Annotated in this window: 111 protein-coding genes and 3 tRNA genes (1 of these 114 running past the window's edge); 40 read left to right on the top strand and 74 right to left on the bottom strand. The window is 69.1% G+C overall.

Annotated features, from left to right (window positions below; translation table 11 throughout):
* Positions 1–94 precede the first annotated feature (94 nt).
* The gene (locus tag LMI96_RS12230) at positions 95–1,363 is read right to left on the bottom strand and encodes an ammonium transporter (protein WP_228361675.1); all 1,269 of its coding nucleotides are present in this window, start codon (positions 1,361–1,363) and stop codon (positions 95–97) included.
* 345 nt (positions 1,364–1,708) lie between these two features.
* Here LMI96_RS12230 and LMI96_RS12235 point away from each other — a divergent pair, with 345 nt between their 5' ends.
* A complete protein-coding gene (locus LMI96_RS12235; protein WP_228361676.1) occupies positions 1,709–3,337 on the top strand; it encodes a cell wall metabolism sensor histidine kinase WalK in 1,629 nt (542 codons plus the stop codon).
* A 36-nt stretch (positions 3,338–3,373) separates the two neighbouring features.
* On the opposite strand, the gene LMI96_RS12240 is transcribed toward LMI96_RS12235, so the two are convergent.
* From LMI96_RS12240 to LMI96_RS12255, 4 genes are all read right to left on the bottom strand, one after another.
* Positions 3,374–4,045 (bottom strand): pyridoxal 5'-phosphate synthase, encoded by a 672-nt coding sequence (locus LMI96_RS12240; RefSeq protein WP_228361677.1) that lies wholly within the window; start codon positions 4,043–4,045, stop codon positions 3,374–3,376.
* 22 nt (positions 4,046–4,067) lie between these two features.
* Positions 4,068–4,349 (bottom strand): hypothetical protein, encoded by a 282-nt coding sequence (locus tag LMI96_RS12245; RefSeq protein WP_228361678.1) that lies wholly within the window; start codon positions 4,347–4,349, stop codon positions 4,068–4,070.
* Positions 4,350–4,393: 44 nt separating this feature from the next.
* A complete protein-coding gene (locus LMI96_RS12250) occupies positions 4,394–4,681 on the bottom strand; it encodes a hypothetical protein (protein ID WP_228361679.1) in 288 nt (95 codons plus the stop codon).
* 69 nt (positions 4,682–4,750) lie between these two features.
* Positions 4,751–6,457: a long-chain-fatty-acid--CoA ligase gene (locus LMI96_RS12255; RefSeq protein ID WP_223722723.1), complete on the bottom strand. Its 1,707-nt coding sequence runs from the start codon at positions 6,455–6,457 to the stop codon at positions 4,751–4,753.
* Between the two features lie 124 nt (positions 6,458–6,581).
* On the opposite strand from LMI96_RS12255, the gene LMI96_RS12260 reads away from it, so the two are divergent.
* Positions 6,582–7,460, top strand: coding sequence for an LLM class flavin-dependent oxidoreductase (locus LMI96_RS12260; RefSeq protein WP_228361680.1), 879 nt, complete (start codon positions 6,582–6,584; stop codon positions 7,458–7,460).
* A 111-nt stretch (positions 7,461–7,571) separates the two neighbouring features.
* Positions 7,572–8,957 carry a D-alanyl-D-alanine carboxypeptidase family protein gene (locus tag LMI96_RS12265; RefSeq protein ID WP_228361681.1) on the top strand — a complete coding sequence of 462 codons (1,386 nt, stop codon included), beginning with the start codon at positions 7,572–7,574 and terminating at the stop codon, positions 8,955–8,957.
* Positions 8,958–8,967: 10 nt separating this feature from the next.
* On the opposite strand, the gene ykgO is transcribed toward LMI96_RS12265, so the two are convergent.
* Positions 8,968–9,090, bottom strand: coding sequence for a type B 50S ribosomal protein L36 (gene ykgO / locus LMI96_RS12270; RefSeq protein ID WP_223722720.1), 123 nt, complete (start codon positions 9,088–9,090; stop codon positions 8,968–8,970).
* Between the two features lie 104 nt (positions 9,091–9,194).
* Here ykgO and LMI96_RS12275 point away from each other — a divergent pair, with 104 nt between their 5' ends.
* Positions 9,195–10,199 carry a GTP-binding protein gene (locus LMI96_RS12275; protein ID WP_228361682.1) on the top strand — a complete coding sequence of 335 codons (1,005 nt, stop codon included), beginning with the start codon at positions 9,195–9,197 and terminating at the stop codon, positions 10,197–10,199.
* A gap of 15 nt (positions 10,200–10,214) precedes the next feature.
* Here LMI96_RS12275 and LMI96_RS12280 read toward each other — a convergent pair whose 3' ends face one another.
* Positions 10,215–11,582, bottom strand: coding sequence for an FAD-dependent oxidoreductase (locus tag LMI96_RS12280; protein ID WP_228361683.1), 1,368 nt, complete (start codon positions 11,580–11,582; stop codon positions 10,215–10,217).
* 10 nt (positions 11,583–11,592) lie between these two features.
* Complete coding sequence (locus LMI96_RS12285; protein ID WP_228361684.1) at positions 11,593–12,345, bottom strand: MIP/aquaporin family protein; 753 nt, start codon at positions 12,343–12,345, stop codon at positions 11,593–11,595.
* A gap of 49 nt (positions 12,346–12,394) precedes the next feature.
* Between LMI96_RS12285 and LMI96_RS12290 the strand changes: the two genes are divergently transcribed.
* Positions 12,395–13,087 (top strand): helix-turn-helix domain-containing protein, encoded by a 693-nt coding sequence (locus LMI96_RS12290; protein WP_228361685.1) that lies wholly within the window; start codon positions 12,395–12,397, stop codon positions 13,085–13,087.
* 56 nt (positions 13,088–13,143) lie between these two features.
* On the opposite strand, the gene LMI96_RS12295 is transcribed toward LMI96_RS12290, so the two are convergent.
* The 7 genes from LMI96_RS12295 to LMI96_RS12325 form a co-directional block, all read right to left on the bottom strand.
* Positions 13,144–13,431 carry a hypothetical protein gene (locus LMI96_RS12295; protein ID WP_228361686.1) on the bottom strand — a complete coding sequence of 96 codons (288 nt, stop codon included), beginning with the start codon at positions 13,429–13,431 and terminating at the stop codon, positions 13,144–13,146.
* 66 nt (positions 13,432–13,497) lie between these two features.
* Positions 13,498–13,926 (bottom strand): integrase core domain-containing protein, encoded by a 429-nt coding sequence (locus tag LMI96_RS12300; protein WP_374197933.1) that lies wholly within the window; start codon positions 13,924–13,926, stop codon positions 13,498–13,500.
* 270 nt (positions 13,927–14,196) lie between these two features.
* Positions 14,197–14,505: a hypothetical protein gene (locus LMI96_RS12305; protein WP_228361688.1), complete on the bottom strand. Its 309-nt coding sequence runs from the start codon at positions 14,503–14,505 to the stop codon at positions 14,197–14,199.
* Positions 14,506–14,557: 52 nt separating this feature from the next.
* Entirely contained in the window at positions 14,558–15,274 is a 717-nt protein-coding gene (locus LMI96_RS12310) for a hypothetical protein (RefSeq protein WP_228361689.1), read from the bottom strand.
* A 28-nt stretch (positions 15,275–15,302) separates the two neighbouring features.
* Positions 15,303–15,953 carry a hypothetical protein gene (locus tag LMI96_RS12315; RefSeq protein WP_228361690.1) on the bottom strand — a complete coding sequence of 217 codons (651 nt, stop codon included), beginning with the start codon at positions 15,951–15,953 and terminating at the stop codon, positions 15,303–15,305.
* A 998-nt stretch (positions 15,954–16,951) separates the two neighbouring features.
* Positions 16,952–17,824, bottom strand: a complete 873-nt coding sequence (locus tag LMI96_RS12320; protein ID WP_228361691.1) for an SDR family NAD(P)-dependent oxidoreductase — start codon at positions 17,822–17,824, stop codon at positions 16,952–16,954.
* A 32-nt stretch (positions 17,825–17,856) separates the two neighbouring features.
* Positions 17,857–19,431 (bottom strand): MFS transporter, encoded by a 1,575-nt coding sequence (locus tag LMI96_RS12325; RefSeq protein ID WP_228361692.1) that lies wholly within the window; start codon positions 19,429–19,431, stop codon positions 17,857–17,859.
* Positions 19,432–19,489: 58 nt separating this feature from the next.
* Between LMI96_RS12325 and LMI96_RS12330 the strand changes: the two genes are divergently transcribed.
* Entirely contained in the window at positions 19,490–19,951 is a 462-nt protein-coding gene (locus tag LMI96_RS12330; protein WP_228361693.1) for a MarR family winged helix-turn-helix transcriptional regulator, read from the top strand.
* A 97-nt stretch (positions 19,952–20,048) separates the two neighbouring features.
* Here LMI96_RS12330 and LMI96_RS12335 read toward each other — a convergent pair.
* From LMI96_RS12335 to LMI96_RS12360, 6 genes are all read right to left on the bottom strand, one after another.
* Positions 20,049–20,122 (bottom strand) — tRNA-Met (locus LMI96_RS12335).
* A gap of 28 nt (positions 20,123–20,150) precedes the next feature.
* Positions 20,151–20,222 (bottom strand) — tRNA-Thr (locus tag LMI96_RS12340).
* 73 nt (positions 20,223–20,295) lie between these two features.
* Complete coding sequence (locus tag LMI96_RS12345; protein WP_228361694.1) at positions 20,296–21,744, bottom strand: M23 family metallopeptidase; 1,449 nt, start codon at positions 21,742–21,744, stop codon at positions 20,296–20,298.
* A gap of 144 nt (positions 21,745–21,888) precedes the next feature.
* Entirely contained in the window at positions 21,889–22,695 is an 807-nt protein-coding gene (locus LMI96_RS12350; protein WP_228361695.1) for an inositol monophosphatase family protein, read from the bottom strand.
* A 30-nt stretch (positions 22,696–22,725) separates the two neighbouring features.
* The gene (locus tag LMI96_RS12355) at positions 22,726–23,685 is read right to left on the bottom strand and encodes a hypothetical protein (protein WP_228361696.1); all 960 of its coding nucleotides are present in this window, start codon (positions 23,683–23,685) and stop codon (positions 22,726–22,728) included.
* 183 nt (positions 23,686–23,868) lie between these two features.
* On the bottom strand, positions 23,869–25,086 hold the full coding sequence (locus LMI96_RS12360; protein ID WP_228361697.1) for an MFS transporter: 1,218 nt from the start codon (positions 25,084–25,086) through the stop codon (positions 23,869–23,871).
* Positions 25,087–25,141: 55 nt separating this feature from the next.
* Between LMI96_RS12360 and LMI96_RS12365 the strand changes: the two genes are divergently transcribed.
* Positions 25,142–25,516, top strand: coding sequence for a MerR family transcriptional regulator (locus LMI96_RS12365; RefSeq protein ID WP_223722704.1), 375 nt, complete (start codon positions 25,142–25,144; stop codon positions 25,514–25,516).
* A gap of 71 nt (positions 25,517–25,587) precedes the next feature.
* Here LMI96_RS12365 and LMI96_RS12370 read toward each other — a convergent pair.
* The 3 genes from LMI96_RS12370 to LMI96_RS12380 form a co-directional block, all read right to left on the bottom strand.
* Positions 25,588–25,672, bottom strand: a tRNA-Tyr gene (locus tag LMI96_RS12370).
* A gap of 110 nt (positions 25,673–25,782) precedes the next feature.
* Positions 25,783–26,706: a PfkB family carbohydrate kinase gene (locus LMI96_RS12375; protein ID WP_228361698.1), complete on the bottom strand. Its 924-nt coding sequence runs from the start codon at positions 26,704–26,706 to the stop codon at positions 25,783–25,785.
* Positions 26,707–26,708: 2 nt separating this feature from the next.
* The gene (locus LMI96_RS12380; protein WP_223722702.1) at positions 26,709–27,200 is read right to left on the bottom strand and encodes an FBP domain-containing protein; all 492 of its coding nucleotides are present in this window, start codon (positions 27,198–27,200) and stop codon (positions 26,709–26,711) included.
* Between the two features lie 74 nt (positions 27,201–27,274).
* On the opposite strand from LMI96_RS12380, the gene LMI96_RS12385 reads away from it, so the two are divergent.
* The 3 genes from LMI96_RS12385 to LMI96_RS12390 all read left to right on the top strand — a co-directional run bounded on the left by LMI96_RS12385 (position 27,275) and on the right by LMI96_RS12390 (position 29,783).
* A complete protein-coding gene (locus LMI96_RS12385) occupies positions 27,275–27,763 on the top strand; it encodes a YajQ family cyclic di-GMP-binding protein (RefSeq protein WP_223722701.1) in 489 nt (162 codons plus the stop codon).
* A gap of 55 nt (positions 27,764–27,818) precedes the next feature.
* A complete protein-coding gene (locus LMI96_RS16435) occupies positions 27,819–28,046 on the top strand; it encodes a tyrosine-type recombinase/integrase (protein ID WP_374197926.1) in 228 nt (75 codons plus the stop codon).
* Between the two features lie 828 nt (positions 28,047–28,874).
* The gene (locus LMI96_RS12390; protein WP_228361699.1) at positions 28,875–29,783 is read left to right on the top strand and encodes a M23 family metallopeptidase; all 909 of its coding nucleotides are present in this window, start codon (positions 28,875–28,877) and stop codon (positions 29,781–29,783) included.
* A 281-nt stretch (positions 29,784–30,064) separates the two neighbouring features.
* On the opposite strand, the gene LMI96_RS16200 is transcribed toward LMI96_RS12390, so the two are convergent.
* Positions 30,065–30,196, bottom strand: a complete 132-nt coding sequence (locus tag LMI96_RS16200; RefSeq protein ID WP_267059814.1) for a hypothetical protein — start codon at positions 30,194–30,196, stop codon at positions 30,065–30,067.
* 422 nt (positions 30,197–30,618) lie between these two features.
* Here LMI96_RS16200 and LMI96_RS12395 point away from each other — a divergent pair, with 422 nt between their 5' ends.
* Together LMI96_RS12395 and LMI96_RS12400 are read left to right on the top strand one after the other, a co-directional pair.
* Complete coding sequence (locus LMI96_RS12395) at positions 30,619–31,170, top strand: Panacea domain-containing protein (RefSeq protein WP_228361700.1); 552 nt, start codon at positions 30,619–30,621, stop codon at positions 31,168–31,170.
* 44 nt (positions 31,171–31,214) lie between these two features.
* A complete protein-coding gene (locus tag LMI96_RS12400) occupies positions 31,215–31,553 on the top strand; it encodes a type II toxin-antitoxin system death-on-curing family toxin (RefSeq protein WP_228361701.1) in 339 nt (112 codons plus the stop codon).
* 75 nt (positions 31,554–31,628) lie between these two features.
* On the opposite strand, the gene LMI96_RS12405 is transcribed toward LMI96_RS12400, so the two are convergent.
* From LMI96_RS12405 to LMI96_RS12440, 8 genes are all read right to left on the bottom strand, one after another.
* Positions 31,629–32,807, bottom strand: coding sequence for a Fic family protein (locus tag LMI96_RS12405; RefSeq protein ID WP_228361702.1), 1,179 nt, complete (start codon positions 32,805–32,807; stop codon positions 31,629–31,631).
* A gap of 471 nt (positions 32,808–33,278) precedes the next feature.
* On the bottom strand, positions 33,279–33,944 hold the full coding sequence (locus LMI96_RS12410; RefSeq protein WP_228362018.1) for a triacylglycerol lipase: 666 nt from the start codon (positions 33,942–33,944) through the stop codon (positions 33,279–33,281).
* Positions 33,944–34,714 (bottom strand): alpha/beta fold hydrolase, encoded by a 771-nt coding sequence (locus LMI96_RS12415; protein ID WP_228361703.1) that lies wholly within the window; start codon positions 34,712–34,714, stop codon positions 33,944–33,946. The genes LMI96_RS12410 and LMI96_RS12415 overlap by 1 nt, the downstream gene beginning before the upstream one ends.
* A gap of 96 nt (positions 34,715–34,810) precedes the next feature.
* Positions 34,811–35,791, bottom strand: coding sequence for an alpha/beta hydrolase (locus LMI96_RS12420; RefSeq protein WP_228361704.1), 981 nt, complete (start codon positions 35,789–35,791; stop codon positions 34,811–34,813).
* Between the two features lie 126 nt (positions 35,792–35,917).
* A complete protein-coding gene (locus LMI96_RS12425) occupies positions 35,918–37,291 on the bottom strand; it encodes an FAD-dependent oxidoreductase (RefSeq protein ID WP_228361705.1) in 1,374 nt (457 codons plus the stop codon).
* Positions 37,292–37,352: 61 nt separating this feature from the next.
* Positions 37,353–38,414, bottom strand: a complete 1,062-nt coding sequence (locus LMI96_RS12430) for a polyprenyl synthetase family protein (RefSeq protein ID WP_223722695.1) — start codon at positions 38,412–38,414, stop codon at positions 37,353–37,355.
* Positions 38,415–38,496: 82 nt separating this feature from the next.
* Complete coding sequence (locus tag LMI96_RS12435) at positions 38,497–39,231, bottom strand: demethylmenaquinone methyltransferase (protein WP_223722694.1); 735 nt, start codon at positions 39,229–39,231, stop codon at positions 38,497–38,499.
* Between the two features lie 355 nt (positions 39,232–39,586).
* The gene (locus LMI96_RS12440) at positions 39,587–40,153 is read right to left on the bottom strand and encodes a DUF402 domain-containing protein (RefSeq protein WP_228361706.1); all 567 of its coding nucleotides are present in this window, start codon (positions 40,151–40,153) and stop codon (positions 39,587–39,589) included.
* Positions 40,154–40,175: 22 nt separating this feature from the next.
* On the opposite strand from LMI96_RS12440, the gene LMI96_RS12445 reads away from it, so the two are divergent.
* A complete protein-coding gene (locus LMI96_RS12445) occupies positions 40,176–41,420 on the top strand; it encodes an isochorismate synthase MenF (RefSeq protein ID WP_228361707.1) in 1,245 nt (414 codons plus the stop codon).
* A 114-nt stretch (positions 41,421–41,534) separates the two neighbouring features.
* Here the strand turns inward: LMI96_RS12445 and menD are convergent, their stop codons facing one another.
* Positions 41,535–43,328 (bottom strand): 2-succinyl-5-enolpyruvyl-6-hydroxy-3-cyclohexene-1-carboxylic-acid synthase, encoded by a 1,794-nt coding sequence (gene menD, locus LMI96_RS12450; RefSeq protein ID WP_228361708.1) that lies wholly within the window; start codon positions 43,326–43,328, stop codon positions 41,535–41,537.
* Between the two features lies 1 nt (position 43,329).
* The gene (locus LMI96_RS12455) at positions 43,330–43,713 is read right to left on the bottom strand and encodes a PLD nuclease N-terminal domain-containing protein (RefSeq protein WP_228361709.1); all 384 of its coding nucleotides are present in this window, start codon (positions 43,711–43,713) and stop codon (positions 43,330–43,332) included.
* Positions 43,714–43,826: 113 nt separating this feature from the next.
* Between LMI96_RS12455 and LMI96_RS12460 the strand changes: the two genes are divergently transcribed.
* Positions 43,827–44,174: a DUF4229 domain-containing protein gene (locus LMI96_RS12460; RefSeq protein ID WP_223722689.1), complete on the top strand. Its 348-nt coding sequence runs from the start codon at positions 43,827–43,829 to the stop codon at positions 44,172–44,174.
* An 11-nt stretch (positions 44,175–44,185) separates the two neighbouring features.
* Here the strand turns inward: LMI96_RS12460 and LMI96_RS12465 are convergent, their stop codons facing one another.
* The 4 genes from LMI96_RS12465 to LMI96_RS12480 form a co-directional block, all read right to left on the bottom strand.
* Positions 44,186–45,163 carry a 1,4-dihydroxy-2-naphthoate polyprenyltransferase gene (locus LMI96_RS12465; RefSeq protein ID WP_228361710.1) on the bottom strand — a complete coding sequence of 326 codons (978 nt, stop codon included), beginning with the start codon at positions 45,161–45,163 and terminating at the stop codon, positions 44,186–44,188.
* Positions 45,164–45,260: 97 nt separating this feature from the next.
* The gene (locus tag LMI96_RS12470; protein ID WP_228362019.1) at positions 45,261–46,412 is read right to left on the bottom strand and encodes an AMP-binding protein; all 1,152 of its coding nucleotides are present in this window, start codon (positions 46,410–46,412) and stop codon (positions 45,261–45,263) included.
* Positions 46,409–47,311 (bottom strand): 1,4-dihydroxy-2-naphthoyl-CoA synthase, encoded by a 903-nt coding sequence (locus LMI96_RS12475; RefSeq protein WP_223722687.1) that lies wholly within the window; start codon positions 47,309–47,311, stop codon positions 46,409–46,411. The genes LMI96_RS12470 and LMI96_RS12475 overlap by 4 nt, the downstream gene beginning before the upstream one ends.
* A complete protein-coding gene (locus LMI96_RS12480) occupies positions 47,308–48,114 on the bottom strand; it encodes an LLM class F420-dependent oxidoreductase (RefSeq protein ID WP_223722686.1) in 807 nt (268 codons plus the stop codon). Before LMI96_RS12480 ends, LMI96_RS12475 begins: the two co-directional genes overlap by 4 nt.
* 49 nt (positions 48,115–48,163) lie before the next feature.
* On the opposite strand from LMI96_RS12480, the gene LMI96_RS12485 reads away from it, so the two are divergent.
* Positions 48,164–49,153, top strand: a complete 990-nt coding sequence (locus LMI96_RS12485) for an o-succinylbenzoate synthase (RefSeq protein ID WP_228361711.1) — start codon at positions 48,164–48,166, stop codon at positions 49,151–49,153.
* A gap of 60 nt (positions 49,154–49,213) precedes the next feature.
* On the opposite strand, the gene LMI96_RS12490 is transcribed toward LMI96_RS12485, so the two are convergent.
* On the bottom strand, positions 49,214–49,831 hold the full coding sequence (locus LMI96_RS12490; RefSeq protein ID WP_228361712.1) for a TetR/AcrR family transcriptional regulator: 618 nt from the start codon (positions 49,829–49,831) through the stop codon (positions 49,214–49,216).
* 130 nt (positions 49,832–49,961) lie between these two features.
* On the opposite strand from LMI96_RS12490, the gene LMI96_RS12495 reads away from it, so the two are divergent.
* Together LMI96_RS12495 and LMI96_RS12500 are read left to right on the top strand one after the other, a co-directional pair.
* Complete coding sequence (locus LMI96_RS12495) at positions 49,962–52,781, top strand: efflux RND transporter permease subunit (protein ID WP_228361713.1); 2,820 nt, start codon at positions 49,962–49,964, stop codon at positions 52,779–52,781.
* Positions 52,778–54,829, top strand: coding sequence for a YhgE/Pip domain-containing protein (locus tag LMI96_RS12500; protein WP_228361714.1), 2,052 nt, complete (start codon positions 52,778–52,780; stop codon positions 54,827–54,829). Before LMI96_RS12495 ends, LMI96_RS12500 begins: the two co-directional genes overlap by 4 nt.
* Before the next feature lie 213 nt (positions 54,830–55,042).
* Here LMI96_RS12500 and LMI96_RS12505 read toward each other — a convergent pair whose 3' ends face one another.
* The 12 genes from LMI96_RS12505 to LMI96_RS12560 form a co-directional block, all read right to left on the bottom strand.
* Positions 55,043–58,072: a glycoside hydrolase family 38 C-terminal domain-containing protein gene (locus tag LMI96_RS12505; RefSeq protein ID WP_228361715.1), complete on the bottom strand. Its 3,030-nt coding sequence runs from the start codon at positions 58,070–58,072 to the stop codon at positions 55,043–55,045.
* Positions 58,073–58,095: 23 nt separating this feature from the next.
* Positions 58,096–58,989 (bottom strand): carbohydrate ABC transporter permease, encoded by an 894-nt coding sequence (locus tag LMI96_RS12510; RefSeq protein WP_223722680.1) that lies wholly within the window; start codon positions 58,987–58,989, stop codon positions 58,096–58,098.
* Entirely contained in the window at positions 58,986–59,915 is a 930-nt protein-coding gene (locus LMI96_RS12515) for a carbohydrate ABC transporter permease (protein WP_223722679.1), read from the bottom strand. The genes LMI96_RS12510 and LMI96_RS12515 overlap by 4 nt, the downstream gene beginning before the upstream one ends.
* A gap of 4 nt (positions 59,916–59,919) precedes the next feature.
* Entirely contained in the window at positions 59,920–61,281 is a 1,362-nt protein-coding gene (locus LMI96_RS12520) for an extracellular solute-binding protein (RefSeq protein ID WP_228361716.1), read from the bottom strand.
* A gap of 119 nt (positions 61,282–61,400) precedes the next feature.
* Positions 61,401–62,618 carry an ROK family transcriptional regulator gene (locus LMI96_RS12525; protein ID WP_228361717.1) on the bottom strand — a complete coding sequence of 406 codons (1,218 nt, stop codon included), beginning with the start codon at positions 62,616–62,618 and terminating at the stop codon, positions 61,401–61,403.
* Positions 62,619–62,647: 29 nt separating this feature from the next.
* Entirely contained in the window at positions 62,648–63,670 is a 1,023-nt protein-coding gene (gene ccsB, locus LMI96_RS12530; RefSeq protein ID WP_228361718.1) for a c-type cytochrome biogenesis protein CcsB, read from the bottom strand.
* 4 nt (positions 63,671–63,674) lie between these two features.
* The gene (locus tag LMI96_RS12535) at positions 63,675–65,489 is read right to left on the bottom strand and encodes a cytochrome c biogenesis protein ResB (protein WP_228361719.1); all 1,815 of its coding nucleotides are present in this window, start codon (positions 65,487–65,489) and stop codon (positions 63,675–63,677) included.
* The gene (locus tag LMI96_RS12540; protein WP_228361720.1) at positions 65,470–66,210 is read right to left on the bottom strand and encodes a cytochrome c biogenesis CcdA family protein; all 741 of its coding nucleotides are present in this window, start codon (positions 66,208–66,210) and stop codon (positions 65,470–65,472) included. Before LMI96_RS12540 ends, LMI96_RS12535 begins: the two co-directional genes overlap by 20 nt.
* A 10-nt stretch (positions 66,211–66,220) precedes the next feature.
* Complete coding sequence (locus tag LMI96_RS12545; protein WP_223722673.1) at positions 66,221–66,835, bottom strand: TlpA disulfide reductase family protein; 615 nt, start codon at positions 66,833–66,835, stop codon at positions 66,221–66,223.
* Complete coding sequence (locus tag LMI96_RS12550) at positions 66,832–67,461, bottom strand: histidine phosphatase family protein (protein WP_223722672.1); 630 nt, start codon at positions 67,459–67,461, stop codon at positions 66,832–66,834. Before LMI96_RS12550 ends, LMI96_RS12545 begins: the two co-directional genes overlap by 4 nt.
* 62 nt (positions 67,462–67,523) lie before the next feature.
* Positions 67,524–68,207 carry a DedA family protein gene (locus LMI96_RS12555; protein ID WP_228361721.1) on the bottom strand — a complete coding sequence of 228 codons (684 nt, stop codon included), beginning with the start codon at positions 68,205–68,207 and terminating at the stop codon, positions 67,524–67,526.
* Between the two features lie 117 nt (positions 68,208–68,324).
* A complete protein-coding gene (locus tag LMI96_RS12560; protein WP_308015769.1) occupies positions 68,325–68,834 on the bottom strand; it encodes a DUF6264 family protein in 510 nt (169 codons plus the stop codon).
* A gap of 58 nt (positions 68,835–68,892) precedes the next feature.
* On the opposite strand from LMI96_RS12560, the gene aspS reads away from it, so the two are divergent.
* From aspS to LMI96_RS12590, 6 genes are all read left to right on the top strand, one after another.
* A complete protein-coding gene (gene aspS, locus LMI96_RS12565; RefSeq protein WP_228361723.1) occupies positions 68,893–70,236 on the top strand; it encodes an aspartate--tRNA(Asn) ligase in 1,344 nt (447 codons plus the stop codon).
* 279 nt (positions 70,237–70,515) lie between these two features.
* On the top strand, positions 70,516–71,655 hold the full coding sequence (locus tag LMI96_RS12570) for an ABC transporter substrate-binding protein (protein ID WP_228361724.1): 1,140 nt from the start codon (positions 70,516–70,518) through the stop codon (positions 71,653–71,655).
* A gap of 41 nt (positions 71,656–71,696) precedes the next feature.
* Positions 71,697–72,599, top strand: coding sequence for an ABC transporter permease subunit (locus LMI96_RS12575; protein ID WP_228361725.1), 903 nt, complete (start codon positions 71,697–71,699; stop codon positions 72,597–72,599).
* Positions 72,596–73,390, top strand: a complete 795-nt coding sequence (locus LMI96_RS12580) for an ABC transporter permease (protein ID WP_228361726.1) — start codon at positions 72,596–72,598, stop codon at positions 73,388–73,390. Before LMI96_RS12575 ends, LMI96_RS12580 begins: the two co-directional genes overlap by 4 nt.
* Complete coding sequence (locus LMI96_RS12585) at positions 73,387–74,493, top strand: ABC transporter ATP-binding protein (protein ID WP_223722665.1); 1,107 nt, start codon at positions 73,387–73,389, stop codon at positions 74,491–74,493. Before LMI96_RS12580 ends, LMI96_RS12585 begins: the two co-directional genes overlap by 4 nt.
* A 207-nt stretch (positions 74,494–74,700) precedes the next feature.
* Positions 74,701–75,921 (top strand): mechanosensitive ion channel family protein, encoded by a 1,221-nt coding sequence (locus tag LMI96_RS12590; protein WP_228361727.1) that lies wholly within the window; start codon positions 74,701–74,703, stop codon positions 75,919–75,921.
* Here the strand turns inward: LMI96_RS12590 and LMI96_RS12595 are convergent.
* The 6 genes from LMI96_RS12595 to LMI96_RS12620 form a co-directional block, all read right to left on the bottom strand.
* A complete protein-coding gene (locus LMI96_RS12595) occupies positions 75,870–76,169 on the bottom strand; it encodes a Dabb family protein (RefSeq protein WP_228361728.1) in 300 nt (99 codons plus the stop codon). The genes LMI96_RS12590 and LMI96_RS12595 overlap by 52 nt on opposite strands.
* On the bottom strand, positions 76,166–76,453 hold the full coding sequence (locus LMI96_RS12600) for a glutaredoxin family protein (RefSeq protein WP_223722662.1): 288 nt from the start codon (positions 76,451–76,453) through the stop codon (positions 76,166–76,168). Before LMI96_RS12600 ends, LMI96_RS12595 begins: the two co-directional genes overlap by 4 nt.
* A gap of 90 nt (positions 76,454–76,543) precedes the next feature.
* Positions 76,544–76,837 (bottom strand): rhodanese-like domain-containing protein, encoded by a 294-nt coding sequence (locus LMI96_RS12605; RefSeq protein WP_223722661.1) that lies wholly within the window; start codon positions 76,835–76,837, stop codon positions 76,544–76,546.
* An 85-nt stretch (positions 76,838–76,922) separates the two neighbouring features.
* Positions 76,923–77,021: a 30S ribosomal protein bS22 gene (locus LMI96_RS12610; RefSeq protein ID WP_003792170.1), complete on the bottom strand. Its 99-nt coding sequence runs from the start codon at positions 77,019–77,021 to the stop codon at positions 76,923–76,925.
* An 83-nt stretch (positions 77,022–77,104) separates the two neighbouring features.
* The gene (locus LMI96_RS12615; protein WP_223722660.1) at positions 77,105–77,296 is read right to left on the bottom strand and encodes a helix-turn-helix domain-containing protein; all 192 of its coding nucleotides are present in this window, start codon (positions 77,294–77,296) and stop codon (positions 77,105–77,107) included.
* A 93-nt stretch (positions 77,297–77,389) separates the two neighbouring features.
* Positions 77,390–77,788 carry a helix-turn-helix transcriptional regulator gene (locus LMI96_RS12620; protein WP_228361729.1) on the bottom strand — a complete coding sequence of 133 codons (399 nt, stop codon included), beginning with the start codon at positions 77,786–77,788 and terminating at the stop codon, positions 77,390–77,392.
* Between the two features lie 85 nt (positions 77,789–77,873).
* Between LMI96_RS12620 and LMI96_RS12625 the strand changes: the two genes are divergently transcribed.
* From LMI96_RS12625 to LMI96_RS12635, 3 genes are read left to right on the top strand one after another with little or no spacing between them, the layout of a single operon-like run.
* Positions 77,874–79,316: a TrkH family potassium uptake protein gene (locus LMI96_RS12625; RefSeq protein WP_374197479.1), complete on the top strand. Its 1,443-nt coding sequence runs from the start codon at positions 77,874–77,876 to the stop codon at positions 79,314–79,316.
* A complete protein-coding gene (locus LMI96_RS12630; protein ID WP_223722658.1) occupies positions 79,309–79,980 on the top strand; it encodes a TrkA family potassium uptake protein in 672 nt (223 codons plus the stop codon). The genes LMI96_RS12625 and LMI96_RS12630 overlap by 8 nt, the downstream gene beginning before the upstream one ends.
* Positions 79,981–79,997: 17 nt before the next feature.
* A complete protein-coding gene (locus tag LMI96_RS12635; protein ID WP_223722657.1) occupies positions 79,998–80,465 on the top strand; it encodes a hypothetical protein in 468 nt (155 codons plus the stop codon).
* 19 nt (positions 80,466–80,484) lie between these two features.
* Here LMI96_RS12635 and proC read toward each other — a convergent pair whose 3' ends face one another.
* Positions 80,485–81,315 carry a pyrroline-5-carboxylate reductase gene (gene proC, locus LMI96_RS12640; protein WP_228361730.1) on the bottom strand — a complete coding sequence of 277 codons (831 nt, stop codon included), beginning with the start codon at positions 81,313–81,315 and terminating at the stop codon, positions 80,485–80,487.
* 93 nt (positions 81,316–81,408) lie between these two features.
* On the opposite strand from proC, the gene LMI96_RS12645 reads away from it, so the two are divergent.
* Both LMI96_RS12645 and LMI96_RS12650 read left to right on the top strand, forming a co-directional pair.
* Entirely contained in the window at positions 81,409–82,536 is a 1,128-nt protein-coding gene (locus tag LMI96_RS12645) for an alpha/beta hydrolase (RefSeq protein WP_228361731.1), read from the top strand.
* Positions 82,537–82,552: 16 nt separating this feature from the next.
* Complete coding sequence (locus LMI96_RS12650) at positions 82,553–83,482, top strand: LLM class F420-dependent oxidoreductase (protein ID WP_228361732.1); 930 nt, start codon at positions 82,553–82,555, stop codon at positions 83,480–83,482.
* A gap of 66 nt (positions 83,483–83,548) precedes the next feature.
* Here LMI96_RS12650 and tadA read toward each other — a convergent pair whose 3' ends face one another.
* Positions 83,549–84,016 (bottom strand): tRNA adenosine(34) deaminase TadA, encoded by a 468-nt coding sequence (gene tadA / locus LMI96_RS12655; protein ID WP_228361733.1) that lies wholly within the window; start codon positions 84,014–84,016, stop codon positions 83,549–83,551.
* Between the two features lie 35 nt (positions 84,017–84,051).
* On the opposite strand from tadA, the gene upp reads away from it, so the two are divergent.
* The gene (gene upp, locus LMI96_RS12660; RefSeq protein ID WP_223722652.1) at positions 84,052–84,684 is read left to right on the top strand and encodes a uracil phosphoribosyltransferase; all 633 of its coding nucleotides are present in this window, start codon (positions 84,052–84,054) and stop codon (positions 84,682–84,684) included.
* 33 nt (positions 84,685–84,717) lie between these two features.
* Here the strand turns inward: upp and LMI96_RS12665 are convergent, their stop codons facing one another.
* Both LMI96_RS12665 and LMI96_RS12670 read right to left on the bottom strand, forming a co-directional pair.
* Positions 84,718–85,716: a magnesium and cobalt transport protein CorA gene (locus LMI96_RS12665; RefSeq protein ID WP_223722651.1), complete on the bottom strand. Its 999-nt coding sequence runs from the start codon at positions 85,714–85,716 to the stop codon at positions 84,718–84,720.
* A 70-nt stretch (positions 85,717–85,786) separates the two neighbouring features.
* Positions 85,787–89,362, bottom strand: coding sequence for a bifunctional RecB family nuclease/DEAD/DEAH box helicase (locus tag LMI96_RS12670; RefSeq protein ID WP_228361734.1), 3,576 nt, complete (start codon positions 89,360–89,362; stop codon positions 85,787–85,789).
* A gap of 80 nt (positions 89,363–89,442) precedes the next feature.
* Here LMI96_RS12670 and LMI96_RS12675 point away from each other — a divergent pair, with 80 nt between their 5' ends.
* Positions 89,443–91,509 carry an NAD(+) synthase gene (locus LMI96_RS12675; RefSeq protein WP_228361735.1) on the top strand — a complete coding sequence of 689 codons (2,067 nt, stop codon included), beginning with the start codon at positions 89,443–89,445 and terminating at the stop codon, positions 91,507–91,509.
* A 99-nt stretch (positions 91,510–91,608) separates the two neighbouring features.
* On the opposite strand, the gene LMI96_RS12680 is transcribed toward LMI96_RS12675, so the two are convergent.
* Both LMI96_RS12680 and LMI96_RS12685 read right to left on the bottom strand, forming a co-directional pair.
* Positions 91,609–92,535, bottom strand: coding sequence for a phenylacetaldoxime dehydratase family protein (locus LMI96_RS12680; RefSeq protein WP_223722648.1), 927 nt, complete (start codon positions 92,533–92,535; stop codon positions 91,609–91,611).
* Between the two features lie 149 nt (positions 92,536–92,684).
* Positions 92,685–93,698, bottom strand: a complete 1,014-nt coding sequence (locus LMI96_RS12685; RefSeq protein ID WP_223722647.1) for a carbon-nitrogen hydrolase family protein — start codon at positions 93,696–93,698, stop codon at positions 92,685–92,687.
* A 214-nt stretch (positions 93,699–93,912) separates the two neighbouring features.
* Here LMI96_RS12685 and LMI96_RS12690 point away from each other — a divergent pair, with 214 nt between their 5' ends.
* A complete protein-coding gene (locus tag LMI96_RS12690; protein ID WP_228361736.1) occupies positions 93,913–94,812 on the top strand; it encodes a helix-turn-helix domain-containing protein in 900 nt (299 codons plus the stop codon).
* Between the two features lie 64 nt (positions 94,813–94,876).
* On the opposite strand, the gene LMI96_RS12695 is transcribed toward LMI96_RS12690, so the two are convergent.
* The gene (locus tag LMI96_RS12695; protein WP_228361737.1) at positions 94,877–95,458 is read right to left on the bottom strand and encodes a hypothetical protein; all 582 of its coding nucleotides are present in this window, start codon (positions 95,456–95,458) and stop codon (positions 94,877–94,879) included.
* Between the two features lie 188 nt (positions 95,459–95,646).
* On the opposite strand from LMI96_RS12695, the gene LMI96_RS12700 reads away from it, so the two are divergent.
* A complete protein-coding gene (locus LMI96_RS12700; protein WP_228361738.1) occupies positions 95,647–96,600 on the top strand; it encodes an aldo/keto reductase in 954 nt (317 codons plus the stop codon).
* A gap of 58 nt (positions 96,601–96,658) precedes the next feature.
* The gene (locus LMI96_RS12705; protein WP_228361739.1) at positions 96,659–96,817 is read left to right on the top strand and encodes a hypothetical protein; all 159 of its coding nucleotides are present in this window, start codon (positions 96,659–96,661) and stop codon (positions 96,815–96,817) included.
* 19 nt (positions 96,818–96,836) lie between these two features.
* Here LMI96_RS12705 and LMI96_RS12710 read toward each other — a convergent pair whose 3' ends face one another.
* The gene (locus LMI96_RS12710; RefSeq protein WP_223722642.1) at positions 96,837–97,367 is read right to left on the bottom strand and encodes a hypothetical protein; all 531 of its coding nucleotides are present in this window, start codon (positions 97,365–97,367) and stop codon (positions 96,837–96,839) included.
* Between the two features lie 367 nt (positions 97,368–97,734).
* On the opposite strand from LMI96_RS12710, the gene LMI96_RS12715 reads away from it, so the two are divergent.
* The gene (locus LMI96_RS12715; protein WP_228361740.1) at positions 97,735–98,787 is read left to right on the top strand and encodes a right-handed parallel beta-helix repeat-containing protein; all 1,053 of its coding nucleotides are present in this window, start codon (positions 97,735–97,737) and stop codon (positions 98,785–98,787) included.
* Positions 98,788–98,797: 10 nt separating this feature from the next.
* Here LMI96_RS12715 and LMI96_RS12720 read toward each other — a convergent pair whose 3' ends face one another.
* The 3 genes from LMI96_RS12720 to LMI96_RS12730 all read right to left on the bottom strand — a co-directional run bounded on the left by LMI96_RS12720 (position 98,798) and on the right by LMI96_RS12730 (position 100,904).
* The gene (locus tag LMI96_RS12720) at positions 98,798–98,935 is read right to left on the bottom strand and encodes a hypothetical protein (protein ID WP_223722640.1); all 138 of its coding nucleotides are present in this window, start codon (positions 98,933–98,935) and stop codon (positions 98,798–98,800) included.
* Between the two features lie 266 nt (positions 98,936–99,201).
* Positions 99,202–99,660, bottom strand: a complete 459-nt coding sequence (locus LMI96_RS12725; RefSeq protein ID WP_223722639.1) for a VanZ family protein — start codon at positions 99,658–99,660, stop codon at positions 99,202–99,204.
* Between the two features lie 80 nt (positions 99,661–99,740).
* Positions 99,741–100,904: a MalY/PatB family protein gene (locus LMI96_RS12730; RefSeq protein WP_228361741.1), complete on the bottom strand. Its 1,164-nt coding sequence runs from the start codon at positions 100,902–100,904 to the stop codon at positions 99,741–99,743.
* A gap of 194 nt (positions 100,905–101,098) precedes the next feature.
* Here LMI96_RS12730 and LMI96_RS12735 point away from each other — a divergent pair, with 194 nt between their 5' ends.
* Positions 101,099–102,127, top strand: a complete 1,029-nt coding sequence (locus LMI96_RS12735; protein ID WP_223722637.1) for a TerC family protein — start codon at positions 101,099–101,101, stop codon at positions 102,125–102,127.
* Entirely contained in the window at positions 102,127–102,993 is an 867-nt protein-coding gene (locus LMI96_RS12740) for a cation-transporting ATPase (protein WP_228361742.1), read from the top strand. The genes LMI96_RS12735 and LMI96_RS12740 overlap by 1 nt, the downstream gene beginning before the upstream one ends.
* A 10-nt stretch (positions 102,994–103,003) precedes the next feature.
* On the opposite strand, the gene LMI96_RS12745 is transcribed toward LMI96_RS12740, so the two are convergent.
* Entirely contained in the window at positions 103,004–103,831 is an 828-nt protein-coding gene (locus LMI96_RS12745; RefSeq protein WP_308015770.1) for an endo alpha-1,4 polygalactosaminidase, read from the bottom strand.
* A 28-nt stretch (positions 103,832–103,859) separates the two neighbouring features.
* Complete coding sequence (locus LMI96_RS12750) at positions 103,860–104,222, bottom strand: response regulator transcription factor (RefSeq protein ID WP_223722634.1); 363 nt, start codon at positions 104,220–104,222, stop codon at positions 103,860–103,862.
* Between the two features lie 63 nt (positions 104,223–104,285).
* On the opposite strand from LMI96_RS12750, the gene LMI96_RS12755 reads away from it, so the two are divergent.
* Entirely contained in the window at positions 104,286–106,253 is a 1,968-nt protein-coding gene (locus LMI96_RS12755) for an ATP-binding protein (protein ID WP_228361743.1), read from the top strand.
* A gap of 13 nt (positions 106,254–106,266) precedes the next feature.
* Here LMI96_RS12755 and LMI96_RS12760 read toward each other — a convergent pair whose 3' ends face one another.
* From LMI96_RS12760 to LMI96_RS12770, 3 genes are all read right to left on the bottom strand, one after another.
* Positions 106,267–108,000, bottom strand: a complete 1,734-nt coding sequence (locus tag LMI96_RS12760; protein ID WP_228361744.1) for a hypothetical protein — start codon at positions 107,998–108,000, stop codon at positions 106,267–106,269.
* A 119-nt stretch (positions 108,001–108,119) separates the two neighbouring features.
* The gene (locus LMI96_RS12765; RefSeq protein ID WP_223722631.1) at positions 108,120–109,277 is read right to left on the bottom strand and encodes a cystathionine gamma-synthase; all 1,158 of its coding nucleotides are present in this window, start codon (positions 109,275–109,277) and stop codon (positions 108,120–108,122) included.
* Positions 109,274–110,290 (bottom strand): pyridoxal-phosphate dependent enzyme, encoded by a 1,017-nt coding sequence (locus LMI96_RS12770; protein ID WP_228361745.1) that lies wholly within the window; start codon positions 110,288–110,290, stop codon positions 109,274–109,276. The genes LMI96_RS12765 and LMI96_RS12770 overlap by 4 nt, the downstream gene beginning before the upstream one ends.
* Before the next feature lie 314 nt (positions 110,291–110,604).
* Here LMI96_RS12770 and LMI96_RS12775 point away from each other — a divergent pair, with 314 nt between their 5' ends.
* From LMI96_RS12775 to LMI96_RS12785, 3 genes are all read left to right on the top strand, one after another.
* Complete coding sequence (locus LMI96_RS12775) at positions 110,605–111,582, top strand: MetQ/NlpA family ABC transporter substrate-binding protein (protein WP_223722629.1); 978 nt, start codon at positions 110,605–110,607, stop codon at positions 111,580–111,582.
* Positions 111,583–111,671: 89 nt separating this feature from the next.
* A complete protein-coding gene (locus LMI96_RS12780; protein WP_223722628.1) occupies positions 111,672–112,712 on the top strand; it encodes a methionine ABC transporter ATP-binding protein in 1,041 nt (346 codons plus the stop codon).
* Positions 112,709–112,943, top strand: partial view of a methionine ABC transporter permease gene (locus LMI96_RS12785; protein WP_223722627.1) — the 5' end (the start) only. 425 nt of this gene lie beyond the right edge of the window; the window shows 235 of its 660 coding nt (coding positions 1–235); its start codon is at positions 112,709–112,711; the stop codon falls past the right edge of the window. The genes LMI96_RS12780 and LMI96_RS12785 overlap by 4 nt, the downstream gene beginning before the upstream one ends.

Consider the following 112,943-nt stretch of genomic DNA (forward strand, 5'->3'; position numbering starts at 1 on the left):
GGCTGGGGGGTGGGTGGGGGGGCGGTGTCCCTCTTCACCCCCCCGGGGGGGGGGGGGGGGGCGGCCCCCCCCCCCCCCACTTCGTGGTGTGGGATCAGGCCTTGCTGTCGGCGAGGACGTAGCCCTCTTCGCCGTGCACGACCGTGTCGATGCCCGCGATCTCGTCTTCGTTCTTGACGCGGAAGCCGATGGTCTTCTCGATCGCGAAGCCGATGATGAAGGCCAGCACGAAGGAGTAGATCAGCACGGAGAAGGCAGCGATCGCCTGCACCAGCAGCTGCGTGCCGTCACCACCGACGAAGAGGCCGGTGCCGTTGGCGAAGAAGCCGAGGTACAGCGTTCCGATCAGACCACCGACGAGGTGGATGCCGACGACGTCGAGCGAGTCGTCGAAGCCGATCTTGAACTTGAGCTCGATCGCCAGGGCGCAGACCGCACCCGCGATGATACCGAGCAGGATCGCCCAGATCGGGTGCAGCGAAGCACAGGCCGGCGTGATCGCGACGAGACCGGCGACCGCACCGGATGCCGCGCCGACCGAGGTCGGCTTGCCGTCCTTGATCTTCTCGACGACGAGCCACGCCAGCAGAGCGGCCGCGGGAGCGGCGATCGTGTTGACGAATGCGAGGGCCGCAAAGTCATCGGCGGCGAGCTCGGAGCCCGCGTTGAAGCCGAACCAACCGAACCACAGCAGTCCCGCGCCGAGGAGCACGAACGGCGGGTTGTGGGGGACGTGGACCCCCTTCTGGAAGCCGACGCGCTTGCCGAGGACGAGCGCGAGGGCCAGAGCTGCCGCACCGGCGTTGATGTGCACCGCGGTACCACCGGCGAAGTCGATCGCCCCGACGCCGAACGCTTCCTGCAGACCGTGGGTGATCCAGCCGCCGTAGGCGAAGCTGCCGTCATCGGCGAGGCCGAAGTTGAAGACCCAGCTGGCGACCGGGAAGTACACGATCGTCGCCCAGAGTGCGGCGAAGATCATCCAGGATCCGAACTTGGCACGGTCGGCGATGGCACCCGAGACCAGCGCGACGGTGATGATGGCGAACGTCGCCTGGAAGGCGACGAAGGCGAGCGGCGGGAAGGGAGCACCCTCCGGCACCTCGAGCAGGCTGTTCAGACCGAGGGCCGACCAGTCGATCTGCCAGGGGGCGATGGTGCCCTCTGCGGCAGGGAAGGCGATGGCGTAGCCGTAGAGAACCCACAGCACGCCGATGAGTCCCAGCGCACCGAAGCTCATCATCATCATGCTGATGACGCTCTTGGCCTTGACGAGGCCTCCGTAGAAGAACGCGAGTCCTGGCGTCATCAACAACACCAGAGCTGCACAAATCAGTAGGAAGGCGGTATTTCCTTGATCCATCTCGAAGAGACCTCTCTGCAGGGACGCAGGGCGTAGCGTCGGGTAGCCCACAGCTTGTCGCGCGTTCGTTTCACCGCGCGGGTCGTTGTGTTACCTGCAGGTTTCGAGAGGCCCCCTTCGTGTAAACAACAGATTGCGGGGCCCGTGGAAGGTGCCGGGCGTCTCCGGTGAGGGTGCCCGGTCGGGCCCCGATCGCCCGCGGTGACAGCAAGGCACCCGCGTACCACTGCGCCCGCCGCGGGGTGTGCGGCGGAGCGGGCGCGCGCGGGCAGGATACGGTCGGCTCATCGCGAGGGCGCGGGCGGAATCCTCCGGCCGCGACTCCCCGATCGAGGGGGCAGGCTCATGCCGTTGTTCGAACTGGAGGCCAGTCGCAGCGGGCGGCGGCGTGTGTTCTTACGCGCGCAGCTGCCGTTCCTCCTCGGGACCCTCTTCCTCGCGCTTGTCACCTGGTTCGCCCTCCCGGATGACGCCCTGTCGCCGCTCATGGTCGGCGGCTACGTGCTCGCGTTCGCCGCGTCGGTCGCGGCGCTCTGGGTGCCGTGGGAGCGGTTCGCGCGGCCATGGATGATGTCGGTCGCTGTCGTCGACATGGCCGCCGTCGCCCTCATCCGCGCAGAGCTCCTCCCCGACCTCCCCGCGGTGACGATGCTCGCCGTCTTCCCGATCTTCTGGCTCGCCTACGGCTTCCCCTGGTACGGCATCGTCGTCGCGGTGCTCGGCGCCGTGTTCATGACCTCGTTCGGCTTCTTCGTGGGAAACACCTGGCCGACGACCCCGATCGAGTGGGCCCGCCTGATCACCCTTCCCGTCCTCATCGTCGGGGTCGCGGTCGTGGTCTACATCGCGGCGCGGCACCTGCGGCGCAACTCGGCGCGGGTCAGAGCCGCCCAGCACGATCAGGAGATCGCCTTGCGGGCCGCACAGGATGCCGAAACCCTCGCACTCAGCATTCTGAACACGGTGTCCGCCGGCGTCGCGTTCTACGACGCCGACGGGCGCCTCGATGTCGCCAACGAACTCGCGCACCGGATGGTGGGGATGGTCGGGTTCCGACTCGACGAGCCACCGTACGCCGGAGACAACGTGCTCGCCGCTGACCGGCGGAGCAAGATCCCCTACGCGGACCAGATCATTCCGCGTGCGCTCCGGGGCGAGACGATCGAGGAGCACGTCGAATGGCTCGGCCCACCCGATGCGCAGGTCGCCATCATGGCGTCGGCCAGACGGGTGTACCGCGACGACGGCGAAGTGCTCGGAACGGTCGTCGTCGCCTACGACGTCACCGAACTGGCCGATGCGATCGAGGTGCGCGAACAGTTCCTGCGTACGGTGTCGCACGAGCTGCGCACCCCGATGACGTCGATCACCGGGTTCCTCGACCTCATCGATGAAGCCGTGAGCCCCGAGAACGAGCGGCTGCACGGGTACATCCAGATCGTGACGCGCAAGACCGACGACCTCGTCGACCGGATCGGCGAGTTGCTGGCGGCGAATGATGACGAGCGCCCGCTGGAGCGGAGCGATGTCGACCTCGTGCCGGCGATCCTTCGAGCGGTCGATGACATCCGCACTGCGGCGTCGCGGCGCGCGATGACCGTCGCGCTGGATGCTCCGGCCACGCTCGCCGCGCGGGTCGATCTCTCCCGCCTGACCGACGCGGTCACGGAGCTGCTGACGAACGCGGTGAAGTTCGGTGACGACGGCACCGCGATCGCGGTCCGCGTCGCGCGCGTCGACGACCGCGTCACCGTCGCGGTGACCAACCACGGCGTCGGCATCACGCACGCCGAGCAGCGCAGGATCTTCGACCGCTTCTACCGCACCGCATCCGCGCGCTCGCGTGCCGTGCAGGGATTCGGGCTGGGGCTCACCAACGCTCGCGAGGTCGTCGCCGCGCACGGCGGGCACATCCTGATCGACAGCGTTCCGGATGCGGCAACCACGTTCACGATCGACATCCCGGCGGGCTGAGCGCGGGGCCGACGCACGGAGGGCGCGAGCCCCGCGTCAGGGCTGGAGGCGCTCCGCATCCCAACCGCCCGCGGCGGAACGCCGGTACGCCAGCCGCCGATGCATCCGGTCACGGCTGCCGTGCCAGAACTCGACGGTCTCGGGAACCAGGCGGTAGGCGACCCAGCTGGCGGGGCGCGGGACCGCGTCGCCGTAGCGATCGAGGAGGTCGTTCGCCGACTCGATCAGTCCCGCGAGGGTGGACTCCGGGCCGGCCGGGAAGGGCGCCGACTGGTGAGCGACCGCGGTGGCCGCGCGGGACTTCGGCGAACGGTCGGCGAACAGCGCGTCGGATTCCGCATCCGTCATCCGTTCGACCGCGCCCTCGAACCGCAGCTGTTGCATCGTCTCGCGCCAGTACGCCTGCAGCGCCGCACGCGGATTCTCGGCGAGGTGGGCACCCTTGCGGCTCTCGGTCGAGGAGCCGAACACGAGGCCCCGCTCGTCGAGCCGTTTGACGTCGACCGTGCGCGCCGACACGCTCCCTTCGGCGGATGCGGTCGCGAGCGTCATCGACAACGGCTCGCTCACCGCACGTTCATCGGCGAGCCGCAGCCACTCCTTCGCGAGCACCAGGGGGTCGGCGGGAGGACGGTCGAACTCCGGGAGCACGAGGCCGGCGTCGCCGGAGAGCGGAATGCGTGCGGGGTTCGGCGCGGGATCGGTCACGTCGCGACCCTACCCGCGCGCGTCACGACGCGTCGGCCGGGGCGCTCGCGTCGGTGCCCGGCAGGCGCTCCTCGGTGCCGACCGTGTCGGGGATGCCGGGGATGTCGGCCTCGGAGTGCTCCGCCTCATCCGTCGCCGCGGCCGCATCCTTCGCCGCCTCGACATCGGCCGCACCGGGCGAGACGGCATTGCTGTCGGCGTCGGCGGCAGCGGTCTTCACCTCGTCGCTGACCGCGTCAGTGGGCGGGGCGTCGTCGTGCGTCGCGTCGTCGGCGTCGCGCGTGCGGGGCAGGTTGTCGCTCATGGGAAGCTCCTTCGTCGTGCGTCGGATGCGGCGGCCCGCGCCGGTCAGCGCCAGGGCAGGTTGAGGTCGCCGGGGTCGACATCGACGTCTCCGACGTCATCGGGTCCGCCCGTTCCGGGCTCGACCTTCACGTCGTCCTCGTCGATGTCGGGATCGTTCTGCGCGGCGGGGCTGCCCTCGGCCTGCTTCTGCGCGGTCTCGGTTTCGCTGGCCGGGCTGTATGCCATGTCTTTCCGGAGCGACTCCTCCTCCGAGAGCCCCTGCGCCGGGGGCGCGGGCGGCAGCTCGTCGTTCTCTCCGGCGGCGATGTGGGTGCGATCTTCAGCGTTCATGCGCCCGACGCTAGGCCGTGCCGGGCGCGCGAAGGCACCCTTGACAGCGCCCGCATCCGCGCCGTCGACTCAGGCGGACGCGCGCAGCCGCTCGCGCACCTCGCGGCGCTGCACCTTGCCGATGAGCGAACGCGGAAGGTCGTCCATCGCCTCGATGCGCCGCGGCACCTTGTAGGCGGCGAGGCGGGTGCGGCAGTAGTCGCGGAGCGCATCCGCATCCAGGTCCACGCCGTCCCGCAACACGACGGCCGCCGCGACCTGCTCGGCACCGTCGGGCCGGGAGACGGCCACCACGGCCGCCGCGGTCACGTCCGGATGCGACTCGAGCACGCTCTCCACCTCCGAGGGCGCGACGTTGAAGCCACCCGTGATGATGAGCTCCTTCAACCGGTCGACGATCGTGACGAATCCATCGGTCGAGACCGACGCGATGTCGCCCGTGCGCAGCCATCCGTCGGGGAGGAGAGTCGCCGACGTCTCCGCCGGCCGCCGCCAGTACCCCTGGAACACCTGCGGGCCGCGGATGAGGAGTTCCCCGGCCTCCCCCGGCGCCCGATCGACCGTGGGGTCATCGGGGTCGACGACGCGGATCTCGGTGCTCGGGAACGGCACCCCGACGGTGCCGGGGCGGCGCGAGGGTCCGATCGGGTTGCCGAGGGCGACCGGGGACGTCTCCGTCATGCCGTAGCCCTCGACGAGCAGGCCGCCGCTGGCGTGCTCCCACTTGGCCACCGTCGCGATCGGCAGGCTCATCGCCCCGGAGATCGCGAAGCGCACGGTCGACAGGTCGATGGTGTTGCGGGATGCCGCACGGGCGAGCTGGTCGTAGATCGGCGGCACGGCGGGGAGGAAGGTCGGCGGGCTGTGGCGCGCCGCATCCGCCACCAGGCCGACATCGAACTTCGGGAACAGCACGAGTCGCGCACCGATGCTCATGGCGAACGTCAGGCAGAGCGTCATTCCGTAGGCGTGGAAGAGCGGGAGCACGCCGTAGAAGACCTCGTCGCCCTCGCGCAGCCCCGGCACCCACGCGCGGCCCTGCTCGGCGTTCGCGCGCAGGTTGCCGTGGGTGAGGATCGCGCCCTTCGGGGATCCCGTGGTGCCGCTCGTGTACTGCAGCAGCGCGATGTCGCGGACGGCCGGACGCGGATGCCGGCGCGACAACCGTCGGGACTGCACGAGCCGAGCCCACTCGAGCGGACGGCGGGCGGTCGGCTTCTGCGTGAGCTGCGCCCGAGCCGTGCGCGCCTTCGGAATCGGGAGGCGGAGTGCGAGGCGCTTGCCGAGCGGCAGCTCGGTGGTCAAGTCGACGCTGATCGTCTTCTCGAGCTGCAGGTCGGCCGGGAAAGCAGCCACGGTGTCGTAAATCTTGTCCCACACGATCGCGAAGCGCGCCTCGTGGTCCTCGAACTGGTGGCGCAGCTCGCGGGCGGTGTACAGCGGGTTGTGTTCGACGACGATCGCCCCGAGGCGCAGGATCGCGTAGAAGGCGACGACGTGCTGCGGGCAGTTCGGCAGCACGAGGGCGACGCGGTCACCGGCCGTGACGCCGAGACGCCGAAGCCCCTCCGCGGCGCGGTCGATCTGCTCGCCGAGCTCGCGATACGTCGTCACCGCGCCGAAGAACTCGAGCGCGGGCTTGCGCCCGTAGAGCCGGACGCTGGCGTCGATCATGTCGACCAGCGACTCGGTCGGGTCCTCGATCGTTTCCGGGACGCCGGGCGCATAGGCCTTCAGCCACGGCTTGGATGCGTAGGGGTTCGACTCGGAGTTCATGCCCCCATCCTCGCCGCCGACAGATGCATGCTCGGGCATATTGACAGATCGCGGGTCATCCCGAAGAGGGCGCCGCGATGGCAAGCCCCGGGGCGGATCGACGTGCGCATGCGAGGCTGGGTCCATGCGACGCATCGGTGCGATCTTCACCCCGTACTTTCCGCCCGAGGCCCTGCGCGATGCCGCCGAGGCCGCCGACCAGGCCGGGGTTCCCGAGCTCTGGTTGTGGGAGGACTGCTTCCGAGAGTCGGCGTTCGCGGCCGCATCCGCGGTCCTCGCGTGGACGACGAGCCTGCGGGTCGGCATCGGAGTCGCCCCGATGCCGCTGCGAAACGTCGCACTCACCGCCATGGAGATCGCGACCGTCGAGCGGCTCTTCCCGGGGCGGATCATTCCGGGCGTCGGGCACGGCGTGCTTCCGTGGATGGCGCAGGTCGGCGCCCGCGCGGCGTCGCCTCTCACGCTCATGCGCGAGTACGTGCCCGCGCTCCGGTCGCTGCTCGCCGGCGAGAAGGTGCAGACGGCGGGCCGATACGTCACTCTCGACAACGTGCGGCTGGACTGGCCGCCGCGGGTCGCCCCCCGCGTGCTGGTCGCCGGCGAAGGCCCGAAGACCGTGCGTCTCACCGGCGAGGTCGGCGACGGCACGATCCTCCCGGGCGGCAGCACTCCCGAACGGGTGACGCGCACGCTCGCTCTCGCGCAGGAGGGCCGCGCGTCCGCCGGGCGGGATGCCGCGCACGAGCTCGTCGTCTTCGTCCGCGCCGCGTTCGGCGGTGACGATGCGCGCGAGGCGCTGCGCACCGAGATCGCCGCGGAAGCCGGCGAGGTCGATGACGCCCTGATGATCAGCGGAGACGCGGATGCGGTCGCCGCGGGCATCGAACCCTTCTACGCGGCCGGCGCGACATCGGTCATCCTGCAGCCGATCTTCGCCGAGACGGACCTTCCCGGGTTCATGACGAACGCAGGGTCGGTGGCACGCCTCCTCGGGAGTTCGTGAGTCGCCGCCGCCGGAGCTGACCGCGGCGACCGGCCGTCGCGGAGACGCCGCCATCCGTCCGTCTTACCCGTAGTGCATGATGGGGTCAGCGTGACGGACGGGGGCCCGGGGATGACCACGCAAGACCGTACGTCGGACGGCTTCTCCGACCTGGCGCAGTGGATGGACGCAGAGGCGGATCCCGCCGCCGAGTCACCGGAAGACGCACGGCGGCGACGCCGTCGGCGGCGAACGGTGTGGATCGTCGCACTCGTTCTCGTCGCGATCGTGGTCGGGGTTCCCGGCGGCTACGTCGCGTGGGCGCTGAATGCTCCGCTGCCCCCGCCCACCGGGTCCGCGCAAGCGCCGGCGCTGCCGGTCGGCACGGCCGTGACCCTCGCCCTCCCGTCCGACGGGGCATCGGCGATCAGCGTCTCCGGCGCGGAGGCTTATCTCGGACCGGACGCGAGCGGCATCTGGGCGGCGAGCGGCACGGATGAGGCCCGCCCGATCGGCAGCATCAGCAAGCTCATCACGGCGCTCGTCGTTCTCAACGCGAAGCCGCTGGCGAGCGCGGAAGACCCCGGACCCACGCTGACGTTCGACGAGGCCGACAACGATCTGTACGACAAGTACTACGTCATGGGCGCCACGATCGCCGCAATGCCGACCGGCAGCGCGATGTCGCAGCACGACGCCCTCGCGACCATGCTGCTGCCGTCGGCCAGCAACTACGCCGAGGCGGTGTCGACCTGGGCCTTCGGTTCGCAGAGCGCGTTCGTGAGCGCGACGAGGCGATGGCTCGCCGAGAACGGCATGACCGGCACGACGATCGTCGAACCCACCGGCATCAATCCGCGCAACACCAGCACCAAGACCGATCTGCTCACGCTCGGCCGGCTCGCCGCCGCGCAGCCGGTGATCGCCCAGCTGGCGGCGACGAACTCGCTGACCGTTCCGGGCGCGGGGGTTCTGCACAACACGAACGACCTGCTGGGCGAGTCCGGGATCACCGGCTTGAAGACGGGAAACCTCGGCGAGAACAGCTACAACCTGCTCTACACCGCAACGCTCGATGCCGGGCCGGCAGGGCCACTAAGCGTCACAGGCGTGTCGCTCGGCGGGTTCTCGCACGACTCGGTGAACGCCGGCGTGCTCGCGCTGCTCGCCAGCATCCGCGGAGGATTCCACGATGTGGCGGTGGCGACGGCCGGGCAGCGGATCGGTACGGTGCGCACCGAGTGGGGCGCGACGGCGGCGATCGTGATCGACGAAGACCGTTCGCTCTACACGTGGTCCGATACCCCCATCACCGTCTCGCTCCGCATCCCGGCCCTCGACGCACCGGGAGCCGCGGGGCCCGTGCTCATCGCCCCCGAGGACGGCGCCGTGATCGGAACGATCACGTGGACGGCGGGGCCGAACACGGTCGAGTCGGATGTGCGAATCGAGGGCACGATCGAGCAGCCGTCGGAGTGGTGGCGGCTCACTCACCCCGGCCAGCTCGGCAACGGGTGACGCGCGCGCGTCAGCCCTGCCGCCCCTTGAACCGGGGGTTGAGCTTGTTGATGACGAAGACTCGTCCGCGCCGACGCACCACCTGCGCGCCCGGCTGGTTCTTCAACGATTTGAGTGACGACCGAACTTTCACAGCGACTCCTTATTGATAATAGTTCTCAACAAGAGACTATGCTGATCACTCGGCGGATGCGACGTCCGCCGCGAAGTGAGCCGTCAAGAGGAAGAGGTGCCGACATGGAGTCCGGCCCCATCGTGATCGTCGGCGTCTGCACGCCGGAACGTCGTCGATACGTGTCGCGCGCGGCTGCCGCGCTCAGCCTGCGGGTCGCGCACGCCGCCGGAGGGCGCGGGAGGACGGCGTCGCTGCCGACGAACCCGCATATCGGCGGCGCGGACGCGCAGCGCGGGATGCTGATCGACGCCGCGACCGACATCGAACTCGAGCACTTCCTCGTCTCGCCACGAGAATTCGTCGACGTCGTGTGCGTGGTCGATGCGGTGCACATGCTCGGCGACTTGCGCGACGACGTGCCCCTGATGGAGCACGCCCCGGCCGGCGATGACCGCGGCGACCACGGTTCACGCGCGCGGCAGGCCGCATCCTTCATCGAAGCCGCGTCGCTCGTCGCCTTCGTGAACTGGGAAGAGGTCGAGACCGCCCGACTCGCCGTGCTCATGGCGCTCGCGTCGCACCTGAACCCGACCGCCCGCATCCGGCTCAGCCGTCACCCTGCGGACGACGTGCGGTCGATTGCCGCCGCGGCGCCGACCGAGACCCCCTGGCAGATGCGCGCGGGGTGGGTGCAGGCGCTCAACAGCGAGCACGAACCGTTCATGACCGACCGACGGGTGCAGACCTTCCGCTACGAACAGCTCCGCGCCTTCCACCCCGGCCGGCTTCGCGAGGTGCTCGACGACGACATCGACTCCGGCCGGATGGGGCGGGTGCTGCGTTCGGTCGGGTTCTGCCGACTCGCCACGCGACCGAACATCCTGGGGCGCTGGGAGCAGGTCGGATCCGCGATGTGGATCGATCCGCTCGCCGAAGACGACGGCCTGCACACGGTCGGGCAGGAGATCGTCTTCACCGGCCTCGACATGCATCCGCGCCGACTGCACGATGCCCTGGACCGCGCCGCGTTGACCGATGCCGAACTCGCGGGCGGCCCGGCGATGTGGCGCCGCTTCGCCGACCCGCTTCCGCCGTGGCCGGTCGACACCTCGCGCACCGATCACTGACCGCGCGATCTGGAATCAACGGGCCCCGCGCTCCCACGCCTGGGTCGCGACCTGCACCGCATCCCACGGAGATCCGAGCGGTGGCGTGTACGAGAGATCGAGATCGCTCATCCCCGCGACGGTCATGCCGTGGTGGAGCGCGGTCGCGTAGGTGTCGACGCGTTTGGAGATCTCCGCCCCGCGGGCGCCGACGAGCTGCGCCCCGAGCAGACGACCATCGTCGGCATTGCCGGTGATCCGGATGCTGATGGGCGTCGCGCCCGGGTAGTAGCGCTTGTGGTCGTCGGCGATCGCCGTGTGGCTGCGCGGCGCGAAGCCGGCGTCTGCAGCGTCGTGGTCGCGGAGGCCGGTGCGGGCTGCCACGACGTCGAAGACCTTGACCACCTGGGTCCCGAGGCTCCCCACGAAGCGCGCGTCGCCCCCGATCGCGTTCTCACCGGCGACGCGACCCTGCTTGTGCGCCGTCGTGCCGAGCGGAAGATAGGTCGTCCCGAGCAGGCGGTGATGCGTGACGACACCGTCGCCGGCCGCCCACACGTGCGGCAGCCCGGTGCGCATCTGCGCGTCCACGACGACCGCGCCACCGGCGCCCGTTGTCGCCCCGGCGGCCGTCAGAAGGCGCGTGTTCGGGCGCACACCGACGACGACGAGAACGAGATCGGCGCTCCGGGCGAACGGCGCACCATCGCGGTCGCCAGCAACGGTGAGGCGCCCCGCCTCGCGGCCGACACGATCGATTCGCGTGCCGGTGATCACCTCGACACCGTGGCGGGTCAGTTCGTCGCGAACGAGCAGGCCGAGTTCGGGATCGAGTGTCGACAGCACTTCGGGTCCGCGCTGCACCTGGGTCACGCGGATGCCGCGCACCGTCAGGGCCTCTGCCATCTCGAGGCCCACGTAGCCGGCTCCGACGATGATCGCGGTCTCCGGCTGACGTTCCTCGAGCGAGCGCTCCAGCGCGAACGTGTCGCCCATCGAGTGCAGCAGGTGCACGCCATCGTCGGCGCCGAGCTCGTCGAGGCCCGCGATCCCGGCCGTCGACGGCCCGGCTCCGGTGCCGACCATGAGCGCGTCGTAGGCGATCGTCGACTCGGTCCCGGCCGCGTCACGCACCGTCAACGCCTGCCCGGCGACATCGATGCCGGTAGCGAGGGTGTCGAGGCGCAGCCGCATCCCCGTCGCTTCGAGGTCGGCGTGCGTGCGATGCGCGAGCGATTGCCACGGCTGCACGTCCCGCGAGAAGTAGTACGGGATGCCGCAGATGGAGAAGTTCGGATACGCGTCCGCGACGACCACGGTCACATCGACCGACGGGTCGAGTTCTCGGGCGCGAAGAGCAGCGGAGATACCGGCGTCACTTCCGCCGATGGCGACGAGATGCATGGGAGGCCTTTCAGGACGGAGAGATGCGAGGGGCGACAGGGGCGCCCGCCGCGCGTGCGGACGCCGGATAGAGCGCGCAGAAGAGGGCGAAGCCGATGGCGCCGCCCACGAGCTGTGCGAAGACGAAGGGAACGACGGATGCCGGGGCGATGCCGCTGAAGGTGTCGGTGAACATCCGCGCGATGGTGACGGCCGGATTCGCGAAAGAGGTCGAACTCGTGAACCAGTACGCCGCGCCGATGTAGGCACCGACCGCGGCAGCCGTCGCCGCCCCGCGCCCCGTGCAGGCGAGAGAGAAGATCAGCAGCACGAGCGCGGCCGTCGCGACGACCTCGGCGACGAAAGTCCCGCCCGTCGCCCGCGCGTTCGTCGAGAACACCATCGGTGCGTCGAACATCACGCTGGCGAGCGCCGTACCGGCGATTCCGCCGCACATCTGCGCGAGCACGTACAGCGCGACCTCACGAAGCGAGGGACCGTCGCGCGTCGCCCGACCACGCACCCAGTCGGCGATAGTGACGACGGGATTCAGATGCGCGCCGGAGATCGGGCCGAACATGAGGATCAGGACGCCGAGCCCGAGCGCGGTGGCGAAACTGGTCTGCAGGAGCTGGAGCCCGACAGCTCCCGGTGACAGCCGCTCTGCCGCGATGCCCGAGCCGACGACGACGGTCACGAGCAGCCCGGTACCCAGAAACTCCGCCAGCACACGGCGCGCAAGGAGCGGGCGAGGGCGAGCGGCTGAGGGCGCGGCAGAGATCATGTCACTGTCATCTTGACCCGCGAGACATCACTCAGTCAAGATTGAGTCAATGACCATTGAGCAAACAGATCCCTTCGTGAAACGCGCTGCCACATACGCGGCGCTCGGAGACCCTTCGCGCCTGCGGATCGTCGATCTGCTGACACTCGGCGATCTGTCCCCGACGGAGATCGGAACGACGCTCGCACTCCCGTCGAATCTCATCGCCCATCACCTCAACGTGCTCGAGGCCGCGGGGGTCATCACCCGAGGGCAATCCGAGGCCGACGGACGGCGAAGCTACGTGCGCCTCGCCGAGGGCGCGCTGCGCGACCTCATCCCCGGGCGGGTGGCACGAGCGAGCCGTGTCGTGTTCGTCTGCACCGCGAACTCCGCACGGTCACAGCTCGCGGCAGCGCTGTGGGCGACGCACAGCAGCATCCCGGCGGTGTCCGGAGGCACGCACCCCGCGGAGCACATAGACCCGGGCGCACTCGCTGCGGCCCGCCGTCACGACCTCGCCCTGCCGCCGGGCGCTCCTCGGTCACTGAGTGCTGTCATCAGCGACACCGACTTCGTGGTGACGGTGTGCGACAGAGCTCACGAAGAGCTCCGCTCGCGCGACGAGAGGGAGGCCGGAAGCCGCCTGCACTGGTCGATCCCCGACCCCGTACGCGTCGGCAGCGAGGACGCATTCGACAGCGCCTACGCCGAACTCGAGCGCCGCATCGCGCACCTGGCGTCTGCGCTCAGCCCACGCTGAACGCGGACGCGGCGGGCCTTACCGTCAACGGATGCGGCTCGGAGGTGGGTTCTGCCTCAGGGGCTTGGCGCAGCGTGACGCAAGAGAGAGTTCCTGCCCACGGCGGCTCGGTACATGGCACCCCCGCGCAGCACCCCGGCAGCGAGCGGCGCGTACATGTCGTCGGAAGCGTAACCACTACCCATGACCATCACGTACGTCGATCCGGCCGAATCGGCAGCGATGGCGGCAAGCACGGCAGCGGCGAGATACTCCGAATGGGCGGCCAGGATCATGGCGCTCACCGTAAAGGCCAAGGTTGCCATCAGTGTCCAGAACACGAGCGGGATGAGCGACAGGAACAAGAAGAGAATCAACCAGGTGCGGCTACCGAGCCACAACACCGCACTGAATCGGCCTGAACTTCGTTCCTATGGTGAGGCTTGTCCGGCAGATGCGGGTTGGGCTGATTCGAGGTCAGCGTAGTACGCGGTCTCGACCTCGAGCGGGGTGCGCATGTCGAGTTCGCCGTGAAGGCGGGAATAGTTCCACCACCACACCCACTCGAGGGTCGCGAGTTCGACCTGCTCGACGGTCCGCCAGGGACCGCGTTGGCGGATGAGTTCGGCCTTGTAGAGGTTATTGACTGCTTCGGCCATCGCGTTGTCTAAGCTGTCGCCGACCGTTCCGGTCGAGGGAACGGCGCCGAGTTCGACGATCCGGTCGGTGTAGACCATCGCCATATGGTTCGACCCGTGGTCCGAATGATGCGTCAGCCCGGTGAGGTCATCGCCGGCGTCCCACGCGGCCATGTCGAGCGCCGGTATCGGCAAGATCTCCGCTCGAAGCCTGGGTGCCATGTTCCAGCCGACGATGCGACGCGAGTAGACGTCGGTGACGAACGCGACGTAGGCGAAATGGATGCCAAGCTCGACCGCGGTCTGCTTGGCCTGCTTGCCCGCGCGCACGAGCGCGACAGCGCGAGCACGGAACTCCGGAAGATTGGGACGGGGCATGAGGATGAGCCTTTCGGATAAGGCCATCAGTTAGCCACCAAAACTGGAACCTAATCCGTAGGGCAGGTCAACCTGTCACCAGTTTGTTCCTCACGCCCTGTGTCGCGCTTGGTCTCAGAAAAAGGTGACCAGAAGCGTGCTGAACAGCAGCGGGACGAACGTTAAAAGGGCTACTATTCCCCCGATGATCGCGGCAGAAAGTCCGAGGCGACCACCCGCCATTCTTTCATTCCGGCGGATAGCAGTGCGGGACCAAAAAGCCAGAACGAGCGCGGCAAGCGATAAAACGGTCCCGACCACGGGGAGAAAAATAAAGAATATTGAACAAATCGCAAGCACAAATGCCGCAATCGCTCGGCCATCGATTTCTCGTCGTGATGCATCAGTGGACAATGCGAGGCCTTTCCTGATCGTCTCCCTCATGCCCACGAGCCTAAGGCAACGTGTGCATGAGGGAGACGAGAGAGCGTGGGAATCAGTACGTCGTAGTCCAGGCTTGGCTCGGGCTCACACGGAGTGACAGGTACAGATCCTCACTAGACAACCCGTTGTACGACGTGAAACGCGAGTACATGGTTACCACGGCCGGTTGCTGGGGAGTAGCTGTCGTCCGTACTGGGGTGAGGGTCGGTGCCGAGGCCGTCCCGTAGTGCGCAACAACCTGGGCATCGCGCCAGTTCGAGATCGAAGCCGAGTTCGCCGACCGGGAGTAGTCTGCTCGGAACTGCAAGCTCGTCGTCCCGTTTCCGTTGCTGACGAGGCAGTTGCTGTAACTCGCAAAGCCCCCGCCGTTGTATAGCGTGCACCCTGAGACCGCCCGAGGTGCCACGGTACCGTCCGACGGTGCCACCGACGGCTTCTCCAGCGATGTGACTGAAATCGATCCATCCTCGAACGTGCTGATGATCTCGGTGGAGCCTTCAGCGTCCGTTTCGACGGTGCTCACTGGTTCCGCCCCGCTGGTCATTGAGTCGAGAAGTTCACCGGATTCCAGGACCTGAATGAGCCGTTGCTGCGTCGCGTCGTCGACCCCGTAACGGTCGTAAAACTCCTCGAACGCGGCGGAATCATCGGATGTGATCTCGGCTGCGTTGGCCGCGCTTCCAACGAACAACATCCCGCTCGAAACGCCGGCGACCACCACGCAGGCTGAAACGAAACGGCCGAGACGGGTCTTAAGTTTGTTCTTCACTTTCTGTTTGTCTCCTAACTATGACCGATCAGAAGTTCTGACTAGACCAGGCCTGTGACCCGGTGACGTTCAACGTAAGGACCGCCGTGAACGACGACGCAGCGCTGGAGTACTGAGACGTTGCTGTCGCCCTAGCCGGGTTCGAGACCGTCCCGTTAGCTCGCGTGATCCGCAGTTCGGGCGTTGTTGCTGTCCCGCCAATCGCGTACGAATACGGCGAAGCAACGCGATTGATGATTCCTGCACCGTTAGAGACACGTGTGTAGTCCGCACGGAACTCCACGTCGAGATACGCACCGTTCGATCCCGTGACCGCGCAGTCGTAGTAGTTGACGAACCCCGAACCCCCCAGCGTCGAAGTGCAGCTCCCGACCGATCTGGCTGCCACGTCGCCAGGAGCAGCCGCTGCAGCCTCCGGCGTTTCAAGACGGGATACCGAGATAGAGCCATCCGGAAACTCATTCCGCGTCGTGATCCAACCGTCTTTGTCATCAGTGACGCTCGAAACTGGTTCGACGCCCGTCATTGAGTCAGGAAGGTCGCCCGCATTGAAATCAGCGATCAACTCGTCTGCCACATCCGGAGATACACCATTCTCCAGATACCAAGACCGCTGCTGTTCATCAACCGACAGCTCATCCGCCGTGGCTGACGAAGCACCCCCCGTCAGGATTGACACCGCGACCAGCCCAGCGCACGCGGTCGAGGCGACGCGCACCCTATTCCACTTCATTCAATCCTCCACTCTCTCAAGGAATTGCGTTCGCGCCACAGGTCACGAACGCAATCGAGCCTTGCACGAGGCCCAGCGTGATTTCGAGAGACATTAGGACAATCTCACATACACGGCTCGCTGTTGACATCCGCTACATCCGTCGCTTTTATGGCGAAGTCGCCAGCCTGACACTCGACCGCTACGCATTGCTGGCGTGGCTAAACAGGTATGGGCTGCTAGCGTACAGGCGCAGGCTTGCGTAGTGGGTATTGGGCCGATACATTCAGGCCGAATATGAATAGCTGAATCAACCTCCTGTGGAATCTGTGAACGCGCGAATCCCCAATAATTCCCATCGAGGGAGTCGCGCCAGTTCGACGATCCGATCGATAGGGACTAGCGTTCGACGTTCGACGCGTATTCTCAGCAATGCCCACCGGGCTAGCCTCTGCAGTATTTCCCGCGTCCATGCGCCGCCGAATTGACCCCCGCGGAGGAGGACCGATGACGACAGGATCGCCGACGGCGGCTCCTTCTGTGCTGGCAACAGATCGTGCGCCTCGATCAATGGAGCTGTACTCTCACAGCGTCGCCTCCAGGCGCTATCGACATCGATAAGCGCTACGAAGGTGGTGGGCTACGTTGTCCTGACTGGGTCGCATGAACTCTCCGCGTACCGCGAGCTTCACCCCCTAGTCGCCGAGATTCGCGACGCAGGCACTCAAACCACCGCCAACGGAAAAAGCGCCGGAGAAATCTCCGACGCTTCTTCCTCCGAGCAACTGGCCCGTTATCTTCAGGTCATTTGTTCGAGTGGGACTACTTTGGTAGCAGGAGCGGGGCTTGAACCCGCGACCTCACGATTGTGAGGACCCTCGGGCGTCAGTTCCTCCCTTGCGGAGACCGGAGCGGGGATAGGGGGGCGCCCCGCTCCGGAGTGTGGCGTTTGAAGAGATGAGTCGTTATTGCCCGCGCCGGGATGCGAGCAGGGCGACCGTGTCGTCCCACAGCTTGCGTTGCATCGACGGATCGTTGCCGGGCGTCGCCGGTGTGATCTCCTTGCGGCCGCGCAGGGTGACGTACGCGGCCGTCTTCTGGGCGTACTCGGGCGCGGTCGCGAGCGCGACGATGAGATCGGCGCCGCGCGCGGGATCGCCGATGCGGAGCGTCTTTAGGGCACGTTCGAGAGCGGCGGCGAAGCGCAACTCTCGCCCAAGTCCGGTCACGTTGAATCCGGGATCGAGGCAGTTGACTGTGATGTTACTGTCCGCGAGCCGTCGCGCGAGTTCCATCGTGAACATGATGTTCATGAGCTTCGTTTTCCCGTAGATCGGCGAGGATCCGCGGGCGGTGAACTCGGTGTCGTCGGTGAGGTCGCCCGGGAGGCGGAGCGTGCCGTGATTGCGGGATGCTTCGGATGCGACGTTCACGATGCGCGCGGAGGGTGCGGCCCGCAGGGAGGGGAGCAACGTGTCCGTAAGCACGAACGGTGCGAGATAGTTCACGGCCACCATCTCCGGGTATCCGTCTGAGGTGACCCTCGGCGCGAACGCATGGAGACCGGCGTTGTTGATCAGCGCATCGAGACGGCCATACCGCTCGCCGATCTCTTCCCCGATCCGGCGTACGTCGTAGATCCGAGAAAGGTCTCCCAGGAAGATGTCGACCTGGGCTCCGGGCACAGCCTCCTGGATCTCCAGACGCGTCTCGGTGGCCTTCTGGTCGCTGCGGGCCGTCAGCGCCAACCGGAAACCGCGCCGAGCCAGCTCTACGGCGGCAAGCCTTCCGAGGCCGCTCGTGGCTCCGGTGAGGGCGATTGTTCGTGTGTCAGCCATCATTCGATTCCATTTCCGTGCGCGATTCGCGCTCACTCAGTGACGTAGGGAGATTCGGCCTCGACGAGGTCAGCGTCTTCCTGATGTGCCGCACGGCTTCGGACGATGAGGGCGACGATTGCTCCTGCGGCAGCGATGGCGGCGGCGATGAGCATGGTGGTCTGCATCCCGGTGAGGAATGCCGCGTGGGTGAAGTCGCTGATGACAGACGCCAGTTCTGCATCAGCTCCTTCGGGAACAGGCACCACTCCGCCAGCCACAGCCGAGCCGCCGAACTGGTCGAGTGATGCGACGACATCGGTGGGGAGCTCCGAATTTCGCAGCAGTCCAGAGAACGCGCTGCTTGTGGCGGCCGCCATGACGCCGCCAAGGACCGCGACCCCGAGCGTTGCTCCGAGACGTCCCGCGGTCTGCTGAACACCCGCTGCAGCACCGGCCAGCGCGACGGGAGCGTTGCCCACCGTTGCGTTGACGGTCGCGGTCACCAGGAGCCCCAGCCCCAAGCCGATCAGTGCCAGGCCGACACCCACCTGCGCATATCCACCCTCGATCTGGGCGAACGACGTGGACACAAGGCCACCAGCAACAAGAAGGGAGCCGCCGAAGAGCGCCCAACGGTCACCGATGCGGGTAATTACCCGGCCGGAGAAGATCGCCCCGATGAGCATGCCACCGCCGAGCGGGAGCAGCCACAGTCCGACGGTCGTTGGGGCGACGTGCTGAATCTGCAGCCAGAACAACGAGACGACAAACAGCCCGCCGTTAAGTGCGAAGAATGCGAGGACGCTCAAGATCGAACCCGCGGAGAACGAGCGGTCGCGGAACAGCGACAGGGGCACGAGAGGGTCGGCGGCGCGGGCCTCCACGACGACGAATGCGATCGCTGCGACCAATGCCACGGCGAGAAGCGTGACCGTCGACGGCGCGCTCCACCCGGTGGTCGGTGCATCGATGAGCGCGTAGACAATGGCACTGAGGGACACGATGAGGAGGATCGTCCCGGCAATGTCGAAACGAGCGGCCGTGCGGATGCGTACTTCTCTCAGCGCCACTGACCCGACGATGAGACAGACGACGGCAATAGGCACATTGAGGAACATCGTCCACCGCCATCCGCCAGCCTGCACGATGGCGCCGCCGACGATTGGTCCGGCGGCGATGGAGAGCCCCTGAACCGAGTTGAACAGGCCGATGGCTCCTGGCAGGCGCGGCTCGGGAACGTTCGCCCGGAGCAGGGACAGCGCGTTGGTCGTCAAGAATCCGCCGAACACGCCCTGCGCGACGCGCAGCCCGACGATAAGGGCAATCGGCGAAGACAGTCCGATGAGCAGTGACGTGAGCCCGAATCCTGCGATTCCGATGAGGAAGATCCGGCGCCGACCGAACCGGTCACCGAGCTTTCCCGCCAGGACGAGAGACCCCGTGAGCCCGAGGAGGTAGGCCGTGGTCACCCACTGCAGATCTGACAACCCGACGCTGAGGTCCGAGGCGATATCGCCGTTCGCCACAGCCAGGATCGTCGTTGCCAAGCCGGGCATCAGCGCGCCCAGGGTGACGGCGAGGAGTTGAGCGCGGCCGCCCCGCGTTGGTTGCGCCGTGTCGATCATGAAGGAGCCTCTCGGGTAGTTTGCAAATCCCCATCACTGTACGTGTTATTGTTTGTACATGCAAACTACCTCTGACCAGCAGCCGCAGGAACGTCTCCGCTTGGAACTCGCGCTCGGCGAGGAGATCAACGCCCTCCTGAGTGCTACCCGGGCGTTGAGCGAGCGCAGTGCAGCGCATTTTCATGGAGGGCTCCAGCCCGCCGCCTTCCACATCGCTCGTTGGCTGCATGCATTCGGACCTGCGAAGCCCAGCGTCGTCGCGGACGCAGTGGGGATGGACCGGAGTTCGACGAGCACCCTGATCGGCAAGATGCGAACCCTCGGCCTCCTCACGAGCTCTCCAGACCCTGCCGACCGTCGCGGGGTGATTGTCACCCTCACCGCGACCGGCGAGGCTCGGGTAGCGGAGACATTGGAGGAACGCGGCGCGGAGTTCTCCGGGCGGACCCGGGACTGGTCCACAGATGACCTGTCGCAACTCGTGGCACTGCTTCACCGGCTTATCGCCGGTGACAAGTGAGGAGGAGAACTACGTCCCCGCCGTCTGCGAAGGACGTCCCGCCAGGGCTCGAATGGGAAACGCAAAAACCCCCGGAATCACCGGGGGTTTTCATCTGTAGCAGGAGCGGGGCTTGAACCCGCGACCTCACGATTATGAGTCGTGCGCTCTCACCAACTGAGCTACCCTGCCGCATGGCATTCGATGTACGGATGTTGCGAGCCCCGAGACAGGATTGAACTGTCGACCCCTTCCTTACCATGGAAGTGCTCTACCACTGAGCTATCGGGGCGATCCCCGGACCTGAATCCGGGCAACCAGAAAAGTTTATCAGAGCCAACGCCCGGCGCCGAACCGGATCGGACTCAGCCGCCGGCGTGCTCGCGCAGCCAGGGCTCGGGGTCGATCGCGGTCGTGCCGTTCTGCAGCACCTCGAAGTGCAGGTGCGCCCCGAACGAGTGGCCCGTGTTGCCGACGAGGCCGATGATCTGCCCCACCTTGACGGTCTCGCCGGTCTTCACTCGGAGCGAGCCGTACTGCATGTGCCCGTAACGGGTGGAGACCAGCTGACCGTCGATCACGTGGTCGATGATCACCATCACGCCGTACCCGCCGCCGCTCTCGGTGGCGATGCGCACGGTGCCGTCAGCGACGGCCTGGATCTGCGCACCCTCGCCGGGCGTGAAATCCATGCCCTCGTGCATCGTGCCGCTGCGCATTCCGAAGCCGTAGCTGATCGACACACCGACCGGGAACGGCCACTGTATGGCCGACTTCGGGTCGTTGGTGAAGTAGTCCGAGAAGTGGCTGATGCCGGATGCGGCAGCGATCTCCGCGTTCAGCTGAGCGGTCGACGCCGTCGAATACTGGTCGCTGCGATCGAGCGCGGTCGTCTGCGCGTCTGCCGGTGCCACGTACGCCTGGATCTCGTCATCGGAGATCGACGAAGCGGCGCCCGAGGCGATCGACATCGACGACGCCGCCACATCACTGCCCGCCGCGGCGACGGCCTCGGCGGGGGTCGTGAGTCCGACGGCGAGAAGACCGACGATGCCCATGACGCCGACGGATGCGGATGCGGCGGTGGCGCGCTTGAACGACGCACCACTGAACCGGCGGCGACGGGGAGCGACGGTCTCGACCGGCTCGATGGCGGGCTCGTCAGCGATCGCGGCCGCGGCAACCTGGATCGGGGTCTCCCCAGTGAAGGCGAAGAGCCGTGCGGCGGCCTCGAACTCGTCGACGATCGCGTGCGCCTCGGCGTCGTCCACCAGAACGGCCTCGGTGAACGCGGCCTCCTCGGCTTCTGCGGCAGTGACCTCGGGAACGAGAATCTCGGCGGACGGCGACGCAGCGGTCAGGTCAGCAGGGGCGGCAACAGCGACCATCGGCGGCGCGCTCTCGGCGGCCGGCGCGTCATCGATCGCGTCCCGCGCCACCTCGACGGGCACAGCTTCTGCGTCGGCGGCGAGCACCGCGGGGTTCTCGTCCGCGATCGCCGCTGCCGCCGCGGCCCGCAGGGCGCGCTCGCGCAGCTGCTTCCGGGTCGGGGCACCGGAGACGGTCGGACGCACGTCGTCTGCGACGGCGGAAGCGGAAACGGCGAAGTCGGCCGCGGGCGGCTGCGGCGCGTCGGCCGGCGTGGCCTCGGCGAAGCGGGGCTGCGCCCAGAACGTCGCGGGACGGGATGCGGCCGTGCGCATACGGCGGGCGTTCGCCGCATCCGGGGTCTCCGAGACGATCGCAGGCGCTGCCTGCTGCCGGCTGGAGCGCCGGGTGGGCGCGGCGTCAGCCTGGTGGTTCTCGGTTGTCAACGCGTGTATAGCCTCGGTCGGGTCGCATCGGGACGCGACGAACTCGTCAAAATGAAGGAGGTGCTCATCCTCGGCTTTCGGGTGCCGAAGATAACGAATAGGTAAACACTAACGCGGGCAGGCTGAGAATGCCATCCGGGCCGGTCACGCCGAGACGACGTCGGTGAGCCGTTCGAAGAACTCCGGTGCTGCCGCGATGGTCATCGTGCGGCTCGGTCGCTCCCCCGCGTACCCGCCGACGCGCCCGCCTGCCTCTTCGACGATGAGCGCGCCCGCGGCGTGATCCCACGGATGCAGCCCGCGCTCGTAATACGCGTCGATGCGCCCGGCGGCGACGCCGGTGAGGTCGAGAGATGCCGCCCCGATCCGCCGGATGTCGCGGGCGAGCGGCATGACGGTCTGCAGTCGAGCGAGGTCTCCGGCGTGCGTTGCCGGGTCGTACCCGAAGCCCGTGGCGATCAGCGCGCCGGCCGCAGACGGCTCGGCGACCTGCAGACGACGGTCACCCTCGATGGCCGAACGGAGCTCGGCGCCCTCGCCCCGCGCGGCAGTGAACAGCTCATCGACGGCGGGGTTGAAGACGGCACCGGCGAGCGCCGACCACTCCGCGGGCGTCGCCGGGCCGCTGACGGCCGCGATGCTCACCGCGTACGCCGGAATGCCGTAGGCGTAGTTCACGGTGCCGTCGATCGGGTCGACGACCCACGTGATGCCGCTCTCGGACGCACTCGCATCGGACTCCTCGCCGAGGAACCCGTCGCCGGGGCGCTCGGTGGCCAGGCGCGCGCGGATCAGGTTCTCAACCTCGCGGTCCGCATCCGTCACGATGTCGGCCAGCGCCGACTTCGTCGCGGCGATTCGCACACCCTCACGACGACGGCGAGCGGCGAGCGCGCCGGCTTCGCGGGCGATGTCGATGGCCAGGGACTGGAGCTCGAGCGGAGTCGTCATGCCCCCACGCTACCGGCGCTCCACCCCGGGTCAGCGCGGCGGCAGCGGGGGCGGCGGCGGGACGTCGGAGTAGCCGGCCGGCGGCTGGGCCGGCGCAGGTGCGGCCGGCGCGGGAGCCTCCGCGGGGGCCGGGGCGTGAGCCTCCGCTGGGGCCGGGGCGTACGCGTCCGGAGCGGGAGCCTCGGCGGGAGCGGCGAGCGGCGCCGCGGGGTGCACATAGCCCGTCGGGTAGCCGGTGTAGTAGGCCTGCCAGTCGGGGGAACCGTCGGGCAGGACGGGCAACGGCGTCACGCCGTCGACGAAGGTGGGCCAGGTCTGGCCGCCGCTCGCTCCCGCGGTGCGCGGACGCTTCGGGGCGAACAGAACGTTCACGAGCGGAACGAGCGCCGTGCCGACCGCCGCAAGGATCGACACCGCGACCACGATGCGCCAATAGAGATCGTCGAACTCGAAGTATTCGCGCACGGTGAGCGGGACGATCAGCAGAAGCGTCAGGATCGTCACGAGCGCGATCGTGGTGTACCCCGCCGCCAGGTTGAAGGTCGTCGGCGCCCGGAAGATCGCCCGAGTGTAGAGGCGCACGTGCAGCACGGCGAGCTGCACGATGAGCGCGACCAGCAGGAACGACAGGAATCGCGTGAGCCCGATGGGCTCGTACGACATGAACGAACGGTCGGGCATCCAGATGAGGACGGCGCCGACCAGCAGGATGAGCACCCACGCTGCCATGCTCACGAGCGCGAACCACGCCGGCCGGTTCGGGGCGAGGTGCGCGTCGAGGATCGCCGCGCCGGCGAACGCCGCGAGCAGCAGGATCGTCAGGAACGCCCGCCCGACGATGCCGTTCTGCGTGCCGACGAGCACCCAGACCACACTGACGAGCGCCGCAGCGATGAGCGCACCGATCGCGACCCAGATCGCGATCCGCACGAGGCGGGAACTGCGGTCATCGGTCGGTGGTGCGGTGGGCGTGGGGTTCGGCACGGTCATGTCGCAGATGCTCCCTCTGCAGGCTGGCGCCCGCCCTGTCATCCTGGCATGCCGGGTCGGAAGCCGCCGACGGCTTGTGGATCACGCGCGAATCCGCCTCGCGACCGCATCCGGTGAGCGTCGCGACCGCATGGGGTGAGCGTGGCGACCGCATCCGGGTCAGCGTCGCGACCGCATCCGGGGTCAGCGTCGCGAGAGGCGACGGGCGAGCAGAACGCCGACCGTGCCCAGCACCGCGGCGACGAGCATGGCGGATGCCGACACCGCCGTCGTGTGCGCGGGACTCGTCGCACCGCCGCTCACGGCGCCGAGCCAGGGCCCGGTGGCGATGCCGATGTTGAAGAAGACGACCACGCCGGCGCTCGCGAGCGGCCGGGTGCGCTCGGTCGACGTGCGCATCAGGATCGCGTTCAGGAGCGGGAAGACCGCGCCGAACATCAGGCCCCACACGATGAACCCGACGATCACCGCGGGCAGGGAGCCGGCCGCAACCGTGAGCAGGACGAACGCCGCGGTGAACACCACCAGGACGATGCTGAGCGAGCTCCGCGGGAACCGGTCGGCGAGATAGCCGGCGAGCACGACGCCGAGGAGTCCGGCAGCGCCGTAGATGAGGAGGAGTCCGGCCGCCCACTCCGGCTCGATCGACGCGGCGATCGACAGGTAGGGCCGTACGTAGGTGAACGACGCGAACTGGGCCATCGCGATGAGCACGGCAGCGAGGCTGAAGATGAGGATCGCGGGGGTCGACGGATCACGCCAGAACCCGCCGCGGTTCGCCTGCCGCGCGGTCTCCGCCGACGTCGCGCGCGCCGGAAGCGAACGGATGATGACGACCGCGAGCACCGCGGCGACGAGCGAGAGCAGCACGAAGGCGGGCCGCCACCCGACCGCCTGCGCCAGCAGTGTCGCCGCCGGAAGGGTGAGGGCCGTGGCGAGCGTGCCGCCCGCCGTGACGATGGCGAGGCCGCGCCCGAGATGGGTGGGAGAGAGCAGAGAGGTCGCGTAGACGACGACGACCGACCAGAAGACCCCGTGCGCGACCGCCGCGACGACGCGGGTCGCGATCACGAGGCCGTAGTCGGGGGCGAACGAGGTGGCGAGGTTCGCGACCGCGAAGACGGCCAGCGCGATCCCGAGCACGAGTCGCCGGTCACGAGCGGCGAGAAGGCGCGCCAGCGGCAGGCTCGTGACGATCACCGTCAGCGCCCACACCGAGATGAGCGAGCCGATCTGCTCGGGGCTCACCCGAAGGTCGGCGGCCATCTCCGGCAGAAGCCCCGCGGGCAGTGACTCCGCGGTCACCGTCACGAGCACCGCGGCCGACAGCACCAGCAGCGCGCGCAGCGGCATCCGCGGTGTCGTCGACACGGTCGGCACCGAGGCCGTGGAAGAAGTCATGAGTCGAGCGTAAACTTTGACATCAGTGTCAATGTCAACTCGCGAGGCGGTGGCGATGAAAATCGGTCAGGTCGCAGAGCTCACCGGTATCCCGACGCGGATGCTGCGCTACTACGAACAACAGGGGCTGCTCGCATCCGAGCGCAGCCTCAACGGCTACCGCACCTACACCGAGACGGACGTGGAGCGGGCCACGCGCGTGCGCGCGCTCATCCAGTCGGGCCTGTCGACGCGGATGGCGAAGATCGTGCTCGACCTCGAGGATCAGAACGAGCGTGCCGTTCCGCCCGAATGCTCGGTGCCGCTGGCGCAAGAGCTCGCCGCCGAACTCGACGCACTCGACAGCCGGCTCAGCTGCCTCACGCGCAGCCGCGACGCTCTCGCGCGGTACCTGCAGCGCGCAGCGCCCGACGGCGTCGCTACCTCGTGAGTGTCGGGCCGTTCAACACGGCACTCACGGCATGAAGAAAGGCCCCCGCGATGCGAGGGCCTTTCTTCGTTTGGTGGCAGGTGAGGGATTCGAACCCCCGAATGCTGAGCAGTCTGATTTACAGTCAGATCCCTTTGGCCGCTTGGGTAACCTGCCAGGTGCGCACCCGCCCGGCTTATGCAGTCGACCAGAGGCGCGATTGACAATCCTACCTGCAACCCGGCGCGCATCGAAATCCGTTCCGCGCACACCGGGCTGGCGGGCGATCAGCTGCCCGGACGCTCCGGATCCAGGCCCGTGAGAGCCGACGGGAGCCGCAGAAGCGCGCCCTCGAAACGGCACGTTGCGGCGGCGACATCCATGGCTCGCTCGAGGAGCGCCGCCCATTCCGCGGCGGATGCGGGGTGCTCGGCCAGCAGCGTCGCCACCGCCGACGACAGCACCGCATCCCCTGCGCCCATCGTGTCGACGATCGGGCCGGGCGCGGCCGCGATCGGGCGGGTGACGTCGACACCCGCGGCGACCACGCCGGCACCGCCCGCGCCCCGGGTGGTGAGCACCGCGACGGCGCCGTCGGCACGCAGCCGGTCGCGGAGCGCGTCGAGATCGCCGCCGTAGAGCAGGTCGGCGTCGTCCTGGCCGACCTTCACGAGGTCGGAGATTCGGGCGACCGCCTCGAAACCGCGCACGAAGCGGTCGCGGTCGTGCATCATGCCCTCGCGCGGGTTCGGATCGATCGCGACGAGGCCGTCCGCATCCGCGAGGGCCGAGGCGAGCTCGGCCGTCTGCTCCTCGTCGTCGAACGGCATGCAGCTGACCACGGTGATCGCGGCTCCCGCTATCGCGACGCGCTCGGCCTCACCGAACCGCACCCGTCGAGCCTGCGCCGCGTCGTTGAACACGTAGACCGGTTCGCCGCCGGGCCCGCGCGTGCTGGTCGCGCGGGAGCTGCCGAGCGGCGAGATCGTCGCGATCAGCGCCACGCCGTAGTCATCGAGGTACGAGCGAATCTGCGCGCCCGCCTCATCGTCGCCGACCATCGCAATGAGGGTCGCGGGAAATCCGAGCCGGGCGAGGCCGACCGCCACGTTCAACGCGGCGCCGCCGACGAACTCGCGCGAGCCCTCCGCATCCTGGATCTCATCGATGAGTGCGTCGCCGATGACGACGACGGGTCGCACGCTGGCCATGTCTACATCCCCCGTCCGGCGACGCGGTCGATGAATGCCTCCGCGCGGCGCCTGGTGCCGTCGATGCGCCGGTCGACGCTCGCTCGGATCTCGCTCGGCGCCAGCGGAGCCGCCAGGCGCACGTTCTCGTGGCATGAGAGGTCGGCGCACATGTACGTTCCGACACTGTCGCCGTGTCCGCCGGCATCCCCGGCCTTACGCGCGGTGAAGAGCGTCACCTGATCGGCCGGCTGCATCGTGTGGCAGACGTTGCACATCGCCGAACGGGCCGAGCTCGACCCGTCGGCCGCGCGCAGCAGAATCCCCACCGCTTCACCGTCCCGGTCGGCGACGAGGTACGCGCGTCCGCGGCTGCGCGGATCCCGCCACGCGAGAAAGTCGAGGTGGTCCCAATCCGCGAGCACGAAGTCGAGCGGGATCGCCGCAACCCGGCGCTCGTCTGCATCCGCATTCACCAGCGCGGCGCGCAATTCATCCTCGGTCAGTGCCCGCATCCGCACAGTCTATGAACGCGGATGCACGCGGGCGACTCCGGATGCGGAACCCGCCCGCCCGGTAGAATCGCGGCATGGCTGACTCCAGTTTCGACATCGTCTCCAAGATCGACCGCCAGGAGGCGGACAACGCACTGAACCAGGCCCGTAAAGAGGTCGAGCAGCGCTACGACTTCAAGGGCGCGGATGCCTCGATCGAGTGGAGCGGCGAAGCTGTGCTTATCAAGGCGAACAGCGAAGAGCGCGCGAAGGCCGTTCTCGACGTCTTCCAGACCAAGCTCATCAAGCGCGGAATCTCGCTGAAGAGCCTCGAGACGGGCGAGCCGATGCCGAGCGGCAAGGAAGTGCGCATCACCTCGACCCTCAAAGAGGGCATCACGCAGGAGAACGCGAAGAAGCTCGGCAAAATCCTGCGCGACGAGGGCCCGAAGTCGGTCAAGTCGCAGATCCAGGGCGACGAGCTGCGCGTGCAGTCGAAGAGCCGCGACGACCTGCAGGAGGCGCAGCGCCTGCTGAAGGCCGCCGACCTCGACTTCGACGTGCAGTTCACCAACTACCGCTGAGCTACCTTCTAACCTGGGATGTCTTGGTCCCAGTCCGTGGGTTGCCGCCAAGGGAGTGCTCGAAGCCCGCCACCGAGCGATCGCGCCAAACATCCACGACCTGAGACACTCCCACACCTCATGGCTCATCGCCGCCGGCGTGCCCCTTCCCTACCTCCAAGCCCGCCTCGGGCACGAGTCGATCATGACGACCGTCGGGACGTACGGCCATCTTCAGCCGGACGCTCATGTCCAGATGGCTGAAGCCATCAGCCAGACGCTCGCCGGGGCTTACCGGTCTTAAATCAGATGAGCGCCGATGGGGCGATCAGGCGACTTGATCAGGGACGGGGGAGTTCGCCGTTTCGGAACAAGAGGGGGCCGGAGCCATCGAAATGACCTCGACCCCCGCTCGCTTACCGCCTAACTGCGATCACGATCGCAGCGAGGACGACGAAGTAGATCACCGCAATGCTCTCCATCGTCACCACCTCCCGTCTCCGCTCGCCCCTTTTGGAGTCGCGCGGGTGGCGAGGTTCCGGGGCATGGCGGGACGGGTTCACAGGTGGCACGTCCGGTCATAACGTAGTGGACAGATGCAAGCAACGCATTAGATCAGGTGCGCCTCTCGGGCTCGCCCGTGTGGCTGGCGACATCGCTGACGCCCGGAACGCGCGTCGCTAAACGTGACGCGAACGAGGCCGATAGGGCGGCACGTGCAGGCCTCGGCCTCGCCCCGATAGCGGGGGACTCCAAGAAACCGTTATCGATTGTCTCGACTGCGGATTGTGCCGGCTCGCGCACTGCTTCCGATTCGGACTCGTCCAGCGCCACGTTCATCACCGTCTTGACCCGGCGATACATCGCCTCATACATACCGATCGCTTCAGCAGCAGTCTCATGAGAGCGCTGCTCGGAAAGGTTCGGGTCCCGGGACCCGGAGCTACCGATGCCGCGCTCAAACCGGCGCCCGGCGTCCAAGGGTAGGGAGAGCAGGTTCCGCTCAGCCTCGCCTCAGCGAGACGTGTGCTGTCGTGGGTACGGTCCTGGACCGCTATCAGGTTGAGAAGCGGATGTCTGTAGGCCAAAGAGCGGACGCTTTGAGCCACAGTCGACTCATAGCATCGTGAATGTGACCCCCTCAAAGACGCACGACCTCTCGCGCCGAACACTCCTCGCGGCCATTGGCGTCGGCGTCGGCGTCGCCGTAGTCGGCTTCGAGGGCGTCGCACCTGCAGTCGCGGCCGGCGAGCCCGTCTGGGGGCACCCCGTGCTGTACCGAGGCGTCGTAAGCACGATCTTCAACCCCGGCCAGAGCGTCACCAAGAACGAGCGATCCCACGACGGTATCGATTTCAACAACGCGTTCCGCGGCAGCAAAGGCGGGGAAACGATCTACGCCATCGCGGACGGCCGAGTTTCGTTTTCTGGTGTCTCCGGAGGCTACGGTTACCTCGTCAGAGTCGAGCACAGCGGCGGCTGGTCATCCTGGTATGGCCACACACCGAACGGCGCGACTGTTTCGGTAGGAACGCAGGTAACCCGCGGAACCGCTATCTCGATTATCGGCAACACCGGCCGCTCCTTCGGGCCTCACCTTCACCTCGAGATCCACAGCCCAAACGGGCGTGTGGATCCCGCCGTCCGCGTCATGGGGGCGCCGCTTCCCGGACAGCCCGTTCCGCCACCTAGTCAGGAGTCCGACATGTACGATACCGCCGCCCAGCAAGCTCTGTTCCGCAAGATCGAGAACGACACTCGGCCGATCAGGCTCTACACGTGGGGCACGGGCGTCATTGCCGTCGGTCCTGGCGGGAAAGAGTGGATCGTCCCGTCACAGGCGTACATCGACCTGCTCGTCTTCCTGCGCCTGTGTGGCCCGGAGTCTGTCCCCATCACGACTGAACAGAAAAACTTCCTCACGATGATCTCAGGGCTCCTGAACCCGGACCCTGACGTCAACGCCCAGGCCGGCGGAGTCCTCGATCTCGCGCCCGCCGAAGCGGAACGACTCGCACGAGGCCTGCCCGCGAGCGCTTGAGGTTCAGTGGCGGCCCGCAGCGCGCGCTCAACAGCCGCACGCTCAGGCCCCGGCGCTAAGTGGCACGCATCCGCTGCTGGTGAACGGGATTCACCCGCAGATGAAGACTGAAGTGGAGATCCAGTGCGGCGTACCTGACGACACACGTCGAGCACCGCATCACTAAGAGAAGAAGTATGCCGCCGATCGGTATCCCAAAAGTGGCGACGGCTGAGGCGGGTCGAAGCGCCCGCATCTCATCGCGCACATCGAGCGTGCGAGCCTCGACGGCCTTGTCGCACTCAGCGCGAACCGAGAAACCGTTGCACTGCATCAGGCTCGGACTTGTCCGGTGCCACGTTCGTCACCGTCTTGATCCGGCGATACGTCGCCTCGCCCATACCGATCGCCTCGGCGGCAATGTCACGGGTCATGGTGCCCCAGTTGCTCGAAGGTGTGGTCCCGGGACCGCTCCTTCCGCCCTGGCCATCCGTTCCCTTGCCGAGGGCCGTTCCATTTCTTCGATGGCCATGCCGAGGGCGGCGGACTCGGACGGGAGCATCGGCTTCCGCTGAGCGTTCTCGGCAGAGTCGTTGTCCGCCGGAAGGGTGCTTTCGACAACTCGCGCGAGGGCCTGGTCCCGTTGCTTGAAAACTGAGGGAGACCGGTGCTGTCCGGTCCGGTGGATATACGACGCCACGTCCGACCAGGCCCACGGCCGCGCGCTCGATACGTTCGAGTTGGGACGTCAAGCGCGACGCGGCGTGACCTATCAGCCGGAATACGGAGCGCCCTGACGTTGTTCCGTTAGCATCGTTGAAATTCGCAAGTCACTTGGGCAGGGAGGGGCACCCGCATGGACAACGTGACTGTTCTGGACGTCGCGGGATACGTCAAGCGTGCTGCGAACGTGGATCATTGGGACTCGATGAAGCTGCAGAAGCTTGTGTACTACGTCCAGGCATGGCACCTGGCGTGGACCGGTCGGCCGGCGTTTGAGGGCCCATTTGAGGCGTGGCCGAACGGGCCGGTCAACCGCGAGGTTTATCGCGTCAATCGCTACGTGCACGCGTTCCCTGAGAACGACCTGCCTGACGAACTCCGGGAGATCGTGGATTCCGTGGTCGAGCACTATGGTTCGCGCGATTATCGCGAGCTCGTCGAGCTCACCCATCTTGACGAGCCATGGCTCGAAGCACGAGAAGGGCTCGAGCCGAACGACGAGTCGCAGACACAGCTGCGCCCGGGAACGATGCTCGACTTCTACGTCTCGAAGGCGATTCAGGGGTTCGACGTGCCCCAGCGTGTGGCGCATGTCCACGGCGCCGACAAAGCGAGCGTCAGCGCGGCGGGCGCCCTAGTCAAGGAGCAGTGGAGGGAGGGCCTTGCCCTCCTCGCGTCGCGTTGACGGCTTTCCTTTCAGCAGCCGACGTCGTCGATCTGCATGACTCGGTGAGTTCCGCACCGGTGATCGGTCTGGAGAAGCTTGAGGGCGCCGTCGGGCGCCCTCAAGCTTCTTGGGGAGGCGTGTTCTTGCATGCCTCGATCTACAAACAGGCGAGTGTCCTGATGCACGCGATCTGCCAGGCGCATGCGTTCGAAGACGGGAACAAGCGCGCCGCCTGGATTGCGTCCATTACATTCCTTCGCGTAAATGGTGTCGAAACGATCCAGATTCCCGCTCAGCAGATGGCGGACTACATGGAGGAGGTTGCGATACATGTGCACTCTGAAGAGGACACTGCATTCTGGCTCGCGGCTCTAGACCCGAGGAACGCCCGCGACATATAACCCCGGATGTCGCGTTGGCACGTGCACGTCGAGGCGAAACCGCGGGGCGCCTGGATCGCTGGCCCTCCGAGTGCCTTAGGACGGGTTCTCTAGAATCCTCGCGACGTTGCCAGCGAAATACAGGCGACCGTAGGAGCTCCCCGTCACTTCTCGCACTATGCCCATCTGCTCAAGTTCAGCTACGCGTCGGGCAGCGGTATTTATTGAGACGCCGATAGCGGTATGCATCTCGTTGATCGAGAAGACCGGATGGCCAATAAGGAAGTCGCCTACTTCGACCCCGATACGCCGGTTGCCTGATTCGACCGCCTGCGCGACCACGGCATCCCGGTACTCGAACAGCCGGTTGACGGTCGCCACCGCGATCTCAGCGCGCTCCTTTACCGCAGTGCAAAACACCCGCACCCACGTGTCGAAGTCGCCCGTGAGGCTGACGTCGCGCAACGCGTCGATGTACTCCTTCTTCTTCGGTTCGAACCATGCAGACAGGTTCAACACAGGGTACGCAAGCTCGTTCGCTGCGATGAGCTGCAGAGTGATGATGAGGCGCCCGAGACGCCCATTCCCATCCGAGAACGGGTGGAGGGTCTCAAATTGATAGTGAGCCATGGCCACACGAGCCAGTAAGGGTATCGATACGTCGTCGCTGTTGACCCAGCGCTCCCAGTCTGAGAATCCGCCTTCGAGAACTCGCCCGTTCGGGGCAGGAACGAATCGAGCTTCTTCCACTGGCGCGTTCTCTTCCCCCACAAAGACCTGGCGCTGTCGAATCGACCCCGCATCGTACCCGTCTCCACGGGTGCCCTTAACTAGTACTGCATGCAGCGGCTCGATGAGCCTTCTACTCAAAGGCAACTCGCCGATCATGGCCAGTGCTTGATAGGCGGCAGCAATGTAGTTGCGGACCTCCCTCAACTCACCCGAGATAGGCCCGTCGATGTACTCCGCGGTGAGGATTTCATCAAGAGTCGCATAGGTCCCTTCGATTGCCGAGGTGGCCTTCGCCTCGGTGGCTAGCGCCGGACGGACCAGCAGTCCCGGATTGGGGAGGAACTGTACGCGAGCATTGAGGTGCCCGAGAGCTCGGTCCGCCTCTGACATGATCACGAGCGTCGAAGGGGTGAGATCCACAGTCGAGGGCAGCGGGTGGGGCACATACGCGTGGTACGCGTATGACCGGTTAAAGCGGGCGTCATGCCCGTTGATCGGCACCAGGTCACCGATTGGAGACGCTCCGAACGCGGTCAGATCCATGAATGTCAGTGTAGGCCTCAGACTGACAATCTGTGGATAACTATGTCAAGTCGGGACGAGGTCAATCACCAACTGTCCACAACGCTCTTCTATGGACAAACCGGGCCGAAGATTGTCAATCTGGTCGGAGCGTCGCTCGTCGCTCAAGCGTCCCGTCGGTGGTCACCTTCACCTGCTCCAAGAGACCGGCGACTGCAGCAGGCTGATCGTCGCGAAGCGCCGAGTAGGCTCCGCGCCCGCATCATTCATCGAGCGCCCGCGGCCGAACGATGGAGGCAACACGCAGCCATCCTCTTCCGATTGATCGGTACCGTCGGCCTGTGTCACTCAGTCCGCATAAGTATCACTCACAGGCGAGGAGAAGCAACACCCCACAAGCACAGATCCACGTAATCACGCGGATCTCAACTGTCCCCGCCAAAGCTCATACACGCGGCTGCGATTCACCAACTACCGCTGAGTCTCAGCCGCTCACACCGCCGCGCTCATCGCCGCGACCTCCGCCCGAACGCGCGGATGCGCGAGGATGCGGAAATGCCCACCCGTGTCGAGCTGTACATTCTTCGCTCCGGCGAGCGCGCTCCCGCCCGGGATGTGCGGGTCGAACCGCCCGTAGACCGAGGCGATCCGTGCGTTGACGGCCGTCTCCTGTCCGAGGAGCAGGATCGTCTCATCACGCGGCGAGAAGATGCGGAGCGAGCGCGACACCGCGAGATACCGGGCGTACACGGAGCCGCCGAACGGCGCCGCGACGGCCACCATCCCCCGGATGCGACCGGATGCGGCGCCGAACGCCATGACGTGCTTGCCGATCAGCCCGCCCTTGCTGTGCCCCACCAGCACGACGTCGCGCAGGTCGTTCACGGTGAGGTAGTCGATGACCTGCCCGGCCGCGTCGGGAACGGGCTGCACGTTCGAGCGGAGCGGATCCAGCACGTGCACAGGGTGCCCGCGGTCGTGCAGCGCGACGATCATCGGTTGCAGGAATCGCCAGGTCTCGTAGACGCCCGGGATGACGACGATCGGGATCCCCGGGCCGTCTCGGTAGACCGCGGGGTCGGTCCGATCCACGAGCGCACGTGCCTGCCACGCGAGCGCGTACGCGTAGTCGCGCACCCACCACACGAGATTCCGCATCACGGCGCGAGGCTCCCCGCATCCGTCTTCTGAACGAACACCCGGATGGCGGACGCCACCGCACGCGGCGCCGAATACTGCGCGTGGTGCGGGCGGCGCGGGATCTCCACGAGCCACGCGTCACGCGCACGCGCACGCGCGCGAACCTCACGGCTCCACCGCCGGCCCGCGACCGGATCCCAGCCGCCGCGGATGACGAGCAGCGGCATCCGGAGCAACGCTGCTCGCTCCTCGATCGGGTACGCGAGCATGTGCCGGAGCTGCACGGTGAACCAGCGGATGCCGCACCGTGCGTAGTCGGCGACGACGAGGGCGTTCGCGCCGAGGCGCTCGCGGGTGCCGTCGATGGCCAGCGCGACACCCTGGGCGAGGACGCTCCGGTGCCGCGCGTCGGCGGCCGGCCCGATCACGACGATGCGCGAGACGAGGTCGGGTCTCTGGACGCCGAGCTCGGTCACCCACTGCGCCCCCATCGACTGACCGACCGCGATCACCCGAGTGACACCGAGCCCATCGATCACGCGCCCGAGCGCCGCTGCCATCGTGGCGATGTCGAGGTCGCCGTTCGGGCGGGGGACGCCGCCGAATCCCGGCAGGTCGATCGAGTGCACCGTCGCGCCCTCGGCGAGCGCGCCGTGCAGTCGAGCGAGCGAGCGGTGCGACATCCCGATTCCGTGCACCAGCACGTAGACGGGGTCGCCCGGCGCGCCACTCGACGTGAAGACGCGGAACTCGCGCCCCTGGGGATCGATCACGTGCGCGGGGTGCATCCTCCGATCATGCGCCTCGCCGCGGCGCACCCGGCGGGCATGCGTCCGATGCGGCATCCGTGCTAGAAGGCCGGGCACGCGGGCGCGGGCGCGTCGCTACCGGGGCAGCCCGGCGGCCCAGTCCGCGACCACCCGGTACGCGCTCGCCCGAGGTTCCGGCGCCGACAGGAACACGTCGTGGATGGCCCCGTCGATGCGGGCGACGGTCACGAGCGGCCCGATCCGGAGCGCGGCCCGCGCGATCTCATCGTCCACGAGCACCGAGTCGCTGGAGGTCATCTCCGGCAGCCACCGCACCGGCGGAGTCGACCGCGCCGAGAGCACCACGAGCGCCGGAGCGCCGACATCGACACCGTCCGCGATGGTGGCGTGCCCGACGAGAATGGCGTGGAACCAGCCCGGATGCGTCGGAAAACCCTGTGAGGGCCGCCACTCCGACTGATACTCCGGCGTCGGGATGACACCCAACTCCGTCTGCGCTCGCGTGTAGAACCCGAGGTCGACGACCGGATGCTGCCCTCGCGGCTGGTAGCGCGCACGCGCCGCCACGAGCGGAGCGATCGCCTGCCGGGCGAGTGCGCCGACCTGCAGCTCGAGCCAGGGACTGTTCAGGATCAGTGCGGCGACACGCCCGTGATTCCGCGCCGCCCAGAGCGTCAGCGTGAGCCCGCCGGTCGAGTGCCCGAGCAGCATGACGCGCCGCCGCATCCGTCCGCGCTGCCCCATCGCCTCGAGCGCGAGCTCGATGTCTTCGTCGTACTCGTCGAGCGAATCCGCGTAGCCCGGGATCTGCCCGGGCCGCAGGCTCCGCCCGTACCGGTGCAGATCGAGCGCGTAGAAGCGGGCACCGAGTCGATTCCAGAACTGCGCGAGTTCCTTCTGGAAGAAGTAGTCCGACCATCCGTGCACGTACAGGATGTCGACGTCGCGCAGCGGAGCGGTCCAGGAAGCGAGCGGATGCGGCAGGCTCCGCACCAGCGTCGCGACGAGCTGGCCGTGCTCACCCGGGAGCGCGAGCGGCAGCGTCAGCTGCTCGAACCCCGCCCCGAGCAGGTCGGGGCCCCACCCGTCACGCATGCCGTCAGCCTAGCGGCGCCTCCTCCGCCGGCGCCGAGCCGCCCCCTTACGCCCGACCAACCCCGGTAAGACGCGCAGAAAGGAGGGTGGATCGCAGAGAAGGGGGTGGGTCGGCGACCGAGCGGGTCACTCGCCTCGCGACACGTTCACCATCTCCGCGCGGTCGACGACCTTGATGCGGGCGCGAGCGTGCGGCTCACCGAGAGCGACCTCGTGCTCATCGAGACGGTGCCAGCCCTCGAGGTCGGTCCAGCGCACGCCGCGTTCGGCCAGGAGCGCGGGAATCGACTCTTCCGACGGGTCCTCCGGCTGCCACCACGAACCCTGCCCGTTGATGACGTGCCGCACGGTCTCCATCGCGTCGGACTTCGTGTGGCCGATGAGCCCGACCGGACCGCGCTTGATCCAGCCGGTCGCGAAGACGCCCGGCACGATCTCGTTCGAATCCGGATGCAGCGCCTGCCCCTCCTGGTTCGGGATCACGCCGTGCCGCTCGTCGAACGGCACCCCCGGCAGGGGCGAACCGAAGTAGCCCACCGCGCGGTACAGCTGCTGGATCGGCAGCTCGCGGAGCTCGCCGGTACCCGTCACACCACCCTCGCCATCGGGACGGGTGCGCTCGTAGACCAGCGCAGAAACCCGACCGTCGGCATCCTTCTTCACCTCGACGGGCTTCGCCCAGAAGTGCAGGTGCAGACGCCGAGAGGCCTCGCCGCCGGCGTTGTTGACACTCGGGCGCTTCCGCCACGACTGCAGCACGCGGTCGATGACCATGATCTGCTTGTTGCTGGCGATGGCGTTCTTGGTCGCCTCGTCGTAGTCGAAGTCCTCGTCGTAGACGACCATGTCGACGTCGCGCAGTTCGCCGAGCTCGCGGAGTTCGAGCGGCGTGAACTTCACCTGGGCGGGTCCGCGCCGGCCGAACACGTGGACGTCCGTGATCTCGGATGCGGCGAGCCCGGCGTGCACGTTCTCGGGGATCTCGGTGGGGAGCAGGTCTTCGGCGTGCTTGACCAGCATCCGGGACACATCGAGGGCGACGTTGCCGACACCCACCACGGCGACGGACTGCGCGTCGAGCGGCCATGCGCGCGGCACATCGGGGTGACCGTCGAACCAGCTGACGAAGTCGGCGGCGCCGAATGAGGAGTGCGCGTCGATGCCGGGAATGTCGAGGTCGGCATCCCGGATCGCGCCCGTCGAGAAGATCACCGCGTTGTAGTGCTTCTTGAGGTCGTCGAGCGTGATGTCCTGCCCGAAGCGCACGTTGCCGAACAGCCGGATGTCGCCACGGTCGAGCACATCGCGAAGGGCCGTGATGATGCCCTTGATGCGCGGATGGTCGGGGGCGACGCCGTAACGGACGAGTCCGTAGGGTGCGGGCAGCTGCTCGAAGAGGTCGATCGAGACGTCGAACGCCCGCTCCGCCTTCAGCAGCAGGTCTGCGGCGTAGATCCCCGCGGGACCTGCACCGACGATCGCCAGCCTCAGCTTGCTCATGGGTGTCCTTTCGAAGGGAGGGCGCGGGTCGTCGCCGACCGGCCTCGTCGCGGGGGCGGGATCAGCTGCTGCGGTCGGCGACCGCGTCGGCGAAGCGGGTGAGCGCCTCGCGCACGGGCCCGCGCGGCAGGGGCGCGAGTGCCTCGACGGCCTCGGCCGACCAGCGGTGCGCCAGGCGGAGGGTCTCCGCGGTCGCGTCGTGCTCGCGCAGTTCGGCGAGCGGGCCGTCGAGAATCGCCGCGTCAGCGCCGTCGGCGATCAGCGCGACACCCTCGTCGATGCGGGAGACGAGTTCGGCGGATGCCGCATCCGTCCGCGTGGCGAGCAGCAAGTACGGCATGGTCGGCACGCCCGCGCGGAGATCGGTGCCGGGCACCTTGCCGGTCACCGCCGGATCAGCGGAGAGATCGATGACGTCATCGAGCAGCTGGAACGAGACGCCGACCTTTTCACCGAAGACGAGCACGGGCTCGCGGTACTCGGCGGGGGCGTTGGAGAACAGCACTCCCGCCTGGGCAGCGGCGGCGATGAGCGACCCGGTCTTGTCGGAGAGCACCTGCAGGTAGTGGTCGACGGCGTCGACGCCTTCGGTCGGCCCCACCGTCTCGTGCATCTGGCCGAGCACGAGCCGTTCGAACGTGTCGGCCTGCAGCCGGATGGCGCGTTCGCCGAGTCGGGCCATGATCTGGCTCGCGCGGGCGAAGAGCAGATCGCCGGTCAGGATGGCGATGCTGTTACCCCAGACGGAATGCGCCGCCGGAACACCGCGGCGCTTGTCGGCACCGTCCATGACGTCGTCGTGGTATAGCGAACCGAGGTGCGTGAGTTCGAGGGCCGCCGCGCCGTCGATGACCTCGTCGGTGACGCCGTCGCCGAGCTGAGCGGTCAGCAGGGTCAGCATCGGGCGCACCCGCTTGCCACCCGCCTCGTACAGGTAGCGGCTTGCCGCATCCGCGACGCGATCGGTCACGCGCAGCTCTTCGCCGATGTGGATCTCGACCCGGTCGAGGCCCTCCTCGACCGCCTTCAGCAGTCGCCGGGAGGCGGGACCGGCGAACACACGCTCGGTCAGGCCGAGACGGCTCGCGAAGTGCGCACCAGGCGCGGCGGGGCTGCGGGTCACTCCCTCAGCCTACCCGGGGTGGGCGTGCCCGGTTCCGTGCGTGCCCCGTGGATCAGGACCGACCGGCGGATGCGGGCGCTGCTCAGAGGGCGTCGGCGCGCGGGAAGGGCGCCCGGGCACGGTGCAGGGCGACGATGCCGAACGTGAGGTCGCGGTAGGCGACGTCGGCCCACCCGGCTTCACGCAGCCACACGGCGAGCGTCTTCTGGTCGGGCCAGTCCTTGATCGACTCGTTCAGGTAGTCGTACGCCTCGGCGTTCGAACTCACGCCCTTCGCAACGACCGGCAGGATGCGGTCGTTGTAGAAGCGGTACAGGCCGGCGAAGAGCGGATGCTGCGGGTGCGAGAACTCGCAGATGACGAGCCGTCCGCCGGGCTTGGTGACCCGGCGCATCTCGGCGAGCGCCGCGCGCGGGTCGTTGACGTTGCGGAGGCCGAACGAGATCGTCACGGTGTCGAACTCCGCATCCGCGAACGGGAGAGCCGTGGCGTCGGCTTCGACGAACGACAGTCCGGGTACGTCGCCGTGGCGGCGGGCTCCCTCGGCGATCATGCCGGGTGAGAAGTCGGCGGCGACGACCTCGGCGCCGCTCCGCGCGAGAGCGACGGAACTCGCGCCGGTGCCGGCGGCGAGGTCGAGAATGCGCTGGCCGCGACGCGGGGCGACCGCGCGGGTCGTGGCGATGCGCCAGAGCCGGTCGTTGCCGAGACTCAGCACCGTATTCGTGCGGTCGTAGTTCTGCGCGACCTGGTCGAACATGCCGCTGACGCGCTGCGGGTCTTTGCCGAGATCGGCGCGGTTGTGCTCTTCGCTCACCCGCCCAGCCTAAGCGCTCCCCCGCGCGCAGGCCTCGGTCGCACGCTCGGGCCCGGCGCAGGTTCCCGCGATGGCTACTGTTTCCTGTTGTGGCGGCAGAACGTTCTGGCGCCGTAACAGGAAACAGGCGCCATCGCGGTCGATGCGAGGCACGCGGGCCGAGGTGCGGGGGCCGCGCGCTAGTTTTCTGCTCGCGCGCTTCAGATCTGTGGCGCGCGAGCAGAAAAGTGGCGCGCCAAGCACGGCGGGCGAGTGAGACGCGGACGCGGATGCGGACGCGGCGCGGGCGCGGCGCGAGCACGACGCGAGCACGACGCGCGGGCACGACGCGCGGGCACGACGCGCGGCAGCGCGGTCAGCGCGTGGGGCGGAGCGTGGACAGGCGCGCGAACCAACGATCGGCCGTGGCGTCGTCGAACGGGGGTTCGTGGGCGCCGACGCGCCGCTCGAGATCGAGCGCGAGCGGCTCGAGATGCGCGATGACCTCCGCCGGATACCCGTAGTGCGCGAGATGGTCTTCCCACTCATCACGGTCGTCGATGTACAGCCCGCGATCGTCCAGCGCGCGCACGACGTCGAGATCCATGTCGATGCCTTCGATCACGTCCGCATCCGTCGTCGACCAGCGCACGTCCCAGGCCAGATCGATGTAGATCCGGATGCGGGCGGGCGCTGCATTCACGGTGCACGCGTAGGTGCCGGCGGCGGGCACGAGAGTGACGTTCGGGCTCTCAGCGACGACGTCGCGGCCCGGCCGGGCCGAGCGCCATCCGGCCTGCTGCCCGATCCAGTCGCCCCACTCGTCGCGCCCGAGGTAGACGCTCTCGTGCACCCAGTGCGGGGCGCCGTCCCATTTGCGCCACCGGAAGGTCACCGGGGTACCGGGCGCGGGACGGTCGGATGCTGGCGGGGCCACGGTCACGCGACGAGTCTAGGCTTGGACGGTGACCCGATCCGCCCTCCCTCGACTGCGGGTGGAGACCCGTGAGATCGACCACGTCGAGGACCCCCTGGCCTTCACCGACGCCACGCATCCGCTCGTCTGGCAGCGGCGCGGCGACGGCATGGTCGGGTACGGCGCCGCGGTCGCGCGAGTGACGGGCGATGCGGGGACGGCGATCGAGGACCGCTGGCGCGAACTCGCCGCCGCGGCCGACATCGACGACCCGATCGGCGTTCCCGGGACGGGGCTCGTCGGTTTCGGCGCGCTCGCGTTCGCCGCCGCATCCGCCCGCTCGAGCGCCATCGTCGTGCCACAGCTCATCGTCGGACGCCGTCACGGCCGGTCGTGGCTGACGACCGTCCGCACCGACGGCGCGATCTCGGCGATGCCGCGCGCGACAGAGTACGGCCCGCACTGGTCGGCCACGCTCGGTCCGGGCGCGCAGTCGCCGGAGGGGTACATGGCATCCGTTCGCGCGGGCCTCGCCGCCATCGCCGCCGGAGACGTGAGCAAAGTCGTGCTCGCCCGCGACCTGGCCGGAACGGTGCCCGCCGGCTCCGACCTCCGCCGCCTCGTGCGAGCGCTCGCTTCCGGATACCCCGACACCTGGGCGTTCGCGGTCGACGGGTTGATCGGCGCGAGCCCGGAAACGCTCGTCACGGTCGAGCACGGCGTCGTGACCGCACGGGTGCTCGCCGGCACCGCCGCTCGGGGTGCGGATCCGGATGCGGACACCGCCGCATCCCTCGCCCTCGCCACGAGCCCGAAGGATCAGGACGAGCACCAGTTCGCGGTGCGCAGCGTGCTCGAGTCTCTCCGCCCGCACACGAGTGCGCTGCGCGCGAGCGAACAGCCGTTCACGCTGAAGCTGCCGAACGTCTGGCATCTCGCGACCGACGTGGAGGGCCGGCTGGCGGATGCGGCATCCGCCCTCGACCTCGTGGCTGCCCTGCATCCGACCGCGGCGGTCGCCGGCACCCCGACGGCCGCCGCACTCGAGGCCATCGGCCGCCTCGAGCCGTTCGATCGCGGGCGGTACGCCGGTCCGGTCGGCTGGATCGACGCGAACGGATCGGGCGAGTGGGCCATTGCGCTGCGCTGCGCGCAGTTCGATCCCGGCGACCCGGGCGCCCCGATCCCGCTGACCGCCTACGCGGGTGCCGGGATCGTCGCCGGCAGCGACCCAGAGTCGGAGCTGCTCGAGACCCGGGTGAAGTTCCGCCCGATCGTCGACGCGCTCGCCTGACCCCGCCCGCCGAGCCACCCCCTTCGCGCCGAGCCGTCCCTTTCTGCACGTGCCGCACAGGGGTGGTTCGCGCACAGAGGGGTGGGTCGGCGAGCGGGCGACCCCGCGCCGGGGTCAGCGCGGGAGCGGGACCTCGATGATCTGGCGGCCACCGGCGGGCGAGGTCAGGGCCTGGTCGAGGGCGGCGCGGGTCGTGACGCGCTGATACTCCCAGCCGTACGCCTGCGCGAGATGTTCGAAGCGCGCGGACTGCGGGGTGTAGAGCACCCGGTCCATCGCATCGGCGTCGGCGACCGCCGCGACCTCGAGGCCGTCGAAGATCGTGCCGCCGCCGTCGTTGCCGACGATCACCTGGATGCGCGGCTCCTGCTCCGCGCCGGGGAAGAGCAACGCCCCGACATCGTGCAGCAGCGTCAGGTCGCCGAGCAGCACGCGGGTGACTCCCGGACGACCGTCGCGCTGGCTGGCGAGCGCAATGCCGAGCCCCGTCGCGACCGTGCCGTCGATACCGGCGAGCCCGCGGTTCGCGTGCACGGGCACCTTCTTGCCGCCGAGCAGGCGATCGGCGACCCGCACGAGCCGCGACGACCCGAACATGAGCCGATCGTGCGGCCAGGTCGCCCGCCAGACGGCATCGGCGAGCGCCGCGCGATCGAGCGGCGCTCGGATCACGCCGAGTTCGGCCGAGATCGCTCCGAGACGCTCGCTCGGATTCGTCGAGGCGAGGGCATCGGCATCCGGTGCCGGCGGGGTCAGATCGACGGATGCGGCGCGCGACGCCCGCATCCACTCCCCCAGCCATTCGCGGTCGCCGGCGCCCGGGGCCACCGCGATCTCATCGACCGGGGTCGTCGTGCCGTTCAGGTTGAGCGGTTCACCGGGGCCGCGGAGCGCCACCACCTCGATGTCATCGCGCGCGAGCACGGCGGTGACCTCGCGGCTGAGCGTCGGGTGGCCGAGCACGACGGCACGCTCGATGCGACCGCCGAGGTGCGGATCGGCGAGCAGATCGCGGTATCCGTGCACGATGTTGCGACCGAACCGCGCGCCGCTGACGATCTCAGCGACGAGCGGCCATCCGCCCTCGTGCGCGATGCGCTCCGCGTCGGGGCCGGCATCCGCGCCGGCGATGACGATCGTGCGAAGCCCGCGGTGCAGGATCTCGGGGGCGTCCGCGACGTCGGCGGGTCCGTCGGACTCGCCGATCCCGCCGCCGCCCTGGTACAGCGCACCGGATGCGGCGACCTCCTCGGTCGGCGCCCCCGTCTCGGCGGGTTCGGACTCGCCGCCCACGGCGGTCGCCGCCCACGGCGGAAGCACCCCGGCGAGCGGCTCGCGGAACGGCAGGTTGAGGTGCACGGGGCCCGCGGAGCGCAGCCCTGAGCCGAGCGCCGCATCGAGCGCATCGTCGGCGAGCTGACGCACCATCGCCGTCTGGGCGCCCGTGCCGTCGGGATCGATCTCGTCCGGCACCGGGGCATCGGCCTCGAACCGCGTCGCGGCGGTGAACAGGCCGGGCTGGCGGGTGGTCTGATTCGCGCCGACGCCGCGGAGCTCCGGCGGGCGGTCGGCGGTGAGCAGCAGCATCGGCACACCCGAGTGATGCGCCTCGAGCGCGGCGGGCAGCAGGTTCGCGACCGCGGTGCCCGACGTGCACACCACGACCGCCGGCATCCGCGACTCCCGCCCGATGCCGAGCGCAGTGAACCCCGCGACCCGCTCATCGATCCGCACGTGGACGCGCACGAGACCGGCGCGTTCGAACTCGGCGGCGACGAGCGCGAGGGCCTGCGAGCGCGACCCCGGGCTGAGCACGATCTCGGTGAGACCGCGCTCCACCAGACGCCCGAGCAGGGCAGCCGCCGCATCCGTCGCCGGTGCGCGACCGGCGGTGTCTTGCGCGCTCACGTCAGCTGGCGCGGGTGTCGTCGTCGTCGCCCGGACGATGCGGCGCCGGCGGCCCGGGTTCTGCGTCGTCGCCTTCGGCGTCGAGCTGGGCGAGTTCTTCTTCGAGCCGACGGATGCGTTCGTCCTGATCGCTGATCGAACCGATCGTGCGGAGGAACTGCGGATCGTCATCGGGTGCGCGGCGCACGACGGGAGCGCTGCGCCGGCCACGGCCGACGAGGAGCCAGAGGATGCCGCCCACCACGGGGAGCAGGATCACGATGACGATCCAGGCACCCTTGCTGACGCCTCGGTGCCGCGTCGACGGCTGCAACGCGCAATCGACGGCGGTGTACACCCAGAAGACGACGGCCACGAGCGCCAGAATGAGCAGGAGCCTCGCCATGAGGCCAGTCTAGGCTGCGCGCCACGACCCCGGGTGGCAGCACCCGCGCGTACAGGCCTCTCACGGGCGCGACCCCGGGCGGGGCGCGCGGCGCCCGCACGTAGGATGAGGGGGTGAAGGCCCGTCCCGCGATCGTCTACTCGATCTTGCGAATTCTCGCGTTCCTGGTGCCCTTCGGCATCCTGATGCTGTTCCCCGTGTTCCAGGATCTGTACTGGCTGGCGGCCATCTTCGCCGCCCTCATCGGCCTCAGCCTGTCGCTGCTCCTGCTTCGCCGTCCCCTCGCGGATGCCACGGCCGGCCTCGGGCAACCGCGCGCGCCCCGCCGCGTCGCCGGCGCAGAAGACGCGGAGGCCGAAGACGCCGTCGCCGACGATGCCGCAGGCACCACGCCCACCGCGCCCGACGCCGCTGGCACCACGCCCGCCGACGCTGGCGCCGCGCCCGACGCCACGCGCTGAGCGAGAACCGGTCAGCCGGTGAACGCCCAGAAGAGCAGTGCGCCGTAGGCCACCGAGGCGAACGACGTCAGGCTCAGCGCGACGACGAGTTCGCGCGGCTTGCCGAAGGTCCAGACGATCAGGATCGCGGGCAGCGCGAGCAGGAGCGCCATGAGCGTCAGCCACGCGATGGGGTAGAAGACCGCGAGCCAGACGCCGATTCCGAACGGCACGAGCACGAACACCGTGAAGAGCACCTGGGTGCCGCGCGTGCCGATCAGGACGCTCAGGGTGCGCTTGCCCGCGATGCGGTCCTGGTCGATGTCGCGCAGATTGTTGGCGAGGAGGACGGCGCAGGCGAACAGCCCCGCCGCCACCGCACCGAACCAGGCCTCCTGCGGAACGATCTGCACCTGGATGAACGTCGTGCCGACCGTCGCGACCAGGCCGAAGAAGACGAAGACGAAAACCTCGCCGAGCGCGTTATAGCCGTACGGCCGTTTGCCGCCGGTGTAGAACCAGGCGGCGACGATGCAGACGGCCCCGATCGCGATCAGGAACCACTGCTGCGTGCGGATGGTCATCGCGAGCCCCGCGACGCCGGCGAGCGCGAAGAAGGCGAGCGAGACGAGAAGCACGGTGCGCGGGCGCGCCTTGCCGGCGCCGGTCAGGCGCGCGGGTCCGACGCGCACGTCGTCGGTGCCGCGCACCCCGTCGCTGTAGTCGTTCGCGTAGTTGACGCCGATCTGCAGCAGCACCGCGACCGCGAGGCAGCCGAGCGCGAGCAGCCAGTGGAACTCGTTGTCGGCGAGCCGGGCAGCGCCCGTACCGATCAGCACGGGCGTGATCGCGAGCGGGAGGGTCCGAAGACGTGCCGCGCCGATCCAGTCGCGGGCCGTCGCCTTCACCGGGGTGCGCGGGTCTCGAGAGACGTGCGCCTTCTGCGGATTGCCGCGCGGATGCGGACGCTTCGTGCCGGATCGGGACTTCTTACGCGGGGTGCCTGCCACGGGGAGCAATCCTAGGCCCGTCGGGGATGACGCCCCGCCACGACCCCGACGCGCACCCTCCCCGCGGGTCCTCGCCGCGCCTCGATTCCGCGTCGGCTCACCCGGCCGCGAGATGCCGCAGCGCCACCCGATCGGGCTTCCCGCTCGACAGCGTCGGCAGGGCGTCCACTCGCCGCACGCGCGACGGACGCGCGGGGGCACCGAGCTCGGCGCCGACCGCATCCCGAACCGCGCGCAGAAGTGCACCGTCATCACCGTCATCGTCATCGTCGTCACCGGCGAACACGACGACGGATGCCTCGCCCCACTCGTCGTCGGGCACCCCGACGACGACAGCCTCCGCGAGTCCCGGAAGGCCGCGCACGATCCGCTCCACGCGGTCGAGCGAGACATTCACGCCGCCCGAGACGATGACATTGTCGAGGCGGCCGTGCACGCGCAGGCGGCCGCTCGAGATCTCCGCCGCGTCGCCCGTGCGGTACCAGCGGAGGCCGTCGTCGTCGCGGGCGAAGGCGGCATCGGTGCGCTCGGGGTCGCCGAGGTACCCGTCCGCGAGGGTCGGGCCCGCGAGCTGCAGCTCACCGGATTCGATCCGCATCCGGACGCCGTCGAGCGGCACCCCGTCGTACACGCAGCCGCCCGCGGTCTCGCTCGCGCCGTAGGTGCGCACAACCCGGGCGCCGAGCGCTGCGGCCCGCGCGTGCACGGGTTCGGGCAGCGCCTGGCCGCCGATCAGAATCGCCTCGAACGAGCGCAACGCGTCGCGGACGTCCGCGCCGCCCGCCTGTTCCGCGGCCTCGACCAGCCGGATCAGCTGCGTGGGAACGAGCGAGGTGTAGGTGGGGATGCGGTCGCCACCCCGACTCGACGCCATCAGCCGCGTGGCCGCGGTGAACGCCGAAGGACTGAAACGCCCCTCGAGCACGGCGGGTTCGCGGCCCGCCATGAGCGAGCGCACCAGCACCTGGAGTCCGGCGACGTAGGCGGCGGGGAGGGCGAGCAGCCACGCCCCCTCGCCGATGCGGTCCCGCGTTGCGAAGGCGCTGGCCGTGAGGGCGCTCCGACTGAGCAGCACGCTCTTCGGGTATCCGGTCGACCCGGACGTCGTGACGACCGCCGCGGTGCCCGCGGGAACCTGGACGGGATCGGCCGCGCCGAGCAGCACGGCGGGGCCGGCCCCCTCGACCGCCCGGCGCACCGCCCGCAGCACATCGCGGGCGCCCGCACCATCCGGCGGAACCGCCGTCAGTAATGCCACGGGTAGGGCGACCAGTCCGGCTCGCGCTTCTCCAGGAACGCGTCGCGCCCCTCGACCGCTTCATCCGTGCCGTACGCGAGGCGCGTGGCCTCCCCCGCGAACACCTGCTGGCCGACCAGACCGTCGTCGACGGCGTTGAAGGCGAACTTCAGCATCCGGATGGCGGTCGGCGACTTGCCGAGGATCGTCCGCGCCATGGCGATCGCCTCGCGCTCGAGGTCGGCGTGTGGCACGACGCGGTTGACGGCGCCCATCTCGTACGCGCGCTGGGCGGAGTACTCCTCCGCGAGGAAGAACACCTCCCGCGCGACCTTCTGGCCCACCTGGCGGGCCATGTACGCCGAGCCGTAGCCGGCGTCGAACGAGCCGACGTCCGCATCCGTCTGCTTGAACCGGCCGTGCTCGGCCGAGGCGATCGACAGGTCGGCGACGATGTGCAGCGAGTGTCCGCCGCCCGCGGCCCACCCCGGGATCACCGCGATCACGACCTTCGGCATGAACCGGATGAGGCGCTGCACCTCGAGGATGTGCAGGCGCCCGGCGCGTGCGGGATTCTGCACCGAGGTCTCTTCGTCGGAGTACTTGTACCCGTCGCGGCCCCGGATCCGCTGGTCGCCGCCGGAGCAGAACGCCCAGCCGCCGTCCTTCGGACTCGGACCGTTGCCGGTCAGCAGCACCACGCCGATCCGCGGGTTCTGACGTGCATCGTCGAGGGCGCGGTACAGCTCGTCGACTGTATGGGGCCGGAACGCGTTACGCACCTCGGGTCGGTCGAACGCGATCCGGGCGATGCGCCCGTCCCGGGAGATGTGCGACGTGATGTCGGTGAAGGCTTCCGCACCGGGCGCGACCTCCCAGACGCTCTCGTCGAACAGCTCGGATACGCTCACGCGCGCCCGCCGTTCTTCGCATCGCGCCAGGCGAGCCAGGTGCGGACGATCTCGACGTCGTAGTCGGGGCCGTTGACACCGAGCGTGAACAGGCGCGTGCCGGCGTCGAACAGCGCGTCGGCCGACGCCGCGTCGCGGTCCTTCAGCTCGTTCGAGACGATCAGCCCGGAGACATCGCGCTCTTCGGTCTCGGCCCAGCGCTCGATCACGCCGACCTTGTGGGCGATCTCCTGCGGGTCGACGAAGCTGTGCCAGATGTCGGCGTGCCGCGCGACGAGGCGGAGGGTCTTCTGCTCGCCCTTGCCGCCGATCAGGATCGGGATGTGGCGGGTGGGGGCAGGGTTCAGCGTCGACCAGCGTGCCGTGACCCGGCCGAGGCCATCGCCCAGGTCGTTCAGGCGGGAGCCGGCCGTGCCGAACTCGTAGCCGTACTCGTCGTAGTCGCGCTCGAACCACCCGGAGCCGGTGCCGAAAATGAACCGGCCCTCGCCGCCCTTCGCGCTGATGTGGTCGATCGTGCGGGCCATGTCGGCCTGCAGATCGGGGTTGCGGTAGCTGTTGCAGTTCACCAGCGCGCCGAACTCGACCCGCTCGGTCTGCTCGGCCCACGCGGCGAGCATCGTCCAGGACTCGAAGTGCGCGCCGTCCGGGTCGCCGTAGAGCGGGAAGAAGTGGTCCCAGTTGAAGAGGATGTCCACACCCATGTCCTCGAAGCGCAGGGCGGCATCGCGGATGTCGGTGTAGGTCGCGTGCTGGGGCTGGATCTGCACGCCGAGGCGTACCGGAGTGTCGAGAAGAGGCATGTCCACAAGCCTAGGACCGCGACACTGCCCGTGGCGGGATGATGGCAGCATGAGCTCCTCCGTTCCTGCCCTGACCGACCTCCTCGCGACCGCGCGCGTCGTCGCCTTTCCGCTCGTGACACGCTTCCGCGGCATCGAGGTGCGGGAGGCGCTCGTCTTCGAGGGCCCGGAGGGGTGGACGGAGTTCGCGCCGTTCCTCGAGTACGGCGACGCGGAAGCCGCGGCGTGGCTCGAGGCGGCGATCGATTTCGCCTGGCGACCGCAGCCGCATCCGCTCCGCACCCGCGTGCACGTGAACGCCACGGTTCCCGCTGTCGCGGCCGCCGCGGTGCCCGGAGTGCTCGCACGATTCGACGGATGCCGGACGGCCAAGGTGAAGGTCGCCGAACCCGGGCAGACCCTCGCCGACGACGTCGCACGGGTCGCCGCGGTGCGGGCGGTCATGGGCGCGGAGGGCCGGGTGCGGGTCGACGCGAACGGCGCCTGGAACGTGGATGAAGCCGAGCACGCGTTCCACGCGCTCGCGGAGCACGACCTGGAGTACGTCGAGCAACCGTGCGCCCGCGTGGAAGAACTCGCCGAGCTGCGCGAGCGCGTCGCGTACATGGACATCCCGATCGCCGCGGACGAAAGCGTCCGGAAGGCCGAGGATCCGCTGCGGGTCGCGCGGGAGGGCGCAGCCGACCTGCTGGTCGTGAAGGCCGCCCCGCTCGGCGGAGTGCGCCGCGCGCTCGAGATCGTGGCCGAGTCGGGGCTGCCGGCGGTCGTCTCGAGCGCGCTCGACACCTCGGTGGGGATCGGGATGGGACTCGCGCTGGCCGCCGCGCTCCCCTCGCTCGACTACGACTGCGGGCTCGGCACCGCGTCGCTGCTCGGCGCCGACGTCACCGCCGACCCGCTCCTCCCGCAGGACGGCGCGATCGACGTGCGCCGGGCGAGCGTCGATCCGTCGACGCTGGATGCGCACGCCGCGTCGGTCGAGCGCCGGGACTGGTGGTTCGCCCGGCTCGAGCGCTGTCACGCGCTCCTGTCCGACTGAGCATGCCCTTCTGGGCGGTGCCGGCCGAGCACACCCTTCCGAGCGGTCCCGGCTGCCCGGTCAGTCGGCGATGGCGGCGGCGAGCGCGGCGGTGCGCTCGGTGACCAGGCGCAGGGTGTCGGCGGTGCCGAGTCCGGCGATCACGGCGTGCACACACGTCGCATCCCAGTTCTGCAGAACGAATCGAGCGGCGTCGAGCACCGGCATCCGCAGGCGCAGGGAGTAGGTGCGGGCGAGGTCGGCGATGATCTGGGCGACCCGCTCGGTCATGGCGGCATCCCATTCCAGGTACGCCTCCGCGAGTCGTCGATCGCGCATCGCGTTCGTGCGGATCTCGCTCATGAGCACGACGCCGAGTCGCTCCTCGTGCTCGATGTCGAGCACCCGCAGCACGAGCTCCGCCGGCGTCATGGCCGGCAGCCCTTCGCTCTCGAGTTCGCGCACTCGCGTCGTCACCCGCTCGAGCTTGGCGTCGGACACCTGCTGCACCAGTCCGAAGAACAGCTCGTCCTTGGAGGCGAAGTTCGAGTAGAACGCGCCGCGGGTGAATCCGGCGCGTTCGCAGATCGCCTCGACCGAGGCGCCGTCGAATCCCGACTCGGCGAAGACCTCGGATGCGGCGGTCAATAGACGTGCGCGGGTGTTCTGACGACTGCGCGGAGGAGACGCTTCGCTCATCCCGGGTCCTTCCTCCGGTACGGCATTCACCCCGCGCACAGTTTCGCTGCGCGGGCGATCCTTAGGATACACATCTGTATCGGATACGCTTGTGTATCGAACTCGTCGTCACCCGCAGCCGGAGGCATCTGTGTCCACGCTCCTGTACTCGCTCGGCCGCTGGTCGTTCCGTCACCCGTGGCGCGTGCTCCTCAGCTGGGTGCTGCTCCTCGCCCTCGCCGCCGGAGGCGCCGCCCTCCTCGCGAAGGGCACCGACAACAGCTTCTCGATTCCGGGCACGGAGTCGCAGGCCGGGCTCGAGCAGCTGAACCGCACGTTCCCGCAGGTCAGCGGAACGAGCGCGCAGTTCATCGTGGTGGCGGCCGACGGCGACGCCGTCACGGACGCCGACTACCACGACGCGATCGAGAACACGGTCGGGCAGATCGAAGATCTCGACGGCGTCCTCGCCGTCACCGACCCCTACAGCGACACCGTGCGGGGCAACATCTCGGACGACGAGACCGCGGCGATCGTGCGGATGCAGTTCGACGGCCAGGCGACGAATGTTCCCGCCGAGACGGTGACCGCGCTCGAGCAGGTCGTGGACGAGCTCGGACCGGAGCTTCCGAGCGGGGCGCAGGTGCAGCTCGGCGGCGATCTGTTCGCGGTCTCCCTGCCGGGCGTCACGGTCACCGAGCTCGTCGGACTCCTGATCGCGCTGCTCGTGCTGATCGCGACCTTCCGCTCGTTCGTCGTGGCCGGCCTTCCGCTGCTCACCGCGATCCTCGGCGTCGGCCTCTCGATGGCGCTCATCTTCGTCGCCACGGCATTCGCGTCGGTCTCCTCGACGACTCCGCTGCTGGCGCTGATGCTTGGTCTCGCCGTCGGCATCGACTACTCGCTCTTCATCATCTCCCGGCATCAGGATCAGACCCGCGCCGGCGCCGACCCGGAGGAATCCGCGGCCCGCGCGACCGGCACCGCCGGCTCGGCGGTCGTGTTCGCCGGCATCACCGTGCTCATCGCGCTCATCGGTCTGAGCTTCGCCGGCATCCCGTTCCTCACCACGATGGGCGTGGCCGCCGCCGTCGCCGTCGCGATCGCCGTGGCCGTCGCGGTGACCCTGACGCCCGCCCTCCTCGGCCTCGTCAAGGGTCGCGTGCTCGGCTGGCGTCGCCGGGCGGCGAAGAAGACGGATGCCGCCGCCACCCCAGCGCGTCGCGGTTTCGCCACGCGCTGGGTGGGGCTCGTGACGCGGCACCCGCTGCTCACCACGATCGCCGTCGTCGTCACCCTCGGGGTCGCGACGATTCCCGCCGCCAGCCTCGCCCTCGCGCTGCCGAACGCCGGCCAGCTCCCCAAGGACGACGCCGCGCGCATCACCTACGACCTGACCACCGAGCACTTCGGCCCTGGCGCCAACGGACCGCTGATCATGACCGGCACGATCGTCACCTCGAACGACCCGGTCACCCTGATGACCGAAATCGGCGACGAGATCGCCGCGCTGCCGGGAGTGAAGGAGGTCGCCCTCGCGACCCCGAACGAGGCCGCCGACACGGGCATCGTGCAGATCGTGCCCGAGACGGCGCCCGACGACCCGGCGACCGCCGACCTCGTGCGCGAACTGCGCGCTCAGCACGACCGCCTGCTCGACGAGTACGGCGTCGACCTGAAGGTCACCGGCTTCACCGCCGTCGCGATCGACATCTCCGACCGCCTCGGCCAGGCCCTGCTCCCGTTCGGGCTCTTCGTGGTCGGCCTCTCCCTCATACTTCTCATGATCGTGTTCCGGTCGGTGTGGGTGCCCCTGAAAGCCGCCCTCGGCTACCTGCTCTCGGTCGGGGCGTCGTTCGGTGTCGTCGCGGCGGTCTTCGAGTGGGGATGGTTCGCCGATCTGCTGCACGTCGCCCGCACGGGCCCGGTCATCAGCTTCATGCCCATCGTCGTGATGGGTGTGCTGTTCGGCCTCGCGATGGACTACGAGGTCTTCCTCGTCTCCCGGATGCGGGAGGACTACGTGCATGCCCTCCGCCGCCGCGGCGGCGGGTCCGCGAAGGCCATCGCCGTGGATGCGGTGCGCAGCGGCTTCTCCGCGTCCGCCCGCGTCGTCACCGCGGCCGCGGTCATCATGTTCGCGGTGTTCGCCGCGTTCGTGCCGGAGGGGGACTCCAACCTGAAACCGATCGCGCTGGGTCTTGCCACGGGTGTCGCCATCGACGCGTTCCTCGTGCGCATGACGCTCGTGCCAGCGGTCATGACGCTCCTCGGCGACCGCGCCTGGTGGTTCCCCCGCTGGCTCGACCGCTTGCTCCCCCACTTCGACATCGAGGGCGAGGCCGTCGAGCGCGAACTCGCCCTCGCGGACTGGCCCGCCGAGCCCGCCGCCATCACCGCCGAGGGCGTGACCGTGCGGGCCTGGAACCGCCGCGAGGGCGAGGTCACCGTGCTCGCCGAAACGACGTTCCGCGTGCGCCCCGGTCACTGCCTCGTGGTGACGGGGCCGCGCGAGTCGCGCCGCGCCCTCGCCCTCGCCGTCGCGGGACGCGCCGATCCGTCGGACGGACGGATGCGGGTCGCCGGACGCCTGGTTCCCGAACGCGCCGGGTGGGTACGCCGGAATGTCGGCATCGCCCTCCTCGGCGACAGCGCCGACCCCGGCGCCGAACTGCGGCAGGCGCTCGGCGCCCGCGCGAACGTCGTTGTGATCGACGGCCTCGACCTGCTCGAGGGCGCGGCGCGCGCGCGGGCGGTCGATGCCATCCGCGACGCGGCGCTCCTCGCCTCCGAACGCGCCGACGACGCCCGCACCGCGCTCACGCTCGTCGTGACGGCGGCCGACCCGGGGCGCGCGCAGGCGCTGCTCACCGACGCGCTCCGCCCGCACGTGCAGACCCTCGAGGTACTGCCGGGCGACGCATCCGCTTCCGCATCCGATCTCGCATCCGCACCTGAGGTGACCGCATGACTCTCCCCGTGGAACGTTCCCGCTCCGGCCGCCCCATCACCTGGCTCACGGTCGTGGGCGTGCTGCTGCTGCCGGTCGTGATGGGCGCGCTGCTCGTCGCGGCGCTCTACAACCCGGCCGAACGCCTCGGCAACATGACCGCCGCCATCGTGAACGACGACAAGGCGGTCGAGATCCAGGGGCAGCTCGCCCCGCTCGGCCGGCAGCTCACCGGCGGGCTCGTCGCCGGGTCGGATCAGATCGCCAGCAACCTCGACTGGACCATCTCCAACGACGAGGATGCCGCCGAGGGACTCGCCGACGGCACCTACAGCGCGATCGTCCGGATCCCGGAGAACTTCTCCGCCGCCGCGACCTCGACCGCGGGCACGTCGCCCGAACAGGCGACGATCGAGGTGCAGACCGCGCCCGATGGCCGCATCGTCGACGACGCGATCACGGCCCAGATCACGCAGGCCGCGGCCACCGTCTTCGGCACGGAGGTGTCGAAGACGTACCTCGAGAACGTGCTGCTCGGCTTCACGACGCTGCACGATCAGCTCGGCGACGCCGCATCCGGCGCCCACGAGATCGCCGACGGCGCCGACCAGGCAGCATCCGGGGCCACCACCCTCGCAACCGGTGCCGACGACCTCTCCGCCGGCGTCGGCCAGATCGCGAGCGGCGCGCAGGGCATCGCGGATGGCGCCGGCGCGCTGTCGAGCGGAGCGAACCAGCTCGCGTCGGGTGCGTCGGCCGCCGCGAGCGGGCTCGGCACGCTCGCGGGAAGCGCCGACACCCTCGCCGCCGGCAACCGGCAGCTCTCCGACGGCCTGAACACACTGGCGGGATCACTGCCGCCCGGCACCGCGGAAGCCGCCGGCCAGCTCGCCGCGAGCACCCCGGCGATCACCGAGGGACTCGCCCAGGCGAGCGACGACCTGTCGCGCCTGGCCGCGCAGTGCGACCCCGCCGCCACGCCCGATCTCTGCGCGTCGCTGTCGGATGCCGCGGCCGACGCGGAGGCGGCACTGCCCGTCACGACCCGGTTCGTGACGCAGGCCGGCCAGCTCGCCGGCGGCCTCTCGGCGCTGCCTGGCGCGCTGCAGGCTCTCGCGGCGTCGTCGTCGCAACTGGCCGACGGCACGACGGCTCTCGCCGGCGGCGCCCGGCAGGCGGCCGACGGCGTGGGCGCGCTCTCCAGCGGTGCGGCGCAGCTCGCGACGGGCGCGTCTACCCTCCAGGGCGGTGCGGCTCAGCTCGCCACCGGGGCGGCGTCGGCCGCATCCGGATCCGCCGAACTCGCGACCGGTGCCAACGCGCTCGGGACGGGAGTCGGTCAGGTGGCGAGCGGCACGCGCACGCTCGCCGACGGGCTCGACACGGCCGTTGCGCAGGTGCCGACGTACAGCGACGAACAGGCCACGAGCCTCGCGACCGTCGTGGCCGACCCGGTCGCCGCGGAGGGAGTGGGCACCGACCTGTTCGGCGCATCCGCCATCCCGCTGCTCGCGATGCTCGTGCTCTGGTTCGGCGGACTCGGCTCGTTCGTGGTGCTGCGGGCGGTCTCGGCGCACACCCTCACGAGCCGGCGCACGTCGCTGCTGCTGACGCTCCGCGCCTTCGCCCCCGCCGCGCTGATCGGCGCCGCGCAGGGCGCGCTCGTGGCCGTCGTCGTGCAGATCGCCGCATCGTACGACTGGGCCGACTGGTCGCTGTTCGCCGCCCTCTGCGTCGCCGCGGGCATCGCGTTCGCCGCGGTGAACCAGGCGCTCGTCGCACTGTTCGGCGGTGCCGGACGCTGGATCTCCGCCGTCGTCGGCGCCCTCGCGCTCGCGACCGGCGTCGTGTCGACCGTGCCGTCCGCCCTGACGTCGGCGGCAGGCCTGCTGCCCACGGCTCCGGCCTACTCCGCGATGCTCGGGGCACTGACCTCGACGGGCGGCGTGGGCGCAGCGCTGGTCGGGATGCTCGTGTGGTCGACGCTCGCGCTGATCGCCACGACCCTGGTGGTGGCGCAGCGCCGCAAGGTGCGCGCGAGCGCGGTGCTGACCGCATCCGCCCCCTGAGGCATCCGCCAGCCGAGGCATCCCCCAGCCGCCCTACCCCCCCTACCCCCACCCCGCATGTCCCACTTTTTGCCGCTTTCCCGCACTAATAGCGGCAAAAAGTGGGACATGCTCTGCAATTAGTGGGACATGGGTGCTCAGCTCCGGATGCGGTGCTCAGCTCCGGTTGCGGTGCTCAGCTCCGGTTGCGGTGGTCAGCTCCGGATGGGGCGCTCAGCTCCGGATGAAGCGGAGCGTCGCGAGCTGGAACGGCCGCAGCGCGATCTCCGCGCCATCGGACCCCGCCGCGACGAGCGCGGCGGCCGGGATCTCGCGCTCCAGCAGATCGGTCTCGATGACCCCCGAGGCTGCGAATCCGGGCACCACTCGCGTCGCCGCGCGGTGCCCGAGCGATTCGTAGAGCCGCACGATCACGTCGCCGCTGCCGTCCTCGGCGAGCTTGACCGCTTCTATGACGACGGATGCATCCTCGACGCGCACGAGAGGGGCGACCTCGCCGACCCCGGCCCCGGTGACGACCCGCTCCGGCAGGTTCGCACGGTAGCCCTCGGTCACCGCATCCTGCGTCTGCGCGCCGACGACGATGCCGACCTCGAGGTGGTGCTCGCCCTGGTCCTGCTGCGGATCGGGGAAGAGTGCACCGCGGATGACCGACAGCCGCACGATCGAGACCGTGCCCCCGCCCGTCCGCGCGTGCCGGGTGATGTCGTGCCCGTAGGTCGAGTCGTTCGTCACGGCGACGCCGAAGTCCGGTTCGGCCACCCGCACCCAGCGATGCGCGACGGTCTCGAACCGTGCCGCATCCCACGAGGTGTTGGTGTGCGTGGGGCGCACGATGTGCCCGAACTGGATCTCGGACTGCGCCCGGTCGGTGTGCACATCGACCGGAACGCTCAGCTTGAGCAGCTTCTGCCGCTCGTGCCAGTCGACATCGATCGACAGGCGCAGGGTGCGCGACCCCTCGAAGAGCGTGATGCGCTGCACGAGACGGGAGTCGCCGAACCGACGCGTGATGACCACCGCATCGCCCTCGATCGCGACGCTCTCGGCGTCGACGAGATCGATGACATGCCGGCGGTAGTGCTCGTCGATGTCCCACGCATCCCACTGTGTGGGGGTGTCGCGGTGCAGCTGGAACAGACCCGCGGTCGACCCGGGCGGCACGACCTCGCGGCCCGACCCGACCTCCACCAGCGACACGATGAGTCCGCGCGGATCGATGACGGCCCGCACCACCCCGTTGTCGAGGACGAGGTCGTCGCCCACGCGCACCGGGGCGACCGGCGCCTCCGCGGGCGCGGACCCGAGCGCCAGCGCGGGAACGGCGCCCCGCGCGTGCGGGGCGGCGTTGGCCCGGAGCGTGTGGTCGCCCGATCCGGCGAGCACCCGCAGGCTCTCGTCGATGATGTCGGTCAGTTCGGTGGCGATCGCCGCGTAGTTGCGCTCCGCATCGCGGTGCACCCAGGCGATCGACGATCCGGGCAGGATGTCGTGGAACTGCTGCAGGAGGGTCAGCTGCCACAGCCGCTTCAACGTCGCCGCAGGGTAGGCGACGCCCGCCCGCACGGAGGCCGTCGCCGCCCAGAGCTCCGCCTCGCGAAGCAGGTGCTCGCTCCGGCGGTTGCCCTGCTTGGTGCGCAGCTGGCTCGTGTAGGTGCCGCGGTGGAACTCGAGATAGAGCTCACCCGCCCACACCTCGGGATCGGCGTACTCGCGCTCCGCAGTCTCGAAGAAGCGCGCGGGGGTGGAGTGCTCGACGATCGGCGATCCCTCCAGCGACCCGGTGCGGGCGATCGTGGCCGCCATCTCCCGCGTCGGTCCGCCGCCGCCGTCGCCGTAGCCGTACGGCAGGAGCGAGACGTTCGTCCGCCCCTTGTCGGCGAAATTCCGCTGCGCGTGCGCGAGGTCCTCCGCCGAGACGTCGGAGTTGTACTTGTCGACCGGCGGGAAGTGCGTGAACAACCGCGTGCCGTCGATGCCCTCCCACAGGAAGGTGTGGTGCGGCATCCGGTTCGTCTCGTTCCACGAGATCTTCTGGGTCAGGAACCACTTCGATCCGGATGCCCGGATGATCTGCGGAAGCGCCCCGGAGTAGCCGAAGGAGTCGGGCAGCCAGACCTCGGGGGTCTCGATGCCGAACTCCTCGAGGAAGAAGCTCTTCCCCTCGAGCAGTTGCCGGGCCATCGCCTCGCCGCCGACCATGTTGGTGTCGGATTCGACCCACATGCCCCCCACCGGAACGAAGCGCCCCTCGCGCACCCGCTCGACGAGCCGTGCCCAGAGCGCGGGGTAGTACTCCTTGACCCACGCGAACTGCTGCGCCGACGAGCTCGCGAACACGACGTCCGGGTCCTCGTTCATCAGTGCGAGCACGTTCGCGAACGTGCGCGAGACCTTCCGCGCCGTCTCGCGCACCGGCCAGAGCCAGGCCGAATCGATGTGCGCGTGTCCGACGGCGTGCAGCGTGTGCGCGCTCGCGTGGGCGGGGCGCTCCAGCAACGGCAGCAGAACCGCACGCGCCGCGGCAGCCGTCGCCGCGACGTCGTCCGGATCGACCGTGTCGATCATGCGGTCGAGGCCCTCGAGGAGTTCGGCCCGGCGCGCGGACGTCGGATCGAGCTGCGCCGCGAGGCCCCGGAGCGCGAGGGCATCCGCGAGCAGCTCCGCCACGATCACGTCGCGCAGACCGATCTCCACCGTGCGGAGCACGTAGATCGGGTCGGTGCCGGCCGTCGCCCGGTCGCCCAGGTGCGTCGGCTCGAAGGTGAACAGACTGCCGACATCGGGGTTGGATGCGGCTTCGACCCGCACATCCACCCGCCCCGCGGCATCCACCGCGGACGGCACCGCCTGGTTGAAGGGTGAGACGCCCTTGAGCGGGCTTCCCGACCGGTCCCACACGAGGGCTTCGGCCTGGAATCCGCTCTGTCCCGCCGTGAAGCCGAGGTCGATGACCAGCTCTGCGCGCGTTCCCTCGGGGAGTTCGCCGGATGCCTGCCACCACTCGGACGGCACCGCTCCCTCGACGTGGAACCAGGTCGTGCCCCACGGGCGGCCCCAGCGGCGGCCGACGCCGAACGGCACGTACTCGGCCGCATCCGCGACCTCGAAGGGGACGGGCTCCCCGGGAGCCTCCCATGCCGAAACGGCGAGCGGATGGTGGGCGCGATAGACGGCGGGTTCGAGCCGCTCGCGGATGAAACGGTCGATGCGCAGCTCGGTGAGCGCGGTGCGGTCGTGCATGCGATGGTTCCTGACGTTCGGGGTCAGCCCTTGAGTCCGCCGGCGAGGGCGAACGAGCTGCCGGTGATGCGCTGCATCACGAGATAGAGGACGAGAATCGGCACGGAGTAGAGCATCGCGAAGGCCGCGAGCTGGCCGTAGGCGACCGCTCCGTGGTTGCCGAAGAAGGTGAAGATCGCGACGGCCGCCGGCATCTTCTCCGCGCTGAACAGGAGCACGAACGGAACGAAGAAGTTCCCCCACGCCTGCGTGAACACGAAGATGAAGACGACACCGATCCCGGGACGCATGAGGGGCAGCACGATCTGTCCGAGCGCGCGCATCGCGGATGCGCCATCGACCCACGCGGCCTCTTCGAGCGAGATCGGCACCGAGTCCATGAAGTTCTTCAGCATCCAGATCGCCATCGGCAGCGACGTCGCCGACATGAAGAGGATGACGCCGACGAGGGAGTCGAGGAGCTTCAGCTGCACGAACATCGCGTAGACCGGCACCATAAGCGCGGTGATCGGCAGGCAGGAGCCGAACAGCACGCCGTAGAGGAAGCCGCGCTGGAACCGCTGCCGGAACCGCGAGAGCGGATACGCCGCGAGCACGCCGACGACGACCGTGAGCGCGGCCGTCCCGAACGAGATCAGCGCCGAGTTCCACAGCGGCAGAATCGTCTGGGAGTAGGTCAGGACCGCGCTGAAGTTGTCGAGCGTGAACGCCTCCGGGAGGGAGATCGACACGGTCGCCGCGGGATCGATCGCCGAGAAGACGATCCACGCGATCGGCACGACGAACACGATGCCGAGCGCCGCGAGGACCAGGTTGGCGATGAGCTTTCCGCGCCGCGGAGCCGGTGAGGCGACGGAGAGGGGCACACGGGTGCGCCGTCGCGGCGAGACGATTGCTCGCGTGGTCGTGGATGTCATGACTCCACCTCCGGCTTCAGGATCTTGATGTAGATGGCCGCGAAGACCGCGCCGAGCACGATGGTGACGGCGGCGATGGCCGTGCCGTAGCCGACCTGGGCGAACCGGAACGCCTCTTGATAGGCGAGCACCGGCAACGTGGAACTGCGCGTGCCCGGGCCGCCGCCGGTCATCACCCAGATGAGACCGAAGGTGCCGAGGGTCTGCAGCGTGGTGAGCATGAGGTTGGTGGCGATCGAGCGGCGGATCATCGGCAGCGTCACGAGGAAGAAGCGCTGCACGGTGTTGGTGCCATCGATCTGGGCCGCCTCCGTGATCTCCGGCGGTACCTCGCCGAGCGCCGCGTTGTAGACGAGCATCGAGAAGGCCGTTCCGCGCCAGATGTTGGCGAGGATGACCGAGAGCATCGGGTAGTCGATGAGCCAGCTGACGCTTCCGAGCCCCAGACCGTCGAGCACCGAATTGAGCGTGCCGTCGGCGGAGAAGAACGCGTAGAGGGCGAAGGCCGCGACGATCTCCGGCAGCACCCAGGCGACGACGACGAGCGTGCTGACGATGGTCGACACGATCCGGGATGAGGCGCGCAGCAGGACCGCGATCGCGAGCCCCAGAACGTTCTGCCCGATGATCGCCGAGAACAGCACGAACACGAGGGTCAGGACGACCGAGTTCCAGAAGTCCGCATCGGCGAACAGCGCGGCGTAGTTGTCGAGGCCGATGAACTGCGGCTTCGCCGCGCGGTAACCGGTGAGAGCGGCGTTCGTCAGCGAGCCCCAGAGCGCGAAGCCCATCGGGCCGACGAGGAAGATCGCCAGCAGGATGAGCGCCGGCACGAGCGGCGTCGAACGGGAGATGGCGCGGAAGGTGCGCCGCCTGCCCCCCGCTCCGTGAGGAGCGGAGGGCAGGCGAGAGGACGTTGTCGTCATGAACTCAGTCGCCTTGCTCCACGTTCGACTCGCTCACGATCTTCGTGAGGTCCTCGTCGTAGGCGGAAGTCGCTTCTTCGGCCGTCGCATCCCCGGTGATCACGGATTCGACCGCCTGCTGGAGCGCGCTCGAGATCTGCGAGTAGTCCGGGGTCGCCGGGCGGAAGTGCGTGTACTGCACGAGGTCGGAGAAGAACGCGAACGTCGGGTTGTACGACAGGTAGGCGTCAGACGTCGCGACGTCGTCGCGCACCGCGATCTGGCTGTTCTCGGTGTCGTACTTCAGCGAGTTCTCCTGGTTCAGCGCCATAGCGATGAAGTCGAAGGAGGTCTTCGGGTAGTCGGTCTGCGCGCCGACCGCGAGGGTCCAGCCGCCCGACATCGAGGTAAAGCCGGGGTCGCCGCCATCCTGCGTCGGCATCTTCGCGAGACCGATCGTCTGCTCCCACTCGGGCCATGCGCTCTGGCCTTCGATCCAGCCACCGGGCAGCCACGAGCCGTCGATCGCCATCGCGACCTTGCCCTGCGGGATCAGTTCGGTCGAGACGCGGCTGCCGATCGTGGTGTCCAGCGCCAGGTCGAGCGGCGTTCCGAGGCCCTCCGAGTAGAGGTCCTGGTAGAAACCGAACGTGTCCTTCATCCCCGTCGAATCGGTGACCCACTTCTGCGAGTCCGTGTTGTAGAGCGTGGAGTCGGTGCCGTACAGCAGCATCTCGACGCCCTGCATCGACGTCTGCTCGACGGCCGCCTTGCTGCCGTAGATGTTCAGCGGGATGACATCGGGGTTGCTGGCCTTCAGCGCACGGGCCGCGTCGAGGATGTCGTCCCAGCTGGTGGGCTGCCAGTCGGTGGGCAATCCCGCCGCGGCGAAGAGGTCCTTGTTGTAGTAGATCGCGCGGGTGTCGGTGCCCATCGAGACGCCGTAGGTCTTGCCGTCGTCGCCGAGGCCGGCCTCCTTGGCGGCGTCGTAGAACTGGCCCCAGTCCTCCCACTGAGCGACGTAGTCGTCGATCGGGAGCAGGTATCCGGCGGCCGCATCGGAGCGGATCTGGAAGGTGTCCTCGTAGATGACGTCGGGGGCGGTGTCGGCCGAACCGTTCATCAGGGCGAGCTTCGTGAAGTACTCGTCCTCCGACTCGATCGGCTGGAGGTCGACGGTGACGCCGGGGTTCGCGGCCTCGAACTCGGGCTTGACCTTCTGGAACAGGTCGTCGAGCTGATGGAACGCCGAGGTCTTCTGGTAGGCGACCGTGATGGTGCGATCGCCGGTCTCGTCGGCGGGCGCGGATTCGGCTGAACTGCAGCCGGCGAGGGCCAGACCAGACACCGCTATGGCGGCGACGGCGGCGAGAGTCCTGTGACGCATTCCTGCTCCTTTGCTAGGGTTTGGCGCCTCAGAGCGCCGTGCGGGGATAAATCTATCAAATGGAGTAATAGAATCAAGTCCGAGTTTCATCACGATCCGGTCACCCCGCGGACCGGGGGTCAGCCGGTGATGAGCAGGTCGGACGGGCGCGCCGCGAAGGCGCCGTCCAGCAACAGGCAGGCCGCACCGACGGCGGCCGCATCCGTACCCAGTCGGGAGTCGCGCAGGTGCAACGGACGGAGTGTGCGGATGGCGGGATCCGCCGCCAGGCTCTGCCGCAGGGGCTCCCGGAGCACGGGCCACAGGCGCGCCCAGACCGGACCGCCCACGACCGCGACGCCCATGTCGAGCACGTTGTCGAGCTGCACGAGGCCGCGCGCGAGCCGCCGCGCGGTCAGGGCAATCGCGGCCATCGCGGCCGAGTCGCCCTCCTCGGCCAGCGCGCGGAGCCGATCGAGCTCGGGGCGCGGATCGGCCGGAAGCTGCTCGACGGGCGCCTGACCGCTCCGGATGCCGGCGAGCCGCAGGATCGTGTCGGGTTCGAGCGATGCTCCGAGGCAGCCCGCGTTGCCGCACTCGCAGATGGGTCCGGACGGATCGACGCTCAGGTGGGCGATGTCGCCGGCGTTGCCCGTGGCGCCGCGTACCGGCATGCCGCCGACGGCGAGCCCCGCACCGATCCCGGCGCCGTAGTAGAGGAACATCGCGTCACCGACGTCGTATCCGCGGTCCAGCCACAGTTCGCCGACGACGGCCGCCGTGACGTCCTTCTCGACGACGATCGGCAACCCGGTCGCGGCGGCCAGCCCATCGCGGATGCTGACCCCGTGCCACGCCGGCAGGAGCGGCGGGGTGAGGAAGCGTCCGTCCTGGAGCGGACCGGGAGCGGCCACCCCGACGCCGACGATGCGGTCCTCGTCGATGCCCGCGCGCGTGATGATGTCGAGCACGGCGTCGGCCATCGATCCGATGAGGCGGCCCGCATCCGTCGACCGCCCGGGCGGGTGCTCGGCGTGCGCGACGACCGTGCCGGCCATGTCGATCACGACGATCGTGTCGACCGCCGGGTCGAGGTGGATGCCGATCGCGAAGCGCGAGCGCGGAACGAGCGCCAGCAGGGTGCGGGGCTTACCCGGACCGGAGATCACCTTGCCGGCCTCGGCGATCAGCCCCTCCTCCACGAGGCGCCGCGTGACGTTGCTGAGGGTCTGCGCCGATAGTCCGGAGCGCTCGGCGAGCTCGACGCGGCTCATCCCCCCCGGGGCACGCCGGATGAGGTCCAGGACGACGGTCTGGTTGTACGTCCCGACCGCCGGCAGGTTGGATCCCCTGCGCATGGCCACTCCCCCTCGCGGCTCGCGCGGACTCAGCTCAGGCCGGAGTAGACGTGCAGGCCCTTGAAGAACATGTTCACGATCGTGAAGTTGAACATCACCGCGGCGAACCCGATGATCGACAACCACGCCGACCGGGTGCCACGCCACCCGCGCGTGGCGCGGGCGTGGATGTATCCGGCGTAGAGCACCCAGATCACGAAGGTCCATACCTCCTTGGTGTCGAAGCCCCAGTACCGACCCCACGCGTCGTTGGCCCAGATCGAGCCGGCGATGAGCGTGAAGGTCCAGAAGATGAACCCGATGATCGCGAACCGGTAGGCCAGCGACTCGAGGTCGGTGGCGCTCGGCAGGATGCGGAGGAAGCCCGGTCCGGTCTTGCCCACGGTGCCGACGGCGGCCTCGAGCGCTTTGCGCTCGCGGCGGGCCTGCAGCAGCTGCACGACCGAGAGCGCGAACGCGAGGGCGAACAGCGCTGTCGCGAGCGACGCGACGAACACGTGGATGACGAGCCAGACGCTTTTCAGCGGGTCGGACAGCGGCGAGACGTCGACGTGGAAGAGCGTCGCCCCACCCATCAGCACGGCGACCAGACCCATAATGAACGACCCGAGGAATCGCAGGTCGTAGCGGAACAGCACGCCGAGGTAGACCGCGACGATCAGCAGGGTTCCCGTCATCGAGAACTCGTACATGTTCGACCACGGCACGCGCTCGGCCTCGATGCCGCGGGTGATGGTCGCCCCGAGGTGGAAGAGGAATCCGAGCCAGGCCATGGCCGTGCCGATGCGGGCCCAGACCGGCCGGGAACGATCGCGACCGCGAGCGCTCAGCGACACCGCGGCGGCCTCCTCGCTCGCGCGCACCTGGGCGATCGTCTCGCCGCCGGCACCCACGAGCTCACGCTCGCGTACGGTGGCGTCCTGGGCGTCGATCGCCTGCGCGGAACGGCGGGACAGATCGATCGCGTAGGCGATGAACGCCAGCGCGTAGATCGCGATCGCCGTCCAGATCAGGAGCACCGAGACGTCGTCGAGCGAGAGCTGGTCGGTCATGGCGTCAGTCTACTTTCGGGCGGGAGCCGGACGGCTCTACGTCATCGAGATCGGCACGGAGGGCGGCGGCGGATGCCGCCGTATGCCGCTCGGCGAACTGTGCGACCGCGGCGGCGAGCTGCGGGTCCTCGCCGCGGGCGAGTCCCGCGTACTCGAGGTGCACGGCGCCGTCGCGCACACTCGCGCGCACCCACATCCGGCGGCGCGGAACGAACAGCGCGAGCATGAGCCCGCCGAGAGCGAGCAGCGCGAAGGCGAGCACCCAGGGCGCTCCGACATCGTGGTGGATCGAGAGCGAGACGAAGCGCTTGACCGAACCCTGGTAGCTGCCGTCGGGAGCGAGCGAGTCGAGCGTGCCGTCGGTCGCTTCGACCGTGGTCGGGTCGGCGGCGTTCTCGAACGTGATCGTGCCGAGACCGTTCGGGAGCTGCGCGCTCTGGCCGGGCAGCAACTGGATCGAGGGGGCGTCGGTGCCCCGCCCGGTGAGCTTCGTCATGTCGCCCGTGTCGAGCGTGTACACCGATCGGGGTGTGCCGTCGTCGATGCCGAGGTCGCCCGAGTAGGCGTCGAGGGTCAGCACCGGGAACACGAGGTCGGGGTAGACCGAGGTGAGCGCGCCGGTCGTGAGCTCCTGCGCCGTCGGGTAGAAGAAGCCCACGAGGCCCAGCTGCTCGGGCAGGCCGTCGGCGATCTTCACGACACCGAGCGAGGTCATCTGGTTGCTCTGCGGCAGGAACGGCACGTCGTCGTGGAAGATCTCTTCGCCCGCGGCGTTTCGCACCGTGATCGACGGCGCGTAACCGTTGCCCATCAGATACACCCGGTCGCCGGCGATCTCGAGCGGATGATTCACCCGCACCTCGCCGGTCTTCGCCTCCTCGTCGGGCTGCTGGGTCGTGACGTGCGCGACGAAGTTGCCGGCCTGACCCGCGCCGGGCGAACCGGCCGGCTGGTACGTGATGTCGAAGTCGTCGAGGGCGATCGTGTACGGCGACAGGTTGTCGGCGTTCACGAAGCGGCCGGGGTTGAATGACGAGTAGTCCGTCAGCGCGTTTACGAAACCTTGCCCCTGCACGATGGCCCGCTGGCCCGTGTACGTGAGCGCTCCGCCCACGCCGACCGCGATGAGCACGCCAACGAGCGCCATGTGGAACAGCAGGTTGCCGGTCTCGCGCATGTACCCGCGTTCCGCGGAGACCGACAGCGACCCGCGGCCGTCGTATCGCTCGGTACGGTAGCGCGCGCCGCGCAGCTGGGCGCGGGCGAGCGCGATCGCCTCCGCGGCCGCGGCGTCCGCATCCACCCCCGCCGGCAGGCGCAGCACGCTCTCGCGGTGGTCATCGAGACGGGACAGTCGCGCGGGAGTGCGGGGCGGGCGGGCGCGCAGGGCCTTCCAGTGGTGCTGGGTACGCGGGATCACGCAGCCGATCAGCGAGATGAACAGCAGCAGGTAGATCGCCGAGAACCAGACCGAGGAGTACACGTCGAACAGCTGGATGCCGTCGAGGATCGGGAACAGGTCGGGGTTGTCGGTGCGGAACTGGGTGACGCCGTTCGGGTCGGCCGAGCGCTGCGGGAAGATCGAGCCGGGAACGGCGGCGATCGCCAGCAGCAGCAGCAGCACGAGGGCCGTCCGCATGCTCGTGAGCTGCCGCCAGCCCCAGCGCGCCCACTCGAGAGGACCGAGGCGGGGGGCGGTGATGCCGTCGTCGTCGGCGCCCGACGCGGAAGCGCGACCGGATGCCGCCGGAAGCCCGTCGACGTGGTCGGACGGGCGGAGCGGATCGTTGTTCTGGTCGTCAGAGCGGGGCCGGGACATTCAGGAACACCCCCTGCAGGTAGGACATGAGGGTCGACCAGACACCGCTGACCATGAGGATGCCGAGGAGTACCAGCAGCACGCCGCCGAGGATGTTGACCACGCGGATGTGGCGACGGAGGAACGTCGTGGAGCGCGTCGCCCAGCCGAATCCGGCGGCGAGCAGGACGAACGGGATGCCGAGGCCCATCGAGTAGGCGAAGCCCAGGATGCCAGCGCGACCGGGGTCGCCGAGGTTCCAGGAGACCGCGATGATCGCGCCGAGAGTCGGGCCGATGCACGGAGCCCAGCCGATGCCCAGGGCGAGGCCGAGCAGCGGCGCGCCGACGAGGCCGACGTTGCTGCGGACGGCAGGCTTCAGCGTCCGCTGCGCGAAACCGAAGAGGCCGACGAAGACGAGGCCGAGCAGGATCACGACGACACCGAGCAGCCGCGTGATCACGTCGGCGTACTCGAGGAAGAAACGACCGAAGGTGCCGCCGAGGATCGTCACCGCCATGAAGACGACCGTGAAGCCCGCGATGAACAGCAGCACGCCGAGCATCAGTCGTCCGCGACCGGAGCCGCGGCCTCGACCCGTCGACTCGGCCTGCCCGCCGAGGTAGCCGAGGTAGCCGGGAACGAGCGGCAGGACGCACGGGGAGAGGAAGGAGACGAGTCCCGCGAGGAGGGCGAGGGGGATTGCGACCCAGAGCGCCCCCTCCGCGACGATTCCGGTCACGAGGGGCCGATCACGAGGACTCGGCGAGCGCGTCGCGAACGAGCGTCTCGAGGATCGAGGGCTCGGAGAGTTCCCCGACGATGCGGGCCGCGACGCGACCCTCCTTGTCGAGGACGAGCGTCGTCGGGGTCGCGCTGAGGGTGGTCGCGGTCGCGAAGGCAAGCTTCAGCTGCGTGTCGTCGACGGCCAGCATGCTCGGGTAGCTCACGCCGTTGTCGCGGGCGAAGGACTGCGCGGTCGAGGCCTGGTCATACGTGTTGACGCCGACGAACGTCACGTCTTCGCCCTGAACGGACTGGTAGGCCTCCTCGAGGCGAGGGGCCTCCACGATGCACGGCCCGCACGCGGCGTACCAGAAGTTCACGACGACGACCTGGCCGGCGACGTCGGCGCTCGTCAGGGTGTCGCCCCGATCGGTGACGCCGGAGAACTCCACCGGCTCGGTGCGGTCGTCGGCGGAGATCTCCACGACCTGCAGGCCGTCCGCCCCGATGAAGCCCTTGTTGGACCCCTCGCGGTACTGCTCGGCGAGGCCGTCGCTGGAACACCCCGCGAGTCCCAGCATGAGTACCGCGGCGAACGCGGCGGTGGCGCGGCGCGCGAGGCGCCGTTCTCGGACGGTCATACTGCTCCCACGTCGATACTGCCGGCGGATGCGGCCGGCTCCGCGTACGCGACTTCGCGCCACGATCCGGGTCCGCCTTCGAAGCTCGTCACACTCGACAGTGCGCAGCGGCGCTGGCGCGGGTCGTGTCGCAACCGGTCCCCCGCGACCGATAGGTGCGTGACCCAGATCGGCAGCTGATGACTGACGATGACGACGTCGCCGCTCGGCACCGCATCCCACGCTCTGTCCATGGCGCGCCGCATCCGATCCACGACCTGCGCATACGGCTCGCCCCAGCTGGGCACCTCGGGCTTGGCCAGGTGCCGCCAGTTGAGCGGGTTCATCAGGGCGCGCTTCATCCGGCGTCCCTCGAAGACGTTCGTCGGTTCGATGACGTCTTCCGTGATGACGGGCTCGATGCCGAACACCTCGGTGAACGGTTCTGCGGATTCACGGGCGCGCTGCAGCGGCGAGGAGAGGAGCGCGCTGACCGGTCGGCCGAGATCGTGCACGTACTCGGCGGCCTGCCGCGTCATCGCCCGTCCGTCGACGCTCAACCGGAAGTTCGGGAGCCGACCGTAGAGCACACGGGAGGGGTTGTGGACCTCTCCGTGGCGCACGAGGTGGAGGCGGTCGGCGGGCACCCATCGATTCTACGTCCGGGTGCTCTTTGCGTTCCCTGAACGGAGGCTGTGGACGGCAGTGCTCAGTCGGATGCGGGATCGGAGTCGCGCCGGTTGCGCATGAGGGTGCGTGTGCGGGTGTAGACGAACCATGCCACCGCCGCGAAGACGACCGCGATCACGATGTACTGGAAGATCTCGGCGTACTGCTCGACGATGTGCCACTGCTCGCCGAGGAAAAATCCCGCGAGCACGAAGATCGTGTTCCAGATGAGGCTTCCCGCACCCGTCAGGAGTCCGAACTTCCACAGCGGCATCCGTGTGACGCCGGCGGGGATGGAGATGAGGCTCCGGAAGATGGGCACCATCCGGCCGAAGAACACCGCCTTGCCGCCGTGCTTCTCGAACCAGGCGATCGTGCGGTCGATGTCTTCCGGATGCAGCAACGGCACCTTCGCGGCGACGCGGCGCAGCCGCCCGACACCGAGCCACGCGCCGATGCCGTAGAGCGCGAACGCCCCGACGATCGATCCGAGCGTCGTCCAGATCAGGGCTTCGGCGATCGTGAAGGACCCGCGACTGGCGGTGAGGCCCGCGAGCGGCAGGATGGCCTCGCTCGGCAGCGGCGGGAACAGGTTCTCCAGCGCGATCGCGATCCCGGCACCGACCGGGCCGATGGTCTCCATGAGCGAGACGATCATGTCGACGAGCGAGGTCAGCCACGACCCCCCGTCCGTGCGGGCAGCGACCAGGGCGGTGGCGGTCATCGGGGTCCTCGTGGGGGTCTCGGTGATCGGCGCGCTGGGCAGCGGGCACTGCAGCAGACCCTATGGGATGAGTATGAACCCCTGCTGTGAGGGCGAATCAGGTCGCCGCCGCACCAGTCAGGTGGCCGCCCATACGAGGAAGACGCCGAGCGACCAGAGGGCGGCGAGCAGAATCGTCCCCGCGATCGGCACCCAGAACGCGCGGCGGCGCACCACGAGCAGCACGATCGCGAAGAAGGCCGTGACCGCGAGCACCAGCAACGGGGTCGTGAACAGCATCCACACCCCGATGGAGTGGAGGTCGTCGCGGCAGACCCGTCCGCCACTCCCGCAGGCATCCGCGGACGCCGCCATGACGAGCCCGAGACTCGAGGCGATCACCGCGGCGACCGCCAGCAGCACGACGAGCACGATCGTCAGCGCGATGTCCCAGCCCCGTCGTCGGCGCGGCGAGCGGGCGGATGCGGTCCGCGTCGCCGCATCCGGCGCGGCGGGCGGCGGTGCGGCGGTCGGCACCGGCTCGGGCGTCGCGACGGGGTCCTGCGGCTGCGCGTGCGCGCCGACGCGGAATGCCTCCGTCGGCATCCGGTAGACGCCGGGATCGTCGTCCGGCCGCGTTCCGCTCACGCCGCCATCGTACGGCGCGGCGGGAGCGCGCGACGCGCCGCACGTAGACTTGCTCCTCATGAGCGAACGCGTCCTCGTCCAGCAGTTGAAGACTCTTCCGGCCGGCCCCGTCACGGTGTCGGGATGGGTGGAGACCGTGCGGGACCAGAAGAAGGTGCAGTTCGTCATCCTCCGCGATGAGACCGGCGCCGTGCAGTTGGTGAACCCGGCGACGCGCGAGCTCGCCGAGGACGCCGACTCGGCCGCCGAGGCCGCGCTCGCCCTCACCGAGACGATCTCCGGCCTCGCCTCCGGCACCTTCCTCACCGTCACCGGCGAACTCAAGCACGACGAGCGCGTCAAGCTCGGCGGGGTGGAGATCAAGATCGCGGGCCTGGACATCGCGGCCGCGGCGAACCCCGAGACGCCGATCGCCGCCGACTCCAGCGTCGACAAGCGCATGGACTGGCGTTTCCTCGACCTTCGCCAGCGCCGCAACAACCTCATCTTCCGGGTGCAGACGACGCTCGAGCACGCCATGCGCACGTACTGGGTTGAGCGCGACTACATCGAGGTGCACTCGCCCAAGCTCATGGCGTCTCCCTCGGAGTCGAACGCCGAACTGTTCGAGGTGCCCTACTTCGAAGACAAGACGGCCTACCTCGCCCAGAGCCCGCAGTTCTTCAAGCAGATGGCGCAGGTCGCCGGCTTCGGCAAGATCTTCGAGATCGCGCCCGCCTTCCGTGCCGACCCCTCCTTCACGAGCCGGCACGCGACCGAGTTCACCTCGATCGACGCCGAGATCAGCTGGATCGACTCGCACGAAGACGTCGCCCGGATGCAGGAGGAACTGCTGCAGTTCTCCATCCAGGCGGTCAAAGACAAGCACGGCGCCGAGATCGAGGAACTGTTCGGCCTGGAGGTGCAGGTTCCGGCGATCCCGTTCCCCCGCATCCCGCTCGCCGAGGCACTCGAGATCGTCAAGGAACGCGGCTACGCGGTGCCCCGCACCGACGGCGACCTCGACCCCGAGGGCGAGCGCCAGATCGCGGCCTACGTCGCCGAGAAGTTCGGACACCAGTTCGTCTTCATCACCGACTACCACCCGGCGATCCGCGCTTTCTACCACATGCGCGACGAGCAGACCGGGCTCACGAAGAGCTACGACCTGCTCTTCAACGGCGTCGAGATCACGACCGGTGCGCAGCGCGAGCACCGCGTCGATGTACTGATCGAGCAGGCGAAGGAGAAGGGTCTCGACCCCGAGCACCTCGACTTCTACCTCGACTTCTTCCGCTTCGGCGCCCCGCCGCACGGCGGATTCGGCATGGGCCTCGCCCGGGTGCTGATGCTTCTGCTCGGCGAGTCCTCGATCCGCGAGGTCACCTACCTCTTCCGCGGTCCCACGCGCCTCGCGCCGTAACCCGCCCTGCGCCGGGCCCAGCCCACGCTCCTCGACGGCCGTCGCCCCGCCCGGGCGGCGGCCGTCGTCGTTCCCGCTCCCCCTCGCTTCCCGGTTCACTTGCCTCATCTACACGCTTTCGCCGCCTCGAAGCGTGCATATGAGGCAAGTGAACTGTTCAGTGGGCGTTCACCCGTCGCCGCCGCGCGGTTCACCCGACCGAATTAGCGTCCCCCTCGTCCCGATGCAACCGACGCACCCGTACGTCCGGATGCATCGACTCACCCGAGAGGAACGCACATGTCCATCGTTTCCCGCCGTCGCAGCCGCACCGCTGCCGGCATCGCCTTCGTCGCCGCCGCGACCGTCGCCCTGGCCGGTTGCGCCGGTTCGTCCGACGCCGCCCCCAGCGACGACAGCACCGCAGCAGCATCCGCCACCAGCGTCGCCGACTTCGGCACGTTCGCCGACCTCGAGGCCGCAGCCAAGGCCGAAGGCGCGCTGAACGTCATCGCCCTCCCGCGCGACTGGGCCAACTACGGCGCCGTGCTCGACGCCTTCGCCGCCAAGTACCCCGAGATCAGCATCGAGGAGCAGACCCCCGACGCGTCCTCGGCCGAAGAGATCGACGCCGCCAAGACGAATGACGGCCTCGACACCGCCCCCGACGTGTTCGACCTCGGCCTCACGGTCGCTCTGCAGAGCACCGACATGTTCGCGCCCTACAAGGTCGAGAACTGGGACGACATCCCCGAGGCGCTGAAGGAGCCGACCGGCTTGTTCGTGGGCGACTACGGCGGGTACATGTCGGTCGGGTACGACTCGTCGAAGTTCGACGCGCCCACTTCGCTCGCCGACCTGCTCGGTGACGCGTACCGCGGTTCGGTCGCCATCAACGGCGACCCGACCCAGGCCGGCGCGGCGTTCGCCGCCGTGGGCCTCGCCACCGTCCAGAGCGACGGCACGCTCGACGACTTCCAGCCCGGCATCGACTTCTTCTCCGAGCTCAACAAGGCCGGCAACATGCTGAAGGTCGACGTCACCTCGGGCACCGTCGCGAGCGGCGAGACCCCCGTCGTCTTCGACTGGGACTACCTGAACGCGGCTCACGCCGAGTCGAATCCGAACTGGAAGGTCGTCGTCTTCCCGGGTACGGGCTACGCCGGCTACTACAACCAGGCCATCAACAAGAACGCCCCGCACCCGGCGGCCGCTCGCCTGTGGCAGGAGTTCCTCTACAGCGACGAGGCGCAGAACCTGTGGCTCGCCGGTGGCGCGCGCCCCGCGCGCATGGAGGCCATGCAGACCGCGGGCACCCTCGACGAGGACCTCGCCAGCAAGCTGCCGGCCGCGCCCGACGACACCGTCGTGCCGACCGAGGAGCAGAGCACCCAGGCCGGCACGCTCCTCGGCGAGAAGTGGGCCGCGGCGGTCTCGTGACCTTCTCTCCTGCTGTTCTCACCGGGCCCGAAGGGGCCCACGTGAACGCCCCCGCCGCGCCGGAGCACTCTGCTCCGGCGCGGCGGGGCGCGCGCGGCCGGAACTGGCTGGCCGCCCTCGGACTCGTACCGTTCGCGGCCTACCTGCTGCTGTTCTTGCTGCTGCCGACCGTCCTGGCCGTGGCATCGGGACTGTTCGATGCCGACGGCACCTTCACGCTGGACAACATCGCGGCCCTCGGCGATCCCGTGATCCTCACGACCTTCGCCAACTCCACGTGGTTGTCGCTGCTCACCGCGGCCGTCGGCGCGGTCGTCGGCGCCCTGGTCTGCTGGGCCCTGCTGGGACTCCCCGAGACCGGCGCCATCCGCACCCTCGTCGATGCCGCCGCGGGCGTGCTCGCGCAGTTCGGCGGCGTGATGCTCGCATTCGCCTGGATCGCGACGATCGGCATCCAGGGAATCGTGACGCAGGCGCTCCTGAACACCTTCGGGATCAATCTGTTCGCGGATGGCGCCTGGATCTACGCGCTGCCGGGCCTGATCCTGCCGTACATCTACTTTCAGATCCCGCTCATGGTCATCACCTTCATGCCCGCCATGACGGCGCTCAAGCCCCAGTGGGCCGAGGCGAATCTCACGCTCGGCGGCACCCGCGGCGGCTTCTGGCGCCACGTCGGCATGCCGGTGCTCGCCCCCTCGTTCCTCGCGAGCCTGCTGCTGCTGTTCGCGAACGCCTTCTCGTCCTACGCGACCGCGGCGGCGTTGGCCAGCCAGGGTTCGCAGATCGTGCCCCTGCAGATCCGCACCGCCCTCACGAGCGAAACCGTCCTCGGCCGCGAGAACCTCGCCGGCGCACTCGCCCTCGGCATGATCGTCGTGGTCGCCGTCGTCATGTGGCTGTATTCGCTCGTGCAGCGCCGAGCCGCGAGGTGGCAGTCATGAACGCCATCGCCCCGCGCGCCCTCACCCGGTGGATCATCGGCATCCTGGTCGGGGTCTTCTTCGCCCTGCCGCTGCTCGCGACGTTCCTGTTCACCCTCCGCGACGGCGATGGCTACTCGTTCGCGAACTGGACGGGTCTCTTCTCTGCCGAGAACGCGTCACTGCTCAAGCCGGTCTGGGCTGCGCTCGGCAATTCGCTGACCCTCGCCGTCGTCACGGTGCTGATCGTGCTGTTCCTGATGACCCCGACGATGATCCTCGTGTCCCTGCGGTTTCCGCGGATGCGTCGCATCTTCGAGTTCGTCGCGCTCCTGCCCATCTCGATCCCGGCGATCGTGCTCGTCGTCGGGCTCGCGCCGATCTACCAGCAGATCGGTCGCACGCTCGGCACGGGCGCATGGACGCTCGCGTTCGCCTACGGCGTGCTCGTGCTGCCCTTCGCCTACCGGTCGATCCAGGCGTCGATCGACGCGATCGACATGAAGACCCTGTCGGAGGCCGCGCGCACCCTCGGCGCGGGCTGGATCAGCGTCGTGCTCCGCGTCATCGCACCGAACCTGCGCCAGGGCCTGCTCTCGGCATCCCTCATCTCCGTCGCGGTCGTGCTCGGAGAGTTCACGATCGCGTCGCTGCTGAACCGCCAGGTACTGCAGACCGCGCTTCTCGTCGTCAACAAGGTCGACCCCTACTCGGCGGCGATCTTCACCCTGCTGGCACTCGTCTTCGCGTTCGTGCTGCTGCTCGTGATCGGACGCGCCGGACGCGTCGGATCCGGAAAGGCCTCCTCATGACCACCGCCGACTCTCCCCTGCGGAACCTGCCGCAGACCTCCGACAACATGCTGCTCGCCGAAGCCGGCGAGGGCACCCGCGTCGAGTTCCGCGGCGTCGAGAAGGACTACGGTACGACCCGGGTGCTCCACGGCGTCGACCTCGACGTGGCGCCCGGTGAGTTCGTGTCGCTGCTCGGCCCGTCCGGATGCGGCAAGACCACCGCCCTCCGGGTGCTGGCCGGCCTGGAACGAGCGACCGGCGGCAGCGTGCTGCTCGGCGGCAAGGACGTGTCGGGAGTCCCCACGAACAAGCGCGACATCGGCATGGTGTTCCAGTCGTACTCGCTCTTTCCGCATCTGAAGGTCGCCGACAACACCGCGTTCGGTCTGCGCCGCCGCGGGGTCGGGCGGACGGATGCGGTGCGCCGCGCCGGCGACGCCCTCGACCTCGTCGGCCTCAGCCACCTCGCCGACCGCTACCCGCACCAGCTCTCCGGCGGGCAGCAGCAGCGCGTCGCGCTCGCCCGAGCGCTCGTCACCGAACCCCGGGTGCTGCTGTTGGACGAACCCCTGTCGGCCCTGGATGCGAAGGTCCGCGTGCAGCTGCGCGATGAGATCCGCCGCATCCAGCTGCGCCTGGGCATCACGACCGTGTTCGTCACGCACGACCAGGAGGAGGCGCTGGCCGTCTCCGACCGGATCGCGGTGATGAACGCCGGCCGCATCGAGCAGATCGGCACCCCGGAAGACCTGTACCTGCGCCCCGCGACGGCCAATGTGGCAGCCTTCGTGGGCGTTTCGAGCCTCGTGCGAGGCGTCGTGCGCGGCGGGATCGTGTCGGTGTGGGGCCAGGACCTGCCGCTGCAGAGCCCGGCGGACGACGGTGATGTGCAGGTGTTCCTGCGGCCCGAGAACGTGCGCCTGCGGAGCGCCACCGACCCGGGCGTGGACGCGGTCGTGCAGGAGAGCACCTTCCTCGGCAGCTTCCGCCGCTCGGTGGTGCGCACGGCCGACGGTGCGCTCGTGAACGTGCAGCACGCGGCATCCGACCGCGTCGAGTACGGGGATGCGGTGCGCGTCGCGCTCGATCCCACACCGGTCACCACGCGCCCCCTTCCCTGATCCCGATCCGGGATCGCCCGTCACGGGATTCGGAGATGCGACCGGATGCGGAGCATCGGGGGTATTCCGCTCCGAATCCCGTGACATCTCCGAATCCCGTGACCCCCACACCCGCACAAACGCCCGCGCCCACTCCCCCGACCTCGCGCGGAGGCGGCTCGGAGGTCGGGTGTGAGAGCGTGGAACGCGTCCGACCCGAGGAGGCTCATGCTCGACCCCTGGCTGCAATTCGCCCTCACCCTGGCCATCGCGCTCGTCGCGGCGATCGCCGTGACCGTGATCGTGTCGACCGCGACCCGGCTGGCCTCCCGCCGCCGTTCGTGGCCGGCGGGACTCATCCGGCGCGCCCGTCGCCCGTTCCGCGGTCTGCTGCTGACCCTGGCGGTCTGGGTCGCGCTGGGACTCGCGTTCCCCGACCGGGACTGGATGCCGGTTCTCGACCAGCTCTTCACGATCCTCGTGATCGCGACGGCCGCCTGGCTTCTCGCGGCGCTCGTGACCTTCGGGACCGACGTGACGCTCGGCCGCTACCGCATCGACGTTCCCGACAACCGTGTCGCCCGCCGCATCCGCACCCAGACCCTCATCGTGCGCCGTCTCGCGATCGCGCTCATCGTCGTCGTCGCGATCGGCGCCGCGCTGCTGACGTTCCCCGCGGTCCAGGCGTTCGGCGCGAGCGTGCTCGCCTCCGCCGGTATCGTCTCGATCATCGCCGGTCTCGCCGCGCAGTCGGTGCTCGCGAACATCTTCGCGGGGCTCCAGATCGCGTTCAGCGATGCCCTGCGCGTCGATGATGTCGTGGTCGTGGAGGGCGAGTGGGGCCGGGTCGGCGAGATCACCCTGAGCTACGTCGTGCTCGACCTGTGGGATGACCGCCGCCTCGTGCTGCCGTGCACCTACTTCACCACCACGCCCTTCCAGAACTGGACCCGTCAGGGATCGGAGCTGCTCGGTTCGGTGGAACTCGACCTCGACTGGCGCGTCTCGCCGACCCGGATGCGGGCGCACCTCGACGAGGTGTTGGCCCAGACCGACCTTTGGGACGGCCGGGCGAGCGTGCTCCAGGTGACCGAAGCCACGGGCGGACTCGTGCGCGTGCGGATCCTCGTGACGGCGCAGGACTCCCCGACGCTCTTCGACCTGCGCTGCGTCGTCCGCGAGGCGATGGTGACGTGGGTGCAGAGCACGATGCCGGCGGCGCTACCCGTTCAGCGTGTGATGATGACGCAGCCCGAGCCGGAGCCGCTCGTCGAGCCCGACCACGCTCCTGGAGAGGGCCTGTTCACGGGGAGCGCCGAGGCGGAAGCGCGCGCGAGCACGTTCACGCAGGCGATTCCGATCATCGTGCCGGCGGATGCGGACGCATCCGCGCGGGCTCAGAGTTCGAAGTCGACGGCGACGCGGTCGGAGACGACCGATCGCACGTAGGTGACGACGTCCTGGTGCGCGGGGTGCACGGCGTAGCCCTCGAGCGCCTCGACGTCGGTGAAGTCCGCGACGATGGCGAGATCCCAGTTGGCGCCGCCGATGACGTCGGCGCCGACCGTGACGTCGACGATGCCGGGCACCACATCACGCAGGGCCAGCAGTTCGCGGCGGATGCGGCCCGACTGCTCCGCCCGCTCGGCGGCGTCATCGGATGCGAGCTTCCACGCCACGATGTGTCGGATCGTCATCGGATCGCTCCTTCGGTGCGAGACCGGGTGGCCGTGAGCACCGCGTCGCGGAGACGCTCGGGCGCGACCCGCCAGTGCGCGTGCAGGGTGCCGTCGATCAGCAGCACGGGGATCTTGTCGGACCACCGTTCGAAGAGCGCGGGTTCTTCGAGGATCGACTGCTCGATCACCTCGACGCGATCCGCGGCGTCCTCCGGAATGTCGGCGAGGACGTGTTCGAGCACCCCGCGCGCGACGTCGCAGAGGTGGCAGCCGTCTTTACCGATGAGCGTGATCGTGGTCACGTCACCATCCTAGGTGGCGGCACGGAGGCACGAGGGCACGTCGGCACGGCCGAGCCACGGCACGCCACGGCACGGCCGTGAACGCGCCGCTCAGCTCTCGACGGGGAATCCCGCGGCGACCCACTCGCCGGTTCCGCCGTCGACGTTCGTCGCGTCGTACCCGCGGGCCTCGAGGGCCTGCACGACCCGCGCCGAGCGCCCGCCGACCTGGCAGATCACATCGAACGGCCCGTCCGGCAGGTCGTCGAGGTGCTCGTTGATCGTCGACATCGGGAGGTTGACGGCGCCGGGCACGTGGCCTGCGGCGTACTCGTCGACTTCGCGGACGTCGATGAGGGGGACATCCTGCCGGTCACGCAGCTGCTGCACGGAGATCGAGTTCACGCCCCCAGGCTAGCCGCAGACGCGGCGTGCCGGCACAACACGAAGCGCCCGTCCGGTGGACAGGCGCTCGGTGTCGGTGCCGCGATTACTTCTTGTTGCGGCGCTGGTGGCGAGTCTTACGAAGCAACTTGCGGTGCTTCTTCTTCGCCATGCGCTTGCGGCGCTTCTTGATGACAGAACCCACGGAAAACCTCACAGATCAGCGGTCTGGGCTCAGGGTGGCCTGTGCCCGGGAACGAGGCATCGAAAAAAATGCCTCGGATAAGTCTAGCCGACGTCGGCGGCCGGCCGCTGCACGAGCTCTGCGACGGCCGATTCCGGCACGCGGTAGCTGTGCCCGAAGCGGATGGCGGGCAGTTCTCCCGCGTGCACGAGTCGGTACACCGTCATCTTGGAGACGCGCATGAGCTGCGCGACCTCCGCGACCGTCAGGAACCGCACATCCGGCAGCTCGGCCATGCCACACCCCTCCCCCATCGCCCGTCGGGCTGCCCGCCACTCTAGGTCCCCGGCGGGACGGATGTAAACCGCTGGTGCTCGTGGGAATGCGGGTCAGCGACCGGGAATCTTGCCGAACGCGGCGGTGACGGCCCGACCGACGGATGCGGCGGCACGGCCGACGACGTCGGCGGCGTGCGCGGCGGGCTCCGGGAGAGTAGAGATCGAGTCGTCCAGATCCTCGTCGAGGAACGGGATGAGCCAGTTGTCGATCTCGTCCAGCGGACCGGACGACAGCGAGTAATAGCGGTGCTGACCCTCCTCGCGCACGGAGACCAGTTCGCTGTCGCGCAGCACCTTCAGGTGCTTCGACACGGTGGGCTGACTGACACCGAGCCTCGAGACGATGTACGACACGCTCGTTCCGCGCTCGCCCGCCATCGATCGATCGAGGAGGAGGCGCAGGATGTCGCGCCGGGTCGCGTCCGCGATCACGCCGAAGATATCCGCCATGCGCTTAGGTTAGTGGGGCGCCGGGCGGAGTACCATGACACCCGTTCGGGTCGCCGACCTGTTGTTCGTGCGAAAGGGGTGCCGGATGATGTCCGACACCGCGCGGGTGCTGTCGCGGGAACGCCTCTCGATCGCCTTCGACCGGTTCCGAGACGGAGCGCGCGAGTTCACGACGTCGTCTCCCGCACGTTTCGCCGTCTTGATCTTCTCGTCGTTGATCCTGCTGTTCACCGCGCTGCTGTCGCTGCCCGCGGCGGCCGCATCCGGTCAGGCGACGCCGCTCGCCGACGCCGTGTTCACGGCCGTCTCCACGATCTGCGTGACGGGCCTGTCGACGGTCAACATGGGCGCGCACTGGTCGCCGCTCGGCCAGGTGTTCATCTACATCGGCGTGAACGTCGGCGCCCTCGGTGTGCTGACCCTGGCCAGCATCCTCGGCCTCGTCATCTCGAAGCGCCTGGGCCTGCGTGCCAAGCTCATCGCCGCGGGCGACTCCAACCCGATGCGCGTGCACGGCGGACCTGTCAACGAGGGGCAGACCGTGCGGCTCGGCGAGGTGGGCCAGCTGCTGGCCACCGTCGCGCTCTCGACCCTCGTCATCGAGGCGGGTCTCGCGGTGCTGCTCTACCCGGGCCTGCTGCTCGGCGGCGTCGACCCCATCACGGCCCTCTGGGAGGCGCCGTACTTCGCGGCGATGTCGTTCACGAACACCGGCTTCGCCCCGAACGCCGACGGGCTCGCGCCGTTCGCCACCGACTACTTCTTCATGTCGGTGCTGATGGTCGGGGTGTTCCTCGGCTCGATCGGGTTCCCCGTCATCTTCACGCTGTGGCGGCACCGCTGGCACGTGCGGCACTGGTCGCTGCACACCAAGCTCACGCTCATCACGACCGTCATCCTGTTCTTCGCGGGCGCCGTGGCGTTCGTGACCCTCGAGTACGACAATCCGCAGACGTTCGGCGGGATGGATGCGTGGGACACCACTTTCCAGTCGTTGTTCCTCTCGGCGATGACCCGCTCGGGCGGGTTCTCCGTCATCGACATCGGAGAACTGCACGGGTCGTCGCTCCTGGTCGGCTCGATGCTGATGTTCGTCGGCGGCGGTTCCGCATCGACCGCCGGCGGCATCAAGGTGACGACGCTCGCCGTGCTCGCTCTCGCCGTCTTCTCGGAGGCCAAAGGACGCCCCTCGGTGCAGGCGTTCGGTCGCCGCATCCCGAGCGATGTGCAGCGCGTCGCCCTGTCGGTCGTGGCATGGGGCGCGACGATCGTGGCGGTATCGACGATCACGATCGCCCAGATCACGAAAGCACCCGTCGACGAAGTGCTGTTCGAGGTGGTGTCGGGGTTCGCCACCGTGGGCCTGTCGACCGGGCTCACGACAGAGCTGCCCGACCCGGCGGTCTACGTCCTCGCCGTGACGATGTTCATGGGCCGCGTTGGTACAGTGACACTCGCCGCGGCCGTCGCCGCTTCGTCGCGTTCGCAGTTGTACTCGATGCCTGTTGAGAGGCCGATCGTTGGTTGAGAAGCTCCGCTCGGATGCCCCCGTGCTCGTCATCGGGCTGGGCCGCTTCGGCGCCGCCTGTGCGGGCGAGCTCGACCGGCTCGACCGCGAGGTGCTCGCGATCGACGAGAGCCTCGACCTGGTGCAGAAGTGGTCGGAGCGGGTCACGCACACGGTGCAGGCCGACGCGAAGAACCTCGAAGCGCTGAAGCAGATCGGCGCGCAGGACTTCCAGGTCGCCGTCGTCGCGGTCGGGTCATCGATCGAGGCGTCCGTGCTCATCACGGCCAACCTCGTCGACCTGAAGGTTCCACAGATCTGGGCCAAGGCCGTGTCGCAGTCACACGGCAAGATCCTCGCCCGCGTCGGGGCGAACCACGTCATCTACCCCGAACGCGAAGCCGGCGAGCGCGTGGCACACCTGGTGAGCGGCCGGATGCTGGACTTCATCCGGTTCGACGACGACTTCGTGCTCGCCAAGATGTACCCGCCGCGTTTCATCCGCGGCGTCGGCCTGAACGAGTCGGGCGTCCGCAGCAAGTACCGCGTCACGGTCGTGGGCGTGAAGAGCCCCGGCAAGCCATTCCGCTATGCCGAGGCGAACACGGTCGTCACGAACCACGACCTGATCATCGTCTCGGGCACGAACAGCGACATCGAGCGCTTCGCGACGCTCGACCGCTGAGCGAGACGAGCGACCGCATGGGATTCTCGCTGAGCTTCTATCCGATCGACGGTGACGATCTGCGCGCGGACGACCGCGCGCAGATCATGGCATTCCTCGACGCGCGCGGACTGACGGTCGATCCTGAGACGCACGGGCTCTATCGGGTGACAGACGGCGTAGCGCTGGCCTTTGACGGTGCGTGGACAGACCTGGAGCTCGACCCGCTGGATCAGCCCGAACCTCTGACGGGGTCGCTGCCGCACGCGACCCTCACCGAGGCGGAGTGCACCTTCGTATTCGAGCTGTGCGCGGCCGGCGGTCTGATGATCGTGAACCCGCAGGGACAGCCGATGTATCTCGGAATCCGCGGCGTCCACACGCCGGAGATGTTCCCCGACCCGGATGACGCCGTGTGGATCGACAGCCCCGCGGCGCTCGCGTCGACCCTCGGGGGAAGCTTCGGCGATTTCCAGGACTACCTGGGGCGCGTCCGAGGCCGCTGATCACCGACGACGCATCGGCTCAACCGCCGGCGGCGAGTTCTTTCGCCCGGGCGAGCGCCGCATCCGTCGCCCGCTCGAACACGTCGTCCAGGTGCGCGTCCTGGAGGACCGCGATCGCCCGCTCCGTCGTGCCCTTGGGGCTCGTCACGCGACGACGCAGCTCCGCGGGTTCTTCGCCCGACGCAGCGAGCAGCGCGGCCGCCCCGATGAAGGTCTGCTCGGCCATCGTGCGTGCCTCGTCGCGGTCGAAGCCCTTGCCGATCGCCGCGGTGGTGAGGTTCTCGATCAGCAGGAACACGTAGGCCGGTCCCGATCCCGAGATGGTCGACAGCGCGTCGATTCGGTCCTCGGCCACCTCGAGCACGGTGCCGACGGTCTCGAAGATGGCCGTGACCGTCGCGACCGCGGCGGCATCGGCGTTCGTGCCGGCGGCGAGGCCGGTGACGGCCGCTCCGACGAGTGCCGGAGTGTTCGGCATCGACCGGAGCACGACGGCATCCGCGCCGAGAATCCGCTCGAAGGTCGCGATCGTTACGCCCGCCGCGAGGCTCACCACGATCGCGCCCGCGCGCAGGTGCGGGGCGATCTCGGCCAGCAGGTCCGGCACCATCGCGGGCTTCACACCGATCAGGACCACGTCGGCGGATGCGGCCGCCCGCGCGTTGCCCTCCGGATCATCCTCCAGCGCAATGCTGTCGACGCCGTCGAGTTCGGCGAGCGCGGCCGCCTTCGCGCGGGTGCGGTTCGTGACGGTGATTCCGGCGGCGCGCCCGGACCGGACGACACCGTGCAGAACGGCACCGCCCATCGAACCGGCTCCGAGAATGGCGATCGAGGGAAGCGAGATCATTTCTCCAACCTAGGCCTCGGGGTTCGTCGATAGCCGAGGTCTATCATCGGACATGCCGGGGCACGGCAGCCCCCTCGCGGTAAAGGACCCGACATGACGGAACCGACGACACCTCTTCTCGATGGAATCGATGCGCGACTCGTGGAGACCTCGCGGCTCAGCGTGAACGTCCTGGAACGAAGCGGTGACGACCCCGCGACGCCGGCCGAGCGTACGGTCGTCCTCGTGCACGGCAATGTCTCCTCGGCCCTGTTCTGGCAGGAACTGATGCAAGACCTGCCGAGCGACCTGCGCGTCCTGGCCGTCGATCTGCGCGGCTTCGGCGGCACCGAGAGCCTGCCCGTCGACGCGACGCGCGGCGTCCGCGACTTCAGCGACGATCTGCACGCGACGCTCGAGGCGCTGCAGATTCCGTCGGCGCACCTGGTCGGCTGGTCGATGGGCGGCGGTGTCGTCATGCAGTACGCGCTGGATCACCCGGCGCTCTCCCTCACCCTGCAGGCACCGGTCTCGCCCTACGGGTTCGGCGGCACGCGCCGCGACGGAAGCCGACTGACCGACGACGACGCCGGATGCGGCGGCGGCGGCGCCAACCCCGACTTCGTCCAGCGCCTCATCGATCACGACGCCTCGGACACCGCCGAGACCTCGCCGCGCAGCGTATTCCGCTCGGCGTACGTGTCGTCGACCTACACGACCGAGAACGAGGACATCTGGGTCGCGTCCATGCTCACGACCTCGACCGCGCCCGGCAACTACCCGGGTGACTCGGTATCCAGCCCGAACTGGCCGGGCTTCGGCGCCGGCCGCAACGGGGTTCTGAACACGATGGCCCCGCAGTACTTCAACACCTCCGGGATCGTCGACATCGAGCCCAAACCCCCCATCCTCTGGGTGCACGGCGACGTCGACGCGATCGTGTCGGATGCCTCGTTCTTCGACCTGAACCATCTCGGGTCGCTCGACATCATCCCCGGCTGGCCCGGCGATGAGGCGGCGCCCGCGCAGCAGATGGTGTCGCAGACCCGCGATGTGCTCGCGGTCTACACCGAACGCGGCGGTCACGTGCAGGAGCTGCTGCTCGAGGGCGCCGGCCACGCGCCGCACCTGGAGCGGCCGGCGGAGGTGAGACGCGCTCTGCTGGAGGTCATCGGGTACATCGGGCAGGCGCAGCATCCGGCGCCGCCGACCGAGACCATCATCCTCCGGTCCGCTGACTGACCGCGGCGCACCGACCATGGAGTACTGCGTCTTCACCGAACCCCAACAGGGTTTCTCGTACGACGACCAACTCGCCTTCGCGCAGTCCGCGGAGCGGCACGGGTTCGACGGGTTCTTCCGTTCCGACCACTACCTGCGGATGGGGCCGGGTGACCCGCTCCCCGGTCCGACCGATGCGTGGACGACCCTGGCCGGCCTCGCTCGCGAGACCTCCCGCATCCGCCTCGGCACGCTCGTCTCATCCGTCACCTACCGGACGCCGGGAGTGCTCGCGATTCAGGTCGCGCAAGTCGACGCGATGTCGGGCGGACGCGTCGAGCTCGGCCTCGGCACCGGGTGGTTCGAGGAGGAGCATCGCGCGTACGGTATCCCGTTCCCGCCGAAGCGGTTCGCGCTGCTCGAAGAGCAACTCGAGCTCATCACCGGACTCTGGCAGACACCCGTCGACGAGGCGTACTCGTTCGACGGCGCGCACTACCGACTCGAGCAGGCACCCGCCCTGCCGAAGCCCGTGCAATCCCGTGTGCCCGTCATCGTCGGCGGGGGCGGCGCACGGCGTACGCCCGCGATCGCCGCCCGGTTCGCGACGGAGTTCAACATCGGATTCCAGCCGGAGAGCGTCGTGGCGGAGAAGTTCGACGGCGTCCGTGCCGCGTGCGAGGCGATCGGCCGCGACCCGCAGACCCTGAAACTGTCGGTGGCACTGCCAACGCTCGCGGGCGGGAGCGACGACGTTCTCTCGCGCCGGGCAGAGGCGATCGGCACCGACCTCGCCGGTTTCCGCGGTGACACGAACATCACCGGCGGGGCCGATGAGATCCTGGCCAAGGTCGAGCGGCTGCGCGCTCTCGGGGCCGAACGCGTCTACTTCCAGCTGATGGACCTGCGCGACCTCGACCAGCTCGAGTTCCTCGGCGCCGAGGTGCTGCCGCACCTTCCGCGCTGACCGCGCGTCGCGCCCCGGATGCTGACCGTCAGAGCGCTGTCACCCGAACCATACCGACCGTGTTCCTCAGCGTCGCGCGTCGAAGAATGCGCGGAGCAACGCGGATGCCTCGGTCTCGCGCACTCCGGCGACGACCTCGACCCGGTGCGGCAACCGGCGGTCGCGGACCAGGTCGTAGACCGATCCGGCCGCACCCGCCTTCTCGTCCCAGGCGCCGAAAACGAGGCGGGGCACGCGGGACTGCAGGATCGCCCCGGCGCACATGACGCAGGGCTCGAGGGTCACGACGAGCGTGCACCCCTCGAGGTTCCACTCGCCCCGCGCGGCCGCCGCGCGGCGAAGCGCCACCACCTCGGCGTGAGCGGTCGGGTCCCCGGTCTCCTCACGCTCGTTGCGGCCCTCACCGAGAATGCGGCCATCCGCATCCATCACGACCGCGCCGACCGGCACGTCTCCCGCGTCACCGGCCTCCGCCGCGAGGACCAGCGCCCGCACCATCGCCGCATCATCGCGGATAGTCACGGGCAGGCTCATCACTCCAGGCTAGCCGGGTGCTCTAGCCTGGAGACATGCGCCTGCACGTCGCGGACCATCCGCTCATCACCCACAAGCTCACGGTCCTTCGCGACAAGACGACGCCCTCACCGGTGTTCCGTCAGCTCACCGAAGAACTCGTCACGCTGCTCGCCTACGAGGCCACGCGGAACGTGCGGGTCGAGCCGGCCGAGATCCAGACCCCTGTGACGACCACGACCGGGGTGAAGATCAGCGAGCCCCGCCCGCTCGTCGTGCCGATTCTGCGCGCGGGCCTCGGCATGCTCGACGGCATGGTGAAGCTCCTCCCCACCGCCGAGGTCGGATTCCTCGGAATGGTGCGGAACGAAGAGACCCTCGAGCCCACCACGTACGCGGAGCGCCTGCCCGACGACCTGAGCGACCGTCAGTGCTTCGTGCTCGACCCGATGCTCGCGACCGGCGGCTCGCTCGGCGCGGCGATCGACTTCCTGTTCCGTCGCGGTGCGCAGGACGTCACCGCCATCTGCCTGCTCGGTGCACCCGAGGGCGTCGCCGCGATCGAGAAGCAGGTCGGTGACCGGGACGTCACCCTCGTCCTCGGCGCACTCGATGAGCGTCTCAACGAGAAGGGCTACATCGTGCCCGGTCTCGGCGATGCCGGCGACCGCCTGTACGGCACCGTCTGACCGCGGCGTCCCGCGCTCTGAGCGGGCGTCCGCTCAGAGCCACTTCTTCGTCTTGAAGATCGCGAAGAGTCCGCCGGCGAACGCCAGCATCATCGCCACCGCGACCGGGTAGCCCCATGCCCAGTGGAGCTCGGGCATGTTGTCGAAGTTCATGCCGTAGATCGAGGCGATGAGCCCCGGCGCGAAGATGATCGCCGCCCACGACGAGATCTTCTTGATCTCATCGTTTTGAGCGAGGCTCGCCTCCGTCTGCCGGCGCGCCACCAGCGCCGAGTGCACCGTCAACGCCTTGTCGAGGACGGCACGGAATCCCTCGATCCGGTCGTTGATCCGGATCGAGTGGTCGAGCACGTCGCGCAGGCTGCGCTGCACTTCGAGGTTGACGTCGTACTTCTCGTAACCGCGCTGCAGCCACTCCAGCATCCCGGTCAGCGGCGCGACCGCACGGCCGAAGTCGATGACCTCACCGAACAGTTCGTAGATGCGTCGCGAGAGGGCGTCGTCGTCGCTGTGGCCGAAGAGCTGATCCTCGATCTCGTCGATGTCGTTCTCGATGCCCGCAACGACCGGCTCATACTCGTCGACCACCCGGTCGAAGATCGCGTACAGCACGGCCTCGGGGCCGAGCGCGAGCAGCTCGGGCTGGGACTCGAGCCGGTGCCGCACCGCGGCCAGGTCGGGCGACTCCGCGTGGCGGATGGAGATCACGAACTCCGGCCCGACGAACAGGTGCAGCTCACCGAACTCGACCTCTTCGCGCGCGTCGTCGTAGCGGGCGGGGCGCAGCACCACGAACAGGATGTCGCCGTAGCGCTCGACCTTCGAGCGCTGGTGCCCGCTGAGTGCATCCTCGACGGCGAGCGGATGCAGATCGAACTCGAGCGCGACGGCCTCGAGCTCTTCGCGACTCGGCCGGTACATCCCGATCCAGGCGAGACCGCCGTACTCGGCACGCAACTCGAACGTCTCGTCGAGGTTCTGCGGGGTGGCGACACGTCGGCCGTCGACGTAGATGGCGTTGTCGATGAGCATGGGATTCTCCTTCACAGCCGACGGGCGATGATAGCCCACGCTCGCCGACCATTCGTGAACGTGCCGCCGCTCAGACTCCCTCGCCCACCAGCCGGGCGAACGCGCTCAGTCGGGTGACGCCGTCGGGAGTGCGCGGCAGATCATCGAGGAGCCCGGGCGAGTAGACGACGTAGGCGGCGAACTGCGCACGGGACACGGCGACGTTCAACCGGTTCTGCAGCAGCAGGAACTCGAGTCCGCGCGGCGCATCACGACCGGATGACGCGGCGAGCGTCACGATCGCGACGACCGCCTCCTGGCCTTGGAAACGGTCGACGGTACCCACGCGGACACCCGGGATCCCGGCCGCCTCGAGCGCGGCTTCGACCTCGCCCTGCTGCGCGTTATAGGGGGTCACCACGATGATGTCGTCGGCCGTGACCGGGCGCGAGGGAAGTTCCGTCACCACCCCGTCGATCTCGTCGGACGGCGTCCACGTGCGGCCGAGCGTCGCGCGCACGAGCCGCACGACCTCCGCCGCCTCCTCGGGAGACGCAACCGCATTCCCGCGGTGCCGCACGGGAACCGCGTGCACGCCGGGCACTACGCCCTCGAGGTTGCGGAGCGCGGTGGGCGGCGCCGAGGCGAGTTCTCCCGCGTACGACAGCAGCGACACCGGGCGGGCGACCTCCGGATGCATCCGCCACGACCGCGACAGGAATGTGCCGTACTCCCGCGGCAGCACCGCGGCGCCGCGCATCACCCAGCCGAGCGCGGAGGTGTCGACGGGTTCCGGGTGCGTTCCCTGGCTCACCTGCGGAAGCTGCTGCGGGTCGCCGAGGAGGAGCAGCCGCGTCGCAGCGACCGAGACCGCGATCGTGGAGGCGAGCGAGAACTGCCCGGCCTCGTCGATCACGAGGAGATCGAGACTCCCGCGCGGGACGCGGTTCGAGTGACTGAAGTCCCACGCCGTCCCGCCGATGACGAAGCCGCCGGGACGACCCTCCGTGAAGGCCGCGACACCGTTCTTCTCGATCGCGGTGAACGAGACCGTGGCCGCCGCATCCGGATCCTTCAGCGCCTTTCCGACGAGATGCTTCGGCACCCCGGCCGCGACCACGCGGTCGAGCATGTGCTCGATGACGGCGTGCGATTGCGCCACGACACCGACGCGATAGCCGTGCTCGTGCACGAGCCGGGCGATGACGTGGGAGCCGACGTAGGTCTTGCCGGTGCCGGGCGGGCCCTGCACCGCGAGGTAACTGCGTTCCAGTGCCCGGATGCTGCGCGTGATTGCGGTGATGTCATCGAGGGCGCCGCCCGCCGCATCGAGGCGGTGGCTTCCGGTGCGAGGGGGCAGCCGTCGGAGGATGTCGGTCGCGGGGTCTTCGGGGAACGTCGGCGCCGCATCGATCACGCGGTCGGCCCACGCGTCGATCGCGGTCTGCTGGTTGCCTGCGGACGGCGGGGCCGACGGCGTGAGCGCGAACGGCAGTTCCGCCCAGGTCTCGCCGTCGCTCGCCAGCTCTTCGACGATCGCGCCGTCCTCGAGCACCTCCACGACCCGCACCGTGCGAGCCACGTGGATCCACCGCGGCGACGGCACGGTGGGGAAGGGCGCGGGGAGCGGGTAGAGCACGAACGGCTGCCCGCCCGCCGACAGGCGGGTTCCGGGCGCGAGATCGCCGCGCAACTCGAGCCGGCGGCGGAGCGAACGGGCGCGCCCCTCGCCGGTGTGCCAATCCTCGAGGAGGTGCGAACGCTCGGCATCGACCACGACGACGTCGCGGGTGTCTTCCCAGAGCGACACGGGCTCGCGGAGGCGGAGGAAGTGCGACGCCCAGAAGGTCTTCGCCTCCCGCGGGTAGTAGTCGATCGCGGCCGCGGCCAGCCGCAGCGCCACGACGTCGTCATCGGTCGTCGGATCGGCGCCGGCGGCCGTCACGACCTCGGCGGCGGCGTCCGCGGCTCGGCCGAGGGCGACGGCGCGGGGCGACGCCTCGTACACGAACTCGCCGACCGACGGATCGCCGGACGGCATCAGCCCCGCGTCGCGCGCACGGTCGACCAACCAGTCGCGCAGCCGCAGGGTCGAGACGCAGTCGTCGCGGTTGTACTCGGCGAGGTCCGCGAAGATCGCGGCGGCCGCGTCGCGGTCACCGGCATCGCGCAGCACGCGCGCTTCGACATACCGCACGATCGAGTCGTCGCCGCGCTGCACCTCACTCGTGCGGAGCGCGTCACCCATGTAGAGCGGCTCGAGCTTCTTGATCGAATACGACCGCGAGCCCACCCGCAGCGCGCGACGCACCACGGGGTAGAGATCGACGAAGAGACCGTCGCGCAGCATCCGGTCGATCTCCGCCTCACGGGTGCCGTACTTCGCGGCCATCGCCAGCAGATGCGTGGGCTCGTACGGCGCGTAATGGTAGATGTGCATTCCCGGATGCTGCCGCCGCCGCAGCTCGATCACGTCGACGAACGTCTCGAAGGCCGTGCGCTCCTCGGCGAAGGAGTGCGCCCAGAGGGCGGTGTACTGCTCGCGGGTGTCGATCCACCCGAACAGGTAATCGATCCCCCACTCCCCGCTCGCACCCTCGGTGTACAGCGGATCACCCTCGAAGTCGAAGAAGAGGTCGCCCGGGTCTCGGCGCGGGAGCGCGCCGAGCGCCTGCGGCAGCACGACTTCGTAGCGCGGCACGGCGGGGCGGGCTTCCGGCGGCGCCACCTCGCCGGACGGGACTCCGGCCGGGCTGTCGAGCTGGAGGCGCGCCTGGGTCTGCAGCGAGGCGAAGACATCGGCGCTCATCCGTGCGGGCGCCGCGTCGTCGCCTGCCGCGGCGAGCGCGTCGATCGTCGTGATCCCGGCGCGACGGAGCCGCTCCCGCTGCACCGGGCGCATGCCCGCCACCAGCAGCAGATCGCGCGCGGCGACGACCTCCTGCTCGCACGTCGCGCATCGTCCGCACGCCACGATCTGCAGATCGCCGCGGTCATCGCCCCACGCGAGCGGGTTTCCCGCCGCACCGGCCGCGAGGTCGCGGTCGGCCACGAGCGCGGCGAGTCGTCGCCGACGCAGCGCGTACACCGGCGCGAGGTCGGTGACGCGGTGCACGCTCACGGAGCCGTCACCCAGAAGCAACTCCACCCGGTCCGACCGGGGAACACCCAATCGGTCGAGCTGCTCGGCGTATGCCGCGAGCTGCATGAGCGCGGTGACCCGCGCGTGCCGGGCGAGCTTCGTGTCTTGCACGATCCACGAACCGTCGTGACTTCGAACGAGGAAGTCGGCGAATCCGACGAAATCGTCGGTGCGGAACGCCGCCTGGTAGATGACCCGGACAGACGGATCGGTCAGTGCGGCGATCGTCGCCGCCACCGCAGCGGTCATGCCCTCGGCGTCTCCGGAGCGCGTCTCCGCGATCTCGGCGACCGCGTCGCCCTGCTCCGCCCGGTACCGTGCGAGCGCGTCTTCTTCGTGCCGGGTGCCGAGCCGGGCGGCCCGCTCGAGCATGAGATCTTCGGGGTCGGGAACGGCGGCGATCCGGCCGAGGCGCGCGTCGATCTGGCGCGACCACGCGAACTCGCATTCCGCCGCGGCCTTCAGATCGCTCGCACTCCACACGATCCTGCCGGGCTCGCCCTCCTGGGGCTCGATGTACCGCATCCGTTCCCTTCCGCGTTCGACCCTAACCGCGCCTTCCGACACGACCTGCACGACGCCGCCCGGCCTGCGAGACTGGGCACATGCGCCGCGACCTGCCCTTCGAGAGCTCCTACCGGCACGGCTTCGCGCGGATCGCCGCCTGCACGGTGCCGGTCGCGATCGCCGATCCCGCCGCGAACGCCCGCGCGGTGCTCGAGCAGGTGCGCGCGTGCGACGCCGAGGGCGTCGCGGTGGCCCTGTTCCCGGAGCTCGCCCTGAGCGGGTACGCGATCGACGACCTGGTCCTGCAGGACCCCGTGCTCGACGCGGTCGTGGATGCCGTGGAAGAACTCGTGGCCGCATCCGTCGACCTCCTGCCGGTGATCGTCGTCGGCGCGCCGCTTCGCCACGGCAACCGTCTGTTCAACTGCGCGGTCGTGATCCATCGCGGAGAGCTGCTCGGCGTCGTGCCGAAGTCGGCGCTGCCCACTTACCGCGAGTTCTACGAGCGCCGCTGGTACGCCCCCGGCGACGACCAGCGCGGGCAGGACATCCGCGTCGGCTCCCTGTACGCCCCCTTCGGACCCGACCTGCTCTTCGACGCCCTCGATGTCGAAGGACTCGTCGTGCACGCGGAGATCTGCGAAGACATGTGGGTGCCCGTGCCGCCCTCGGCAGAAGCGGCGCTCGCGGGCGCGACCGTGCTGCTGAACCTCAGCGGCAGCCCCATCACCATCGGCCGCGCCGACGACCGCAAGCTGCTCGCGCAGTCGCAGTCGCTCCGTTGCCTGGCGGCCTACGCGTACGCCGCCGCGGGGGTCGGCGAATCCACGAACGACGTGTCGTGGGACGGCCAGACCATGATCTACGAGGGCGGCACCCTGCTCGCCGAGACGGAGCGTTTCCCCGGCGCCGCCCGGCGGAGCGTCGCCGATGTCGACCTCGACCGGCTGCGGCAGGATCGCCTCCGGGAGGGCACGTTCGACGACAACCGCCGGTCGCTCCAGAGCCGCGTCGACGGTTTTCGCACGGTGCACTTCCGGCTCGATCCGCCGGCGCGCGACATCGGTCTGCGGCGTACGCTCGACCGCTTCCCGTTCGTTCCGGATGACGCGGCACGGCTCGCGCAGGACTGCTACGAAGCCTTCAACATCCAGGTGTCCGGACTCGAGCAGCGCCTGCGCGCGATCGGCGGCCCGAAGCCCGTCATCGGCGTGTCCGGCGGCCTCGACTCCACGCACGCACTGCTCGTCGTCGCCCGCGCGATGGACCGCGCCGGGCGGCCGCGCAGCGACATCCTGGCGTACACGATGCCCGGATTCGCCACGAGCGAGCACACCAAATCGAACGCGCTGGAGCTCGCCGCGGCGATCGGTGCGACGGTCGAGACGATCGACATCCGCCCGGCGGCCACCGAGATCCTCACCGGCATCGGACACCCGGCCGCGACCGGCGAGAAGCTGTACGACGTCACCTTCGAGAACGTGCAGGCCGGCGTCCGCACCGACTTCCTGTTCCGCCTCGCGAACCGCCACGGCGGCATCGTGATCGGCACATCCGATCTCTCCGAGCTCGCCCTCGGCTGGGCGACGTACGGCGTCGGCGATCAGATGAGCCACTACGCCGTGAACTCGGGCGTGCCGAAGACGCTCATGCAGCACCTCATCCGATGGGTCATCGCTGCGCGCGAGGGGGTCGATGACCGCACCGTGGCCGTGCTGCAGGCGGTGCTCGATACCGAGATCAGCCCCGAGCTCGTGCCCGCCGGCGAAGACGGCAAGGTGCAGTCCACCGAGGACTCGATCGGACCGTACGCCCTCCACGACTTCGCGCTGTACCACGTGCTGCGGTTCGGCATGCGGCCTTCCCGCATCGCGTTCCTCGCCGAGCGGGCGTGGGCGGATGCGGATGCGGGCGCCTGGCCGCCGGGATTCCCGGCGGAGGATCGCTACGCCTACGACCTCGCCACGATCTCGCGGTGGCTGCACGTGTTCCTGCGGCGCTACTTCGGGTTCGCGCAGTTCAAGCGCAGCGCGATCCCGAATGGTCCGAAGGTCTCGCCGGCGGGCTCGCTGTCACCGCGCGGCGACTGGCGCGCGCCCAGTGACGGCAACGCGCGGGTGTGGCTCGCCGAACTCGACGCCGCGCTCCCCGACTACGCGGAGTGACCCGCCCTCATCCGAGCGCCCGCGAACGGCCGAGCCGCACGTTCCGGCACCCCGCACAGGAACTCTTCGTTCCTGTGCGAGGTGCCGTTCGTTCCGACGTCAGGTGGCGACCGACCTGAGCAGGCCGGTGCGGTCGTGGCATCCGACGTAGATGAAGCGCTGCTCGTGCTCCGTGGGCACGGTGACCTCGTGGTAGAGCGTGAGTTGCGCGGCCGACCCAAACGCAGAGAGGTACCGCATCGCTGCTCCGAAGATTCTCACGTGCGTCTCGTGGGAAGCCGACCAATCTTCGAGGGCGCTCAAATCACGCCACCAGCTCATGCCGAAGGTGCGTTCGGTCGGCTGGTCGTCCTCATCGAGGACGACCATGTATCGGTTCTCGTAGCATCCGACCGTTTCGCCGTGGTCGCGCAGGTAGTCCATTCCGGCGCGCAGCGGAGGTTCGACGGTACCGAGATAGATCTCGCGCTGTTCGCCCGTGGTCTCGCCGTAGTCCTGACCTGACCGAATCAGGCAGGCGTTGCGATGCAGACGAACGGTCCGGGTGAGCCCCGAGATCTCGGCGACCGTCTCGCCGCCGGGGTACAGCGGGTCGGCCTGCGCGGCAGGGAGACGGTCACGCATCGACCCCCAGTACCCGTGTTCCTCGATCATCCCGCTCATCGTCGTTCCCAGGTGCGAGACGCCCTCCGGCGGCTCCGGCGACGAGAAGATCGTCTCGAACCTGTCGGCAGTGGGAGTGACGAGTTCGAGGAACCGGCCGACACCGGGAACGACGTCAGCTTCATCGAGCCAGGAGGCAAGATTCGCGCGCTCCCAACGAGCGAACGCTCGCAGGTCGTCCCAGTAGGCGATGTCGATGACCGTGTCGTAGCCGCGCGCATCCACGTAGCCGGCACGATCGACATGGCCGGGCCCGTCCGCCGTCGCACACAGAGTGCGCAGATGCGCACGCGCCACGGCCGCATCCGGATCATCCGCTTCGCGCGCCTGGACGCCGAAGTAGGCCATCACGACCGCGCCCATATCCTGCGCGAATCGTGCACTGAACGAGGGATACGGCGGTTTATACGTACCGACCGGATGCTTCGGTGTCCGATCCGGGTGCCGAAGATGGGAGGGGATAGAAGATTCCATGGTCATGCTCTGCGCGATCCTTCTTCGCCGCTCTCCGACTAGACCAACGCCTCGACGTCGGCGCCGTCGATGATGTCATCTGCCCGCTGCGGAAGGGTGGTCACCACTTTCTGCAACCGGCCCGCGTTCTCGAACCGCAGCGTGAACACGTCCGGCCGCGAGTAGTGGCCGACCGGATCGGCCGCATTCTTGGCCGCGAGGATCGCGGAGAAATCGATGTCGGCGAACAAGAGCCCCTCCTCGGTAGGCGCCATCGGCTCGGCGAGCGAGCCGCCGTCCGGACCGAAGATGCGCGCGTGTCCGCCACCGAGGGCGAGGAACTGCTTCTTCAGGTCGGTGTCTGTGTAGACGGCCTGTGCCGCTTCACCGATCACGCCGCACGGCGCGAGAACGAACGTCTGCCCTTCAGCGGCGTACTGGCGCGAAGCGCCGACGTTCACCTCGGGACCGAGCGCGGTCGCCACGCCTTCGAAGATCGAGAAGCTCGGCCACGCTGCGATGTGCAGCTGCTCGTCCTGCGAGAACATGGCGTACTTCGTCAACGGCTGCAGGTGCTCCCAGCAGTTGAGAGATCCAACCCGCCCGACCGCAGTATCGGTCACCGCCACGTCGGACCCGTCGCCGTCACCGAAAAGCGTGCGCTCGACATGGGTCGGCTTGAGCTTGCGGCGGGTGGCGACCGTCTTGCCCTCCGCGTCGATGAACGCCTGCCCCATGTAGAGCGATGCTCCGAACCGCTCGCTGTATCCGAAAGCGATGGCGATACCGATGTCGGCTGCGGCCTTCTCGATACGCTTCCATTGCGCCCCACCCACCTCGAGCGAGTTCGAGGCGTAGGGAACGAGGAACTGCGACTGCCACGGCACCGAGTCCAGCCACAAGAACCACGGGTATCCCGGCAGCCACACTTCGGGGAAGGCCACCACTTCGGCGCCGCCCGCCTTCGCTTCCTGCGACAAAGCGATGAGCTTGTCGATGCCGCCGTCGAGATCGTTCCAGACCGACTCCGCCTGCACGGCCGCAGCACGGAACTTCTTCGTGTAATCCACCATGGTGTCCTCCTCCGCGAGGTGATCGGGAGAGCTCGCGGTGTCATCACGGTAGAAAGAGTTACGAGCCGGGATCCGACGTTTCGCGTACGCAATCCGGCAGTGCGCGCACACGTTCACCGGAATCCGGCATTCTGCGCACGCAGCTCTGCGGCGGGCATCGGTTCGAAACAACACGAAGCCGTGGTCGAAACAATCTGCGTGTGACACTTGCTCCATGCCGCCCGCCCGCGTCACCTCACCGTCGCAATGGGCCGCGGTGTGCAGCGACGCGTTCGTCCCCCTCGCCGTGCGCTCGACGACGCCGAGCTTCAGCGCAACGCTCGTTCAACGCCGTTTGAGCGACACCGTGGCCCTGACCCGCGTCGCGAGTGGCCCGTCCCAAGTTGTCCGCGACCGCGAGATCATCGCTGCCAGTCCGCGCGAGAACGTGCTCATCTCTCTCCACCGCAGTGGCACCGGCAACGTCACGCAAAGTGGACGCTCGGTAGCCCTCGCGCCCGGCACGGCGACCATGTACGACACGTCGTCCCCGTACGTGCTGGACTTCCCCGGCAGGATGAGCGAGATCGTGCTGCAACTGCCCCGCGACACCGTCTCGAAGACGGGCAACGCGTTCTCAGACCTGACTGCTCGACCGCTGCCCGCGGGCGCGGGGCTGCGCATGCTCCACGCCCTCGCCGCAGCCTCGTCCTCTTCGTACGAGCAACCGCTCGACCTGGAACTCGACGCGCTCACCGAGGCCCTTACGAGCCTTGCGGCGACGGCGATCTCGGGCATCCGCGCGGCACCTGTCGAGACGTCCGTCCTGTTGCTCAGCATGCGCACCTACATCGGCGACCATTTCGCCGATGTCAGGCTGACGCCCGAAGTCGTCGCATCAGCACACCATGTCTCGCTCCGCTTCGCCCAGAAGCTGTTCGAGCACGGCGGCGACTCCCTCGCCGCATGCATACGCCGGACTCGCCTCGAGGAAGCCCGTAAGCTCCTCGAAGCGGGCGCCCGCGTCTACACCGCTGCCCATCGGAGCGGATATGACGATCTCGACTCATTCAGCCGAGCGTTCAAGAGACACTACGGAGTGACGCCGTCGTCATCGCGTCCTGCATCTGCCTGAAGCGGGCGTTTTCTTCGGCGACCGCTGCGTTGACCGGTTCGAGATGGACGTCGTCATGCGTGGTCTAGTCGATCGGCGCGACACTGTGGGCCATCGTGATCACGAAGGCGTTCCGCGACAGGTCGACGACCTCGTAGCGCGTCGGCCGGTCGTTGATCCAGCCGCGCGTGCCGTTCCGGTCGAGCACGACCCAGTCGGCGCGCACGCGCGCGCCGCGGCCGTCGGCGGCGAGGATCGCCTGCACCCGCGTCCAGTGCGTGAGGAAATCGAGTTCGGTCGACCCGTCCCACAGCTTGCTGTGCGAGCGGATGACGGCGCGCGTCTGCGCATCCGGATGGAGGTCGCGGAGGTCGACGCCGACCAGCAGCTCCGGCTCGTGCACCCAGACGACGGTCGCCGCCCGATACTCGGCGACGCCGATCACCACGGGAAGCTCGGTGCCGTCCACCGACGCGATCAGACGCGTGTGGTGCCCGAACGTCGTCGGCGACTCGCGCTCTATCCGAACGGCGGTCGTTTCGATACCGAGCCGCGCGCCGATGATCTGACGCGCCAGAATGCGCTTGCGATCGTGCGGCGTCACCGCGGGGTCCCACCCGAGCCGTGCGTTGATTCCTGGGGGGGCGTCCAAAACGACCGAATCCATCAGGACCTCCTCAATCCGGGTACGCAAACCTGACGCCAGCCTAGGCCGCGGCGCTCACGCTCGTCGCGACCGGGTGCCGTGAGAAACGCCGGGGGAATGCCGATGGCGTCCGCGGCCTTGTCATCGACGTACGGCGCCGCGATGCCCGCTGATCGCGCCTCGCGACGCACCGACCTCGGAAGGACATCATGACCCGCATCGGACGCAGTGACCTCGACATCTTCCCGCTCTCGCTCGGCGGCAACGTGTTCGGCTGGACGGCCGACCGCGATGCCACCTTCGAGATCCTCGACGCGTTCCACGCCGGGGGCGGCGACTTCATCGACACCGCCGACTCGTACAGCGCCTGGGTTCCGGGTCACACCGGCGGAGAGAGCGAGAAGCTCATCGGCGAGTGGCTCGCGTCTCGCACACCGCAGAACGTCGTAGTCGCCACGAAGGTGAGCCAGCATCCGGACTTCCGCGGCCTCTCCGCCGCGAACGTCCGTGCCGCCGCGGAAGCATCGCTCACCCGCCTCGGCGTCGACACAATCGACCTGTACTACGCGCACTTCGACGACCCCGAGACACCCCTCGAAGAGACGGTTGCCGCATTCGGCGACCTCGTCACCGACGGGCTCGTCCGGTACGTCGCCGTGTCGAACTTCAGCGCCGACCGCATCCGTTCCTGGATCGAACTCGCGAAGGCCGGCGGCAGCGCCCTTCCGGTCGCGGTGCAGCCGCACTACAACCTGGTGCACCGGAACGAGGTCGAGGAATCGATCGTCCCGGTCGCGGAGGAGTTCGACCTGTCGCTCGTTCCCTACTATGGCCTCGCCTCGGGATTCCTGACCGGCAAGTACCGGTCGGCGGAGGCAGCGCAGGCGCCGTCCACCCCGCGTGCCGAGGGCGCCGCGAAGTATGCGACGCCGCAGGGCCTGCGGATCATCGACACCCTCGAAGAGATCGGTGCGGCACACGACGCATCCATCGCCGCGACCGCTCTCGCCTGGCTGCGCGCGCAGCCGACCGTCGCGGCCCCGATCGCGAGCGCATCGCGCGTCTCGCAGGTCGACGATCTGCTCACCAGCGCACGCATCGACCTGACCGCCGACGAACTCGCGGCGCTCGACGCCGTGTCCACCTGGTCGCCCGCGTCCTGATCGTCCGCGGGGGGTCGCGCTTCTCCGCGACCCCCCGCGCCTCGGCTACTGTCGAGGAGTGAGCTTTCTCGGAAACAACTCCGGCGTCGGAGCCGGCGACCCCGGCAACGACCCCAAGAAGCCCTCGCCGGCACGCATCGGCGTGTGGCTGGTCGTGGGCGCCGTGGGCGTCTACATGGTCGCGTCCGGAGTGATCGGAATCATCTCCGGCGGCTGAGAGCCGAGTCTCCCGCGGGTTACTTCTTGCGGGCGATGACGACGACGAGTCCGACCAGCGCGAGCACAGCGGCTCCCGCGACGGCGATCGTGCGCAGCGGGTCGGAGCGGTACGCGCTGTGCGCGGTGCTGATGGCGCGACTCGCGGTCTCCTGCGCGGCCTCCGCTGCCTGGCGTCCGGCGTCGGCGGTCTGTGCCAGCACGTCCTTGGCGGTGTCGGCGATCTCTTCGACGCGGCTGTGGGCGGCGTCCGCATCCGCGTCGACCTTCCCGGACAGCTTGTCGATCGTCTCGTGGGCGGCCTGCTTCGCCTTCTCCACGCCGTCGGATGCGGCGTCCTCGGCGGTGTCGATCCCGTCATCCGCCTTCTCCGCGGCGGCCTTAACCCCGGCACTCGCGCGGGTCGCCGCGGCGTCGCCGCCGTGCTGAGCCGCGTCGGACAGGTCGTCTGCGGCGGCCTCGACGTGGGTCTGCACATCGGCGGCCGTGTCGGCCGCGGCCTTCTTCGCCTTCTCGACGGTTTCGCTGACGGTGTTGTCGTTCTCGCTCATGGTGGTCCCTCCCACGGGTTCCGGATGCGGATGCGGTGCCGACGGCCCTCGCGCCGAGCGCGCCAGCCGTTCGCGATACCAGCACAGCACACGCACCCCGCCGTCCGTCGTCCCCTTGCGCTTCCCCCGCGCACTGTGCTGCGCCCCCGCATCCGCCTCCCGCACCCGCACCCGCACCCGCACCCGCACCCGCGAGACTGCAGTTCGGTCACGAGAATGCGGCCGCGAACCAACGTCTCGTGGCGCAACCGCAGTCTCGCGGTCAGAAGGACGGTCGAAGGGACGGTCGAAGGGGCGCTCGGAGGACGAACCGGGGTCGGGCACGTAGAGTGTCGGTGATCGTCGTCCCCCACGAGCAAGGCCCCGCATGACCGGACTCGCCCATCTCCGTCGCGTGTTCGCACCGACCCTCGTCGCCGCAGTGCTGCTGCTCGCCGGGTGCACTGCCACCGCGGCCTCTCCGGATCCGGATGCCGCCCCCTCCGGCAGCGCTACTCCGTCCGCATCCGCGACGCCCGACAACGCCTGCGCTCCCGGCGCTCGCCTCGTCGGCGACACCCCGAAGAAGCTGCAGGCGGCGCTCGATGCTGCCGAGCCCGGCGACGTGCTCCAGCTCGCCGACGTCACCTACACCGGGTCGTTCACCATCCGCACCTCGGGCACGGAGGCCGCGCCGATCATCCTGTGCGGCACGTCCGGGTCGGCGTTGGAGGGCAAGGGCGCGACCTCGGCGGGCATCGTCCTCCGCCTCACCGGGGCGTCGTACTGGACACTCGAGAACTTCGCCGTGCGGAGCGCGCACGCGGGCATCGTGCTGGATGACGCATCCTCCAACCAGCTCCGGAAGCTCTCGGTCTCCGACATCGGCGGGCAGGGCATTCGCCTCCGAAGCACCAGCGCGCACAACATGATCGTGGACTCCACGATCCGCGACACCGGCATCACCGACCGCGACATGGGCGAGGGCATCGCCGTCGGTTCGCGGGAGTCGTCGTGGTGCCAGTACTCGGAGTGCGAGCCCGACCGGAGCGACGCCACGATCATCGTCAGCACGACGGTCGACCACACCGCCGGGGAGGCGATCAGCGCCGAAGAGGGCACGTCCTCGGGCGTCATCCGCGACAACTGGCTCTCCCGTGGCGACGGCACGAGTTCCGATTCCGTCGTCGATCTGAAGGGGAACGGCTGGATCTTCGCGCAGAACGAAGTCGGCGATGCCGCCGGCCCCGGCGTGCAGGTGCACAGCTTCATGCCCGAGTGGGGCCTGAACAACCGCATCGTCACGAACAAGTTCGGCGGCTCGGCCGACGAGCTCGCGATTCAGGTGATCGGCGTCGCCGCTCTCACGGCCACCGAGGTCGGCTGCAACAACGCGATGACGTGGGGCCCGCCGGCCCGCACGAACATCGAGTGCACCTGAGCCGGAGAGCTCAGGAAGGTCGGCCGGGACGCCCGCGGCGTTCGTTGCGGGCCTTGGCCTCGTCGCGTTCGGCCTCTTCGGCCTTCCGCCGTTCGCGGCGGAACACCTGCGACGGTCGATAGCTCGGGATGGGGATGGGTTTACTCACGGGAAGATCCGGATTCGGGTTGGAGTTCGTCATAGTGGGCGACTACCGAATCTGTGCACGAAGTCCTCGGTGAGGGCGTCTTCGAAGTCATCGGCATCATCCCGGAGGTCGTCGGCGACCAGGTCATGCATGGGGTTCCTCCGCTCGAACGTCAGCGCTGGTGCCGCTGGTTCGTCGCTCGGCGACGTTGCCGGAAGCGAGATGTCGATCCCGCCGTGATGCTGTCGGCAAAGGTTCGAGCGCGAACCCGTGCGGCTGACTTCAGGCTAGGCGCGGCTCGGATCGGTGCCGGGGTCTTGCCAAACGGGCCGGACAGGCGTACGCCGCGCCCAGATGGCCGCGAGCAGCATCCCCACGCACGTTCCGGTCGTGTTGGCCAGGACGTCGTAGATGCTCGCCGTCCGCTGGGACAGCAGCTCCCCCTGGATCGCCTCGATCGCGACGGTGGTGACGATGCCGATCGGCAGCACGAGATGGCGGGATCGATCGAGCAGGATGCTGAGCAGCCACCCGAACGGAACGAAGAACACGATGTTCGCACCGAACTCGATCCGCCGGTACGTGGCCCACGGGAGAATCTGCTCGACCCGGTGCAGGAACCCGGTCGCCCCGGAGTCGACCGGTACCGGCCAGAACGCGACGAGCGCCGCCGCGACCAGGTACGCGATGAGCAGCACCGCGGCACGGACGCGTGCGCGCCGCTCGGCCGTGGTTCGCTGCTGCATCCTGACACCGTATCCGGGCCAGTTTTCGATCCCGTGACAACCGCGCGGCAATCCGCCGTGCGGCGCGCGCGGGGGCCGGGTCAACGGCGGGCGGTCACCGCATCCGCCATCGCGTGCACCGCCTGGTCGAGGATCGGCCGCGGCATCGCGAGCACCATCCGCACATAACCCTCGTAGCCGCGGCCGCAGAGGGCGCCGTCGGTGAGCACTACCCCGGCCCGCTCGCGGAAGAAGGCGGCGGGCGAATCGTCGAGGCCGAGCGCCGAGACGTCGACCCAGGCGAGATACGTCGCCTCGGGCGGTGCGTAGCGCGCGCCGGGAAGTGCGTCGGCGAGCAGACGGGTGAGCGCCTGCCGATTGCCGTCCAGGTACGCGTTGGTCTCCGCGAGCCAGCGTCGGCCGTCGTGATAGGCCGCGGTCGACGCGACGACGCCGAGCGTCGCGGCGCCGTGCACGACGGCGAACCCGAAGCGGCGGTAGCGCTCCGCATCCGCGGCGTTCGAGGTGATGAGCTGCGCCGCTTTCATGCCCGGGATGTTCCACGCCTTCGAGGCGCTCGTTCCCGTGATCGTGTGCCCGGCAGCCGCCTCGGAGATCGATGCGTACGGCACGTGCACGGCGCCCCCGTACCGGATGGGGGCGTGGATCTCGTCGGCGAACACGCGACCGCCGTGCCGCTCGACGATCTCGGAGATCGCGAGCAGTTCGGCCCGCTCGAGCACCGTGCCGGTGGGGTTGTGCGGGTTGCAGAGCACCAGGGTGCGCGCACCCGCCGTGAAGGCCGCGTCGATGGCGTCGAGATCGTGCTGCCAGCGCCCGGCGTTCACGAGGCCCGGCACCTCCACCACGGGGTGCCCGATGCTCGGCAGATAGGTGAGGAAGGGCATGTACGCGGGCGTCGGCACGATCACCGCGGAACCTGCCGGCGAATAGTGCTCGACCGCGGCGCCGAGCGCGGCCATCACGTCTGCGACCGGGTGCACCCATTCGGGATCGACCGCCCAGCCCTGATCGTGCGCGAGCCACTCCGAGGTCGCCTGTCCGAGCCGCGCCGCGACGGTGGGCGACAGGTAGCCGAGGTTCTCCTCGTCGATCGCGCGGTGGAGCGCGGCGGTCACCTCGGGCGCGGTGCCGAAGTCCATCTCGGCGACCCACGCGCCGATCGTTCCCGGATACAAGCTCCACTTGCGGCTTTCCGGTCGATCCAGCATCCGCCGGGTGCGCTCGTCGAAAGGATGGACCATGGGCGCGAGCCTACCGATTGCGGTGCCCGGCGCCCCCGTGATGCAGTATTCTTGTCGACAGCAAGGGGAGTACTCCCGTCTGCGGTCGGCCCGTCAATACGGATGCATCGTTGCATCCCGGGTCGCCGGTTCCGGTCACGGAGCGGAGGAGACCTTGGCGTCATTGTCCGCGCCACCCCTTTTGGAGTACGTCCATGCAGGTCACCCCGCTCATCTGGCTCATCACGATTGCCGTGACGATCGCCTTCTTCGTCTACGAATTCTTCGCGCATGTGCGAAAGCCCCACGCACCCACGATCGGCGAATCCGCTCGCTGGTCGGCGTTCTACATCGGTCTCGCGCTGCTGTTCGGTGTCGGAATCGGCATGGTCTCCGGCTGGCAGTTCGGCGGCGAATACTTCGCCGGGTATCTGACCGAGAAGGCGTTGTCGGTCGACAACCTGTTCGTCTTCCTCATCGTGATGACCGGGTTCGCCGTCCCGAAGGAGTACCAGCAGAAGGTCCTGATGATCGGGATCGTCATCGCTCTGATCATGCGCGGTGGCTTCATCGCGGTCGGGGCGGCGCTGATCGAGAACTTCTCCTGGATCTTCTACATCTTCGGTGCGCTGCTGCTGTTCCTCGCCTACCGACAGGCCTTCTCCCACGGCGAGAGCGACCCCGCCAACGGTCGATTCATGAAGTTCGTCCGCCGTCACCTCCCCATCACCGACGAGTACCACAGCGACAAGCTCACCGTGAAGATCGACGGCAAGCGCTTCTTCACGCCGATGATGCTCACGATCGTCGCGATCGGCTTCATCGACCTGGTCTTCGCCGTCGACTCGATCCCGGCCATCTACGGCCTCACCAATGAGGCCTACATCGTGTTCACGGCGAACGCCTTCGCCCTGATGGGTCTGCGTCAGCTGTTCTTCCTCATCGGCGGTCTGCTGGAGCGCCTGGTGTACCTGGCTCAGGGCCTCGCGGTCATCCTCGCCTTCATCGGCGTGAAGCTCGTCTTCCACGCCCTCCACGTCAACGAGCTCCCGTTCATCAACGGCGGCGAGCCGCTGCTGTGGGTGCCGGAGATCCCGACGTGGCTCTCGCTGGTGTTCATCGCCGCGACGATCGCCGTCGCGACGGTTGCGAGCCTGATGAAGACGCGCGGCGACAAGTCCAAGAGCGACCGCGACCGCGTGCAGGGCGAGGAGATCACCTCCAGCGACGAGACGGCCCGCTGATGGGCAAGCTGTCCAAGATCATCGGGATGGCGAAGAAGGCCCTCGACGAGAACGGATCCGGCTCCGGATCCGGCTCCCGGACGGGATCCTCCGGCGGCGGGACCGACTGGACGTCGATGGTGCGGGGTGCGGCCAGCGCTCTCACCGGAGACAACCGGTCGTCGACCCCGAGCACACCGCCGTCGACAGCTCGTTACGTTCCCGGCGAGTCCGCGTACGGGCAGAACCGCTCGTCCGCTCCGGCCACGACTCCCCCGTCGGGCCCCGCGGATGCGGCCGATCGCGCCGCCATCGCACGGTACGACTACCTGCTGCAGACGGCCGACCCGCACCAGATCGAGCAGGTGCACCGCGAGGCGTTCGCGCGGCTCTCTCCGGAGCAGCGTGCACACATCGCGGCGCGGATGCAGTCCGAACTTCCCCCGCACGAGCACCCGCGCTCGGCCGAGGCTCCGGACCTGGCCCGCGCCGCCGCGCGGACGGAGGCGAGCCGACCCGGCGTGCTGCGGGGTCTCCTCGCTCGCGCCGGCGGCGGACGCGGACGCTCGCGAATGGGCGGCGCCGGCCTGGCGCTCGGCGGCGCCGGCCTCGCAGCCGGTGGCGTGCTGGGCGCGGTGGCCGGCGGTGCGGTGATCAGCTCCGTGGCCGGGCCGCTGCTCGAACAGGCCGCCGGATTCGGCGTCGACTTCGATGCGCTGGCCGCCGGAATCGACCTCGACGCCCTGGGCGGGCTGGACGAGTTCGCGGCGGGTGCCGGGGATCTGGCCTCGGGCGTCGGGGATCAGGTATCGGGCGTGGGCGAGCAGATCACCGACTTCGGATCGGGCGTCGAGATCCCGGGGCTCGGCGACCTCTTCGGACGCTGACGCGGAGCCCTCAGGGGCAGAGCTCGAGGACGTGCGCGGCGTCACCGGCGGGGGCGAGCCCGCGGTCGCGCAGCACCATGGAGGCGGGCGAGTCCTCGTCGGCGCACATCTCAGCGAACGGGCGCGGCAGCGCATCCGTGTACTCGATGTCGACGACGTGCGGGCCGTACACCGCCGTGTACGCCCCGCACTCGCGGTAGACCGCGCACTCCTCGACCACGGCGAAGTCGAAGCCGGCGTCGCTCCGGAGGCGTGCGGCGTCTTCGGCCGCGTTCTTCTGCCCGGCGGCCAGGCCGTGCGCATGGGCTGAGGTCACCAGCAGTTCGGCGAGCGCGAGGTTGTCGGCCAGCTCGAGCGCACCGTCCGAGCGCGTGTACGAGTCGAGGTTGTCGAACTCCACGGCTTGGAATCCGGCTTCTGCGCACCCGGAGATCCACTCACCGATCCGCTCGGCGATGGCCGCGCGGTTCGCGGCACTCCCGGTGTCGAGCAGCGACTCGTCGGGCCAATCGGGGTCGATGACGTCGTCGCCGACCGCATCCGTCAGCACGAGGTCGTCCGGCCAGTCCGCACGCTCACCCGGTTGCGTCTGGAATCCGTTGAGGTAGCAGATCGAGTAGCGGCCCTCGGCCGGTTCTGCCGCCCGGTCCCGACCGACGATCTCGACGCGCGGATCGGGGTCGTACGCGCCCCCGAGCTGGTAATCCAGCGGCGCCCCGGCAGGCGGGAGGGCGACGGATGCGGCGTGCCCGCCCGCATCCGATGTGCAGCCGGCGAGGCCCCCGACCGCCAGCGTCACCGCGAAGGCGGCCAGAAGCCGGGTCGAGAGGGAGCTCACTCCCCCATCCTGCCCGGCCGCACCCCGGTCAGCCGACGAGCGCCTCGACCCGGGCGAGCAGTTCGCGGGGCGAGAACGGTTTGGTCATGTAGTCGTCCACCCCCGCGGTGTACGCCCGCTCGATGTCCGCGGCTTGGGCACGCGCGGTGAGCATGATGATCTTCACGCCGTCGAACGCGATCTCCGCGCGCAGGTCCTCGCAGACTTCGACCCCGTTCCGGCGCGGCATCATCCAATCCAGGATGACGACGTCTGGCCGGATCTCGTGCGCGGCAGCGAGTCCCTCGATGCCGTCACCGGCGACCGTCACGGTGTGCCCGGAGGCGGAAAGCCGATGCTCGATGAGGCCCGCGACGTCGCTGTCGTCTTCGACGACCAGGATGACGGCCACGGCAGCTCCTCTGCGTCGGTCCGCACAGCGCCGTGGGTGCATCACGCACGGTACGTTCACTTTATGGAGCCGGCGACCTCGCTGACAAGCCTCGGGGGTGGGGAGTACCGCTCGTGGGTGCCGTCGTGGTGGGTGTGGCTGCTCGCCGCAGTCACGATCGGTGCGCTCGGAGTGTGGGGAGTCACGTCGTCAGGCGAGGGGTCGATCGTCGCCGCCTGGTGGCCCGCGGCGGGAGTCTCGGTCGCTTTCGTGCTCGCGAACCCGCCCCGAAGGCGGCTGGGCGCGATCGCGCTCGTCCTGGTCGTCACGGCGGCCGCGAACCTCATCGGCGGACGCGAGCCGGGCGTCGCCGTCGGGTTCGCGATCGCCAACGCCGCCGAGGCGGCGGTGGTCGTCGCCATCCTGGCGGGCAGGCGACGACGATTCGCCCTGTCGACCGTGATCGATGGCCTGCGCTTCGTGCTGGCCGTCGCCGCCGGAGCCCTCGTCATCGGCGCCCTCGCAGGGGCCGTCGTGGCCGTGCGAGCGAGCGGCGATTTCGGGTCGACGTTCGCGACCGCCGCCTCGTCGCACGCTGCCGCCGTGCTGCTGATCGCGCCGTTCGCCGTGCTGCCCGAGCAGATCCTCGAGCGGTTCTCCTGGGTAGAAGTCGCGCTGCAGACCGTCCTCGTCGGAGCGACCGTCTATCTCGTGTTCCGCACCGGCGCGCAGCTGCCGCTCGCGTTCATCCCGCTCACCTTCGTCGCGTGGGCCGCCTTCCGCTTCCCGATGGTCATGGCGCTGGCCCAGTCCCTGCTGATCGGCGTCGCCGTTCTGTTGCTCTCCCTCGCTGGCGGCGGCCCTTTCGGCATCCTCCCGACGGTCGGCATCCCCTCCGCCGCGCTCATCGACGTCTTCCTCGTCGCCCTGGCCGTCATGACCGTGCTGCTCGTCACCGCGAGAAACCAGTTGCGGGTGGCGACGCGCGCAGCCGCGCAGACGATGCAGCTCGTGACCGGTGGCTTTGTCGGGTCGGAGGTCGGCCTCCTCATCGCCGGCGGAATCCGCGGGGCGTCGCGGGTCGTGTGGGCCAACGGCGCCGGTCAGAACGCCGTCGCGGCCGAGGTCGACGACGACGGCCGCTGGTCGGGCCCCCTCGAGGCGGGCGCCCGCACCGCGCTCGATACCGGTGCCGAGTCCGTGTACGAACGCGATGGGTACACCGTGCGGATCGTCGCGAACCCGCTCCCCGAGCTGTCAACGCGATTCGCCGTTCAGATCATCGACGTCTCCAGCACGGTCCGGATGACGCAGGTTCGGGTCGAGGCGGAACTCGAGCGCGACGCCGCCCGCACAGCCCGAATGGACCTGGAGCGGCAGCGGGAAGACTTCGTCGCCACGACGAGCCACGAGTTGCGCACCCCCATCACCAGCATCCTCGGCTACTCCGAGTTCCTCGCCGAGTCGGACGACCTGACTGCCACCGAGCGGGAGTGGGTCGGGGTGATCATGCGCAACGGCGCACGGCTCTCCGCGCTCGTCGAAGACCTGCTGACGCTCGGCCGCGCGAGCGCCGCCCCGGTCAACCCGGCTGCCGTTCGCACCCTCGACAGTCACGATCTGATCCACGACGTCGTCATGACGCAGCAACCGATCGCCGATGCGAAGTCCCTCACCATCCGCGTGCAGACCCAGGATGACGACACGGTGCGTGTGTACCCGCCGGATGCGGTGCAGTCGCTCGGCAATCTGGTCTCGAACGCGCTGAAGTTCACCCCGAACGGCGGCTCGATCCGCATCCGCACAACGCAGGACGGAGACGACACGGTCATCTCGGTCGCGGACTCGGGACCGGGAATGCCCGCTGACGCCCGCGCGCATGCGTTCGACCGCTTCTACCGTGCGCCCGCCGCGGAGCGGGAGAACACTCCGGGAGCGGGGCTCGGACTCTCGATCGCCCGCGAGCTCGCCGAGCGCAACGGCGGCACGATCGAGCTGTCGGCCGGCGAGAACAGCGGGCTCGTCGCGTCGTTGCGCCTGCCGCGCGGGTAACCCGAAGACCGCGTCAGAGAGCGACCGTCGCGGCCAGCACGACCGAATCGCCGCGCTGCGACACCTCGCCGCCGACGTGCCGGACGCCCCGCCCCAGCGGCCCGATTCCGGGGGCGAGCACCCCGCGAGAGACGACCTCGACCTGCAGGACGGGCCGGTCATCGACGGTGCCCGCGCGCACCGACAGCGCCGCGTGACGCGCCCCCGCGTGCTTGACCGCATTGACGAAGCCCTCGCTCGCCACCGCCGCCACCCGCTGGGAAACGCCGCGGTTCGTCGATAACGCCTCCACCGCTTCCGGGTCGAGCTCCGCGCGGATCTCGAGCACGTGCGACCACGCGGCGATCATGTCGCCGATCTCGTCGACACCGGGCTGGCTGTCGACCGCGGGCGCGAGCACCGCATCCAGTGCGGCCTCGATCCGGATGCGGAAGTCCGCGGCCTCGGCAGGTGTGGCCGCGGCATCTTCGAGCGCGGCCGCGAAGACGACGCAGCGCCCCTGCACGGACCCGTGCAGTTCGCCTGCCGCGGTTCGCAGCATCTCCCGCGTGCGCGTGGTGCGCGCCGTGAGCGAGACCGCCTCATCGGCGAGCGCCCGGGTGAGCAGGCGCGACCGCACCCGTGAGCGGTGCACGGCGTCCGTGCAGAGCGCGGCGACCACCGCGACCCCGGGAAACGCGATCAGCGGAACGAGGGCGGTGACGCCGGCTGCGGGCAGCAGCCACAGTCCGGCCGCGGTGATCGCGACGCCGACGACGAGCCATGCCGCCAGCAGCACCGCGCCTCGCGTCTGCGCGGACCGACGCACGGGGCGCCGGCTGACGACGTCCGCGACCCGGCCGAGTGCGATCGCCAGCACCGCCGCGATCAGGATCAGGTACCAGGGCGCGACCTGGAGCATGTAGGGCAGGCTGCACATCAGGTAGGCGATCGGCACGGACAGGGTCGGCGGCGGGCGCAGGCGCGTGAGGAACGGTCGGTGCGCCCGAGGCGCGGCGGGGGCCGGTGCGGTGTCGACCCGCAGCTCGGCCAGCTCGATCCCGGCGCGATCCTCCAGGTCGTGGCTCGCCGCCCGAACCACCTCCGAGAAGCGCCGGACGTCGTCGAAGCCGGGAGCATCGGCCGTGAGCGCTGCGAGCTCGAGACGGATCAGACCGATGCGATCAGCCAACGCCACCCGGGACTCGCGGGCGAAGGCGTCGGCGCGGCGGTCGGCGACGGCGAGCGCCGCCAACGCACGCCGCAGCCGCTGGTTCACGGCTTCGGTCGTGGAGTATCCGACCGTGGCGACCGCGACCAGCGACAGCAGCAGCATCCAGACGAGCAGGTTCGTCGCGATCCGCTGCGGCCAGCCGCCCACGGTCGGATCAGGCAAGAGCAGCAGCGCGAGCGCATCGTTGAGCAGCGGACGGATGCCGCTGACCACGACGATCGCGCTCAGCACCAGCAGCCCCCGGGCGAGCGGTGTCCGCATCCGCCGTTCCTCGTACGCGATCGGCAGCATGCCGAGCACCAGCAGCGACCACGACAGCACCGAGATACCCAGGGCCGGCACGTACTCGCGCGCCAGGTCGATCCCCGAGTACGCGCCCAGGATCGTGACGCTGACGACGAGCGACACCGCCGCCGACCACCACGTGAAGAATCGTCCGCTGCTGAGGGTCGCCCACCACACGTCGACGGCCGAGCGGAGGATCTGGCCCGGGCGCCGTCCGCGCGGAGCGAACCTGCCCGTCGATCGACTCACGCGATCGCGGGCGCGGCGATGACCACCCGCGCAACTGACATTGGTGCTCCCTGAGCCGCGTTCGGGCGCGGCCTCAGGGGGATTCTAACGGCAGGTGCCGGATGCCCGCGAGATACGACTCAGAGTGCCCCGAGCGCGGCGTCCAGATCGGCGATCAGATCGTCGGCATCCTCGATGCCCACCGACAGCCGCACGAGCTCGACGGGAACCGCGAGCTCGGTGCCTCGAACGGAGGCGTGCGTCATCTCGTCGGGGTAGTTCACGAGCGACTCGACGCCGCCCAGGGACTCCGCGAGCGTGAACAGACGCGTGCTCTCGGCGAACGTGCGCGCGGCCGGGCCGTCGGCGAGTTCGAGCGACACGATGCCGCCGAATCCGCTCATCTGACGCGCCGCGATCTCGTGCCCGGGGTGGGACTCGAGTCCCGGGTAGTAGACGCGGGCGACCCGACTGTCGGCCGCGAGGAAACGCGCGACCGCATCCGCGTTCGCGCTGTGCTGTCGCATCCGGATGGCGAGAGTCTTGATGCCGCGTGTCGTCAGCCAGGCATCGAACGGTCCGGAGACGGCGCCGGCCGCGAACTGCAGGAACTTCACCTGCTCGGCGAGGGCGTCATCGTTCGTGACGATCGCACCGCCGACGACGTCGGAGTGACCGCCGAGGTACTTGGTCGTCGAATGGACGACGACATCTGCGCCGAGGGCGAGCGGCTGCTGGAGAGCGGGAGAGGCGAACGTGTTGTCGACGACGACGAGCGCCCCGGCGGCACGGCCGAGCCGGGCGAGCCCGGCGATGTCGCTGATCTTCAGCAGCGGGTTCGAGGGGGTCTCCACCCACAGGATGCGGGCGGGACGCTCGTTCAGCGCGTGCTCGACGGCGGCGAGGTCGCTCATGTCGACGATGCGCAGGCCCACCCCCCACGGGGCGAGGAGGCGGGCGATCAGACGGTAGGTGCCGCCGTAGACGTCGCTGCCGAGCAGCACTTCGTCGCCCGGCTTCAGTACAGCGCGCAGCAGCGCGTCCTCGGCGGCGAGGCCGGAGGAGAACGAGATGCCGTGCGCGGCGCCCTCGATCGCCGCGAGCTGCGTTTCGAGCGCCGTGCGCGTCGGGTTGCCGCTGCGGCCGTACTCGTACCCGCCGCGGAGGCCCCCGATACCGTCTTGGGCGTAGGTCGACGACATGTGGATCGGGGGGATCACCGCGCCCGTGGTCGGGTCGAACTCCTGTCCGGCGTGCACGGCGAGGCTCGCGAATCCGCGTGCGGCGTTCTCGGTCATCGTTCTACTCCTTCGTTCGAGGCGGACTCAGCGTGGTCGGTGGCGGGCGCGGGGGCGTCGACCTCGTAGCCGTGGTCGCGCATCCAGTCGTCATCGAAGATCTTGCGGATGTAGCCGCGACCGGAGTCCGGAAGCACGACCACCACGACCGCCTCGGCCGGCAGGTCACGGGCGGCGCGGAGCGCCGCGACGACCGCCATGCCGCTCGATCCGCCGACCAGGAGCCCCTCTTCCCGGGCGAGCCGCCGGGTCATGGCGAACGCATCCGCATCCGAGATCGACAGGTACTCATCGACGACCGCGGGGTCGAACGTGTCGGGGTAGAAGTCCTCCCCCACCCCCTCGACGTCGTATCCGTGCACCTCGCCACCGGCGTAGATCGAGCCGATCGGGTCGGCGCCGATGACGCGTACCGCACCGTGCGAGACCTCTTTCAGGTACCGCCCGGTGCCGCTGATCGTGCCGCCCGTGCCGATGCCCGCGACGTAGTGCGTGATCTCACCGTCGGTGTCGCGCCAGATCTCGGGGCCCGTGGTCTCGTAGTGGCTGCGCGGGCCGTTCGGGTTCGCGAACTGGTTCGGCTTGAAGGCCCCGGGGATCTCGCGCGCAAGGCGGTCCGAGACCGAGTAGTACGAACGCGGGTCCTCCGGCGGCACGGAGGTCGACGTCTCCACGACCTCGGCTCCGTAGGCCTTCAGCACGGCGACCTTCTCGCCCGCGAACTTGTCGGGCACGACGAACACCATCCGGTATCCGCGCTGCTGCGCGACGAGCGCGAGTCCGACGCCGGTGTTGCCGCTGGTCGGTTCGACGATCGTGCCGCCCGGACGCAGCAGCCCGTCGCGCTCGGCCGCGTCGATGATGCGGCTCGCGATGCGGTCCTTGGCGGAACCGCCGGGGTTGAAGTACTCGACCTTCGCCAGCACGGTCGCGGCGATGTCGCCCGTGACGTGGGTGAGGCGGACGAGGGGGGTATTGCCGACGAGGTCGACGACGCTCTGGGCGTAACGCATGGTGGGTGTCCTGTTTCGGGGGCCGCGGGGCTATCCCATCGCGGCGGCTGTCGGAAGTCGAGAAGAGTGCGCGCGAGAACGCGCGGGATCACTCAGCGACAACAGCGACAGGACAGCACGCCACGACCCTACCACCGAGAACCGACCGCGCGGGCGCCGCCGATCGGCCGCAGATGACCCCGCGTGACGACGCGCAACGTTTCGTGACGGCACGATTCGACTCCGATCGGCCTCCCTGGCGCAATGGGGGAAGCGACCCGATCGGCTCGCCACGATGCACTTTGCACCTGCTCCCGTACCCGAGAGGAAACACCATGTCCGACAAGGACCCCGCAGCCCAGAGCGACCTCCGGTCGTCGGTCGGCTCCGCCCGCACCCGACGCCGCAACATCTTCATCGGAATCGGCGCCGTCGTCGCCGTCGCGCTCGTCGTCGGAGTCGTCGTGATCGTCAACACGCTCACGAACTCCCCGACCAGCGCCGCCGCGGGCGACGAGCGCCTGACGCTGCGCATCGCGACCTCCGAAGACACCGACTTCCAGAGCGCGATCGGTGACATCGCCGCCGAGAAGGGACTGGACGTCGAGTGGGTCAACGTCGATGACTGGGTGCTGCCGAACACCGAACTCGCCGCCGGCACGGTCGATGGCAACGCCTTCCAGCACATCCTGTACCTCTCGAACTTCAACGCGCAGAACGGCGAAGACCTGACGCCCGTCTTCTCCACCGTCATCACGCAGTGGGGCATCTTCTCCGCCACCCTCGGCGGCACCGACGAGATCCCGGATGGCGGACGCATCGCCATCCCCGACGACCCCTCCAACGGCGGACGCGCACTCGGCATCCTCGCCGCGGCGGGTCTCATCGAGCTGTCCTCGGATGCGGGCGACTTCCCGACCGTCGACGACATCACTGCGAACCCGCAGAACCTGGAGTTCGTGCCGATCGCCGCCACCACCATCCCGCAGCAGTTCGACGACCCGAGCCTGTCGGCCGTCGTCGTGGGGCTGTCGTACTTCGACCCGTCGCAGAACATCACCGCCGACGACGCGCTCTACCTCGACGACTCGCTCGATGAGAAGAACCTGCCGTACACGAACGTGATCGCGAGCCGCGCCGACAACGCGGACGACCCGGCCTGGAAGATCCTCGAGGAGGCCTACGCCGACCCGCGCGCCGCCGAGGCGCTCGAGACCGAGGACAAGGGCGCGACCGTGCTTGTGCAGGTTCCGGTTGAGACGCTCCGCGACAAGCTCGCAGAGCTCGAGAAGTCCGCAGCCTCGAACGGCTGACCCGTCCCCGCCTCACTTGCCTTGAATGCACGCGACACGATGTGTCGCCCGTGCATTCAAGGCAAGTCAGCGTGTGTCCGAGGAGGACCATGAGCACCGCCATCCGCTTCGAGAACGTCACGAAGACCTTCACCACCGCCAAACGCACCTCGTTCACGGCGCTGAAGAACGTGTCGCTCGACATCGATCCCGGCGACATCTACGGCATCGTCGGGTACTCCGGTGCCGGCAAATCCACGCTGCTCCGCACGGTCAACGCCCTCGAGCGGCCCACGAGCGGGCGCGTGATCGTCGGCGATCAGGTCGTCTCCGACCTCACCGGCGCCGCGCTCTCCCGCGCACGCCAGAACATCGGCATGATCTTCCAGCAGTTCAACCTGCTTCGTTCGCGCACCGTGTACAAGAACATCGCGTACCCGCTGCGTCTCGCGGGCGTCTCCGAGTCCGACACACTCGACCGCGTCGAGGAACTGCTCGACTTCGTCGGCCTGACCGACAAGGCGCTGCAGTACCCCTCGCAGCTCTCCGGAGGACAGAAGCAGCGGGTCGGCATCGCCCGGGCACTCGCGAACCGCCCGGACGTGCTCATCAGCGACGAGGCCACGAGCGCCCTCGATCCGCAGACCACGAGCGAAGTACTCGAGCTGCTGCGCCGCATCCACACCGAATACGGCATCACGATCCTGGTCGTCACGCACGAGATGGACGTCATCCGCGAGGTCTGCAACAAGGTCGCCGTCATGCAGAACGGCGAGGTCGTCGAACACGGCAGCGTCTACGACGTGTTCGCCCACCCGCAGCATCCGACCTCGCAGCGCTTCGTCGCGTCGGTGCTGCACCACCTGCCCTCGGCCGACACGATCCGCCGCATCCGCGCCGTGCACACCGGCCGCCTCGTGCAGTTGCACGTCGAGAACCGCGAGTCGAACGACCCGTTCCTCTCGCGCATCGCGCGCACGCACGATGTCGACGTGAACGTCGTCTACGGCGGGGTCGACGAGCTGCAGTCCCGCCTGTTCGGCAGCCTCACGGTGGAACTCCTCGGCGCCGAGCAGAACATCGATCGCGCGATCGCCGACCTCCGCCAGGGGTCGCTCGTGACAGAACTCGCGGATGGAGCCGCCGCATGAACGACTACCTCGACGCCCTTCTCCCCCGCATCAACAAGGCACTGTTCGAGACCCTGCTGATGGTGAGCGTCTCGTTCGTGCTCGCTACGGTCATCGGGCTCCTCCTCGGTCTGCTGCTCTACGCGACGCGGCCCGGCAACCTGCTGCAGAACCGCGGGGTGTTCGGCGGGCTCAACCTGATCATCAACATCGTGCGACCGATCCCGTTCCTCATCGTCGCCGTCTCGCTCA

The organism is Microbacterium sp. cx-59 (assembly GCF_020805625.1).
Lineage (GTDB): Bacteria > Actinomycetota > Actinomycetes > Actinomycetales > Microbacteriaceae > Microbacterium.

Excerpts from the sequence above, each read along its gene's own strand:
- LMI96_RS12230 (WP_228361675.1), bottom strand. The coding sequence starts at position 1,363 with ATGGATCAAGGAAATACCGCCTTCCTACTGATTTGTGCAGCTCTGGTG.
- LMI96_RS12235 (WP_228361676.1), top strand. The coding sequence starts at position 1,709 with ATGCCGTTGTTCGAACTGGAGGCCAGTCGCAGCGGGCGGCGGCGTGTG.
- LMI96_RS12245 (WP_228361678.1), bottom strand. The coding sequence starts at position 4,349 with ATGAGCGACAACCTGCCCCGCACGCGCGACGCCGACGACGCGACGCAC.
- LMI96_RS12250 (WP_228361679.1), bottom strand. The coding sequence starts at position 4,681 with ATGAACGCTGAAGATCGCACCCACATCGCCGCCGGAGAGAACGACGAG.
- LMI96_RS12255 (WP_223722723.1), bottom strand. The coding sequence starts at position 6,457 with ATGAACTCCGAGTCGAACCCCTACGCATCCAAGCCGTGGCTGAAGGCC.
- LMI96_RS12260 (WP_228361680.1), top strand. The coding sequence starts at position 6,582 with ATGCGACGCATCGGTGCGATCTTCACCCCGTACTTTCCGCCCGAGGCC.
- LMI96_RS12265 (WP_228361681.1), top strand. The coding sequence starts at position 7,572 with ATGACCACGCAAGACCGTACGTCGGACGGCTTCTCCGACCTGGCGCAG.
- LMI96_RS12275 (WP_228361682.1), top strand. The coding sequence starts at position 9,195 with ATGGAGTCCGGCCCCATCGTGATCGTCGGCGTCTGCACGCCGGAACGT.
- LMI96_RS12280 (WP_228361683.1), bottom strand. The coding sequence starts at position 11,582 with ATGCATCTCGTCGCCATCGGCGGAAGTGACGCCGGTATCTCCGCTGCT.
- LMI96_RS12285 (WP_228361684.1), bottom strand. The coding sequence starts at position 12,345 with ATGATCTCTGCCGCGCCCTCAGCCGCTCGCCCTCGCCCGCTCCTTGCG.
- LMI96_RS12290 (WP_228361685.1), top strand. The coding sequence starts at position 12,395 with ATGACCATTGAGCAAACAGATCCCTTCGTGAAACGCGCTGCCACATAC.
- LMI96_RS12300 (WP_374197933.1), bottom strand. The coding sequence starts at position 13,926 with ATGGCACCCAGGCTTCGAGCGGAGATCTTGCCGATACCGGCGCTCGAC.
- LMI96_RS12305 (WP_228361688.1), bottom strand. The coding sequence starts at position 14,505 with ATGAGGGAGACGATCAGGAAAGGCCTCGCATTGTCCACTGATGCATCA.
- LMI96_RS12320 (WP_228361691.1), bottom strand. The coding sequence starts at position 17,824 with ATGGCTGACACACGAACAATCGCCCTCACCGGAGCCACGAGCGGCCTC.
- LMI96_RS12325 (WP_228361692.1), bottom strand. The coding sequence starts at position 19,431 with ATGATCGACACGGCGCAACCAACGCGGGGCGGCCGCGCTCAACTCCTC.
- LMI96_RS12330 (WP_228361693.1), top strand. The coding sequence starts at position 19,490 with ATGCAAACTACCTCTGACCAGCAGCCGCAGGAACGTCTCCGCTTGGAA.
- LMI96_RS12350 (WP_228361695.1), bottom strand. The coding sequence starts at position 22,695 with ATGACGACTCCGCTCGAGCTCCAGTCCCTGGCCATCGACATCGCCCGC.
- LMI96_RS12355 (WP_228361696.1), bottom strand. The coding sequence starts at position 23,685 with ATGACCGTGCCGAACCCCACGCCCACCGCACCACCGACCGATGACCGC.
- LMI96_RS12360 (WP_228361697.1), bottom strand. The coding sequence starts at position 25,086 with ATGACTTCTTCCACGGCCTCGGTGCCGACCGTGTCGACGACACCGCGG.
- LMI96_RS12365 (WP_223722704.1), top strand. The coding sequence starts at position 25,142 with ATGAAAATCGGTCAGGTCGCAGAGCTCACCGGTATCCCGACGCGGATG.
- LMI96_RS12375 (WP_228361698.1), bottom strand. The coding sequence starts at position 26,706 with ATGGCCAGCGTGCGACCCGTCGTCGTCATCGGCGACGCACTCATCGAT.
- LMI96_RS12380 (WP_223722702.1), bottom strand. The coding sequence starts at position 27,200 with ATGCGGGCACTGACCGAGGATGAATTGCGCGCCGCGCTGGTGAATGCG.
- LMI96_RS12385 (WP_223722701.1), top strand. The coding sequence starts at position 27,275 with ATGGCTGACTCCAGTTTCGACATCGTCTCCAAGATCGACCGCCAGGAG.
- LMI96_RS16200 (WP_267059814.1), bottom strand. The coding sequence starts at position 30,196 with ATGACCCGTGACATTGCCGCCGAGGCGATCGGTATGGGCGAGGCGACG.
- LMI96_RS12395 (WP_228361700.1), top strand. The coding sequence starts at position 30,619 with ATGGACAACGTGACTGTTCTGGACGTCGCGGGATACGTCAAGCGTGCT.
- LMI96_RS12405 (WP_228361702.1), bottom strand. The coding sequence starts at position 32,807 with ATGGATCTGACCGCGTTCGGAGCGTCTCCAATCGGTGACCTGGTGCCG.
- LMI96_RS12410 (WP_228362018.1), bottom strand. The coding sequence starts at position 33,944 with ATGCGGAATCTCGTGTGGTGGGTGCGCGACTACGCGTACGCGCTCGCG.
- LMI96_RS12415 (WP_228361703.1), bottom strand. The coding sequence starts at position 34,714 with ATGCACCCCGCGCACGTGATCGATCCCCAGGGGCGCGAGTTCCGCGTC.
- LMI96_RS12420 (WP_228361704.1), bottom strand. The coding sequence starts at position 35,791 with ATGCGTGACGGGTGGGGCCCCGACCTGCTCGGGGCGGGGTTCGAGCAG.
- LMI96_RS12425 (WP_228361705.1), bottom strand. The coding sequence starts at position 37,291 with ATGAGCAAGCTGAGGCTGGCGATCGTCGGTGCAGGTCCCGCGGGGATC.
- LMI96_RS12455 (WP_228361709.1), bottom strand. The coding sequence starts at position 43,713 with ATGGCGAGGCTCCTGCTCATTCTGGCGCTCGTGGCCGTCGTCTTCTGG.
- LMI96_RS12480 (WP_223722686.1), bottom strand. The coding sequence starts at position 48,114 with ATGCCTCTTCTCGACACTCCGGTACGCCTCGGCGTGCAGATCCAGCCC.
- LMI96_RS12485 (WP_228361711.1), top strand. The coding sequence starts at position 48,164 with ATGAGCTCCTCCGTTCCTGCCCTGACCGACCTCCTCGCGACCGCGCGC.
- LMI96_RS12490 (WP_228361712.1), bottom strand. The coding sequence starts at position 49,831 with ATGAGCGAAGCGTCTCCTCCGCGCAGTCGTCAGAACACCCGCGCACGT.
- LMI96_RS12500 (WP_228361714.1), top strand. The coding sequence starts at position 52,778 with ATGACTCTCCCCGTGGAACGTTCCCGCTCCGGCCGCCCCATCACCTGG.
- LMI96_RS12505 (WP_228361715.1), bottom strand. The coding sequence starts at position 58,072 with ATGCACGACCGCACCGCGCTCACCGAGCTGCGCATCGACCGTTTCATC.
- LMI96_RS12510 (WP_223722680.1), bottom strand. The coding sequence starts at position 58,989 with ATGACATCCACGACCACGCGAGCAATCGTCTCGCCGCGACGGCGCACC.
- LMI96_RS12515 (WP_223722679.1), bottom strand. The coding sequence starts at position 59,915 with ATGACGACAACGTCCTCTCGCCTGCCCTCCGCTCCTCACGGAGCGGGG.
- LMI96_RS12520 (WP_228361716.1), bottom strand. The coding sequence starts at position 61,281 with ATGCGTCACAGGACTCTCGCCGCCGTCGCCGCCATAGCGGTGTCTGGT.
- LMI96_RS12525 (WP_228361717.1), bottom strand. The coding sequence starts at position 62,618 with ATGCGCAGGGGATCCAACCTGCCGGCGGTCGGGACGTACAACCAGACC.
- ccsB (WP_228361718.1), bottom strand. The coding sequence starts at position 63,670 with ATGACCGACCAGCTCTCGCTCGACGACGTCTCGGTGCTCCTGATCTGG.
- LMI96_RS12535 (WP_228361719.1), bottom strand. The coding sequence starts at position 65,489 with ATGTCCCGGCCCCGCTCTGACGACCAGAACAACGATCCGCTCCGCCCG.
- LMI96_RS12545 (WP_223722673.1), bottom strand. The coding sequence starts at position 66,835 with ATGACCGTCCGAGAACGGCGCCTCGCGCGCCGCGCCACCGCCGCGTTC.
- LMI96_RS12555 (WP_228361721.1), bottom strand. The coding sequence starts at position 68,207 with ATGACCGCCACCGCCCTGGTCGCTGCCCGCACGGACGGGGGGTCGTGG.
- aspS (WP_228361723.1), top strand. The coding sequence starts at position 68,893 with ATGAGCGAACGCGTCCTCGTCCAGCAGTTGAAGACTCTTCCGGCCGGC.
- LMI96_RS12570 (WP_228361724.1), top strand. The coding sequence starts at position 70,516 with ATGTCCATCGTTTCCCGCCGTCGCAGCCGCACCGCTGCCGGCATCGCC.
- LMI96_RS12580 (WP_228361726.1), top strand. The coding sequence starts at position 72,596 with ATGAACGCCATCGCCCCGCGCGCCCTCACCCGGTGGATCATCGGCATC.
- LMI96_RS12585 (WP_223722665.1), top strand. The coding sequence starts at position 73,387 with ATGACCACCGCCGACTCTCCCCTGCGGAACCTGCCGCAGACCTCCGAC.
- LMI96_RS12590 (WP_228361727.1), top strand. The coding sequence starts at position 74,701 with ATGCTCGACCCCTGGCTGCAATTCGCCCTCACCCTGGCCATCGCGCTC.
- LMI96_RS12595 (WP_228361728.1), bottom strand. The coding sequence starts at position 76,169 with ATGACGATCCGACACATCGTGGCGTGGAAGCTCGCATCCGATGACGCC.
- LMI96_RS12615 (WP_223722660.1), bottom strand. The coding sequence starts at position 77,296 with ATGGCCGAGCTGCCGGATGTGCGGTTCCTGACGGTCGCGGAGGTCGCG.
- LMI96_RS12620 (WP_228361729.1), bottom strand. The coding sequence starts at position 77,788 with ATGGCGGATATCTTCGGCGTGATCGCGGACGCGACCCGGCGCGACATC.
- LMI96_RS12625 (WP_374197479.1), top strand. The coding sequence starts at position 77,874 with ATGATGTCCGACACCGCGCGGGTGCTGTCGCGGGAACGCCTCTCGATC.
- LMI96_RS12635 (WP_223722657.1), top strand. The coding sequence starts at position 79,998 with ATGGGATTCTCGCTGAGCTTCTATCCGATCGACGGTGACGATCTGCGC.
- proC (WP_228361730.1), bottom strand. The coding sequence starts at position 81,315 with ATGATCTCGCTTCCCTCGATCGCCATTCTCGGAGCCGGTTCGATGGGC.
- LMI96_RS12645 (WP_228361731.1), top strand. The coding sequence starts at position 81,409 with ATGACGGAACCGACGACACCTCTTCTCGATGGAATCGATGCGCGACTC.
- LMI96_RS12650 (WP_228361732.1), top strand. The coding sequence starts at position 82,553 with ATGGAGTACTGCGTCTTCACCGAACCCCAACAGGGTTTCTCGTACGAC.
- tadA (WP_228361733.1), bottom strand. The coding sequence starts at position 84,016 with ATGAGCCTGCCCGTGACTATCCGCGATGATGCGGCGATGGTGCGGGCG.
- upp (WP_223722652.1), top strand. The coding sequence starts at position 84,052 with ATGCGCCTGCACGTCGCGGACCATCCGCTCATCACCCACAAGCTCACG.
- LMI96_RS12665 (WP_223722651.1), bottom strand. The coding sequence starts at position 85,716 with ATGCTCATCGACAACGCCATCTACGTCGACGGCCGACGTGTCGCCACC.
- LMI96_RS12670 (WP_228361734.1), bottom strand. The coding sequence starts at position 89,362 with ATGCGGTACATCGAGCCCCAGGAGGGCGAGCCCGGCAGGATCGTGTGG.
- LMI96_RS12675 (WP_228361735.1), top strand. The coding sequence starts at position 89,443 with ATGCGCCGCGACCTGCCCTTCGAGAGCTCCTACCGGCACGGCTTCGCG.
- LMI96_RS12680 (WP_223722648.1), bottom strand. The coding sequence starts at position 92,535 with ATGGGCGCGGTCGTGATGGCCTACTTCGGCGTCCAGGCGCGCGAAGCG.
- LMI96_RS12685 (WP_223722647.1), bottom strand. The coding sequence starts at position 93,698 with ATGGTGGATTACACGAAGAAGTTCCGTGCTGCGGCCGTGCAGGCGGAG.
- LMI96_RS12690 (WP_228361736.1), top strand. The coding sequence starts at position 93,913 with ATGCCGCCCGCCCGCGTCACCTCACCGTCGCAATGGGCCGCGGTGTGC.
- LMI96_RS12695 (WP_228361737.1), bottom strand. The coding sequence starts at position 95,458 with ATGGATTCGGTCGTTTTGGACGCCCCCCCAGGAATCAACGCACGGCTC.
- LMI96_RS12700 (WP_228361738.1), top strand. The coding sequence starts at position 95,647 with ATGACCCGCATCGGACGCAGTGACCTCGACATCTTCCCGCTCTCGCTC.
- LMI96_RS12710 (WP_223722642.1), bottom strand. The coding sequence starts at position 97,367 with ATGAGCGAGAACGACAACACCGTCAGCGAAACCGTCGAGAAGGCGAAG.
- LMI96_RS12715 (WP_228361740.1), top strand. The coding sequence starts at position 97,735 with ATGACCGGACTCGCCCATCTCCGTCGCGTGTTCGCACCGACCCTCGTC.
- LMI96_RS12725 (WP_223722639.1), bottom strand. The coding sequence starts at position 99,660 with ATGCAGCAGCGAACCACGGCCGAGCGGCGCGCACGCGTCCGTGCCGCG.
- LMI96_RS12730 (WP_228361741.1), bottom strand. The coding sequence starts at position 100,904 with ATGGTCCATCCTTTCGACGAGCGCACCCGGCGGATGCTGGATCGACCG.
- LMI96_RS12735 (WP_223722637.1), top strand. The coding sequence starts at position 101,099 with ATGCAGGTCACCCCGCTCATCTGGCTCATCACGATTGCCGTGACGATC.
- LMI96_RS12740 (WP_228361742.1), top strand. The coding sequence starts at position 102,127 with ATGGGCAAGCTGTCCAAGATCATCGGGATGGCGAAGAAGGCCCTCGAC.
- LMI96_RS12755 (WP_228361743.1), top strand. The coding sequence starts at position 104,286 with ATGGAGCCGGCGACCTCGCTGACAAGCCTCGGGGGTGGGGAGTACCGC.
- LMI96_RS12765 (WP_223722631.1), bottom strand. The coding sequence starts at position 109,277 with ATGACCGAGAACGCCGCACGCGGATTCGCGAGCCTCGCCGTGCACGCC.
- LMI96_RS12770 (WP_228361745.1), bottom strand. The coding sequence starts at position 110,290 with ATGCGTTACGCCCAGAGCGTCGTCGACCTCGTCGGCAATACCCCCCTC.
- LMI96_RS12775 (WP_223722629.1), top strand. The coding sequence starts at position 110,605 with ATGTCCGACAAGGACCCCGCAGCCCAGAGCGACCTCCGGTCGTCGGTC.
- LMI96_RS12780 (WP_223722628.1), top strand. The coding sequence starts at position 111,672 with ATGAGCACCGCCATCCGCTTCGAGAACGTCACGAAGACCTTCACCACC.